A 115,343-nucleotide genomic window follows, 5' to 3' on the forward strand; every position below is an offset into this window, starting at 1 on the left:
ATTCTCTGGCCAATTTCAGCAACATAGAGCGTCGCGGGATGGTTATCCCGAATCACAGGTGTACCGTTGCGGGCCAGATCTTGCTTAATCTGGCCATCGATTTGGTTGCCCACGGCCATTTCGCGTTCCGGCGACATATTGCCGAGTTGAATCCCCTGCAAAACCCGCGCCCCGCCGCGAATAATATCCCAGATCGAAATCGCCTGGGCCTGGGGTTGAACCGCGAAAATAGTGAATGAGGTTAAAAGGGCGAGAAATCCATAGGCCCAACGAGGTGGGCGAGACCAAAATGTCTTATTCATAGTCATCAGAGTAATGAGGAGTCAAACCCACTCATGCTTACGTTATAGGTTTATTCTGGCCCATTTGACGGAATCCGTAGGGGGTTTGTTGCCCGATTTGCAAATCGGCAGGGAGCAAATACCCATTTTCTGAAGTTCGGCAGCAGACCATACAAAATCGGGATCAGGTAAGATCTGTTCACTTTCCTATTCCTCTGGCTATGTTTGAGCAGACGTTTAAAAATATTGATGATGTCCTTCGGAAGGAGGCGGGCTGTGCGACGGAGCTTGATTATGCGGAACAGATTTCCTGGATTCTGTTCCTGAAGTACCTCGATGACCTGGAGACTGATCGCCAAAGTAAAGCTCTGTTAACGGGGGAAGCCTATCAACCGCTATTAGATGAGCCGTACCGCTGGAAATCGTGGGCGTATCCACGGGATAAGGCGGGGGAATTGTTGAAAACGGCTCCCATTGGGGATGACCTGATCGAGTTTGTCAGTGGGGAGTTATTCCCGTATTTTCGGGCGTTCAAGGATTATGCGGAGCCGGGTACGTTTGGCGCAAAGATTGGGGAGATTTTTTCGGGGGTTAGCAATAAGTTTCAGAGTGGCTACAATCTCCGGGAAGTCCTAGAAGGTATTGATAAGCTCCGGTTTCAGACGCAGCAGGAAAAGCATGAGTTGTCTGACCTCTACGAAACGCGCATTAATAATATGGGGAATGCGGGGCGCAATGGGGGGGAATATTACACGCCGCGTCCTTTGATTCGGGCGATGATTCGGGTGATCAAACCGCAACTGGGGGAGACGATTTACGATGGGGCGTGTGGTTCGGCGGGGTTCCTGTGTGAGGCCTATGAGTTTTTGCGTCCGTTGGTGAAGAGTGCGGCGGAGTTGGAACGGCTGCAAACGAAAACGCTCTATGGTCAGGAAAAGAAGGGGTTAGCCTACATCATCGGGGTGATGAATCTGATTTTGCATGGGATTGAAGCGCCGAATATTCTCCACAGGAATACGCTAACGGAGGATATTCAGGGGTTTCAGGAGAAGGATCGCCATGATGTGATCCTGGCAAATCCGCCGTTTGGGGGGAAGGAACGGGGGGAGATTAAGCAGAATTTCACGATCGCAACGGGGGAGACGGCGTTTCTGTTTCTCCAGCATTTTATGAAGCGGCTCAAGGATGGCGGACGGGCGGCGATCGTGATTAAAAATACGTTCCTATCGAATGCGGATCATGCGTCACGGGCGTTACGGCAGGAGCTTACGTCAACCTGTAATCTGCATACGGTGTTGGATTGTCCGGGGGGGACGTTCCTGGGGGCGGGGGTGAAAACGGTTGTGCTGTTTTTTGAGAAGGGGACACCGACGGAAAGGATTTGGTTTTATCAGCTTGATGTGGGGCGCAGTCTGGGGAAAACGAACCCGCTGAATGATGATGACCTGAGGGAGTTTGTGGAGTTTCAATCGGTGTTTAGGGAGTCGGAACGGTCTTGGTTTCTGGATTTGCAGGAGGTTGATCGGTCGTCGTTTGATTTGTCGGTGAAGAATCCGAATGCGCCGGAGGAGGAGCCGTTACGGGAACCGGAGGAAATTTTGGCGGAAATTGCGGAGCTTGACCAAAAGAGTGCGGAAATTTTGGCTAGTATTGAATCATTAATCTCAAAGGAGTAAAGGGGATGACGGTTAAGGAAAGATTACTGCAAGAAATCGAGCAATTATCTGATGATTTTTTACCGGAGTTATTAGATGTTGTTTTGTCGATGAAGCAACGGCAAGAGGATGAAGAGGAAATTTCAGAGGAGGAAAAAGCGAATATTATTCAGGCTCGTTTGGAATATGAAGCGGGTGATTATATGACCCTTGAGGAGTTTGAAGCAAGTTTATAATGAGTTACCGTATTATTACTCCGAGGTCTGTTCAGAAGCAATTAAAAAAATTATCTCCACAAATTCGCTCTCGTTTGTTGGCTGAGATTAAATCTTTGTCGGATATTCCGCGACCTGATGGCGTTAAAAAATTAAAGGGTTATCAGAATACCTATCGGATTCGTGTGGGTGATTATCGGGTGATTTATGAAATTAATGATGGGGAGATGCTGATTTTAATTATCAGTGCTGTTCATCGTCAAAGTGCTTATTGATTGGGGAGCTTTTAGCATGAAGTGGGAAGTTAAAAAAATCAAAGATTTAGGCATTATTCAGACAGGAGCAACACCAAAAACATCAGATGCAAAAAATTTTGGAAACTATATATCATTTGTTAAGCCTGCTGATTTTTTGCCCAATGGAGAAATAAAAAATAGTGGTCAGAAATTAAGTAAAACTGGTCTACAAAAAACAAGATTAATAAAAGCCAACTCAGTTCTTATGGTTTGTATTGGTGCAACTATTGGAAAAGCGGGCTTCTCTGCGTTGGATATTACAACGAATCAGCAAATTAATTCATTAACACCTGAACGTAATTATGATGCAAAATTTATTTACTATCAGATGCTGACTCAAGAATTCCAAAAGAGAGTTAAACATAATGCAAGTCAAGCAACTTTACCAATTATCAATAAGACAAAATGGGGAAATTTAACAATCAGAATTCCGCCGATCGCTGAACAAAAACGGATTGTGGAGATATTGGATGAGTGTTTTGCTGGGATTGAAAGGGCAGAGGCGATCGCACGCCAAAACCTCACCAATGCCCGCGAACTTTTCGACAGCTATTTAAACAAGCTTTTTCAAAATCCTCCAGAAGATTGGTCAGAAAAATCACTCGGAGAAGTTTGTAGATTTCAAGGTGGTTCTCAGCCTCCAAAATCAGAATTTGTTTCAAGCTTACGGGAAGGATATATACGACTAATTCAAATTAGAGACTATAAAACTGATGAAAAAAAAGTTTTTATACCTTTAGAAAAGGCAAAACGATTTTGCGAGAAAGATGACATAATGATTGGTCGATATGGTCCCCCTTTATTTCAGATTCTTAGAGGACTAGAGGGGGCTTATAATGTAGCTTTAATGAAAGCAATTCCTAATGAAAAAATAATTTCCAGGGACTATCTATTTTATTTTCTTAAAAATCGGTCAATTTTACACTAAGTAGCTCAGGCAAGAAAGAGTGAACTATGTAACAGAATATTGAGGTTGTCGCAGATTGACATATTCAGTGGAGTGAGCGTTTTGTTGTGCCCGAGCATCAAGTCCAAAAATGACCTCACAAGCCAACTCCTTCTCTGACTCAAACATCTGACCAACCAACTCATCTCGCTTGAGATGCTGCCACTCCAACTCAATAGGATTCATCTCTGAACAGTAGGGGGGCAGGAAGAAAAGATAAAGCCCCTGAGCTTGCCAAGTAGCAATCTGGGCTTGAACAAGCTTGCTGGTATGAATGGAGCCGTTGTCCAGCACAATGACCCTTATCCGTCCGGTTTTCGAGAGGATGTCAGCGGCACTCTGGGCTTGCTGGTTCATCAAGGCGATGAAGTCATCGCTCTTAAAGCTGCCTAAAACCAGAGAGTAGATGAAGGTGACCAATGGCTGCCACAAACCGATGATGCTGAGCCTCTTGCCTCGCTTGCGAGTCTGCTCCTGTCGTTTTTGCTCACCTCGGAAGTAATCGCTGTAACTGGCGGCACTCCATAAACAACTGCCGGATTCGTCGCCGTAGAGCAAGTCAATCTCCCCTGCTGCCGCAGAGAGTTCGAGCATCTCTAAGTCTGCTTGCTTAATCGCCCGCGTTGCTGGGTCTTGGCGCTCTCGGTGACTCTGACGTGTCCGCTTCCATATCACCCCCTTTTTTGAGCACCTGACGCAGATGGTCTGGGCTCAAGGTAATGCCTCTGTATCGTTTGAGTTTCTTGGCTAACTGTACGCTGTTATAGGTTCGCTTTTCTTCACGCAAACAGGTTTCTAGGTACACCATGTCGGCTTCTGTCCAGGTGCTCTTTTTCCTCTTCCTGGTGCATCCCAGAGTCCGCCTAAGCCCTTTTCCTGCCAACGTTTGAACGTTTTCCTCACTGTCCCTACATTCCAGTGCAAGTGTTGGGCTATCTTTTCGACGTACCATCCTTGATGGCTGAGTCTCAGAGCTTCTGCACGGTCTTTGACTCTCTGTATTACTGTGGTTGCTTTCCTTAGCTCCCACAGGGTTCTTTCTTCCTCTGGGCTTAGAAATACTCTCATCCTTGCTCCCATAAGTACACCTGTTCTTTATACTCACTCTTTACATCTCTCAATCTACCTCTCTTTTTCTACCCTGGCCTACTTATATCGAAAATTCATCTAGTAGAACTGCGGGACAAACAGGATTTAATAAGGCAACCATTGAACCTTACCCTATCGTTTTTCCACCACTGAATCAGCAACCAGAAATAGTTCAGCGGCTTACAAATATTCTTGAAGACTCACAAAAACTCGAAGAAAATTATCAACGCAAAATAGAAGCCCTTGGGGAGTTAAAACAATCGATATTGCAGAAAGCCTTTAGCGGACAACTCACCCAGTAGATTGGCTAAACTGTACAAAATAGCCCAAACCTCGAAAACCATGCTACTGCAAAAAATTATTGACGAAATCAAAGAAATCCCCGAATCCCGCCAGGAAGAGCTTTATCAACTGATCCAAGCATTTCGCCACCATCTCAACGACAAACCCGCCGCCGAACCCTACGACACCCCCGACGAAGAAATTATCGAAGGTATCAGAGAAGGAATGCGCCAAGCTCTAGCTGGTGAAGTCATTCCCCTTGAAGAAATGTGGGAGGGCATTGATGTCGATTAACCCAAACCCCATCAATATCGATCTATCATCCCGCTTCAAAAAAGACCTCAAAACCCTAGCCAAACGTTACCGCTCCATCCGCCAAGACTTACAACCCCTCATCGCAGAATTACAAGCAGGCGATACCCCCGGCGATCAAATTCAAGGACTACAACACACTGTTTTTAAGGTTCGGCTCAAAAATAGCGACACCCAAAAAGGCAAAAGTGGCGGCTATCGGGTGATCTATTACCTTCGTAGCCAAATTGGAATTACCCTCATCACCATCTATTCCAAATCCGATCAATCCGATGTCAGTAATCAAGTGATCGAAGACATCATTCGCCAATATCAAAACTAGACCATGAACGAAGCCGAAACCAGAGCCGAACTGATCGACCCCGCCTTAAAAGCCGCAGGCTGGGGAGAAATTCCAGAAAGTCGCATCCGCAGAGAAGCGATCGCCCCCGGTCGCCTGGTGGGTTCCGGTCAGCGCAGCCGCTCCAAAACCTGCGATTACGTCTTGGTCTATAAAAATCAAAAACTCGCCGCCCTCGAAGCCAAAAAAGACGAGCTGCACCCCACCGAAGGACTCGGCCAAGCCAAAGACTACGCCGAACGATTACAAACCCCCATCGCCCTCTGCACCAACGGCAAAAAAATCTACCAAGTCGATATGCGCACCGGGGCAGAACAATACATCGATCGCTACCCCACCCCCGCCGAACTCTGGGAACTTGCCTACCCCACCCAAAACCAGTGGCGCGATCGCTTTGCCGCCATCCCCTTTGAAGACAAAAGCGGCACATGGGAAGCCCGCTACTACCAACATAATGCGATCGAAGCCGTCCTCGAAGCCATCAGCCAAGGCAAAACCCGGATGCTGCTCACCCTCGCCACCGGAACCGGGAAAACCTTCATCGCCTTTCAAATCGCCTGGAAACTCTTCCAAGCCAAATGGAACATCAGCGGCGAACCCACCCACCGCCCCCGCATCCTCTTTCTCGCCGATCGCAATATTCTCGCCAACCAAGCCTTTAACGCCTTCGGAGCCTTCCCCGATGATGCTCTCGTCCGGATCGACCCCAAAGAAATCAAGAAAAAAGGCAAAGTCCCCACCAATGGCAGCCTCTTTTTCACCATCTTTCAAACCTTCATGACCGAGATCCCCCCTAACCCCCCTTCCCAAGGGGGGAAGCCGATAGGCAGGGGGGAGCAATCCGCCAACTTTAGCGAGATCCCCCCTAGCCCCCCTTGGGAAGGGGGGAAGCCGATAGGCAGGGGGGATCAATCCGCCAACTTTTACGAGATCCCCCCTAACCCCCCTTGGGAAGGGGGGAAGCCGATAGGCAGGGGGGATCAAGCCAACTTTAGCGAGATCCCCCCTAGCCCCCCTTCCCAAGGGGGGAAGCCGATAGGCAGGGGGGATCAAGCCGCGAATTTTACCGAGATCCCCCCTAGCCCCCCTTCCCAAGGGGGGAAGCCGATAGGCAGGGGGGATCAAGCCAACTTTTACGACTATCCCCCCGACTTTTTCGACCTCATCGTGATCGACGAATGCCACCGGGGCGGAGCCAACGACGAAAGCACCTGGCGCAAAATTCTCGAATACTTTTCCCCCGCCGTCCAACTCGGCTTAACCGCCACCCCCAAACGGGATATCAACGGCGACACCTATCAATATTTTGGCGAACCCCTCTACACCTATTCCCTCAAAGAAGGTATTAACGACGGCTATTTAACCCCCTTCAAAGTCGTTCAATTCACCACCACCCTTGATGACTATCTCTATGATCCCGATGATGACGTGATCGAAGGGGACATCGATGCAGCGCGAACCTACACAGAAAAAGACTTTAACCGCATTATCGAGATGGAAGAGCGCGAAAAACAGCGGGTGCAACTCTTCATGGCAGCGATTGACCAGAACGAAAAAACCCTTGTGTTTTGTGCCACCCAAGACCATGCCCTAGCGGTGCGCGATCGCATTAACCAGATGAAAATCAGCACCGACCCGAACTATTGCGTTCGAGTGACGGCCAATGATGGCAGCATCGGCGAAACGAACCTTAAAACCTTCCAGGACAACGAAAAAGCGATTCCCACGATTCTCACCACCTCCCGCAAACTTTCCACAGGCGTAGACGCTCGCAATGTGCGGAATATTGTCCTGATGCGTCCGATTAAATCCATGATCGAGTTTAAGCAAATTATCGGGCGGGGGACGCGACTTTTTGACCATAAAGACTATTTCACCATCTACGATTTCGTGAAAGCCTACGAACATTTCAATGATAAAGAATGGGACGGCGAACCCACTGAACCCGTCGCCATTGACCCCAAACCCCACAAAGAACCAACAGAACCAAAACCCGATGATGGGGAGAACGATGAACCAAAATCCCGCCAAAAAATCAAAATTAAGTTAGCCGATGGCAAAGAGCGGGAGCTAGCCCACACCCAGACCACGACGTTTTGGGATGCGGATGGCAAACCTATTGCCGCTGAAGACTTTATCAAAAAATTATTCGGTGAACTGCCGGAACTCTTTAAAAATGAAGCCGAACTCCGCACCCTCTGGGGAAAACCGGATACCCGTAAATCATTGCTGACGGGACTGGCCGAAAAGGGCTATGGCGATGAACAACTACAAGCGATCGCTCGCATTGCCGCAGCAGAGAAAAGCGACATTTACGATGTGCTGACCTGGATTGCCTATGCTGCCACGCCAATCACGCGCAAAGAGCGGGTGATCAAGCATCGGGATTTAATTTTTTCCAAGTACACCGGCAAACAGCAAGAATTTTTAGATTTCGTCCTCAACCAATACATCCGGGAAGGCGTGAGCGAACTCGACCGAGGCAAATTACCCCAACTCATCGAGATTAAATATTTGACGGTCAATGAAGGGTTAGCGGTGTTAGGCCATGATATCGCTCAGGTTTTTGCGGATTTCCAAGCGGATTTATATACCGGAGAAGCGGCGTAATTGGAATGGAGCGATCGCTAAGAATTAAGAATTAGGATACTCGTAGGGTGCTGTTAGCGAAGCGTAACGCACCATCACATTGAGCTTCTAGGCCCGCCATTTTAAAACGCGGTCTTTAACGGGATTCACAAATTCACGCTGCTCGGCTTGGGCTTGGGCGTATTCTTTTTTCAGTTGGAAATACCATTTCGCCAATTGATCCGAGTCGGGGATCAACATTAACGAGGGGTCGAATTTTAAGCCGACTTGTTGCCGCTCCACCACATCGCGGTCTTGTTTGAGAAATTGCCAGGCGAGGGGACGGAGAAACGGGGCCACAAGGCCGAGCCAGGGCACATTCCAATAGGCGAAAAAGTTAACTTCCGATTCTGACTCGGTGAGGGGGGTGATCGTGGTGAGGTTGCTGACGTGGTAGCGGGCGGTGGTGGTGCTTTCGATGCGGACACTGGGGAGGCGGAAGGAAATTTCAGTTTCCGGGACACCGCCCAGCATCTGGTACACAAAGGTCATGATCCCCACCTTGTGGCGCACCATCGTGAAACCGAGGTGAGAGGCGACAAATTCGCGGGCTTCTTCGTGAAAATCATGGCCCGATCGCCACCACCAAGCGCGATGGACAAAGGGTGAATGGGCGGGGTCCATCAGACCCACGACGGCATGATCGAGGGCGCAGGGGTAGATCATTTTCAGGTGAAATTGGGGGGCGCGACCTTCAAACCCGGAGACGATCGCAATCTCGGCCGGATCGGCGAGGGTGCGATCGCCCATAAAAATCCACAGATTCCCCTGCACCTCCGCCACCGCGTAAGACTTCACCCCAAAGCGGTCTAAATTCAACTGCTGCCCCGTCACCAACGACGGAATATGGGTACAACTCCCCGCCGCATCAAACCGCCAACCGTGGTAACAGCACTCCACCTCCGCCCCATCAAACCGGCCACAACTGAGGGGAATCGCCCGATGGGGACAGAGATCCCGTAGGGCAAAAGCGTCCCCCGCCTGGGTACGTCCAAAGAGAATCGGCTCACCCAAGAGAGTTTTCGCCCGCATCTTACCCGGTTTGAGGGATTGGCTTGGCAGCGCAAAATACCAAAGGTTACGGAGAAATGAGGAATCGGCTTCGATCATTAGGTTTGCAAGATGAACAGAATTTAGAGAGGGAATGCCAGAATTCGCCCCCGTCGGGCAGTGGAGATTTAGACTATCCCATCCCACCAGCCGGATCAACACATTCTTAAAATTGTAGGATTGAATGCTCAATCCCTGAGGCAACCCCTGTAAAGTAGGTGATTGGCTGAGTTACCCGCAACATTTATGCCCATTTCCCCAGAAGTACCCGCATTGCTCGTCCTCGCTGACGGATCGATCTATCACGGCTTCTCCTTTGGCGCAACCGGGACTGCGATCGGCGAAGTCGTCTTCAACACCGGCATGACCGGCTACCAAGAAGTGCTCACCGACCCCAGTTATCGCGCCCAAATCATCACCTTTACCTATCCTGAACTGGGAAACACCGGGGTTAACGCCGAAGACGAAGAATCCGCAGGGCCCCAAATCCGCGCCGTCATCGCCCGCAACATCTGCCACCGCCCCAGCAATTGGCGTTCCACCCAATCCCTCCCCGACTACCTGAAGCAGTATAAAATTCCCGGTATCTACGGCATCGACACCCGCGCCCTCACCCGCCGCCTCCGCTCCGGTGGCGCGATGAATGGTGCGATTTCCACCGAAATCCTCGACCCGGAAGAACTCCTGCGCCAAGTCCAAGCCGCCCCCTCCATGGCCGGTCAAAACCTCGTGCGCGAAGTCACCACTTCCCAAGCGTATGAATGGAATACGTCCACGGACACCGTTTGGGAATTTAGCGACACGGCCCACAGTGGTGATGCGTCGCTAACCGTGGTGGCGTTGGATTTTGGGGTGAAGCGAAATATTTTGAACCGCCTTGCCAGCTATGGCTGTCGGGTGATTGTGGTGCCGGCCAGCACGCCGCCGGAGGACATTTTGAGCCATCATCCGGATGGTATTTTTCTCTCCAATGGCCCCGGTGATCCGTCAGCGGTGACGGAGGGGATCACCACGGTGACCGAACTCCTCAAGGCCCAAAAGCCGATGTTTGGGATTTGCATGGGGCATCAAATTATTGGCCTGTCCTTGGGGGCGGAAACTTTTAAGTTGAAGTTTGGCCATCGGGGGTTGAATCAACCCTGCGGCCTGGATCGCCAGGTGGAAATCACGAGCCAAAACCATGGCTTTGCGGTGACGGCTGATTCCCTAGGTGATGATGTGGAAGTGACCCATTTAAACCTGAATGATCAAACGGTGGCGGGGTTACGCCATAAAACACTGCCGATTTTCTCGGTGCAATATCACCCGGAAGCGAGTCCGGGGCCCCATGATGCGGACTATTTGTTTGAGCAGTTTGTGAAACTGATGCGGGAGCATCAGGCGGTTGCTGTTTAACGCAGGGGTTGAGATTTCGCCGGCTCGATGGGGCCCGCCTAGTCGGGCTTCGCCGTGGCCTGTTATACTGGCTAATCGACTAATCAACTTTATTCTGTCATTCGCACGCATAGGGAGGGTGGAACCATTCCTGAACAACTCAATTTAACCGTGAGCCTACGGGGCACACGCGAGGTCAAAGAAAACTGTCAGATTATTCGGCTGATCGGTCAGCTTGATGCGTTTTCAGAGCCTACATTTCAGAAAGTGTTAGGCAACTGTCTTGATACGGGCCCGAAGCATATTATTTTGGGGCTGTCCGCGATTGACTTTGTGGATAGTTCTGGGCTGGGGGCGTTGGTGCAGTTGGTGAAGAAGACGCAGACTGAGGGCGGTAGTGTCCAGTTGGTGACGAATGCGCGGGTGACGCAGACGGTGAAGCTGGTGCGTCTTGAAAAGTTCCTGGCGCTGCAACCGTCGGTGGAAGAGGCGATCGCTAGTCTTGCGAACCAATAACCCCCCCGATGCTTGTGGGTGAACCACGCCAACCCCCCCCAACGATTCGTCATTGGGCACAGGAGCGCCTCAGTTCTCTGTCGCCGTTACCCCGTTCCCTTGGTCAAGTGGAGCAACTGTCTCCGACGGCCCTTGCCTATATCGGGGATGGGGTCTACGAACTTTTTATTCGGACAACCTATCTGCTGCCACCCCAGCGGATCGCCACCTACCATCGGCAGGTGGTGTCTCAGGTACGTGCTGAGCAGCAGGCTGCGCACCTGGATCACCTGATCCCCCACCTCACCGCCCCGGAACAGGAGATCCTGCGTCGTGGTCGTAATGCAGCGACTCGCCCGCCGCAGCGTCTTGATCCGAGGATTTATCAGCAGGCGAGTAGTTTGGAGACGTTGATCGGTTATTTATACCTAACTGATCCGCCTCGTCTCAGTGAATTGTTTTATTATTTGCAACTGCCATGACGGTACGGGATGATTTGGTCTATGGTCGCCATTCGGTGCGGGCCACGCTAGAGGGCGATCGCATGCCCCAACGCCTTTGGGTGACGGCCAATGTGCGCCATGATCCCCGCTTTGCAGACCTGTTGGCAACGGCGAAATCTCAAGGGGCGGTGATTGATGAAGTGTCCGTCGGGCGGCTGAATCAAATGACCCAAGGGGCTAATCATCAGGGGATCGTGGCCCAAATTACCCCCTATGAATACTGGGATCTGACGCAACTGATCATCCATGCGGCCAACGTCAGCGAGCAGCCGGTGATCATCGTTGCGGACGGGATCAATGATCCCCATAATCTCGGTGCAATCATTCGCACCGCTGAAGCGATCGGCGCTCAGGGACTGGTGATCCCCCAACGTCGCGCCGTGGGGATCACGCCCACCGTCTTGAAAGTCGCCGCTGGGGCCTTGGAATCATTCCCGGTGGCACGGGTTACCAATTTGAAGCGGGCCGTGACGGAATTGAAGACCTCCGGGTTTTGGATCTATGGCACCGTCGCCACGGCTCCCCAGACGATCATGACCACGGATTTACGAGGTGCGATCGCGCTGGTCATCGGATCAGAAGGGCGAGGCTTAAGCTCCTTAATGGAACAAAACTGTGATAGCTTGGTGTCCATCCCGCTCCAAGGTCATGTTCCGAGCTTGAATGCATCGGTCGCCACCGCCATGGTTTTATACGAGGTTTTTCGTCAGCGTTGGCAGGCCAGCGATTCAGAAACTGTGTAATTAGAGACTTTCAAAAAATGAATGAAAGGAGTATAAAGAGAGTTAAATCCGCAATTATTAAATAATGTAAAGCGACGCTCTTGGTTGGGCGAGCTGTTTAAAACACGATTTTGGGGGAATTTAATGAAAGAGATTTGGCTGAAATTCCTAGAGGCGACCGGTAAAGCCTTTTGGGTGGAAATCACCACAGAGCAGCCACGCTGTACCTACTACTTTGGCCCGTTTGCCAGTGAAATCGAGGCGAAAGAAGCAAGTCCAGGTTATATCGAAGATCTAAAAGAGGAAGGCAGTCAGGGCATTCGATTCTCCGTCAAGCAAATGAAGCCGACGGATCTTACGATTGATCATTCATTGGGGGAGATATTTGATCCTGAGACAATCCCCGCTCTCAGTGGTCACGGAGTTTAACGGGGAACCATAGCAAACTAGACTGCATCGGTTGCCAAACAATGCAGACGGCTGACGGGATTGGGTCGATCGCACAGCCGATTTTTTAGGGTCATTTTGCCTGGGGTGCAACCGCGATCGCGGTGGGTATGCCCGTGGATGGTGGAATCGGGACGTTATAGATTCTGTTGGCGTAACCAAGCGTGAATCGTTTCGTTCATGGCGTTCGGGACTTCCCAGGGGAAAAGGTGGGCGGTGTTGGGGAAACAGTGCCAATCGCAGCGGGGGAGAGTTTGGGCGGTTTCCTGGCTGGATTGGGCGGTGATGTTGATGTCGTCCGCACCGGCCACCATTAAACAGGGCATGGTTAAGGTGGGAAGATCGGCGAGGCGGTTATAACCTTGGCGGAGGGCGGTGTTGAGGGCACGATGGGCATGGCGGGAGGTGCGGAGATAGGCGGGGGTTCCGGCGTGGGCGAGGTAGTGGTAGGCGGTGGGGGTGTGTTGTTTGAGGAGGCGGCGAAAGAGCGATCGCGTCCCAAAGGTGTCAATATTCCACTGCCAACCGGGTTTAACCCCATTGATCAACCCCGCGATCCCCGTATTCACATATTCCCACCAGGGAATGGGGGGATAATTCCCCCTCGGTCGAGCGGCTGTGCCGATCAAGATTAACCCCCGGTAACGCTGGGGATTACGTAACGCCAATTCCATCGCCAAAATCCCCCCTAACGACCACCCCAAAATTAAGCACTCTTCAATCCCCTCACGATCAAGCAGGGCTTCGAGATCGGCAATGTGGTCGGCCATTTCAAAGGGATCTTGTACCTGACTCTGACCATAGCCCCGCAAATCCGGCGCGAGGGTATGATATCGGGTCGATAACGGCTCAGTGAATACGGCCATGGCTGACCCGGAGCCGGGATGACCATGGAGACAAAGGATCGGAACGCCGGAGCCTCGGCGCTCGACTTGGAGAGGATGGGGGTTAGACATGGAAAATAGGGTTAATCATTGTGATGCCTATTGATCATAAAGTGCCATTGAGCGCACCCTGAGGGTCGTCGAAGGGTAAGCGGTCGGGCGGGCTTCGACGATCCTCCACCCTCGATTGTGATCAGCAGCCCTCCGTAGGCCCGCGACTTGATCAAAATGGTGTTGAATTTTGAAAAGCATGAATAGATTGAAACCGATGAATCCCCCCGCTTGTACTCCCCAGGATATCGACCACGCCGCCCAACGCTTACAGGGAATCGCCCATCAAACCCCTGTCTTCACCTCCCGCTGTGTGGATGAACGGACGGGCAGCCAGGTATTTTTTAAAGCGGAAAACCTCCAACGGACGGGATCATTTAAGTTTCGGGGGGCGTATCATGCCCTGTCGCGGTTATCGGAACCGCAACGGGCGGCGGGAGTAGTGACCTATTCGTCCGGCAACCATGGTCAAGCGATCGCCCTCGCGGGCCAACTCCTCCACATCCCCACCACGATCGTGATGCCCACCGATGCACCCCAGGTGAAACAGGCAGCCGTGCGAAGCTATGGCGCGGCGATCGTGCTCTATGACCGCGCCCAGGAAAACCGCGAAACCATTGCCCAGCAGCTTCACGAAACCCAGGGCGCAACGCTGATTCCACCGTTTAATCATCCCGACGTAATCGCGGGGCAGGGGACGGTGGCGCGGGAATTGATCGAGGCGGTGGGATCGTTGGATCTGCTGTTGGTGTGTTGTGGGGGTGGGGGGTTGCTGTCGGGCTGTGCGATCGCCACTAAGCACACCCTCCCCCATTGTCGAGTGATTGGCGTTGAACCGGCGGCGGGAGATGATGGAGTGCGATCGTTCCACAGCAAAACCCTGCAAACCGTGGCAAATCCCGACACGATCGCCGATGGGGCGCGTACCCCCAGCCTCGGTGATTTAACCTTTCCGATCATTTTGTCCCACGTCGATGACATGGTGAGCGTCACCGATGCGCAACTGCTCGATACCCTGACGTATCTTTGGACGCGCTTAAAATTGGTGATCGAACCCACGGGCGTTTTGGGAGCGGCGGCGTTGCTCCAAGGCGTTGTCCGCGCACCGGGTCAGCGCGTCGGGGTGATTCTCAGCGGGGGAAATGTGGATTTGGCTACACTTTTGGGTGTGGTAAATCGGGGAGAGTGGGGGCATCTCGCTGATGAGGTTGTCAGGGATTGATCCCCAGGTCTTGGGTCACAATCTGCTCAGGAGACAGAGTTATACTGTATAATCAAAAATTGCGTGTTTACTATTTCTGCTCGGATCAGGTTCACACCATGAAACGCGATCGCACGCGACCTGTACGGCCACACTAACAAGGAAACCCCATGACCTACGCCATTATCGAAACCGGCGGCAAGCAACTTCGTGTTGAGCCGGATCGCTTCTATGACATCGAACTGCTCCACGTCGATGCAGGTGAGAGCGTTTCGATTGACAAAGTTTTATTGATTAACGACGACGGTGACGTGCAGGTGGGGCAACCCCATGTGGACGGCGCGACCGTTGAAGGGACGGTGCTGCGTCACTATCGCGGCAAAAAAGTGATCGTCTACAAAATGCGCCCCAAAAAGAAAACCCGCAAAAAACGCGGTCATCGTCAAGAAATCACCCGCTTGCTGATTAACTCAATTTCGATCAATGGGACAGCGATCGCCTCCGGCAGCGGTGAAGCCGTTACCCCCGAAGTGGTCGAAACCGAAGCCTAAACCCCAGAACGCTGCACCCTAACGTAAAATCAAACCAATCCCCCACCCTTTGGAGATCTCACCATGGCACATAAGAAAGGTACTGGTAGTACACGAAACGGACGCGACTCAAACGCCAAACGCCTCGGCGTTAAGCTCTACGGCGGCCAAGCGGCCAAAGCCGGCAACATCATCGTCCGGCAACGGGGCACGCGCATCCACCCCGGCGAAAATGTGGGACGTGGCAAAGATGACACCCTCTTTGCGCTGGTGGATGGCGTGGTGACCTTCGAGCGTCGTGGTAAATCCAAGAAAAAAGTGAGCGTTTATCCGGCCTAGGGAACGGTTTTAACCCTTCCCCGTCTGAATATTCACCCCCACAGGGACAGCCATCGGGTTGTCCCTTTGTTGTGGGGAGGAGCGGCTCAGAGGCTCGATATCCCACGTTAAAATGGGGGGATGTGTGCCCCTTGGGTTCAGTTTTATAGCGAGTGATAACTTAAACGATGCGTATTTCTCAAGCAATCCGGAGATTCGGTTCCCACGTATTGGCCTTACTCGTGGGCAGTCTGCTGGCCTTTGGGACGGTGCGGGTGTCGGCTTCCAATGCTGGCCCTGCCCCTGACGCGGCTGCTGCCCCTGCCCCTACCACCCTGCTGGCTCAGGACACCTCCGCACCATCGACTGGGCGGCGCAGCTTTGTCACCTCAGCGATCGCCCGCACCGGCCCCGCCGTCGTGCAGATCAACATTGCCCGCACGGTGGAAAATCGCTTGCCGCCGATGATGCAAGACCCCTTCTTTCGGGACTTTTTCGGGGATCAATTTTTCCAACAAATGCCCCAGGAACGGCGGATCGAAGGTCAGGGATCGGGCTTCATCATTGACCGCTCTGGGGTGATTCTCACCAATGCCCACGTGGTTAGTGAAGCCGAAGAAGTGAATGTTACCCTCCAAGATGGGCGCGAGTTTGAAGCGTCGGTGTTGGGGACAGACCCGGTGACGGATTTGGCGGTGGTGAAGATCAGCGATCGCGTTAGTGACCTGCCCGTTGCCCCCCTCGGCAATTCCGATGTGCTAGAAGTGGGCGATTGGGCGATCGCTGTCGGCAGTCCCGGCGGTCTGAGTAACACCGTCACCCTCGGCATCATCAGCACCCTCGATCGCCCCTCCTCCCAAGTGGGCATCCCGGACAAACGCCTCAACTTCCTCCAAACCGATGCCGCCATCAACCCCGGCAACTCCGGCGGCCCCCTCCTCAACGGCAACGGCGAAGTGATCGGCATCAACACCGCCATCCGCGCCAACGCCATGGGCATCGGCTTTGCCATCCCGATCAACAAAGCCAAAGAACTCAAAGACATTCTCGCCTCCGGGCGCGATGTGCCTCACCCCTACGTGGGTATTGAAATGTCCGACATCACCGCCGCCCAAGCCCAACGCAGTAATGCTGATCCCAATTCTTCCTTTGCCCTGCCGGAAGTGGATGGAGTCCTCGTGCAGCGTGTGATGCCCAACGCCCCCGCCGCCGAAGCCGGCTTACGGCGTGGGGATGTGATCATCGAAATCGACGGCCAGCGCGTCACCCAAGGCCTAGAAGTCCAGAACATTGTTGAGAAAAGTGGGATCAATGCCCGACTCCGGTTTAAAGTGCGTCGTGGCACCGAAACCCTGACGATCACCGTCCGTACTGCCCAACTCAGCAGCTAAGACGAGGCCATTGCACCTGTGCCCTTCGATAGAATATCCCTCGTTCGCTCATCTTCCGGATGGGCGATTTTCATGGTCAGACAATGCGGTAGGGTAGACTACGTTGATGCTTTGTACTTCCACCACTTATGGATGCCACTTCCCTGGCTCATGCACACTACTCCCTCGATCATGACCACTTTCAATCTGTCCTGAGCCGTACCCAAAACCTGCTGATTATTCAAGATCTCGATGGCGTATGTATGCCCCTCGTCAAAGATCCCCTCAATCGTCACATTGATCCCGACTACATCACCACCACTGAAGCCTTTGATGGCCATTTTTATGTGCTGACCAATGGGGAGCATCTGGGCAAACGGGGGGTTAATGCGATCGTGGAGCGGGCCTTTGGGGCTGATCAGTCGGGAAAAGCAGCGGGGCATTATCTCCCCGGTTTAGCGGCGGGGGGCGTACAGTGGCAAGACCGTTGGGGCATGGTGAGCCATCCGGGGGTGAGTGACCCAGAGTTGGCCTTTTTACAAGGAGTGATCACGGCGATGGAGCAACGCTTGCGCGTGGTGTTGCCTTGCTTGGGGGTGACGCGGGTGGAATCGTTGGTGGCGGCTTCTGTGTTGGATAATGTGGCATCCCCGACGGTGAATTTAAATCTGGCCTATGAGATTGTGGGTGAGCATTATCCGGAACTCCAGACCGCCATGCATCGCCTCATGACAGAGTTGCTCAAGGATGCTCAAGCCAGCGGCCTGACGGATGCTTTTTTTGTTCACTACGCGCCGAACCTGGGCCAAGATCAGGCGGGCAACGACATTTTGCGCCCGGCCACGACGACGGATTCTGGCACGACGGATTTTCAGTTTATGGTGCGTGGCGGGATCAAAGAGGCTGGGGTTGTTGCACTGCTAAATCGCTACTATCACCAGCATTTCGGGTATTATCCCTTGGGGCCAGAATTCAATGTGCGCCAAGCACCGGCATCGTTGCCGGAGTTGCAAGGCTTGATTTTGGAGCATTTTGATCCGGAGAAAATGCCGTTACTGGTGGGGGTGGGGGATACGGTGACGAGTCGAGTCACGCCGAACGGGGTGCAGCGGGGAGGGAGCGATCGCAACTTCTTGCAACTGATTCACAATATCAGCCAAGCCACAGAGCAACCCCATCTCACGGTTTACGTGGATAGTTCGCGCGGCGAAGTCAAAAACCGCAAGTCCCTGAAATTAGCCACCATCGACGGCGTTGAACAAGTGGCAGAAGGCCCCGGCGATCCTGACGATCGCAACGATCCCCTGCGGTTAAATGTGGCGTTTCCCGGTGGCTACAAGCAATACACCGCCTGCATCAAAGCCGCAGCCCAGAACCGAGCAGTTGCACAGAGTTAGGGTGCGATCGCTTTCGGGCGGGGAAATTCTAAGCCGGGGCGGGGTTCTGTTTCCGCCAAGCTGGGGGGGATTTTAAACCCCACGGTATCGTTGAGAATCGCGTCGGTGATGCTCATCTGTGCCGTCCTTGCTCCGGTTAAATCTGCGCCCTGAAGATTCGCCGCGTCAAACTCGCTCGCCGTCAAGGTTGCGCCCACCAGATTCGCCCCGCGAAAGTCGCTGTAGGTGCAGTTTGTCCCGGTCAAATCAGCGGAGCGTAAATCTGCTTCGGCCAACGTTGCCCCGATCAGCACCGCGTTGGTGATCCCCGTTTCTCGGAGCACGGCTTGGCGGAAATTTGCCCCGCTCAAGTCGCTCCGATGCAGCAATGATCCGTAGAAATAGCTGGTTTCGGCGTTAATACCTACCAGGGTTGCACCGTTGAGAATCACCGTTTCTACCTTGGCCTGCCGTAGGTCTGCATTGCTGAAATTTGCCCCGGATAAGTCGCTCATGTTTAAATGGGCGCGGCGTAGATCTGCCCCTTGCCAATCACTGCGCTGACCTTTGATTTGCCCTAAACCAGAACTCCGCCAATCGGAATTTTCAAGCGTCGCGTCGATGAAGGTTGCTCCGGTAAATGTGCTGTCGCGGGCGATCGCATCTTGCAAATTCGCCAGCGTCAAAATGGCACTATCGGCGATCGCCCCGACAAAATCAGCCTCGGCAAAATTAGCACGAGTAAAATTAGCCGCCTGTAGATCAGCCCTGCGCAACGTTGCCCGCTCAAAGATTGCCCCCGGAGCTTGGAGTAGGGCCAAATTCGCATCGGTTAAATCTGCACCAAAGACATTCCCCCGCAACACTGTTGCGCTCGATAAATTCGTCCGCAACAGTGTTGCACCGACGAGTTTCACCCCGTCAAGGTTAGCGTTGTTGAGGTTGGCATCGGTGAGAATCGCGCCGTTGAGTTGGGTAGCCACCCCACGCAAGCGGAGGGCTTCGCTGCGGAGGCGATTGAATTCGGCGAGTTCGGCAGCGTTGCCGGGTTGCTCAACGACATCGGGATCAAGGGTGGCTTGGAGGGCATCGTAGGCCCCTTGTTCCTCTGAGTTGATTTCACCCTCCCAGGTTTCATCATCGAGGCGATTTTTTTGTAATAGTTGGGGATCGATTAGGTCAAGATTGATACCGTCGATGGTGAGGGGGAGTTGACGGGTTTCAGGGGTGAGGCGGGGATTGAGGCGGGCCGATCGCAGGTTCGCGCCGGTTAAATTCGCGCCGTTGAGTTTGGCACCGCGTAGGTCGGCCCATTCGAGGTTTGCGCCTTGGAGATTCGCGCCTTGGAGGTCTGCCCCTTGTAAATCAGCGCGACGGAGATCGCAGCCGGTGCATTCCTGGGTGGTGAGGAGGCGATCGCGGGGGTCAATTTCTGCCGCGTCCTGAGCAAAGGTAGGATGACCCAACACAACGAGGCTGAATCCGAGACTGGTGAGCAGGAGCCAGGATTTGAGAGGGTGAGGGCTGAACATGAATCGTTGGGAGGTTAGGACTGGGCAGCAGTGGGATCGCAGACGAGAGGATCGGAGGCAGGTTCCAGGGTCGGGGGCAGTTCGAGGGGAATTTCGCCGAGATCGCCGCGCCGAAAATCATTGAGCATCAGCACGGCGACCCGTTCGGTATCACCGAGATAGCGGGCGTGGGCGAGGCGATGAAGATAGGCTTCGCCGTTGTCATTTTCGACGGGGACGGAGTAGCGATCGCCCAGTACCCCCTCCATCGCCAACGCTTTCAACAAGTCCACCATCCGCTCCGCCACTTTTTCATTGTTATAGGCGGCCTCACCAATATCTTCACAGATCGCGAGTTTGATCGCATCCTCTTGGTTGTCGAGTTTCCAGGGAATCACCCCTGGTGCATCGAGGAGTTGAATTTCATCGGAAATTTTCACCCATTGTAGTTGCCGCGTCACCCCCGCCCGCCGCGCACTTTTCACCGCTTTTCGGTTCACCAGTCGGTTAATTAAGGCGGATTTGCCCACGTTGGGAAAGCCAATCACCACCGCTCGCACGGGGCGCGATCGCATCCCGCGCTGCAAGCGACGCTCATTCACTGCGATCCCCACCGTCTGCGCCGTTTTCAAGACCGGGCGGAGTCCCTTCCCCTGTTTAGCACTTGTCCAATACACCACCTCTCCTTGGGTCTTAAACCACGCCTCCCATGCTGCTTTCAAAGGTTTCGGAATCATATCCACCCGATTGAGCAACAGAATGCGGGGCTTCTCCCCGATCCACTCGGCGACATCGGGATGCTGCGACGCGAGGGGGATGCGCGCATCAAGCACCTCAAACACCACATCCACATGTTTAAGTTGTTCTTTAAGTTGGCGTTCGGCTTTGGCAATGTGGCCGGGATACCACTGAATTAGGGGAGGGCTGTTACGCATAATGAGGGAGAAGAGGGACAGCGATCGGGCATAGTTTAAAAATACCAGGGAAGCCATCAGACTTCCCTGGTATTCATGGGGATTCAGGGTCTAGGGATGAGATCAGACCCGCGCTGGAGGCGATTCCTACACCAACGTCGCCATTTTGACTTCGTTGCTATCGAGAATCGCTTGTAACTCTTCGGAGTCCACGGTTTCTTTTTCCACCAGCACTTCCGCGAGTTTATCGAGAACGTGGCGGTTATCCGTGAGCACTTCTTTGGCGCGATCGTAGGCACGGTCTACCAACTTGCGCACCTCTTCATCAATCACAGCAGCGGTCTCATCGGAGAAGTCGCGATCGGAGGCAATGTCACGACCGAGGAACACATTCCCCGATTGACGACCCAAGGCCACGGGGCCGAGTTGGTCACTCATGCCGAAGCGTGTCACCATTTGGCGGGCCACCCGTGCCACCTGTTGTAAATCGTTGGATGCACCCGTGGTCACTTCTTCTTCACCAAAGATGATTTCTTCAGCGATCCGACCACCGAGGGCCACAGCCATTTGATTTTGCAGGTAAGAGCGGGAATAAAGACCGGAATCCATGCGGTCTTCGCTGGGGGTGAACCAGGTTAAGCCACCGGCCCGGCCGCGGGGGATGATGCTGATTTTTTGCACCGGGTCATAGTCCGGCATCAGGGCACCAACGAGGGCGTGACCGGCTTCATGGTAAGCCACGAGGGTTTTGCGCTTCTCGCTCATAACGCGGTCTTTCTTCTCCGGCCCGGCGAGGACGCGATCGATCGCATCATTCACCTCATCCATGGAAATCTCAGTCAGGTTACGGCGAGCGGCGAGAATCGCGGCTTCGTTGAGGAGGTTGGAGAGGTCTGCCCCGGTGAAGCCAGGGGTACGGCGGGCGATCTTGTCGAGATCCACATCCTTAGACAGGGTTTTACCACGAGCGTGGACATTGAGGATCTCACTGCGACCGGCGTAGTCGGGGCGATCCACCACCACTTGGCGGTCAAAACGACCGGGACGCAACAGGGCCGCATCCAGCACATCGGGGCGGTTGGTGGCGGCGATGATGATGATACCGGTGTTGCCTTCAAACCCGTCCATTTCCGTCAGGAGTTGGTTGAGGGTTTGTTCCCGTTCATCGTTCCCGCCGCCTAGACCTGCGCCCCGGCTGCGACCCACAGCGTCAATTTCATCGATGAAGACGATACAAGGGGCGCTCGCTTTGGCTTGCTCAAAGAGGTCACGGACGCGGGATGCACCAACCCCGACGAACATTTCCACGAATTCCGACCCGGAGATGCTGAAGAAAGGCACACCGGCTTCACCGGCGACGGCACGGGCGAGGAGGGTTTTACCGGTTCCGGGCGGGCCGACGAGGAGCACCCCTTTGGGGATTTTCGCGCCGATGGCGGTGAAGCGATCGGCGTTTTTGAGGAAGTCCACCACTTCGGTGAGTTCGAGTTTGGCTTGTTCGATGCCAGCGACATCACCAAAGGTGACTTGGGTTTGGGGTTCCATTTGGACGCGGGCTTTGGATTTCCCGAAGTTCATCGCTTGGGAGCCGGGGCCGCTAGAGGCACGCCGCACGAGGAAGAAGAGACCAATCAGCAAGAGGGCCGGAACAAAGAGGCTGCTGAGAACGCGGAACCACACGCCGTCATCTTTGGGGGGTTGAACGGCAATATCAACATTGTTTGTGGTGAGGATGTTGATCAGTTCGGGGTCATTGGGCAGATTGACGAGCACCTGTGCGCCGTCTTGGGCGGTGACGAGGGCTTGGGAGCGATCGGAGGAGAGTTTAATCGTTTCGATCTTGCCGGTTTGAACTTCTTGGATGAGGCGGCTATATTTCCAAACTTCTTTGCTTTCGCGGGGGCTGTCGAAGAGAGCCGAGCCGAGGGCGAGCAGGACGATGACGAGGAGAACGTACAGTCCCGCATTACGCCATTTTTTGTTCTTGCTGTTGTTCACGCGATTGAACTCCTAATAGGTGAATGTGCGATGTAGAGAGAGGGATACGAGGCAGAACGGGCCGTCGTGGGAAGTTAGTACGATGTTAAATCGGGTTTTATTGGCAATTGCATAGTTTATATATTAACTAATGTTAACGTTTCTCAGGAAGTCTTGACTAGGGTTGGGGTATTTGTTGGGCGGGCTACTGCTTAGACATAACTCTCAATAGTTGATCTGGCCAGGATTTGATCCCCCTAAATCCCTCTTGTTAAGTAGGGTGGTTAGGGGGATCAAGTCAGGGTGTTCACATTGAAGATCGATTTGTGTATAAGCCGTGGGTTGGGTGGGAGAGGGCGCGATCGCCTTCCCCGTCATAGGCAAAAGCGACGCTAACAGATAGCATCGCTTTTGCTTAGGATTCTTGAACTCTTGGAGTAGGAGACCTCACACTTAGGCTTTCTTCGCCTGCTGCTTTGCCTTAAAGATTGAGGTTAACGCCACAATCCCACCAAGAATGGTTCCCGGTTCCGGTGTGCCAGTTTCTTTCTTCGGCTGACCACCAACCGGCGTTGACGGCGGCGGGACAGCCGCAAAGTCACCCGTCATGCCCACGGTATCGTTGGCACATTCTGCCATCACATGAGCAATCCAGTTCAATTCACCACCGGGCAACAGGGAACGCGCAAAGCTGAAGCCCAACACTTCTGCTCCATTTTGTCCGCCTTGGCTGCCAAAATCGAGACCCATTCCCGTCAGAGCCGTTTTATCTAAGACGGTGATGTTGCCCACTTTCGTCCCGGAACTCATCACGCTTTGGCCATGGCTGCCGAGGTAGCCCTGGGCTTGGGCTGTTGTCATACCGTCAATGAGTTCGACCGAACCCCGTTTATTGACGTAGTTGTTGTAGCTGCCGTAGTCACTCCAGCCCGCATTGTCTTGGGTGACATTCATGGTGGAGATGTTACTGTAGACCCCGGTTTCCCCCGCAGCAATACCGGAATCATTACTGCCTGCAAATCGAATTCCGAGGACATCACCGTCTGTTTTAGCTTGTGTGAAGCTTTTCGTCGGATCGAGGTTGAGGAACATATCACCCCAGCCAATATTGCCGTCCGCAGCACGGGAATAAGAGCTGCCATTAATCCCAAAGTTGGCGTTGAAGGCGAAGGTGACGGTGTCTTCATTGGCGGTGTAGGCCATGCCGAAGGCTTCGTAGTGGCTGTTGAGACCTACTCCGTACTTGTTGGTTGTGCCGAACAACAGTCCGGTTCCATCTGCGCTCGAATCCATGCCGTAGTTCCAAGTGAAGGCTTGGGCGGCTTGGGGGGTTGCGATCGCAGCACTCGCTGCTGCTAATCCTGCGATTAATAAAGCGCTTCCATATTTAATATTCATGACATCATCACTCCTATATCAGTTTGAAATTTATCCCAAAGTCATCCCTGTTATGACTTTAAATGGGTTGAGCCTAGTGCGTCTTAGGCGATTGGGATGTCATGCTTGAGTACGACTACATGGTTATCCCTCCGACACCTACAAGAATAATTGAGACGCTCACGATCGCACTACCCATTCTGCATAACTTTACACAGTCTTGATTGAATTACAGCCATTTTATAAAGCCTCTGTTTAGTCTCAGTGAATACACTGTGAAAACGTGAACTCATAAGAACCTGGCTGCAATGCAGAAAAAACACTTAACTTCACATTTTGGCTCTCGACTCACCAAAGACCGTAAATACACGGAAACATCCCAAAGCATTTCCGAAAAAATACTGAGAACCCACCCTTTAGTTCTCAGCAAATCAAGAAAACTTAAGGGTTTGCATTGATACTAACCCCAGAAATTGACTTACTCCCCCGTTTAGAAAACGGGGGATTCTGGGATCAAACAGCAATAGCAGGCAACGCCTGTCTGACATCACCTAACCCAATGGCTGAAGCCCCAGCCACTTTAATATTCATCGCCGCATTCTCATCCCGGTCATTCTCTGCCGAGCAACTGGGACACCGCCAATGGCGAGTCTCTAAATCCAGATGCTCCAAAATATGACCACAACTTGAACAGGCCTTGCTCGAAGGGAACCAGCGGTCAACATAGACCACCCGCTTCCCCTTCTTCGTCGCCACCCACTCCAGGATTTGCAGAAACTCCCGAAACGCCAAATCACTCACCTTACGCCCCCAGAGCCGCTGCATCGCCTTGAGGTTCAAGGTTTCAAAACACAGCATATCAAACTGATTCGTCAGTTGATGGGCTAACTTCCAAAACCAGTCCCGCCGTCGATGGGCAATATCTTCATGCTTGCGGGATAAGTTTAATCGGGCACGTTCCCGATGGGCTGAACCCTTTTGCTTACGGGACAACTCTCGACTCGCTTTGCGAACCGAGTTAAGTGACTGCTTGAAGAACAAGGGGGCATCAAGATTGAATCCCTCAGAACAGGTCAGAAACGTCTTAAGTCCAAAATCAAAACCAGCAATGTTACCTGTCTCGGTTTTGACTTGGGGTTCTGACAGGGTATCGACAGTGACAATCATGAACAGTTCTCCCAAGGGAGTTCGTTTAATCGTCACGGTCTTGACCTTGCCCTCAATGGGGCGAGAGTGCCAATATTGATAGACTTTGTTCCCAATCCTGACCCGGTTGCCACCGAGGAATTTGTACCCAGCTTGCTTGAGGGTGAAGGATTTGTACTTTCGGGTCTTCTTGAAGTTGGGCGGTCGAACGCTTCTATCTTTGTGTTTGAAGAACAGTTGATAGGCTTTCTCAATTCGTTGGCAGATATCCTGTACGGCTTGAGAACCCACCTGCAACCACCAGGGGTTCCGTTTCCGAAGCTTGGCGATGTGTTTTTGCAGTCGGGCGCAGTTCAAGTGCTTGCCCCACATTCGGTAGTACCGTTTGTGGAGGGCAACACAATGGTTGTAGATACGCCCTGCGGCATTGATTGTCCGCTTGAGGTATCGATTTCGCTTGTGTTGGTAGAGCTTGAACTTGAGCGTTTTCATGGTTGCTATGATACCTCGGTATCACGGCTGAATAAATTCAGCCCTTCGCTTATATCCCCCGTTTGGAAAACGGGGGCTTTACGCTTTACATTCGTAATATCCATGAGCAAAAATCGAGCTATCGAGCTACAGATCACCAAGCTCAGGGTGCGCTAATCTGTTTTAAATCACTGTTTTAGCTGTGGCACGGCACTACGTTTGAGCATTAGATTCGCAACTACTTCGGAACTCCTGCGGTTAACACTTCATTTCCGTTCGCCGTAACGAGGACATCATCTTCGATGCGGATGCCAATGCCGCGCCATTCTGTCGGGATTTCTGGCTGGCCTTCGGCGGGTTTGATGTTGGGGCCAATGTAGATGCCGGGTTCGACGGTGACAAGGTTGCCAGGTTGGAAGCTGTACCACTGGTCTTCGGTGACTTTGTAGGGGCCCGCGTCGTGAACATCAAGGCCGAGCCAATGGCCGGTGCGGTGCATATAGAAGGGCTTGTATTTTTCCTCGGCGATTAATTCATCAAGATCGCCTTGGAGGAGTCCAAAATCAAGCAGACCTTGGACGAGAACACAGACGGCGATGTCGTGAAAGCTGTTGTAGGGGTTGCCGGGTTGGACTTCAGCGATCGCTTTTTCCTGAGCGGCTAACACTAACTCATAGATCGCTTGTTGTTGTTTCGTGAATGTCCCATTCACGGCGAACGTGCGGGTAATATCGGCGTTGTAATATTGATACGCTCCCCCCGCATCAATGAGCAGCAAATCCCCATCCTGAAGCTGACGATTATTCTCGATGTAGTGGAGAATACAGGCATTTTCGCCCCCCGCCACGATGGACGGATAGGCGGGGGTCATGCCGTTGCGGGCAAAGGTATATTCAATTTCGGCTTGAACTTGGTATTCATACACACCCGGTTTAGCCAAGTCGCGGGCGCGATTATGGGCGAGAACGGACACATCAGCCGCGTGGCGGAGGGCGTTGAGTTCGGCCTCGGTTTTGACAACGCGGAGGGGATTAAGGATGAAGGTCGTATCCTCGATGCCGGTGGGGCCATAACCGTTTTTGGCGAAGAGACGGATACAGCGTTGCCAGTGGCGGAGAATGGTGTGGTTAAAGGCTTCATCGCGGCCGAAGTGGTAGTAAAGGCGATCGCACTTCGCCAGATACTGCGGTAAATGCTCACTCAATTCGCCAATGGGATACACCACATCCGCGCCGTATTTTTCCTTGGCCGCTTCAACGCCGGTAATATAGCCCGTCCAGGTCTCCTTATCGGGGTCTTTGGGTTGCACAAAAAGGATGTAGCGGTGTTCCTCATGGTGGGGCGCGAGGACAGCGACGGCGTTAGGTTCGTTAAACCCGGTGACGTAGTAAAAATCACTCTCTTGGCGAAAGGGATGCTCCACGTCATTGTGCATAACGGCCAGGGGCGCACTGCGAAAAATCGCGGTTCCTTGACCGATTTTCGCCATGATGCGATCGCGGCGGTGCTGATATTCGGCGGCTTCAATCATGAGCAAATCTGGCTAGGGGTGGAAAGAGAGAGAGCCAGACATAAGCCGGATTCTGTTCTGAGGACGGTTATCTATCTGGGAGACTTGTTGCCAAATCCCTCAAGCGGTTCTCCAAAAACGGGACGGGAAAAAGACCAACCCTACTCCCTGCGACCTTGCTCCCGACCGGGGTTTACCGAGCCAACACCTCTCGATGTTGCTGGTGCGCTCTTACCGCACCTTTGCACCCTTACCTTTTGAAGGATGAAGGATGAGCGAGGAAGGACGAATCACAAGAATTCTGCCTTCTGCCTTCTGCCTTCTGCCTTTTAAAGGCGGTATGTTTCTGTGGCACTATCCTCACGCTCGCACGCACTGGGGGTTACCCAGCAAGTCTGGTCTTTCGGGAGTCCGGACTTTCCTCAAGCCTTCTCAACGGAAGACTTGCAACCATCTCGCTGACTCTCTCTCAATCTCAGTGTAGAGCGAAATTTAGGCAGACTGATGAAGTTGGGCAGAAATTTGATCGACATTTTGCTGGACGATGCCCTGCATCGTGGCGGTGAGGTGGTCAATGGTGGCGGTGCGATCGCGCTGATAGTCCGCCAGATAATCCGCCAAATTAATCGGATCACCCACCTTCACATAGGCAAAGCGATCGCCTTTGGGCTTCGGTTTGTCAATATTGAACACCTCCCGCTCTAAGCGCGTCAAGGTGTCTAAAAATCGCTCCGGCGTAGGCACAGCCGCCACATAGCCATCATAGAGCGAGTCAAAATTCAACAAACGCACCGTCCCCCGATAAATGCGGCGGTGTTCTGGGCTGGGGTTTTCCTGTTCTTCGACGATCGCTTGCACACGGTAGACACGCTCGCGCAGGGGGAGGCTGGGCATCGGTTCGAGACCGATTTCTTGCTCGCAGATCGTCAACATTTGGGCGCGAATTTGGGCGATGCGATCGTTTAAACTCCCCTCCAATTCATGGCCAAAATATTCCTGCTCAAACTGTCGTGATACCGCCTCTCCAATGCCTCGCAACCGAGGGTAGAAATTGAGATCCGGCGGCGTAATGTTGAGGGCCGTTTCCAAGCCAATTAACGACTGTTCAATTGCCCAATTCATCGGGCGCGTGTAGTAATATTTCACACTCACCGGCAGCAGGTAAAAGTTAGGAACGGTTTTTGTTTTTTTTATAATCCGGGCCATGGCCTGCATTGCTAGTTGCACCGCACCGGGTCGGAAGGTCATCACTGTATCATTTTGAAACGAGCAGCCCCCTTCTGGAAAAATTACCAGACGGCAGCGGGCATGGGTTTCGAGTAATTTCAGCGTGTAGGCGATACTGGTGCGATCGCCCACTCCCCGTTTAATCGAATAGGTTCCTAAATATTGCATCAGCTTGGTTTGCAAGCCTTTAAAATTTGCATAGGCCGAGAGAAAGTGAAACAATTCCCCTGCCCGCGTCGAGAGTAGAAATAACACAATCGGATCATCAAAGGTGGGGTGATTGGGCATCAGGATGACGCGATCGCCCCGCAGGACTTTCAGTTTCGCCACATCCTCAATACTGATCCGCAACCGCATTTGATACTTCCACCAGGCCAACGGATAGGACAGGCTTTGAAAGAGGCGAGTGAAGAGGGGATTTTGGCGATCGGGGTAAAAATCAGGGGCAGGCATGGATTTGCAGAACAACATTACTTTGAACCTAAGCGGCGGCAGGGGGTGCGATCGCGCCCCCTGTGACAGTTCTCTATTCTTCCTCGCTCACCGCCTCACTTGCCACATCAACCGTAGACTCGGCTGATGCTTCGTTCCCCAGTTCCATCAGTTCATCCTCCAGTTCATCCTCCAGTTCATCCGCCATCCAAGCGGCAAACTGATCCATGACATCCATTTTGGTAAACGATTCGTCCCCATCCCAATGGGCTTTTGCTTCCATCGTGCGCATGGCTAAAGCGATGGCTAAACTCTCGATCCCGTCTTCGTAAAAATTGGCGGGTAATTCTTCAATTAACGGACTTTTCTGCGGTGTGTTGGCTTCGAGATAGGCCGTGAATGCTTCACTGCGTTGCTCCCAATCATCAGGATATTGGGCGGTAATGGCATCCATGTCCGCTTCCATTTTGGCAATGTCCGGAATATAGATATCATCCCGATGTTCAAAAAAGTGATCATAGGGCGGGGTGAGTTGTTCGATGGTATCGGGTTGATTGCCATCAAAGAGTTGATTGACCAGACGTACCCGCTCTAAGGTTGCCACACGCCGGTTAATCCGCCGATCAAAAAAGACGATCGCTTCTGTTGCCCGCTGAAAGGAGCGTAAATCAATGACCATTTCCGTCTCGCTCGGAAAAAAGAAGTCACCGAGAATGAGCGGGCGATGTTCTTTCGGAACTTTTTGATATGGGATATCAAAGCGAATTTTTTTGGCTTCGTATTCATACATCCAACGCCAGCGTTTGAGCGGTTTTTCGTAATAGACACACCGCAGTTTTTTTAATGCTCCTAATACGGTTTTTTGTTTGCTGATGCGATAGTAAAGCCGGATGGGTTGGCTAAATTCACCGGTACGGGTAGCCGCGAGGAGACGTTTTTCGGTGTTGGCGTTGGATATTAGGGGTAAATTCATGGGCGATCGCGTCTAGGGTTCACGTTCAGAATTGTATCGAAGGCTGGCCACCGTGAGGCGATCGCCGCCCATCCCTTGATTAATCACAATAGATTAATAACAATATTTCCCGTCGTCGGGTTTAGGTTGATTCGTGCCTTGGCGCATGGCTCCGAGCATGGTGGAGAGAATCACACAGCGGCGCAGGATTTGGGCATCATTGGCAGTGGGAGCGTGGACTGACTTCAAACCGAGGCGGCCTTTAACGTGGGGGGCTTCGGTACACATATCCTCAGGTTCGTAAACGGGGCAACCGTGGGGATTGAAGATAACGCGCCAGGTGGTGATGCCGTCGATCGTATCGCGTCGGAAGGTGGTTTCATTGTCACCGCGTCCGTTGGTTTGATCCACAAGAATTGAGGAATCGAGGCGGCTCCAGAGGGTGGAATTTTGCCAGAGGTCGGGGGGGACGAAATGAGCCGCGTCGGCGGGGTGGGTGATGAATTCGACGTGGGTGGGGGTTTGGCGGATGCTGATTTGTTGGGAGATGTGGCTGTAGCGGGCAGTTTCGTGGGCAATTTTGAGGGTGCGAAAGAGGCGATCGCTGCCCTGGTTCAACCGTTGGCGTTGCACAAATCCCAACCAGGTTGCACTCACCAACAGCCCTAAAATACCGAGCAAGACAATAACGACGAGGAGTTCAACGAGGGTAAATCCTGGATCTGATTTGGCGTTCACAGTGGTTCAACCGGCTAGCGGGACAGTGCGCGGAAGATTGCCAGAATGAGCAATCTATATTCGGTGAATATTTTGAGAGAGTGTATCACCCTCTACATTAGCGAGGGGGCTTCGCTCGGTATTGTTGTAATGGTTACAGTGTGGTGAATGAAACGATTTAGATTTCTCCATGGACGGGGTTCCGAAACACCGCCAAGCTGAACAGAGGGGAGGTCTCGCCCATGTTGCTGTTTTGTGGATGGAGCGAAGACTGCCATGCTGTGGGATTATTCATGATTCTGGGGCGACAATGCGAATTGAGCAAGTGCAGGCATTTTTAGCCATCGTCAAGACGGGGAATTTTGGTCAAGCTGCACGGGATTGCGGAATTACCCAATCGACGATTAGTCGCCAAATTCAGGCGTTGGAAGCTGAGGTGGGCTTGCCGCTGTTTCATCGCAGTAATCAGGCCAAGTTGACCTTGGCGGGGGAGCGATTTTTCCCTAGGGCGCAGCGGGTGTGTCAGGAGTGGCAGACGGCGATCGCAGAACTCACGGAGTTACGGGAAGGCAAACAGCCAGAGCTTTGTATTGCGGCGATTCATTCGGTCTGTTCCCATTATTTACCGCCGATTTTGCAGCAGTTTTGTCGGGTCTATCCGGAGGTGCAGTTACGGGTGACGGCCTTGGGGAGCGATCGCGCCTTGAAAGTCCTGCGGGATAACCTCGTGGATTTAGCGATCGTGATGAATAATCGGTTTTTAACCACCTCCCCGGAAATTGTCGTGGATGTGCTCTATGAAGAATCCGTCGAAGTCCTCATGGCCGCAAGCCATCCCCTCGCCCAATACGCCACCGTGCCTTGGTCAGAATTAGTCCGCTATCCCCAAGTGGTGTTTAAAGATGGCTATGGGATGCAGCGGCTGGTGCAAGAACGGTTTCATCAACTGGGGGCAGAACTCCACGCTGTGCTCGAACTCAACACCCTTGATGCGTTTCGGGGGGTGGTGCGTCAGGGGCAATTAATCGCCCTGTTGCCCCATTCCGCCCTAGTGGAAGTGGCTAATGATCCGAGTTTGGCGGTGCGATCGCTGGCCTCCGATGCGATCGCTATGCCGCCTCCCCTCGGCCTTGCCCCCGCCGATGACCAAAGCCTGACTCGGCAAGTGGTATGCGTCACCACCCAAGACCGCCTCAGCATTCCCCCGATCGCCTATTTCCGCGACTTAGTACAAAAGTCCTTAGTCCATCCCCTTTCCTCGCACCATCAACCCCACCGATCGCCCCTCACCGTTGCAGGTTTAGAATGATTCCTTGCAACATTTGAATCACAGGCAACACACCCAATCGGGGTTAACTGTACAGTGGAAAGAAACCCCATCGTCAGTAACAGCACCCATGAGCGTAGCGTTTCGTGCCCTTCTCAAAAAAGTCGGAAGCGGCCCCCATACCAGTAAAGATTTAACCCGCACCGAAGCTGCCGACGCTGCCCGGATGATGTTGACCGGGGAGGCAACCCCGGCCCAAATTGGGGCCTTTTTGATCGCGCACCGGATTAAACGCCCCACCCCCACAGAATTAGCCGGGATTCTCGATGCCTATGATGCTCTCTGTCCACCGTTGCCCGATTTGAATTTGGGTCAGCCGCTGGTGATTTTGAGCACGCCCTACGATGGGCGATCGCGCACGTTACCGGTGACGATTTGCACGGCGTTGATTCTCTCGGCGGCGGGTGTGCCGGTGTTGCTCCATGGTAGCGATCGCATCGCCACAAAATACGGGCTGCCGGTGCTGACCACAGGGCAAGGGCTGGGGTTAGATTTCACCAACCTCGATCGCGCCCAGGTGCAAACCCTGTTAACAACAACAAATTTCACCTTTTTCTACACACCGCACCATTTCCCCCAAACCCAAGCCCTCAATAACTACCGCGACCAAATCGGAAAACGGCCCCCCTTGGCGACGGTGGAGTTAATGTGGACACCCTACGCGGGGGTAGTACATGCGGTGGCGGGGTTTGTGCATCCGCCGACGGAGCAGTTTATTCAAGGGGCGTTGGCGTTGCGAGGCGTGACGCACTATACATTGATCAAGGGTTTAGAGGGAAGTTTGGATCTCCCGTGCGATCGCACCGCCATCCTCAGTTACAGTGATCCGGGTCAGACCGCCCCAACGCGCTACAAACTCCATGCCCGTGATTATGGCTTTGGGGGGACAGAATGGCCCCTGACCACGGAAGGGGAGGCGATCGCTCAACTCCACCACATTCTTCACGACCCGGAAACCGCTGATCTTCGGGCTGTGATCTGGAATGGGGGCTTTTATTTGTGGCGGTGTGGGCGGTGTGATTCCCTAGAAGCGGGCTTTGCGGAGGCGCGGCGTTTATTGCTCTCCGGGGAAGTGCGATCGCACTTCCACACCATCCAAACCTGTCTCCAAACCCTATCCCCCTAACCCCGGTGCATCAACCCTCAGCCCATCCCGCTTGATCCCAACTGCTGATGAGAACAGACAGAACTCCACCCCCCGGCCTCTGTTCCCTCCAAACCCTACCCGATCCGTACCAGTTGGCATTTCGGCAAGGGTCGGCACATTATCTGCCGGGGCAGTTTTTGCCGGTGAACGTAGACTGGTTCACCCAAATTTTGCTGCTGCCGCTGTGGTTGTTAATCTATGCCCTGCCGCCCTTGACCTTACCCATCGCCTTTATAAATCAATGGATACGAGCACCCGAAAGCTATGGGCGTTTTTTTCGGACTGTGCAACAGCAAAACGCGGTGGAAACGGCCATCATGGTGGGGCTATTTGGGTTGATTGGGGTGTTGCTGGTGTATTCTGCCTGGGTCGCCTGGGATGCAGGCTCATCTTTCGTTCGCACTTGGCAAGCGCACCGATGGCAGCGACGCGGTGACCATGGTTTTGGGCTGGTGTTGCTAGAGCAAGGACTGGTGGCGCGATTGATTGATAATTTGGACGGCTATAACTGCCTATGGTTGCCACGGGATGCGATCGCAGATATCCTCTGGCAGCGCATCCGTGAAGAGGGAGCGAAGCGATCGCGCTGGGTCTATCGGACGCGACTGTGCTACGTCACCACAGATCAGGGCAAACCCCAAACCCGCTGGCTCACCCTCAAAGGCTACTTCGTCCAAACCGACTACCCTGTGGGAGATGTGAGGAGCGATCGCGCCCTATTCGAGCAGCTCCATGGATGGTGGCGATCGCCCGCGTCAACACATCTAACCGCCGAACCCTAGTCCTTGTCGGGATCGTAAGTCGAAGCCACGTAGAGTTCTTTGAGTTGTTGGTCATCCACACCAGCGGGGGCATCGGTGAGGAGCGATCGCGCCTGTTGGGTTTTCGGAAAGGCAATCACATCGCGGATCGAATCCTCACCCGCCAGGAGCATCACCAAACGGTCTAACCCGTAGGCAATCCCGCCGTGGGGCGGCGTGCCATATTCAAACGCATCCATGAGAAACCCGAACTTCGCCCGCGCTTCTTCCTCACCCAGGCCAATCGTGGTAAATACCTGCTCTTGCACGTCCCGCTGATAGATCCGCAGACTGCCGCCCCCCACTTCGATGCCGTTGTAGATCAAGTCGTAGGCTTGGGCGCGGGCGGTGGTGAGGTCGTCGATGTCGTCAGGATGGGGCGCAGTGAAGGGGTGGTGGAGGGCTTCGAGGCGTTTTTCGTCGGCGTTGTATTCAAACATCGGGAAATCCGTCACCCAGAGCAGATTCACTTGATCCGGGTCGATCAGTCCCATCTGTTCGCCCACCACTTGCCGGAGGCGATCGAGGGATTTATTTACCGTGGCGGTATCCCCTGCGCCAAAGAGGAGGAGGGTTCCGGGTTCGGCCTGGGTGAGGCGGAGGAGTTCGTCTTTTTGTTCTGGGGTGAGGTTGTCTTTAATCGCGCCGATCGTGTCGATTTCACCACCCTCCCGGACGCGGACATAGGCGATCCCTTTGGCTCCGGCGATCGTGGCTTCGGTGAACAAATCCCCACCGGGTTTGATCCGCACATTGGAGATGCGATCGCCTCCCGGAATCGGCAACACTTTAATGCTGCCGCCATTTTTCACCGCACTGGTAAACACCTTAAACCCACAATTTTTCAGGAGTTCCGACAGATCCACCAACTCCAACCCAAAGCGGGTATCGGGGCGATCGGTGCCGTATTTATCCATCGCTTCGGCATAGGTGAGGCGCGGGAAGGGGCGCGATAACTCCACCCCTTTCACCGTTTTGAAAATATGGCAGATTAAGGCTTCATTGAGGGCGAGGATCTCCTCTTGGCCCATGAAGCTCATTTCCATATCCAACTGGGTAAATTCCGGCTGGCGATCGGCTCGTAAATCTTCGTCCCGGAAACAGCGGGCGATCTGGTAGTAGCGATCGAACCCGGACACCATCAACATTTGTTTAAACAGTTGGGGCGATTGGGGCAGGGCGTACCATTCGCCGGGGTTGACGCGGGAGGGGACGAGGTAATCCCGTGCGCCTTCGGGGGTGGAGCGGGTGAGGATCGGGGTTTCCACTTCGACGAAGTTTTCCGCATCTTCGAGGAAGCGGCGCATGGCTTTGACGATCGCATGACGCAAGAGTAAATTCTGAGTCATGCGATCGCGCCGCAAATCCAAATAGCGATACTTGAGGCGCAATTCTTCTTTGACCGTTTCCGTATCGCTCGATGCCACTTGGAAGGGCAATTGTTGATGTACTGCGTTGAGGAGTTCGATGCGATCGGCGTAGATTTCAATTTCCCCCGTGGGAAGTTTGGGATTCAACGAATCGGCGGGCCGTTGGCTCACCCGGCCGGTGATGCGCACCACATATTCATTACGCAGTTTTTCCGCATCGTTGTAAGACTCTGGGGTGCGTTCAGGGTCGCTGACAATCTGCACCACACCGGAGCGATCGCGCAAATCAATAAAAATTACTCCGCCATGATCCCGACGGCGATCCACCCAGCCGCAGAGGGTCACAGTTTGATCAAGATTGGTGGCTCGCAGATCGGCGCAGTAATGGGTTCGCATAACTCAGTAGACAGGGTTAATTCGGTTAACACAGTTTAAACACTTTGCCCATTATCAATGATCAGGGGTCAATGTGCCGTCTCTAATCCAGGAGAATTCCAGGGAGCACCGTTAGGAGAAGGGAGAAGAAACGTTTAACTGCACTAACCCCTAAATCCTAACTCCTCACTACTCCTCACTTAAGAGAGAAGAGCCTGCTAGAGATCATGAGCATATTCTTGCTGACGACAATGTCCGCAGTGAGGCGTTGATCTGCTGACCCAGGGCTTGCACATGGGGTTCTTTCATCATGGTTAGGTGTCGCCCCGGCATCGCGTGAACGGTGATTTTTCCCTGCACCAGATCACCCCAGCCTAAGGTGGGATTGTGGGCAGAGCGCGGGGATTGCAGTTGGGCCCGATATACCACTACATCCCCATCATAGGGTTGAGGCTGATAGCTGTCCTGAGCGTGGTAGTTGGGTTGCAATACATTCAGCATCCGGAGGTTAACATTTTGGGCTTTGAGCGTTTCGGTATAGATGCGATCGCGCTTCATTTGCCGTTTCCGATAAAACCAAGTCAGGGTCTTTTTGAGATACCCGATGCGCTCGTCAGCATTCATCAGCCATAGATTGCGAGCGGTGGTTTTCACCGTTTGCCGCCAGGATCGAGGGGCCTGCATCAACGCCGGGGTTTTCGTATCGATCATCGCCACGAGTCCCGGCGTTTCCCCCCGTTGTCGTAACTGCTGCGCCATTTCATAGATAATCAACCCCCCGAAGGAATGCCCCAACAGATACAGCGGCCCATCCGGATACTGTTGGCGAATGGTTTCCAGATACAGCGTGGCCATGGCTTCCACTTGATCTAACGGTGGCTCAATGCCATCAAAGCCCCGCGCTTGAATCCCGTAGACCGGCTGATCCGGTGCGAGGTAGGGCAACAAGGCTTGATAGAACATCGCCCCGCCCCCTACGGCATGGATGCAAAACAAGGGGGGGCGATCGCCTTGGGTCTGCAAGGGAACCAGCAGGGTAGACTGTTCCTCTGGCGGACTGTCGCGGAGATAGGCGGCCAAATCGGCAAGGGTGGGATGGGCGAGGAGGTGATTCAAGGACAGTTTGCGCTGAAATGCGTGGTCAATCTGGGCGAAGAGTTGCACCGCCAGCAGGGAATGTCCCCCCAAATCAAAGAAATCATCCTGGCGATTGGGGACAAGATCAAACAGTGCCGTCCAAATCGTGAGGAGGGTTTGTTCTGTGGGATCATCGCTCGGCGTGGCATCGGCCCCTAAACTCATGCCGCCCCAATCGGGATCAGGGAGGGCGAGGCGATCGCGCTTCCCGTTCGGGGTCAAGGGCAAGGCGGCCAAGGGCACAATCAACGAGGGAACCCATTCCAGCGGTAATTCCGCCCGTAATTGGGTTTGAATCTGATGGGTTAGATCCCGCAGGCTCAAGTCTGGCGCATCGGGTTGCAACACCACATAGGCGACTAAGCGCGTTTCTTGGTGCGGGTCTTCTTTGGCAAGGGCGATCGCTTCTTTCACCAGCGGCAACTGTTCCAATTCACTCTCCAACTCCCCCAATTCAATCCGCAGCCCCCGTAACTTCACCTGAAAATCCGATCGCCCCCGCAACTCCAGCGCCCCATCCGGCAACTGTCGCGCCAGATCTCCCGTTTTATAGAGGCGATTAAACAAGCCGGGATAGTCGCGATCGTCTTCCTCGGCGGCCCAGGGGTTCGGAATAAATTGCTGGGCCGTTAACTCCGGTCGCCCCAGATAGCCCGCCGAAACACAACCCCCCGCCACCCAGAGTTCTCCCACCTCCCCCGGTGCGACCCGCTCCAGGGCTTCATTGACGATATAGGTGCGGTTGTGGGGGTAGGGAAAGCCCACGGGTAAATAGCCCTCCTGTTGATCAAACTCGCGAGGCACAGGATAGGCGCAGACTCCCACGGTTTCCGTCTGGCCGTAGATGTTGATCACATCGGGGTGGCTGGTGAGGTCGTGGCGGATGGCGTGGAGGGTGGGGCAGAGGGTGACATCCCCCGACAGCAAGACGAGGCGGAGATCGTTGGTGAGGAGATCTTGTCGAGCGGCGGGAGCGAGGGATTTGACAGATTGGAGGAGCGATCGCCACACCGAAGCCACCGTATCGGAAATGCTCACCTGTTGGGCTTTGATCAAGTCCAACAGCATCAAGGGATTTCGCGTCTGTTCCTTATTGGCTAAAATGACTGTCGCGCCTTGGCTGAGGGGGACGAGCAATTGGCGCACCGAAGAGGAAAAGGAAAACGAGGCCGTGTGTAGATAGATATCCTCCTGCGTGGGTTGAATAATCGAAGATACAGCTTGCACATAATAATCCACACTCCGACGCAGCATCTGCACCCCCTTCGGTTTACGAATGTAAAGCGTAAAGCCCCCGTTTTCCAAACGGGGGATATAAGCGAAGGGCTGAATTTATTCAGCCGTGATACCGAGGTATCATAGCAACCATGAAAACGCTCAAGTTCAAGCTCTACCAGCATAAGCGGAATCGATACCTCAAGCGGACAATCAATGCCGCAGGGCGTATCTACAACCATTGTGTTGCCCTCCACAAACGGTACTACCGAATGTGGGGCAAGCACTTGAACTGCGCCCGACTGCAAAAACACATCGCCAAGCTTCGGAAACGGAACCCCTGGTGGTTGCAGGTGGGTTCTCAAGCCGTACAGGATATCTGCCAACGAATTGAGAAAGCCTATCAACTGTTCTTCAAACACAACAAAAAAGGCGTTCGCCTGCCAAACTTTAAGAAGACCCGAAAGTACAAATCCTTCACCCTCAAGCAAGCTGGGTACAAATTCCTCGGTGGCAACCGGGTCAGGATTGGGAACAAAGTCTATCAATATTGGAACTCTCGCCCCATTGAGGGCAAGGTCAAGACCGTGACGATTAAACGAACTCCCTTGGGAGAACTGTTCATGATTGTCACGGTAGATACCCTGTCAGAACCCCAAGTCAAAACCGAGACAGGTAACATTGCTGGTTTTGATTTTGGACTTAAGACGTTTCTGACCTGTTCTGAGGGATTCAAGATTGATGCCCCCTTGTTCTTCAAGCAGTCACTTAACTCAGTTCGCAAAGCGAGTCGAGAGTTGTCCCGTAAGCAAAAGGGTTCAGCGAATCGAGAACGTGCCCGATTGAACTTAGCCCGCAAGCATGAAGATATTGCCCATCGACGGCGGGACTGGTTCTGGAAGTTAGCCCATCAACTGACGAATCAGTTTGATGTGCTGTGTTTTGAAACCTTGAACCTCAAGGCGATGCAGCGGCTCTGGGGGCGTAAGGTGAGTGATTTGGCGTTTCGGGAGTTTCTGCAAATCCTGGAGTGGGTGGCGACGAAGAAGGGGAAGCGGGTGGTCTATGTTGACCGCTGGTTCCCTTCGAGCAAGGCCTGTTCAAGTTGTGGTCATATTTTGGAGCATCTGGATTTAGAGACTCGCCATTGGCGGTGTCCCAGTTGCTCGGCAGAGAATGACCGGGATGAGAATGCGGCGATGAATATTAAAGTGGCTGGGGCTTCAGCCATTGGGTTAGGTGATGTCAGACAGGCGTTGCCTGCTATTGCTGTTTGATCCCAGAATCCCCCGTTTTCTAAACGGGGGAGTAAGTCAACCGTTGATCCGGAGGTGTACATGATGTAGGCCAAGGCTTTCGGGTCGAGGGGAGCCAGGGCCGGAGCCGTCGGGTCACCGGCTGAACTCGTCAACCCATTGTGATCGAGGCAAAGAACGAAGGGGACGCGGGTGGCCAGGCGTGGCTGTAATGCTTGGGTCGTCACGATGCACCGGGGCTGAACATCGGCCACCATAAAATTGAGACGGTCTTGGGGATAGGCAGGATCAAGGGGGGTATAGACTGCACCGATCCGCAACAGGGCCAGCAGGGCCACCACCAGAGTTAAACCCCGGTCTAGAAACAAACCCACACGATCCTGAGGCTGGATTCCGTGCCTGAGTAGCACCTGAGCCAGTTGGTTAATCTGGTGATTTAGCTCGGTGTAGGTGAGGGTTTGGTCTTGGCAAGCGATCGCCACCTTAGTCCCACAAGATTGAACAACACAATCAAAACGTTCTAAAACCATAGGATTTTTGCAGATTTCTAACGTGTGAATCCTGACGAATACGTTTTCTGAAAGACTCAATGACAGCGATGTCTATTGATTTTGCAAGATCAAAAGAGACCCACCCGATTTAATGATCCATCCTAAATCATCTATTCTAAAAGAAGGATAAATCCTTTTCAAGCAATCCTAGTTCAGGGTTTATGTTCCAAGCATTATCTTTGATTTAAGCGTAGATTATTGTTGATGAAAATAAGTTTTGTATGAAGTTCAATTTCTTCTGAGTAATAATATTCCGACTCTTGGGGTGATTCTATAGCGGTTTCCATCAACACAAGGGACAAAGATCCCCCTCAATCCCCCTTAAATGGAGGTTAACTGTTTAATCCGGTCATTGAAAAAGGCTCTAAACCTCTAGCAAGCAAGATGCTCGCATGACGGAATTACCGGATTATTTCCTTAAATTTCATAAAAGGAGGACTTTGAGCGGCTCCTCCCTTTTTTTAAGGGGGGCTGGGGGGAATCACGAGGGTTTTGGAACTTGAAATCGACTTATGGATCAGCAGTAGCCCAAGCCGGTCGAGGGACTTTGCTGGGTGTTTCATGATTTCGCAATCTGCTATCAGCGGCCTTGCCGTTTTTTTTACCCCAAGGGAAGGAGGGAACGTAAGGGGAAACTGAGGGGATCGGTGAGTTTTTGGGTGGTTTGGGTGAGGAGGAGGGTGAAGTATTGGCGTAGTCGTTTGGCTTGGATCGGGTTGAGGCAGTAGCCATTGCCATCGGGAGCGAGATCGAACAGGGGGGCAGCGGCGATCGCTTGATATTCGAGGCTGGCGTGACTGGTTTCGACAATCCAGGGGTCAGTGGGGGTGGGCATGAAACCGGGGGGAAATTGATTTTCGAGGAGGGCTTGTAGCCGTTGTTCTGGGTGAGCGGAGGAACTGCGATCAGCGGTGAGGTTAACGCCGCGCCGTTGGAGAGCTTGGCTGAGGGCTTTGAGGGTCATGGGTTGGTGGGGGTTGAGGCGGAGGATTTCCGCGAGGAGAAACAGATCATCGTATTGGTGGCGAAAGCGATCGCACCAAACCGGATGACGCGCCAACTGAGCCGCACCGCTCGCCAGTTCTTCCGTCACAGCTTGGAGTTGAGCGTTGGGAAATTTCCAGGCTAATTGGGCTTGGAGTTCGGGCATGCCGTAGTGACAGAGGGGGCCGTGCCAGAGGAGGCGGGTGATTTGTGTCGTTGTCACACCCGCCGTGCTGAGGACATCGTTGAGGGTGGTGTTGAGGGTATCAAACCAGGGGGTGAGGATTTTGGCCTGGAGATCGGCGCGGCTGACCGTCCAGGGTTGATCGCCGAGGTGGGTGGTGAAGGTGGGTTGATGGCAGAGGAGTTGCGCGACGCGGGTGGCTACGGTCATGACCATTGCACCCATGGCGTGGCGTTGGAGGGCGGCCGCAGCGCGATCGCGCCGTTGTCGGTCAGGATATCCCGGCCAGGGCATATCCCAGGTCATGGTGGTGAGAAAGTCATGGGCGGGGAGCCATTGGGGATAGAGAAGTTGGTAGAAAATATCAGCGTAAATGTCTTGATAACCGTAGGGGCAGGTGTCTTGGATCAGGGGGCCTTGGGGGAGGGCGATCGCCACATCGGTGCTCGTGCCCTGGCTGGTGATGATCAGGGTGGGCGTGGCGGGGGGCAGTTCCGACCGCAGGGCCACCGCCGTCGGGGCTGAGGTGAAAAAGATTTGTTCAGGATGTTGCACCAACCCCGCCCCCACCACGGCCTCGCGCCAATTAAACCGAGCCGCAGCCCCCCAGGCGAGGGGCTGGGTAATCACCACCCCGGCGAGGTTGTGCATTGCTTGTAAAAATTGGTTGGGGGGGAGTCCGGCGGCGGCCAGGGGCGATCGCACCGTCTGCGGCAGCAATTGACGCAACACCTGCTGCAATGCCCGCTGCAACCAATGGAGCGGCATCTGTTTCCCCCCCGTCACATACACCTTCGGCAACCATTGCCGCTGTTTGCGGCTATAAAACGGCATCGCCCGTTGGAGATAGGTGTGAAACTGTTCCAGGTAGAGGTGTTGTGTGGGGGGAGTTGTCGCGGTGACCTCTCGCCCCACCCGCAAAATCAATTGCGCACCGTCTTCGGCCGTGGTCTTCGTGAAAAACTGCGCACACAACGGCAAATGGGTTTGAGTTTCGCCCTGCTCCTGCCACCGGAATGGATGGGCGGTCTGTCCCGGCTGCCACAATGCGGCAGTTAAGCCCTGCGCATCGATCGCAAGCCCCAAATACCATGTTCCTGTGCCCCCTAAGGGAGGGCGTTCACTGTTGTTCATCCGGACGATGTCTTGGAATTTGATGCAGGCTGGCCATTAGCCGGTTTCCACGGATCAACAAAATCATCCCCACTGTCTAACTCTAAGTCCTCCACCCAAATAATATCTTCTAAGGATTTGAGCACATCCTGTTGGGGAATGGTAGCGAGTTCGGTGGTGGAGTCGTCTAGACTCGTGACGGGTTGCCGGTTTGGTTCTAGCGCATCCTGGGTAGGGGGCGCAGGGCGGGCAATGGGTTGCAGCCGTACGACGGGAGATGTACCCGGTTCGGCATCGGGTGCAGTTGATGCGGTTGGCGGTTCTGTTGCTTCTGCTTCAGGATCGGGATCATCTGTGACGGATTCCGCTGCGATCGCAGAATCAGCACTGGGTTCGGGTTCTGCTTCAGGATCAGGATCTCCTGGGACGGATTCCGCTTCATTAATGGGATCGGTACTGGGTTCGGATTCTTCTTCAGAATTAGAACCACTGGCCGATGGTGTTTCTGGGGCGGGGGTCTCGCGCACAACAAACGGATCGAGTTCGGGGGTCTCGTCGATCATTAAATCCGTGAGAGAAGCGATCGCATCAATCCCCAAATCATCCAAGATCGGGGCGGCAGGCTCTGGCTCGTCCGGTGCTTCAGGGGTAACGAGAATCTCTGCTGCTCCAGGGAGGGGTGTGACGATGTTCGCAGCGGATGTTGGGGAGGGTTCTGGGTCATCCACTGCCCCAACGGTTTCAGGCTGATCCGGTGTTGGCATCACCTCGGCTGGGGTGGGGGGCGGTTCCAATTCTGGCGATGGCGGTTCTACGGTCACAGCCGCAGCGGTGGGCGTTGCCGTCGTCGCCTCAGGCTGGTCGCCCGTTTCAAACCGCATCAGATCATCGCTCAACTGCTGCAAGGTTTCCGGCGAAAGTGCCTCTTCAATATCCTTGTGGTTTTGGGTGCTGATTTCGGCGGTTTCTAAGAGGGTTTCCCCTGGGGCGATATGATAGCCGGTTTCGGGTTCGTCCTCGTCGGGGGCAGTATGGGCAATCTGATCGGAGACTTGCGCGAGGAGGTCATTGAGAGAGGCGATCGTATCTTCGAGGGTGGGAATCGCGGCGGTTTCTGCTAAGGGGGCTTCGAGATGAAGGGGGTCAGCTTCAACGGGGGCGTAGTTTTCAAAAAGAATAGTTTCCACCGTAGCCGCGATCGCCTCTGGATCAACCGGCAGCCAGAGCGACGCTTCCGGAGTCTCTGTGGCCGGATCATGCAAGCCGCCAAACAGTTCCGCATCCGCCAGCGGCGCAGGGAGCAGATCCGCATCCGGCTCGGTTACCGAAGGGGCGATCAGGTCCTGTGCTGACACCGTCAGCACCACGGGCGGGGCTGTGGCGGCCGTGGGCGATGTGGCGAACTGATCGGAGTTAAAGAGGTGCTCGTCCCAATCTTCCCAATCGGTATCCGGGGGCGTGGCTTCCTGGGGCGATCGCACCGGGGTCGGGTCAGTGGGGAGGGGAATCGCCTGCACATTGGGCGCGGAGGGGGACGGCGGGGAGGGATCGAAAAAATCGTCGAACAACAGAGCGATCGCATTCCGTTCCGGCCCGTCCACCCCAGGGAACGGCGGGAGGGTTGCGCCATGGGTGAGTTGGAGCGGTGGTTGACCGGGGGCGGGAGTGGGAGCCGGGTCAAGTTGGAGGGGTTGGGGCAAACTGTAGGTCAGTTCTGGGTTGTGGTGTTGATGGAACAGGGCTTCACTATATTGCCCCAGGGCGTGGATGTTTTCGATGCCTTGGAGAAGCGATTTTTGATAGCCTTTAAGATCTTGTTCCAGGCTGCTAAACACCTGTTGAAAGGTGCTGTCAAGGCTGCGGAATAGTTGATCCGATTGACCCTGGAGCGATCGCAACTGCTCCAACCATTCCAACTGCTGCATCGGGGCCGCCGCCTCCCCTGACCCCGGCAAAGCCTGGACAACCTGACCCTGCCACCGATCCAATGCCTGGGCCAACTCCTGGCGCAGGCCATCACTACAACGGTTCAGGAGTGCATTGAGAAAATCCGTGGTGAGTTGGCGTTGGTGAGTCTCCAGGTGGCGAATCTCTTGCACCAAGGATTCCCGCTGCTGGCGCAAGGTTTCCAGTTCCAATTGCAGCGGTTGGAGCCATTGCGATCGCTGAATATTCATCTGAGCGATCACCGATTGAGCGATCGCATCCGCCGTCGTCTGATCCTGCGGTGGGAGCGGCGGATTTGCCAACGGTGTCACCTCCACCGTTCGCCCCCAATCCCCCAAGATCCAGCGAATTTTTTCCAAAAGATCCCGCTGGGTCACGGCTGCCGCCCCTGCCCCCGTCGATGCCGCCTCCGTTACAGTCAGCACATCGTCAATCTCAGCAATCAGAGCTTGGATTTCGTGTTGGGAAATGGTCACGGTCAGCCCCTCAATTCCGTCAGTGCAACGGGTCGCCTTCCATGCTACCCTTTCCTCATACTAATACAGCTACATTGCCACAAAAATAGCCAGAATCATCCCCTTTTTACACACAAGACACTGAACTTGTGTGGTCTTTAGCTAGAATCGAGTATCATTGCCCTGCCGAACCGACATTAGACCTTCCCCTTGCCTCATGGATGATCGATTCAATCCCCGCGAACAAGATGCCGACATTACAAAGCTGATCAAAACAGTGCCGTTTTTTGCGGGTCTCCCAGAGGATGCCTTAAATAAAGCCACCTGTCATGTGGTCACACGGACTCACCCCTCCAACCAAGTTATCCTGCTCGAAAATGACTGGGGCGGTTCGGTCTATTTCATCGTTGATGGCTGGGTCAAAATCAGAACCTACAACCTCGACGGCAAAGAAGTCACCCTCAACATCATCGGCAAAGGAGAACTCTTCGGAGAAATGGCAGCCCTCGAAGAAGTACCCCGTTCCACCGATGTAATCACCCTCACCTCCACCACGATCAGCAGCGTTCCCGCTCAAGATTTTGTTGACCTCATCCAATCAGAACCCATGGCCGGGGTAAGACTCGCCCAATTAATGGCCACCCGCCTCCGCCAAGTCAACCGCCGCCTCCGTCTCCGGGAAGCGGATAGTGTGTCACGGGTGGCGGATACGATCCTATTTTTAGCCGAAGGTCAAGGCCAAGAGAATAAAGAAGGCCTCGCGATTCCCAACCTACCCCACCGTGAACTGAGCAGCCTCAGCGGTTTGGCGCGGGAAACCGTCACCCGCGTATTAACAAAACTAGAGAAGAAAAACCTAATCCGCCGGGAACATGATTTGCTCATTATTCCTAACCTGTCGGCATTAGAACGGACGATCAATTAGCTCGTGATGAGCAGTCACAGCACACCTGAATCGGTGGGTTACGGCGGATTGTTAAATTGCAGTGATAACGGGGTTTTAATCCGCCTAACCCACCCTACGATAAAGCCCTATTTTGGCTGTGCCATGACACTACGATAAAGCTACGATAAAGCCCTATTTTGGCTGTGTTCTGTACAGTGGGGGTTGAGGTGGCTTAGATTGCATCTTTGAGGGTTATGGATGATAGCCCTCAGGAGAGGGCTTTTAACGCACCATTGCGGAATAGATAAGGGGTTTATTCTTCGCCGTAGGCTGACTCGATCACTTTGCCGCGAAAGACGATGTATTGATAGGTGTTGTAGAACAACATCACCGGGATGAGGAAGCCGATGAAAATAATCATAAATACGAGGGCGCTGGGTGCGGCGGCGGCTTGATAGATGGTGATTTGGTTGGGGATGATGTAGGGGAAAATAATCAGTCCTAGACCGATGAAGGTGAGCAAAAAGATTAACACTGTCCAGATGAAGGGGGTGCGATCGCTCCTCGTATTCAGCCCTTTTAAGAGTTGCCACACTAAGATAATTCCTACTAATGGAATGGCGGCGAAAATGTAGCTTAAGGGAGGGGAGAAGAGGCGATCGCGGATGGTGTCGTAGACGATGGGGGTGGCGACGGTGATCGTTAATGCGCCGATTAGGGTGGTGTAGGTGGCGAGTTTGGCGGTGCGGAAGTGGGTTTCTTGAAGTGCGCCTTCGGTTTTGAGAATGAGATAGGTTGAGCCAATCAGGACATAGCCTTGAATCAGGGTGAGGGCGACGAGGAGCGATCGCCAATCCAACCAGCCCCACATCGAGCCGACAAAATGCCCCGCCGCATCCACCGGAATCCCTTCAATCACTGCACCGAGGGCGAAACCTTGGCCCAAAGCGGCGAGAAAACTCCCGATCCCAAAGGCTAAATTCCAAAACACTTTCCGGCTCGAATGTTCCCGAAATTCAAAGGCCACTGCTCGAAAAATTAACCCAAAAATCATGATAAAAATGGGGATATAGAGGGCATTTAAAATCGTGCCGTAGGCGAGGGGAAACGCTCCAAACAGGGCCCCGCCCATTAAGACGAGCCAGGTTTCGTTGGCATCCCAGACATTGCCCAGGCTGGTCATTAAAATGCCCCGCCGTTCTTCGTCGGAACTGGTGAGGGAGAGAATGCCCACGCCGAGATCAAAGCCGTCGAGCATGATGTAGAGGAAGAGAAAGAGGGCCAGAATGACAAACCAAACTTGGGGTAAAAAATGTAAAAGGGCATCCATTGGGTTTTGTAGTTCCAGTATGGGGATAAGTCCTGCTCCTAGGAGGAGGAGCAGGTAAAATCAATGGGTTGATCCGGTGCGATCGCTTAGCGTCGCAGTTCCACCGCTCGCTGATCGGGGATGAATTCCGTGGGGGTGGGATCAACGGCGGGATGGGTGTCGAAATCGGGGGCGGGTAGGGTGAGGTTGGGCCCGGTGCGGATGATCCGCCGCCCGAAGTAGAGGGTTGCCACCAGCAGCAGGGTATAGACAACGCTAAAGGCGATCAGGGAGCCTAGGACGGTGCTGGGGGGGAGGTTGGTGGCCGCATCGGCGGTGCGAATTTCGCCGTACATTGTCCAGGGTTGCCGCCCAACACAGCGCACGATCCAACCGGTTTCCACCGCAAGATAGCCCAGGGGGGCGGAAAACAGCCAGGCCCGGAGGAGCCATTTTTGTGTGCCAATGGTGTCGGGGCTGAGTTTACCCCGCAGCCATTGCACCACACTGATGAGCATCAAACCTGCCAGGAAAAAGCCGATGCCGCTCATGATTCGGAAGGAGTAGAAGATGAGGCTGATCATTTTGGGGCGATCGCCTGCGTCCCACTCGTTTAAGCCTTGGATCGTGTGGCTCAGTTCGGGTTTGAATTCGAGAATATAGCCGAGGCCTTGGGGAATGTTGAGTTCCCAGCGGTTGCGGCCGTGGTCAGGGTCGGGGATGGCGAGGACGCTCCAGGGGGCGGTGTCCCCGGCGGGGGTGGTGTCCCATTTCGCTTCGATGGCGGCGAGTTTGGTGGGTTGGCGTTCGGCTACTTGTTCGGCGCTGAGGTGGCCAACGTAGATTTGCAAGGGGGTGACGGCGATCGCGATCGCAAGGACGATTTTCAACGACAGCCCAAAAAAAGCGGTGTGGCGATCGCGCAACACATACCAAGCACTAATCCCGCCAATCACAAACAGCGACGTTTCCAGGGTTGCTAAAAACATATGGGCCACCGATCGCACCATAAACGGGTTGAGAATCGCCTGAAAATAGTCACTGACGATAAACTTACCCGCTACCATTTCGCCCCCGGCCGGGGATTGTAGCCATGAATTGGCCACCAAAATCCAAAAGGTGGAAAGGTTCGCCCCAAACGCCACCATAATCGTGGCGAAATAGTGAATCACCGGATGGACACGCCCCCAGCCAAAGAGCATAATTCCCAAAAACCCGGCTTCGAGCATGAACGCCATCGCCCCTTCAAAGCCGAGAATACTGCCGAAAAAGTCCCCCACCGCTTCAGAAAAGGGGGCCCAGTTCGTTCCAAATTGAAATTCCATCGGCAGCCCGGAGGCTACACCAATGCCGAAGTTAAGGACGTAGAGTTTTGACCAGAAACGGGCGTGATGGTAGTAGTCCAGCTTGCGGGTGCGCAGCCATAACCCTTCAATCACCACCAGATAAACGCCCATGCCCGTCGTGAGTACGGGCCAGAGCATATGAAAGATTGCCGTGAGCGCAAATTGGCTACGGGATAATGCAACGGTATTGTGAAAAAAGTCCATAGGAGTTGGGAGCAGGATGACAATGTCTGCCGAAGCATGAGGATACAGGCTGGATTTGAACAGCGACCCGATTGGACTCTGTGGAAACATCGGATCAGCATTTGTATCCAGCTAAACCCCAGCGGGGGTGAGTATCTATGCTTACGGTAGCGTGGTGAAACGTGCGATCGCAGGGTCAGCCCTAAAAATTTTAAGATTTGCGTCCCACAGCACAACGCGGGTTTTGGGTATAGAGAGTCGGGATCATGCGATCGCAATCTTGGTGTTTTAACGACTGAACCCGATGGCGTGATTCATCAACTCACTTTACAACCAATTAGTTATATGATAGGTTAAGAAACATAAAGCACTATACCGATTCCCACGGGTAAGAGCATCGTCTTGACTCTTCACCCCGCAAACAAGGATAGGTTTCCCCTTGTTTGTCGGTTTTCTTCCCCAGCCGTGCAATTCAGAGAGTATCTCCTGAATGGATCGGCTCATCGTTACTCGCTGAAAATTTGAATGATGAATGCTAATGTTGGTTCTCTGGATCGCTTGATCCGTTTTATGATTGCGGCAACGCTATTGTCCTTGGGCTTAATGATCTATAGCGGCTCATGGGTCGGTACTCTGTTGCTGGTTGGCGGTGCAGTGATGCTGGCTACTGCCCTGTTTGGCTTCTGTGGTCTCTATCGTCTGTTGGGCATCAATACCCAAAAATCCCACGAATAAGCCTCACCGTCTGAGGAATCGACAGGCGATTCTCAACGACCTAGATACGCGGTGCATTCATCTTTCTCTTCTGATGCACCGCCCTTGAACAACCGCTGATTATGCGATCGCCCCATGAGGTGCGATCGCCGCCGCCGCTCCCATTTTTAATTCGCTTCACACTCAGGATTTTTAACCATGGACAATAGCAATGCATTACCGGGTGATCACCCGTCGGTTTCGCGACGACAACTGCTCAACTTTTTGACCGGTTCCGTGATTGCCGTCACCGCCGGCGCATCCCTCTATCCTGTGGCTCGCTTTTTTGTGCCCCCGTCAGAAACGGGGGACGGCGGCGGTCTGTTGGCCAAAGATATCTTGGGGCAACCGATTCCGGCCTCGCAAATTTTGGCCGAGGCTCCCGGTTCCCGCGCCTTGGTGGCGGGCTTGGCCGGTGAACCGACCTATTTAATTGTGAAAGAGGATCACAGTCTTGACCGGATGGGAATTGTGGACAATTGCACCCATCTCGGCTGTACTTTTCCCTGGAATGGACGGGATCAAGAATTTCAATGTCCCTGTCACGGCTCACGCTATGCCCCAGATGGTTCTGTGGTGCGCGGCCCGGCTCCCTTGCCTCTGAAGTTGGTGCAGGTGGCGGTACGGGATGAACAGATTTGGATTTCACCTTGGACGGAACTTGACCCGCGCACGGGAGAGGCTCCCTGGTGGGTTTAGGTTTTTCGATGCGGCAGAGCCGCTGGAGCTTCGTGCCATGGCGGAGCTATGGCACGAGTTTTGTGATTTACAACAAGGGGCTGAGGGAGGCTAACCATTTAATCCGGTCCTTGAAAAAGGCTCTAAATCTCTAGCGAGCAAGATGCTTGCATTACGGAATTACCGGATTATTTCCTTAAGTTTCATCAGCCGCCTTGTTTTGTTCTCTAGACCAACGTTGAACAGATTAGAGGTTTTCATGATGACTGTGACCGAAACAATGCCCAACGAAGCGATCGCATCCCTAACCCCCCGTGAATTGAACGAGTGCGATCCGGCTCCACTGTTGGTGGATGTGCGCAGTGCCGTGGAATTTCGCTCCGGCCATGCACCAGGGGCACGGAATTTGAGCCTCCCCCGGATTGTGATGGGGGTGGGGTTTGGGTGGCGGTGGCTGTTGCCGGACTGGTTTAAGGTGCAGGAACGAGAGGAGGCGATCGCCCTCATTTGCCTCACCGCCCACCGTAGCCCGATCGCGGCCCAACAGTTACAGCGGGCCGGGTTTCAACAGGTGATCAACATTGCCGGGGGGATGATGGCCTGGCAAAAAGCAGGGTTGCCGACGGTGAAGGGGGCGGCAAATCCTTAATCTTATGAAGCGTTAGCCGCAAGGAGGCATCCAGTGGTCTAGGGTGAAAGTGGGCGGGTCATGCACGTAATTTTCCAGGAGATATGCAACCCTGATGCCGAATCAATCCCAATCCATCCCCACAACAAGCGATCCACCCACAACCCTAGACAGTGGTGTTGAACCAGGGCGATCGCACCCCCTCCAGCCCGACGTGGCCGCCCCTCCTCCCGATGCGGCCACGGTGGCAGAACATCTCGATTGGCTCAGTTTTCACCGCCTTTGGGGGCAATTGAGCGAGGCGACCTTGGGCGCGATCGCCCAACGCTGCGTCACGGTGATCGTGGAACCCCACCAGCCCATTTACCATGTCCACCAAACCCCGGTTGGGTTATACCTCCTGAAATGGGGATCGGTGGAACTCTATCAACCGGTGCAGATGGGGCGATCGCCGATTCGGTATCACGGGGCGGGGGATTTGTTTGGGTATGTGCCGCTGTTGAGTGAGGAAGATGATCGGTATGCCACGAGTGCGATCGCCCTCAGTAAAAGCGAACTCTGGTTCATCCCCCGCGCCGACTTTACCCACCTCTGCGCCCAATGTCCCGACCTGCAACGACTGCTCAATACGATCCTGGCGCGGGATCTTGTGGAACTGGCCCACCATGCCGCCCAAGATCAAGCCCGGTTCGCCGCCCTCCAACCCTACCTCCACCCCATCCCCCACGATCAACCCCTCCTCGGCACCAGCAAGGCCACCCAAAAACTCCGCGATCACTGTGCCGCCGCTGCCCAAGACCTCAAGCCCGTGATCTTTCAGGGCGCACCGGGAACCGGCAAAACCTTCTTAGCCGGGCGAATTCATGCCCAATCGGGGTTAGCGAGTCGGCCCTTTGCCGAGGTTGATTGTGTGGATCTGCCGGTGCGATCGGGGGGGGAGCGGGATACGGATGGGCTGTTTGGGCGGGGGGCTGCTGAGGCGGGGGTGTTGACGCTGCTCGAACGGGGGACGTTGCTGATTAGTAATGCCCAGTTATTGAGTCGGGGCGATCGCGATCGGCTCCAACAGTATTTCAACAGCGGTTCCGTCCTCCCCAACCCCGACCCCCAAGCCAACAAACCGCCCACCCCGATTCAAACCTGGGTACGGGTGATCCTCTCTAGTCCCGTCGCCCTCGATTTTCCCCGCTTCACTGGCCATCGGATCAAACTCTTCACCCTCCCCCAACGCAAAGCCGATATTCCCGTTTTGGCCGAGCATTTCCTCGCCAAATTCTGCCAGGCCCAAGCTCGGCCCCGCCTCACCCTCAACCAGGCCGATCTACGTCGTTTAATCAGTTACCACTATCCGGGCAATGTGGCGGAATTGGCGGCCATTTTGCAGCGTGCGATCGCCATGACCCCCCCGGAACAAACCCTAATCCCCGAAGAGGTGCTCTGGTCAGTCCAGTCCGATCGCAACCGCTTTCGGATTGACTTGCTCAATCAATACCCCTGGCTGCGGCGGTTTCTCCTCAGTCGGTGGTATCCCGGCGCGATCTGGGCAGTGATGATGGCGGTGTTTGTGCCGGTCACGGTGGCGGGTTTGATTGGCCCCCAAGGGCGCGGCGATAGTATCACCCTTAACCTGTTTTGGGCCTGGTGGTGGCCGGGGTATCTTTTCTTTTTTGCGATCGTCGGGCGGCTCTGGTGTGCGGTCTGTCCGTTTATGATTACCGGGGAATGGGTGCGACGCTTCTCCCTCTGGTTATTCCCTCGGCAGCAACTCACCTGGCCGACGAAATGGCTCAACCGTTGGGGGGCATGGTTTCTGTGGCTGGGGTTTGTGGCGATTTATCTCTGGGAAAAACTCTGGGATTTGCCCCACCATGCTGCGCTGTCGGCGTGGCTGTTGATCATCATTGCGGCGGGGGCGGTGATCTGTAGCGTGATCTATGAGCGGCGCTTGTGGTGTCGCTATCTCTGCCCGATTGGGGGGATGAATGGGATGTTTGCGAAGTTGGCGATCACGGAGTTGCGATCGTCGCAGCCGGTGTGTGGCAGTGAGTGCGATACCTTTGGCTGTTATAAGGGCGGCGATGTGACCCCGGTGGACTTCGCCGATGCACTGCCGACGGAAGGCCAAGCGACGGGGGGCTGTCCGCTCTATTCCCATCCGGCTCAGTTGCAGGATAATCGCGATTGTGTGTTGTGTATGACCTGTTTAAAGGCCTGTCCCCATCGGTCGGTGCAGTTGAATGTGCGGTTTCCGGCGACGGATTTGCTGGAGTCCCATCGGGGGTTTTGGGCAGAAGGGGCGCTGTTATTGCTGTTGTTGGGCGGGGTGGGAATGCACCACAGCGATCGCATTCTCACCACCCTCGGTTTTCCCAATCTTCATCTTTCCTCAGCACATCTGGCCCTATCGTTGCCGATCACTCTGGGGATTCTCGCGATCCCCACGGTGGCGATCGCCCTGACCCATGCGATCACCCGCCGCCTCGACCCCGCCCTCCCCAACACCCAAACCATCCTCTACGCCTACTTACCCCTCACCCTCGCGGCCAATCTCGCCCACTACATCCCCGCTGGTTTGATGGAAGCGGGCCAGATTTTGCCCGTCTTAGCCCGCACCTTGGGCTACAGTGGCGCGGGTTGGCCGAGCGTGACCTGGAGCAGTGATGTAGCGGCCTTCCTCCAGGGGGTGACGCTGATCCTAGGGGTCGTGTTTAGCCTTTATCCGCTCTATCGGATCAGTGGGCGATCGCACCTCAGCACCCTGCCCCATATCCTGCTGATCGTTAGTTTTACCGCTGCATATTTTTGGCTCCTGATTGTTTAAGCCGTCCTGATCCTCGTTTGGAGTTGCCCCGATGCCCATTCATCCCAACATCACCACCACGATCCGCAACACGCCCTTAGTCCGCCTCCAACGCCTCCCTCAAGCCTGCGGCTGTCACGCCGAGGTGATCCTCAAGCTCGAAGGCATGAACCCGGCTAAATCCGTTAAAGACCGGATCGCGGTGAGTATGATCCAGGCGGCGGAAACGGCGGGACTGATTCAACCGGGACAATCGACGATCATCGAGGCCACCTCCGGGAATACGGGGATTGGCTTGGCCATGGTCTGCGCGGCGAAAGGGTATCGCCTGATCTTGACAATGCCGGAAAACATGAGCCACGAACGGCAACAAATCGTGCGAGCCTACGGAGCAGAAGTGCAACTCACCCCCGCTCAGGCGGATATGGAAGGTGCGATCGCCCACGCCAACGAACTCCTTGCCACGATCCCCCACAGCTTTTCCCCCCAACAATTCAGCAACCCCGCCAATCCCCAAATCCACTACACCACCACCGGCCCCGAAATTTGGCGCGACACCGATGGCCAGGTGGATATCCTCGTCGTCGGAGTGGGCACAGGCGGCACACTCACCGGGGCCGGTCGCTACCTCAAGCGCCAAAACCCCACCCTCAAAATCATCGCCGTCGAACCCGCCAATAGTGCCGTCCTCAGCCACAAACCCGCCGGACTGCACAACCTCCAAGGCATCGGCGCGGGCTTTATCCCCGATGTCCTCCGCACGGATTTAATTGATGAGATTATCCCCATCACCGAAGCCGAAGCCTACACCTGGGGGCGACGCTTGGCCCGTGAGGAGGGAATTATGGGCGGCATTTCCACGGGGGCAGCGGTGGCGGCGGGGTTGCAGTGGGGCCAACGTCCCGAAACCCAGGGCCAACGGATGGTGATCATTCAACCCAGTGCCGGAGAGCGGTATCTCAGCACGGCACTGTGGGCAACCGAACAAAGGGGATGAAATCCGAGACAATCACCCCACAGAAGCAGTCGGATTTTGTCAGCCCAGATTTGAGATTAAATCCCGTTCTTCCAATGATGAAACCCTGGCTACTGCCACCGAAGCCCAAGCCAAACTCAATGAAAACTGTCTCCCGATGGGCGAGCAGCAGAGTATTCCAATGCTTAAAAAATCAACTTTCTTTCTTTTTAGCTAACCTCGAATCACCGTGATCTGGCGGCCATTCCCTGTGGTTGCCTTTTCCGTCGTTGTCCGCTCCTCAATATCTGGCAACCCAGAGCGGCGATCGAAAATCACCAACCACCCCCAATCCAACCCCAACCCCGCTAAATACCCATCAATTTGTTCCAACCCCTCCGGTACGGGATCGCGCCGCCCATCCCGCCATACTTTCAATTCAATCCCCAAGGTGACATCCCCATAACGCAGACATAGATCCATCCGCCGCGACCCGATCGCATATTCCCGATCCAACGTTCCCCCCCCATTCACCACCCGATGGAGAAACGCCATCAGCACCAAATGGGGGGCAATTTCATGGTAGGCCGTACTGTTTAACAACGGCTGTCCATGTTGTCGCCAAAACTTGAGAAATGCGGTTAACAATGCCTCAGGGATTAAGCGACCCTCAGCATCTAACCAACTGGGCGCAATCATCGGCAAACCGGCACGGGGTACATACACCAACATCCGAGGCATCACCTCCCGATAAATCGGATTCGCAATCACTAAGCCGCCAGCGGGATCAATGCGACATAACCCCAAATCCACCACAAACTTTAAATCTTCAATCGGAATATCCCCCAACTCTTCCCCCGCTAACATCGGCTCCATAATCTGTTTAACTCTCGTTTCCCGTAACCGCTCTGCCAAACTATCTAAATGGGTATCATTGCGCTCGATGAGAATTTCTTTGGCTTGATAGAGATGTTGGAGGGTGATTTGTTGCGTTAAATCGGGAACTAAATCTTCAACCATCACCTTTGCTAAAGCATTCACTAACCAAGGCTGACCATAGGTGAGTTCATAGGCATGATTAAACAGTTCGGGGGCAAATTGTTGTCCTGTTAAATCGGTATGTTGTTGATAAAGGGCAGTTAATTCTGCAAGGGTAAAGTTACGCAGGGTAAACGATTTAACCTTGATATTAAAAGGGCTAGAGGTTCCGAGTTTTTCGCTCCCCCCGGAGGCAACTTTATAATCTCGTACATCCCTTAAACCGATGAGGGCAACGGATTGGGGGAATTGGTGGGGGCGACTAGGGTAGCCATCCCGTAACTGTCTTAAAACCCCAATTAAGACCTCATCTTGGAGGGCATCAATTTCATCAATAAAGACCACTAAAGGCCGGGGGGAAGCATCTGCCCAGGCCTTGAGGGCGGCTGCGATTTGTGCGCCGGGCTTGGCTTCGGGCCAGGGGGGCGGTTGGAGTTCGGGGGGGAGGCGACTATCGCAGGCTCGTTGCCAGGCGGCAAGGATAGCCCCTTCTGCCAAGCCCATATCACGGGGGAAGGCCGCACCCACTTCAGCGGAAACCATGACGGCGGTGTATTGGCCGCTGGCGGTGAGTTCTTGGGCGAGGGCGAGCATGGCGGTGGTTTTACCCACTTGGCGGGGGGCATGGATGACGAAGTAGCCTTCTTGGGCGATGAGGGGTTTAATGTCCGGCAACCGCACCGTAGGGGGGAGCATATAGTGAATATCGGCTTTACAGGGGCCGGCGGTGTTGAACCATTTCATAGGGGAGGGGCATGGAGAGGGACGGGTGTATGATAGCAACCTCGGTAATTTATTTTTTGTGTGGGGAGTTTTTAACAGAGTATTAAAGATTTAGCAAACCAGTGATTGAATGGGGATCTTTATCGTGAATTGAATGTATGTTTAGGGACAGTAGTTTTTGCCATCACTGCTTAGTTTCTTTCTGAAGCCATGAAAAATATTGCCCTGCCCCTGACCTTAACGCTTTTCGCTCTCGGTAACGCTGCCTATGCCCAATCCATCACCCCCGCCCCCGATGGGGTGGGAACGGTGATTAACCACAACGGCAACACCTACTACATCGGTGGGGGAACTCAAGCCGGGGCGAGGGTGCATCTCAATTTGGCGATGAGTAGATATACTCATGCCAGCCACGGCATCCTAGAGAACTCTCCATTGAGATAGGCACTGCGGTGCTTCAACACCTGGGGCACATTCTCCCGCTTCCATTGCGCTCCCGGCAGCTTCAACCGTCCTGAGAACTGCTTCACCGTGGATTCAACCGCCCCAGACCCGATGGAGATACCCTCGCACTGGTAGTAGTCGTAATTGACGATCCGGTGGCAATGACGCTTGAGATAGACCCTGAAATTATCCACTCGTGGATGCTGCCAATCATCAAACTCGGCCAACGCCTGCTCAACATCTCCTCGCCATAAATGGCCTCTGACTCGGGACAAACGAGCCGCTGAACCCCCAACCTTCTCTAAGTTCTCCATCAAGTGATACCAGTCGAGAATTTCCAGTCGGTTCTGCTGCGCTCCAATTTGGGCAAATAGATTCCAAATCCCAGGATGACCATCGCCCAGGCAAACCACTAGGCTTGCCATGAGTTGAGTCTTGAGCCAAGCCACTAAATCCTCATTCTGCCCGAAGAAGGCGGCAACCCCATGCCCATGGAGATTCACAGCTTTGTAATCCCGCCATTCACTGGCTTCTCCTTCGGGGGTGCGCAAGCGAACCTTGCCCCCATCAAGGCTCATCTCTTCGACCGGTTCACTGGGTTCACTCACCTCAAGGTCAGGGAAATCTTGACGCTGAACTAGGCGTTGATGGGTGCTGCGAGACATCTTCAGGCCAGTCAAGATCTCGACATCTGCTGCGGCGCGTTGGTAAGACTGAGCACCACTAAGGAGCAGGCAACAGCGCTCAAAGCCAGGACTCCAACGGCTGTAGGCTTTGACTGGGTAGTAGCTCGCTGGATTTGCCGTCAAAACCAAATCCCCTAGGATACTGGTTAGGGTGCGGGTATTTTCCGGCGGTGGTGCCGCTGCCATCGACGATAAAAAAATACCGACTTGAGGACTGACGTGTTCTTGAATCTGCTGGCGGACGGTCAGTTCGATGCCTTCGAGGGTTTCTAGGCGTTCGGGGCATTTGGCCTTGGCATCAGCGAGCAGGATAGCAGCGATGGCATCGGTGTGGGCTTTGAGTTGGCGCTTTTGTTCTGGAGTCATCTGAATGAGGGAGTAGCTATGGGAGGTAGCTTAACCGCTGATGCCCAAAACTAGGTAAGTACATATCAACTATTCGCCAAATTGAGATGCACCCCCGGGGCGAATCTTTTCCACTCGTTTCAGGAATTTGGACTCAGCCCCAACGAAATCGCCAACTTTCTCAGCAATCCCCAAATTCAGAATGTGGTGGGGCGGGTGATCGGGGGGAATCCTAGTGTGATTGAGGGGTTGATCCGACTGACGGGGGGCAATTCTAATCTGTATTTGATGAATCCGGCAGGTTGGGTATTTACAAATGGGGCGAGTCTGGATGTTCCGGGCAGTTTTGGGGTGACGACTGCTAACCGAATGGGGTTTGGTGGGGGCTTTTTTAATGCGGTTGGGGATCATATACCAATGGCTCCAATGTTTGGGATTTGGGCTATCGGTTGCCCCTAAATCCGATGAATGGCACGCTGGCGTTGCGCCTGGTGTTGGACTCGAACCAGATTACCCAATCGCCCTTTGATGCCTTGGGGATTGAGGGGGAATCGGTGCTGTATGATGTCAGTTTTCGTCAGCCGTTAGTGCGGAGTCCCCGTGAGGAGTTGGCGCTGTCTTTGGGGTATAGCTACAAGAATGGGCAGACGTTTTTGTTTAATACGGTGGGGACAGCGTTTGGGTTTGGGGCTGAGGCGGATGGGACGACGCGCACTTCGGTGCTTCGGTTTGGCCAGGACTATACGCGGCGGGATACTAAGGGGGCTTGGAGTGCGCGATCGCAGTTCAATCTTGGTACAGGTCTCTTCGGCTCAACCAACAATCGAGAACCGATTCCCGATTCACTGTTTTTCAGTTGGTTGGGGCAAGTGGTGCGCGTCCAACAATTGACCCCGCAACAGTTGCTCATCGTCCAAGCCGACCTCCAACTTAGCCCCGATACTCTCCTCGGATCAGAAACCTTCACCATCGGCGGAGCGCAAACCCTGCGGGGCTATCGCCAAGGGGCAAGAAGTGCGGATAATGGTTGGCGTTTTTCGGTGGAAAATCGGATTACGCTCCTGGAGGATGGGGAGAATCAGCCCCGTTTACAGGTGGCTCCGTTTTTTGATCTGGGCATGGTGTGGAATAATCCCAGCAATCCCAGTCAGATTGTCAATGAGCATTTTCTAGCGGGTTTGGGGACAGGGGTGATCTGGAACCCAATCCAGGATTTAACGCTGCGGTTGGATTTAGCGTTGCCGTTGGTGAATGTGCGCGATCGCCAAAATAACCTCCAAGATGATGGCATCTATTTCAGCATGAACTATTCCTTCTAAGCTGCAATCGGTTTAAATCCGAAATAGGCCTTCCGGGTTGACGGAGAGGAGCGATCGCTGTTGTACCCCCTCGCGATGCAGCACCCCATTGGCGGCTAATAATCCGCTTGTGATCGCCCGTTCCATCAAGCCACAGGGAAAGGGCATTTTTTCAGGTGAAACTTAATTTACGCCTTACTAATGTTCAGGTTTAAACTTCTCTTGATAACGTTCTTGAATCTCTATCGGCGCATTATCTGAAACGAGCAAACCAACTCGAATTCTTTGCAATAAGACATCGTTAATATCATCTTCTAGTGTATTCTCTTCATTAATATATCGAATAATCGTATCGACACAAAAGAATCGTGTATAGGCATAGAAAATGAATAATGGTCGTTTGATATATGGATGATCACCAGGTTGCAGGAGAACCGTTAAATCATTGTGTAATGGCCTTTCTTCTTTGACCGAAGTTACATTGACAGCTAGAACTTTTTCAGCATTATCAATAATCTCTGGATCATCTAAAGTGATCCAGAGATGTTTAGTTTTATAAGCATTCTCTGACCAGCGAAAAGCTGTTCCTGAATACAGGTCTTTTCGTATAAGTATCACTAGACGCTCCTAACAAGACACTGTGAAATACTCACTGGCTACTTCTAAGCTTTCTAGCTCATCAAGAAAATCTACAATGTAATCGTCAGAATAGCCTGCTTTACTCAAAATATCTTCAATTTTAATCGGAATACTCGATCCATTTGGATCTTGCCATTCAGGAACATTAACCGGATCATGAACCCACTCAATGAGTTGATGGTAGGTCATATCTCCCAATTCTTGATAAACCGCATTAATTAAAGTGATTTCTGCACGAGAAAGTTTACCAATTCCAGGTTTTTTAATCAGGTTAACCGCATATTGATCATGCTCTGACTTGACAATAAACTGACTCCATAGTTTAGAGCCAGAAAAATAAGTTTGTCCGTTAATATTATTTAAGGTTGAGCTGAGAATCGGCCCATTGGGCAGTGAATAAAGGTTGTCAAATGTCACTGGGAGACCACGGTTAATAATTGATCTTTGCTCAATCACGTACATAAGTTTGATGAGCTTTGTATAATTCATGCTTCCACCTTCTTTTTCTAAGAGTAAGGCGGCAACTTGAACCGCTTTTTCTTCTCGGTATCGAGCTTTCATATTTAAACTCTCGCAAAGAATGGTTGTTAACCCTTTAGATAAATTATACGATTTTGTTGACTTTTTGTGCAGCTATTCCTCTTTTGCTATATTGCTATATTTGGATCAAACCCACATTTTTTCATCGGCTGTGACAACGAAAGAAGGCGTTGAAGAGTCCTGTAGTGAAAGAAGTGGGATATTGTTCGTCCATGGGGAACAAGCTCCGAAGTTTGCTTAAATCCGAAATAGGCCTTCCGGGTTGACGGAGAGGAGCGATCGCTGTTGTACCCCCTCGCGATGCAGCACCCCATTGGCGGCTAATAATCCGCTTGTGATCGCCCGTTCCATCAAGCCACAGGGAAAGGGCATTTTTACCCAATCTCCGGCAAACATCAGATTGGCGATCGCGGTTTCTGTGCTAGGGCGGGAGTCGTAACTGTTGGGAGGATAGCCAGAGAAATTTTTCTGATTCACCAATTCGCGATGGAGAACGGTTGCGCCTTGGAGGGCGGGGACGATTTCATAGAGTTCGCGCTCGAAGGTATCGAGTAAGGCCTGTTGGGTGGGGAATTGGTCTTCTTTGTAACAGTAGGCGTGGAGTTCGATCACGCTGTTGCCGGTGCGTTCTGACCAGTCGATGAACTGGGTTTGGATGCGGTGGTAGAGGGTGATGCTGTCGGTGAGGTCGTAGCCGGATAGGGAGGTGAAATTGCTATGTTCCCAATCAAAATCGCGATCGAGCCAGAAGCGACCGACGGCGAAGGGGTCAGCGACGGCGAGAGTTTGCACCTGATCGCGCAGCGTCGGATCAACATCCCCCGCCATCACGTCGAAGAGATGCCGTGCACCGGGGACATCGGTGGCGAGGACATAGTAGTCGGCGGTGAGGGTGGTGGTGGGGCTGGGGTTGGGGCGGGTGGCGATCAGTTGGGCGCGATCGCCCTCTTTTGATTCAATCTGCAACGGGGTTAAATCCTGCTGGGCGGGGCCGCGCACCACTTTCCCCTGAGCGTCATATTTCGCGCCGTGGCAGGGACAGAGGAAGGAGCCATCGGCCTGGGGTTGGACGGTGCAACCTTGGTGGGTACAGGTAAGGGAGAGGGCCGTTTTCGCACTGGTGGCGAGATAGACGCGATCGCCCGCCCCGTAAAATTCCCCATCCGTTAACCGGGGATTGCGCTCCACCCAAAACGGCACATTCGGCTCGCTTTGTCCGGTTTGATAGGTGAGGGTTTGGATGTGATCATTGGCACAGTCCCAACTCTGTACCGTTGCTTCGGGGATCACTTGGCCGCCATTGGCCTCGATCGCCGCCACCATTGGCTGCACCAAACTCGTGCCCATATCATCCACCGTGCCATTGAACGCCAACCCCTCCGGATTGCCGAAAAAATAGAAGTGGAAAAACTGCAACAATTCCCCGGTACTCAACTGATCCGGGGCGTTCAAACTGGACTTGGCAAAGGGTAAAAAGTAGAGATCATACAGGCCACGGGGAAAATCCGCCGCCGCCCATTCCGACACCGGGATCGCGTCGAAATTTTGAAAGGTGCGCGGAATCCGAAAGCCGGTAATGGCGTGAAAGACCTGTAAATGTTTCCAATGGGTGAGGTTAATCCCCCAGCGGAGGCGGTTCGGGGAAGAAATGGCGAGATCGACAATATTCCAGGGGAAGGCCGAATGGCTGGGGCGGAAGACTTCGGGCTGATAGTGGCCGTCGCGAAAGACGAGGGAATAGTAATCAAGGGATTTGAAATGATCCTCGATGCTGAGTTCTGTAACGATGCTTTTGAGGTTGTAATACTGGGGGAAAAAGCCGTGAAACCCATGTTCCATGCGGAAGGTGTCGTCACCCACTTGGATCTCCCAACTGGCGATTTTGCCGCCGAGGTTGGGGGATTTTTCCAGCAGGGTGACGGCAAAGCCGCGCTGACTCAGTTCGTAGGCACAGGCCAAGCCCGCTAGCCCGGCTCCGATCACACAGACCGATTTGCGATCGCTCACTCGTGTCGGCAAATCCAAGCGATCGGGCTGATGCAGTGTGGGTTGGGGTTTAATCAGGCGGGAATAGCCAATTCCAGCGGCGATCGCCCCTAGTCCTGCCGCTTTGAGTACCGTGCGCCGTGACAGATTGAGCGGGGTTGAAGGGACTTCACTCATAAATTAAACGTTACAAAAATCAACAATATTAAAAACACTTTCACCAGTGTACGCAATTTTCTCAGGGTGGGTTATCCAGGCTGCACGCCGCCAAGGAAAAATTAGGGACGGACTATGATGAAAATAGGGCAACTGCTCGTGTTGTCGTTGTCATGGGTCTCTAAGAGGATGCCTGAAACGTCGGAGTGCAGGAACAAAACGCGATCCTCACTCACCGGAAACAAAGAGCTGAAGCCCCTTGCCGCTCCGCAGTGCCATTGAAGATCTAGGTCAAAATGGCACTTTCACGCAGCCTCTCAGTATGTAAAGCCACGGAAGTAATGATCAAGCCACAACGATTAGCCTGTGGATGTCTTTGGTTGACAGCTTTATGTCTCGGACTGTTTCCGAGGGTGTCCCTGAGCCAACCTAGCCCAATTCGGGTTGGTGTATACCAAAATTATCCGAAGATTTTTGTGAATCAGTCTGGCCAGGCGGCGGGCTTTTGGGTGGATCTTATGGATGAGATTGCCGCTGCTGAAGATTGGACGGTAGAGTATATTCCCTGCGAGTGGGAAGTCTGTTTAACAAACTTAGAGCAGGGCAGTCTTGATGTGATGCCGGATGTGGCCCATACCCCAGAGCGCGATCGCCGCTTTAACTTCAACCAAGAATTGGTTCTCGCCAGTTGGTCTGTGGTCTATCGTCATCCCAGGGTTCCCGTCCACTCCTTGCTCGATCTCGATCAAAAGCGCGTGGCCGTCCTCGAACAGAGTGTGCAAGCAGAGGCATTGTTAGACCAGGCTCAAGCGTTTGATATTCAGCCCCACATTGTTGAGGTGGATAGTTTTGACGCTGTGTTCGAGCACATTCAAACGGGCAAAGTCGATGCGGGGATTACAAACCGTTTTTTTGGCACCCAAGCCGAACAGCATTACTGGGTCAAAAAAACCAATGTTTTTATCGAAGTATCCCACTTACACTTTGCCACAGCCCCCACATCAGAACATCTAGCGCAGTTACAGAAAATTGATCAGCACCTCCGCCAGTGGAAACATGATCCGGACTCGGTGTATGCCGTTGCCCTTCGACAGTGGCTAGAGCCAGATTCGGGGGTAAATTGGCATACTGTGCAGCAGTGGTTGATCAATTGGATCATCATCGTCCCCATCGTCGGGTTTGTGGCGGCGGTGATCGGCAATCGGCGGCTGCAACGGGAAATCCAACAGCGTCAACAGGTGGAGACAGCCTTACGCCACAGTGAAGAACGGTTTCACGTCATGATGGACAATCTGCCTGGCGTGATTTTTCGCTATATTTTGTATCCTGATGGTTCCGACCGGGTGATTTATATGAGTACGGGCTGCTCGAAGCTTTGGGAGGTGGAGGCGGCGGTGGTGATGGAGAGTGCGGCGGTACTGTGGGAGATGGTGCATCCGGAGGATGTGGACGCGATGCAGGCTGCGGTACTCCAGTCGGCTCAGACCCTAGACCCCTGGTTTTGGCAATGGCGGATCGTCACGCCGTCGGGACGGCTCAAGTGGCTGGAGGCGGCGGGCAGCCCGACGCGCCAAGGGGATGGCTCGGTGCTTTGGGATACGTTGATTTTGGATGTGAGCGATCGCCACCAGCTTGATGCTCAACGCCGGGCCACGGAAACGGCTCTGCGGGCCAGTGAAAGCCGTTATCGTCAGGTGGTGCAGTCCCAAACGGATTTTATTTTGCGATCGCTCCCCGATACGACGATCACCTTTGCCAATCAGTCCCTCTGTCAGGCGTTAGGCACTTCCTTAACGGACATCATCGGGCATCCCTGGATCGATTTTGCCAATTCGAGTGATTTAGAAAAAGATGAAACCCTCCAGCGTCTAGCGCAACTCACCCCCGGTCGCGCCACATTTATGGCGGTGAATCGCGATCAACGGGCCGATGGACAAGAGGGCTGGACGCAGTGGTTAAACCAAGGCATTTTTGATCAGCAGGGGAATTTAATTGAAGTGCAGTCCGTGGGGCGCGATATTACGGCCCTGAAGATGACGGAACAGGCCTTGCAAGAGAGTGAATACCTGTTTCGCTCTGTGTTTGAACAGGTGCGGGTGGGGATTGTGTTTTGTGACCCCACGGGGGTGATTCTGCGGGTCAATCAAAAATATTGTGAAATCACGGGCTACAGTGCCGAGGAACTGACTCAGACGATTGTGTTTGAGATGACGGCAGCGGGCGATCGCGACCAGCACCGCGTCCTGTTTGATCAAATGATTGCGGGTGAACGGGAGATGTATAGCTTTGAAAAGCAACAGCGCCGCAAGTCCGGGGACTTGATCTGGGTGGAAGTGACCAGTTCGATGCTGCGCAATGCGGAGGGGGAATTGAGCCTAGTGGTGGGGATTGTTGACGATATTAGCGATCGCAAGGCCGTCGAAGCCTCCCTACGGGAGAGCGAAGAACAGTTTCGGCAACTGGCGGAAACGGTGCAAGAGGTGTTTTGGCTCAGTGATACGGTGACGGGTGAAAGTCTTTACGTCAGCCCGGCCTACGCCACGATTTGGGGGCGCAGTTGTGAGAGCTTGGCGACTCAGCCCAAAGCTTTCATGGATGCCATTCATCCTGACGATCAGGACTGGGCGATCGCCCATTACCGTTCCCATCGGGATCAACCCTTTGAGTTGGAATATCGCATTGTGCGCCCCGATGGGGCGGTGCGCTGGATTTGCGATCGTGGTTTTCCCATTTACGACGAGAGCGGGCAACTGGTGCGGCGGGCGGGGGTGGCGCAGGACATTACCGATCGCAAGCAAGCCGAGTTAAGCCTCGCGGAAAGTGAAGCCCGCTTCCGCCTTGTGTCTGAGAACATGAGCGATCTCGTCTGTCTCCACCGTCCCGATGGGGGTTATCTCTACGTCACCCCTTCGAGTCAAACGATGTTAGGCTATGCCCCCGAAGCGTTAATCGGACGGCAGCCAGAGGACTTTATCCACCCGGATGATCGCGATCGCTTTCACCACGATCTCCATGCCCAAACTCTCCGCTTCTCCAGCACCCCCAGCGTCTACCGCATTCAAACCCAAACCGGCACTTACATCTGGATTGAAACCCTGATCAAGCCCCTCTTGAACCCAGACGGGGAGGTGCAACACCTACAAACCACCTCCCGCGAAGTCACCGATCGCGTCACAATCGAAAACCAACTTCGCCACGATGCCCGCCATGATGCCCTCACCGGACTGCCGAACCGGAGTTGCTTAATGGAACGACTCCAAGCCGCCTGCCAACGGGCCCAGGCTGATCCCACGGTGCAGATTGCGGTGTTGTTTCTGGACTTGGATCAATTCAAAATGATCAACGATAGTTTGGGGCATTTAATTGGCGATCAGTTGCTAATTGCGATCGCCCAACACCTCAGCACCCTGATCCGAGAGACGGATCTTGCGTCGCGTCTCGGTGGTGATGAATTTGTCGTCTTACTCGAAGACATTGCCGGAGAAGCCGAAGTGATTCTGGTGGCAGAACGTATTTTAATGGCGTTGCGATCGCCCCAAACCCTGTCCGGACGGGAAATTTTCATCAGTACCAGCATCGGCATCGCCATCAGCGACAAGACCTACACCGAAGCCGAAGATCTGATTCGTAATGCAGACATTGCCCTGTATCGCGCCAAATCGGGGGGGCGATCGCGCTACGCCCTCTTTGACCCCGCCATGCACATCCAGGTGATCAACCGCCTCCAACTGGAAAACGACCTCCGCAAAGCCCTCGACCACGATCAACTCGTGCTCTACTATCAACCCATCATCGCCCTCAACAGCGGCGAAATCCTCGGATTTGAAGCCCTCATCCGTTGGCAACACCCCACACGGGGCATCATCCCCCCTGATACCTTTATCCCCATCGCCGAAGAAACCGGCCTGATCATCCCCATCGGAACGTGGGTACTCCAGACCGCCTGCGCCCAACTCGCCCTCTGGCATCACCGCAGTCCTAGCCTGAAAATCAGCGTCAACCTCTCCCCCAAACAACTACAAGAATCGATCCTCATGCAGCAAATTACCCAGGTTCTCGCCCAAACCGGTATTCAGGGCCAACACCTCACCCTCGAAATCACCGAAAGTATGGTGGCCCAAAATATTGACGCGACCGGTGAGTTACTGACCCGAATTCGATCACTGGGGGTTCAAATTAGTATTGACGACTTTGGCACGGGCTATTCTTCCCTGAGTTATCTGTATCAACTCCCCATTGATTTTCTGAAAATTGATCGCACCTTTGTCCAGCATGTGCGTCTCGGTACGAAAAACCAGAGTATCGCTGAGTCGATCGTCGCCCTGAGTAATGTGCTCGAACTCCATGCGATCGCGGAAGGCATCGAAACCCAAGAACAATTAACCTGGCTGCAACACCTCAACTGCGAAATGGGCCAAGGCTATCTGTTCTCACAACCCATTCCCGTCCATCAAGCCACCGCCCTCCTCCCCTAGTTGACCTCGCCTGCGTTTAATCTCCCTCCCTCTCTGTCAAGGCAGCGGGTTAGAGCAAGGCAGCGGGTTAGAGCAAGGCAGCGATTTAGATCAAGACAGTGGGTTAGATCAAGGCAGCGATTTAGTCAAGGCAGCGATTTAGTCAAGGCAGCGATTTAGTCAAGGCAGCGATTTAGTCAAGGCAGCGATTTAGATCAAGGCAGCGATTTAGATCAAGACAGTGGGTTAGATCAAGGCAGCGGGTTAGAGCAAGGCAGCGATTTAGTCAAGGCAGCGATTTAGTCAAGGCAGCGAGCTAGAAGCTCGCACTACAGAGGATTCCAGGCAGGGTAGTGTGAGCCGCTGGCTTACTCATACCCCTTCCAGATTCGTAACTTGGGTTATGTATAAACAGTAGTTCCCTAACACCGGCCCCCGGCCTTATCCTTGGGCTTCGAGTTTGGCGAGGCGGCTTTTCAGGTCTTGGTTATCTTTTTTGAGTTGATCGAGTTCGTTGCGCAATTGCTTGACGGCTTGATCGGAACCGAGGTTTTTTTGCACCCGTTTAACGGCTTCTTCGGCCATGCGCCGGACGCGACCATCGGGGGTTTGGTCGGCGAGGGACTGGAGGATCGCGATCGCCCGCTGGGTTTGCATTTGTCCGAGGGCACTACTCACCGCCACTTGGGTTAAAAAGAAGGGTTCAGCGGCGATCGCTTCTAACTGTTGGGCAATCCATTCCACCTGATCGGGGGTTTGCCCCGTGGACACCGCCCCCAAGGCCCGAATCGCCGCCAAGCGCAGGGCTTGGGGCGTGCCTGGGATCGTGTACTCGCTGATCAACGCCACCGCTGCCGGGGAGGTTTTCAACCGACTCAAGCCGCCGATCGCCCCCGATCGCACCACTTCATTCCAGCCGCCGCGCTGGGCGAGCACCTCCCGATAGAGGGTGAGGACTTCGTCTTGTTTAGCCTGGAGCACCCCGGTCACCATGCCGCCCAAGGTGCGCAGGGCTGCCGCTTCGGTGTAGTAGCTGGCATCGCCTTGTTTGGCGATCGCCAGCACCCGCTCATAACTGGGCAAGGTTGTAAACTTACCCAAACTTTCCACCACCGCCCGACGCACCCGCGCATCGGGATCGGCCAACCCTGCCATCAGAGCTTCCATCGCCTGATTGAGCTTGATTTTGCTCAACTGTCGCGCCACTTCAACGCGCACACCCCAAAAGCGATCATTTAATAGGGCTTCTTTGAGGGTGGCGATCGCATCGAGACCGCCTTTTTTCGCGAGGGCGATCGCTGCATAGATCCGCGCCACCGGGTCGGGGTCATACTTCAACTGCTGTTTCAATTCCGCCGGGGGATAGTCCAGCACCACAGTTTTGAGGAACGAATTGCAGACATCAAAACAGAAGAATTTTGGGCGCTGGGGCAGGGGAAAATAGAAACTCTGTTCCGGTTGATTGAGCCGCAGCGTGAAGGATTGATAACTGACATGACCCACCTCATCCACCTCTGCAAAGGCGATGGGAATGTTGAGATCAAATAACTCGCGATCGCTGCCGGTGGAATCACTTTTAGCCTGGGTTTGTTTCACGGTAATTTTGGCCAATTTATGGTCCGCATCCCAGCCATAACTCACTTTAAAATCCGGGTGACCACCTCGGAAAACATATTGATCAAACAAAAACGCAAGGTTTCGCCCCGTCGCCTGTTCGATCGCCCGCAGCAGATCGATGGTTTCAACGGTTTGATGGGCGTTGGTGTTGATGAAGGTATGAATGGCTTTGGCGAAGAGTTCTTCTCCTAAGATGCCGCGAATCATGTGATAAACACAGGCCCCTTTTTCATAGAGGTGGCGATCGTACAGTTCGATCGCTTCGCGGTAAATATTCGTCACCATCGGGCGACGATAACGGGAACTATCTTCGCTGAGATAACTGCGGGCTTCATTGAGGAGGTAATAGGCTCCATCTTCGGGGCCGTATTCATGCTCTGTCCACAACACTTCGGAATAGGAAGCCGCCCCTTCTTTAATCCAGGCATGAGACCAATGCTTAATCACCACCAAATCCCCAAACCATTGGTGGGCGAGTTCATGGACGACTAAGCTTTCGGTGCGATCGTTGTCAATGGCGGCCCGTTGATCTAAGAGGCAGCGATCGGTGAGTAGTGTTGTGGAGGTGTTTTCCATGCCGCCAAAAATAAAGTCCGCAACGCAGACTTGGGCATATTTCGGGTAGGCGTAGGTGTAGCCGTATTGCGCACTCAAAAACTCCATCATCCGGGGCGTTTTTCCCATACTGAGGCGGGCGGCTTCTTCTTGGCCTTTTTCCACGTAGTAGGTGACAGGAATGCCGTTCCATTCGTCGGTTAATTCCGCGAAGTCTCCCACGGCGAGGGTCATCAAGTAGGTGGGATGAACTTGGGTTTGCTGCCAGTGATAAACGGTGTGATTGCCGACGGTTTCGGTGTGGATCAGTTCGCCGTTGGAGATGGCGCGGTAGGGCTGGGGGACTTGGACGCGGATTTCGGAGGTGGCGAGTTGGCCGGGATAGTCGAAGCAGGGGAACCAGTAGCGGGAGTCTTCATCTTCGCCTTGGGTCCAGACTTGGGTGGGTTTGTCGGGGTAATGTTCGTCGGGTTGGATGAAGTAGAGACCGCGTTGGGGATGGTCGGCGCGGTAGTGGATAACAAGGTCGAAGGGGTCGGTGCGGGTGGGTTGGAGGAGTTGAATTTGGAGGTGTTCGCCGTCGTAGTCGAAGGGTTGGGCGATCGCTCCAATGTGCACCGTATCAATCACCAGAGCCACCGCATCGAGGCTGAGGGTGTGAATGCCGCTATGGACGGGGCGGATTGTGATCGTGCAAGTGCCGCTAAAGCGTTGCTGGGGGAAGTCCAGCAGTAAATCGAGGGCAATATGTTCTACTTGACCGGGGCGATCGGGGTTGTAGTGGGGTTTCGCGCCGGGTAACTCGAAGGATTTTTTGCGATCGCCTTCATCATCAAAATAGAAATACTGCATCGTTCGGTTGGGCTGCATAGACGTTTAGAGTATTTTAACGTCCCAGCTTTCAGTGCGATCGTGCCGTATCCGGAATCGTCAATCGGAGACTGAACGCCGTCGAGGTCTGGGTATCCTGAACGTGGCCGCCCTTCGACTCCGCTCAGTGCTTGCAATCTCACTTTTGGGTCATTAAACCCCCCAAAACAAACCAACGATCACCACAAGGGCGATCGCTGGGTGCAACGTCGATTCACGTTCAATGATTCACGTTAAATCAACGCTGGCAGTGTGGGGGAGGACACTAGGATTTTTGCTGTTTCCGGCGGCGGGCCATACCGAAGAACCCAGCGCCTAAAAGACCTGCCGCCATGGACATGGGTTCCGGCACACCTTTACCGACAGTGAAATCATCAAAGGCAAATTCATCGCCCTGAATTTGGTTCATCCGGAATTCGACGCGATCGAAGTTCTGCGAGGCATTATCCGCCATAAACCCGAAATAGAACGCTGATCCGTTGGTGCTGCCGTTGGAGCCATTTTTATTTTCGATCGCCAGACTGGAGATAAATTCACCACCCCGATAGAGATCAAGATAGGTGGTGGCTTCGTAGTCCCCTAAATCATAGGCATAGAACCCCAAGGCTCCCACGGCTTTCGTGAAGCTGATTGTGTAGTTTTGCACCGCGTTAGTGAGCCAGAACTGACTGCCAGAAGAGGCGTTGCGCCCTTTTTCCACTTCTCGCTTAATCGAGTCTTTGATGTCTTTGGAGGTGCCAGCGGTTTTGAGCAGGCTTTGATCAACACTTTTGATCATGGATTTGTCACCGCCGCCGCTGAGGGTCGCTGTGCCCAAGTTACCGAAATTGATGTCCATGCCGCCGTTGGTGGGTTGGGTGTGAATGGCATGGCTTTCAAAGTCTTCCGTGGCGAATTGACTTAAGTTGCTGAGAAAGTCGGCTTCGGCGGCTCTGGAATTGACGATGTTGTTGAAGGTTTTGGTGGTGTTGGTGGGGTTGGGATTAATGTCTTCCCCAAAAAAGACAGTGAAGGCATGGGCAGCCGTGGCAGAACCGAGGGTTATTCCGGTAATGGCTGCGAATCCGAGAAGTTGGCTAATGCGTGACATCAACATGACATTGTGGCTCCGTAGTACAAACAAGAATTAAGCGTTGTAGGGATAGTGAATGCTTTATTTGCCCACGATCTAAGCATAAAAACTGGGTGATCCTAAAGGGTGATTCTACGGAGTTTGCGAAGTCTTCACACAATGGGAAGACTTCTTTAGCAGAGGTTGATTAAACCCTAGCTGATCTGAATCGCCGCTTTTGTTGCGGGGAAGGGGGTCGTGGGGTGAGGGCTTTCCGGGATCTGGCTAATTTTGTCAGTCAACCAGGGTGGTGGGTGGCGGATAGGGTTGTGGTGATGGTGGGTTCATTCCTTCTCGCAGGCTCGGTGATTCTCAACCTAAGGTTCTGGGTTGGGGGGTAGGTCTTCGGGTTGGGATTGTTGCTGTTGTTCGGCGGTGCGCATGCGTTGGGCTTGGGCGGCGAGTTCGCGGAATTGTTGTTGCCAATAGTCGTTTTGGATCGTGCCTTGTTGATCCACGGTCTCTAAAATTTGCTCCCAATTTCCGGCATCGAGGTCGGTTTTGAGTTGGCGGTATTGGGCTTCGAGGTCGCGCCATTGTTCGAGACTGGCTTGGGCATCTTGGTAGAGGGGGCTGCTGGTGGCCATGTCTTGGACTTGTTCGAGGGCGGCATCAAAGTTGCCATCTTCGAGGCTGCGCAGGGCGAGATCGAGTAAGAGGCGATCGCTCACCGCCAAGGGTGAAGCTGTGGGCGATGGCTCAGGCGTTGAGGGAGTGGGTGTCGCCTTCAGATCAGCCCCACCATCGCAGCGGAGATAGTCGCCATGCACCCAGCCTTTAGGGTCTTTGATTTCGCGCCAAGCACCGTCGGTTTTGCCGGTTAAGACGACTTCGGTGTTGAGGCCAATGCCGGCGAGGACTTCGCTTTCGGTGGTGGGCGATTCTCGCACGCGCAGGGCTGAGGTGGAACGCACGTTAATCACGGCGCATCGCTCCGCATCGCCATCCATCCAATCCCCCACATTACTAAACAAACTGGGCACTGTTTTAGGGAGCGATCGCAAGCCCACCACGGCCCCAACCCCCATGGACACCAACACAAAGGCCCCAATCAATGCACCGCGTCCCCAGCCACCCTGCTGAGGCATGACGGTCACGGGTGAGGGAGCCGGGGCCACAGTCGCAGGGGGTAGGGTGGGATGCACCGGAGCCACGGCATAGGTGGCGGCGACGGAGAGGGGCGAGGGCTGCGGTGTGAGGGGGGCGGGAGTTGCCACGGCCGGGGGTGGGGAGAAGGACGGCGCAACGACGGGAACGGGGGTGACTGGGGGCAATACGGCGAGAACTTCCGCTGCGGTTTGGTAGCGATCGCGCCAATAATACTTTGTCATTTTCGTCAGGATTGCCGCCAGTTCCCCACTGCAATGGTGCTGATTCCAGGCGATTTCGTTGGTGTCGTGATCGTAGGTGAAGTGGATCGGGGCAACACCTGCGATCGCCTGGATCGCAATCACCCCCAGCCCATAGATATCGCTGCAAAAATAGGGGCGGCCCTGGGCTTGCTCGCTGGCCATGTAGCCCGGTGTGCCGATGGCGATGGTTTGGGCAGCTAGTTGACTGGGGAAAAACGTACTTTGGAGTTGAATCTGTTTCACCGCGCCAAAATCCACCAAGACGAGGCGGCGATCGCTGCGTTGGCGCAAAATATTATCCGGCTTAATATCCCGATGGACGACCCCTTGGCTGTGGACAAACTCCAACACCGTCAAGCCATCCCGCAGCAAATGCCACACGTCCGCTTCCGGCCAAGGTTGCCCCTCGCTCAACTCCCCCGTAATCGGCAGCCCATCAACATAGTCCTGCACCAGGTAAAATTCCTGGCCCTCTTCAAAATAGGCCAGCAGGCGCGGAATCTGGTCATGGTTGCCCAACTGTTCGAGGGTTTCCGCTTCCCGCTGGAAGAGGCGGCGGGCGGTGGGGAGCACTTGGGGGTCACTGGTGGCGGGGCGGAGGTGTTTGACGACGCAGAGGGGTTGCCCCGGACGACGGAGATCGTGGGCTAGGTAGGTTTGGCCGAAGCCTCCTGCACCGAGCGCTTGCTTGACTTGATAGCGACCATCCAAAACTTGACCCAGCATGACCTTCATCACCACATAAACCTTTCCCTATGGTAGCCCCGCCCTGGATCGGGTTGAAAGGCGATCGCCCCCGCACCTAATTGGCACAAGCTCGGCTCCCTAGGGCACAATCCCATTGGGGAGGGTGAGAATATGGCGGGCAATTTCCCCCGGATAGGTGATCCAGAGATCTTCGGAACGGGCGGCGCGTTCGGCGATGTGGTTGAGGGCGCGGCGGAGATGGCGGAGGCGGAAGGGCTGGCCGACAATGTAGGGGTGCAGCGCGATCCCCATCACGAGGGGTTGATGTTGAGCTTGGCCCTGCATTTCGGCAAATTGATCGACGATCATGTCGGCGAAGTCTGTGGCGCTGGTGTTGCGGACGGCGATCGCTGGAATATCATTCACTTCCTGGGGGTAGGGAATCGACAAAATCCGCCCCGCTCGCGTTTGAAACCAGATCGGCTGATCATCGCAACACCAATCCAGCATATAGGTGTAACCGGCTTCCTGGAGCAAGTCCGGGGTGATGCGGCTCTGGGCGATCCACGGCCCCAGCCAGCCGCGCGGCCGTGCGCCTTCGTGTTGCGTGATTGTGTTGGTGGTTTCGATAATTAGGCGCTGTTCCCCGTCCTCGTTGAGGGTGCTTTGGCGTTCGGAGTTGGTGCGACCGTGGGCGACAATTTCATCGCCGCGATCGCGAAACGCCCGCATCACCGCCGGGCAATAGTCATACAATTCCGAATTCACCAACACCGCCACAGGTAGGGACAACTCCTCAAACAGTTCCAACAACCGCCACACCCCGACCCGGTTGCCGTAATCCCGCCAGGCATAATTCAGCACATCCGGCTCTGGCCCGCCCGGCGCGAGGCTTGCCCCTAACCCTTCCCCAAAGGCAAAATGCTCCAAGTTAAGGGCGATATAAACCGCTAATTTGCGCTGTTTGGGCCAGGTATAGTGGGGGCGATCGTGAATGGATGAATAGGAATAACGATGATGGCTCGGTAGCATTGCCCCGTGATGATGTGATGATGGAACGAAATTATTTGAGTTTTTGTTTAATGAATTGCACGAGCTGGCTCATTTGTTTTTTGAGCGTGGCAATTTCTTTATCCATTTGAGCCACTTTTTTCTGAAGGGCTTGCACATCGGCAGATCCTCCCCCGGCAGCAGGAGCGGGGGCGGCAGCAGCCGGAGCCGGGGCAGGAGTTCCCATTGCTTTTTTCTTGGCGGTGGCTTTTTGCATTGCCTCCTTGAGGGCCTTGACCAATTGAGTTTTTTCAAATGGTTTTTCCACAAAGGCAAAAAACTCAAAGGGTTCTGGCAGTTTTTCGGTGACTTCTTCTTTGCGTCCCGACATCAACATCAATGGAATGGTCGCCAGGTGTGGATCTTTCTGGATTTCCTGATAGACTTCCCAACCACTCTTTTTCGGCAGCAAGAAATCCAACATAATCAATGTTGGTGATTCTGCTCGGAGTAATTTCAGCCCTTCGACCCCATCTTTGGCTTCGATCACTTCGACATTACCGACCGGCAGCATATCTTTTACCATGCGTCGGATCACCCGACTGTCATCAATTACAAGAATTTTCTGACTAGCCACAACTGACTCCTTCTGAGGGGGCGAATTCAAGAACTGATACTACATTAGTCTAGGTTTCCCACAAAGGGCAATTTTATGTGATGAACGAGAAAAGCTCTGGGTTTCTTGGCCAGATTTGGGGTTGGGGTGGGGTGAAGTAACCGGAAGATCCTGTGCTAGTGGACTGTCTAGCCTCAGATGGCAAGTAACTGGAAGACTGAGCGAAGTCGAAGTCTGGTGCTCCGGGGTTCGACTCCGCTCACCCCTCTGGATAACAACTCACCTTTTTAAGCTAGATAAGACACTAGTGGACTGACACGTCTTCCTTGGTGATCGTTTGTAATCCATGAAACCCTTGCCCGGTGGGCAGTGCCCACCCTACACGAGATTTCTCTATCGAGGGCTGAGGGTCGTTGTTCGCGTCGCGTTGACTGAGGAGATAGCCCGGCTGCTTACCCTATCCCTAACGGGAGGCTTATCCTGCGACAAGATCAGGGTGCGCTGGACGGATTCCGGTTTGCCTTGTTTTGTGTTTATTGAGGTGCTTGATTGGGAGGTGGCGCGATCGCACCCCCATTTTCCCGCCCACGGCCCTACAGAACCCGTTAAAATGCAAGCGACCCTAATCCTGCCCTATTTCTCGCAACGCCTGTGGTACAGCATCGCCCTGAACTTGTGTCCCTCCCTGCTTGGCTCCGCCGCCCGATTGGTAAGGCCAGTGAACTTTCGACCGTGCAGCGCATCATTAAGCAGCGCAATATTCACACCATTTGCGAGGAGGGTCGCTGTCCAAATCGGGGGGAATGCTACGCCCAACAGACGGCGACGTTTTTATTGATGGGGCCGGTCTGTACGCGCAGTTGTGCCTTTTGTCAGGTGGATAAAGGCCATGCGCCGCTGCCCCTTGACCCCCAGGAACCGGCGAAGGTGGCCGAAGCGGTGCAGCACCTCAAGCTGCGCTATGTGGTGTTGACGGCGGTGGCGCGGGATGATTTGCCGGATGGGGGGGCGGGGGTGTTCGTGGCGACGATCGCTGCGATTCGGGCCGCGAATCCACAGACGCAAATTGAGGTGTTGACTCCGGATTTTTGGAGTGGACAGGGCTATGAACAGGCGCAGCGCGATCGCATCGCTCAAGTGGTGGCGACGCAACCGGCCTGTTACAACCACAATTTAGAGACGGTGGCGCGGTTGCAGGGGCCCGTACGACGGGGGGCGAAGTATGGGCGATCGCTCGCCGTCCTCAAGACCGTGAAGGAACTTGACCCAGCGATCGCCACTAAATCCGGGTTGATGTTGGGTTTGGGGGAAACGGAGGCGGAGATTGGGCAAGCCTTGGCAGACTTGCGGGCGGTGGGGTGCGATCGCCTCACCTTGGGGCAATATTTGCGGCCCTCGTTGGCGCATTTGCCTGTGGTGAAATATTGGACACCGGCTGAATTTGACGCATGGGGGGAGCGGGCGCGATCGCTGGGCTTTAGCCATGTGCGATCGGGGCCGTTGGTGCGCAGTTCCTACCATGCGGGGGAAGCGGGCTAGGTGAGGGCCTCGGTTCACCCAAAGCCAGGGAGATTCGGGAATTCGGCCCAGTAAAATCCGCACAATGGGCGGGAGCATCCTAAACAGAATTGATTACACTGAAGGGTTAGATGACCTTTGAGGCGAAAGAGAATGAAACCCACGAGATTTTTTGTCACAATCTTAGCGTTGGGTGTGTTGGGAAGCAGTGGTGTTGCCCTTGCTCAGGACACCGACTATGAAGTATTGGCGGAACAATGTCGCACCGTTCCAGGGGAAGAGGGACTCGCAGCCTGTGACCAAGCGATCGCCCTGGAGGATGGTGATCCGGCGCTCTGGCTGAATCGAGGCGTGAAATATGACCGCGACCTGAACCAACGCAACGAGGCGATCGCCTCCTACCTCAGTGCCATCGAGCGTGATCCGGATAATGACTATTCCCTCGCCTGGTACAACACCTGCGCCGTCCTCCTCAAATTTGCCAATATTCCCAACAGTATTGACCCGGATGTCTTAGTCCCCATTTTGATCGATTTGGAGGTGATCGAGGCTGAAACGGAAAACCCAGGCCCCCTCGCCACGAGTAGCAGCACCCTTTACGAAGCTGTGGTGGAAAGTTGCGATCGCGCCCTGACGGGGGATGAAAACTGGGGCACTGCCACACCGGCTCGGGCCTGGAATAACTTGGGGTATGCCCAGGATGAATTGGGCGATTACGAGGCGGCCTTAGCGGCCTATGATAATGCGATCGCAGACGATCCATCCCATGTCGGCGCGTTCAACAACAAAGGCATCACCCTCGAAAACCTCGATCGCCACGCCGATGCCCTCGCTGCCTACGAAGCCGCCCTCGACCTCGACCCCAACTATGACCTCGCCCGCCGCAATCGGGCCCGACTCCTACAACAACACCCTGAATTACAACTTGAAACCCCTGATGCTCAGGCCGAAACCTCCCCCGCTGAATAAGCCCCCTGCCGCCACTGGCCGCCACTGCTCCGCTCGGTGAGAACCAACGGGAATTGTGGCGTGGACGTTCAGAAAGCGTGTTAAAATTTATCTCAATTCTTAAATAAGCTGTATTGGAAGGGATTTATCAATGATTGCAGCCTCGCTATTGGCAGAATTGCCCGAAGCCTATCAAATTTTCGATCCCCTAGTGGATGTCCTCCCGGTTATTCCGTTGCTCTTTTTGGCTCTTGCCTTTGTGTGGCAAGCGTCCGTTGGCTTCAAATAAACAGGGACGACCTCAACTACTTAGGGTCACAGTTCAAAGTGGTCACGTTTAACAGTTTGGGTTTTAAACATAACACCAGGTTAAAACTGAAAAAATAGCGCCCCCCATGGGTGTTATTTTTTTGCCTGTTCTATTACCGATAATTACTCTTATCGGAATTAGGAAAAGCACGTATTTTCATGGGTTTGAGGGATGATATAGCGATCCCAAGTCAATCGGAGATCTTGTCTCCTCATCCACAAGGGGCTTAAGCCCCTTGCCTATTCATGAATCAAATAGGATTGATTGCTATCGGTCACATTCCCATCACCCTCTATATCAATGGAGCACCGCTTACGACGATCGCACCGCTGGGAGTGCGTTGGCGTGCTCACGTCGCCACCCATCGCGCCAATAGGCTAAACCGCTATAAAGCTGAAACGCCTGATCCCATAAGCTAGGGCGACGACGCTCTAGATCAATCCGCGACGGCAGCCGGTTCAAGGTTTCACGAAAATCGATCGCACTGTCGGCAAAGGTGGCAAAGTCCGACCAGAGGACACCGCTAGGCAATTGGTGAGTGAGAAAGTCCATCAAGAGTTCCCAGTTTTGGCTGACGGTTTCGCCGGCATTGCCTGGGGTGGGGGTGAGGGTGATGCCGTTGAGGAATTGGTAGTGATGTTCACTGAGGCGCAGAATACAGTTGCGTTGGGGGAGATGGAGGTCACAGAACCAGAGATAGTCTTGGGTTTGGGTTTTGCGGATGAGTTGATTTTTGGCATCGAAGCTGACGACGGATTCAAACAGCGGGATGCGCCCGATGACTCGCTGCGTCACTTCTGACCATTGAAAGGTGAGGGTTCCGGGTTGCCCGGCCGAGTTGAGGCAGCGCACCGTGGGCCCGTTGTCCCCCGTGCCGAAATATTTAACGGTGAACACATTGAGGTCATTAATGGCAGAAAGGGCGATCGCAAAACAGGGAATCTGAGCCGCATTGAGGGTGGTGGCGTAGTAATTTAATTCTCCCAAGGGCCCGGTGCGATAAAAACGCCAACCCCGACTGGGAAGCTGGAGCCGCGCACTGTAAAGATCCAGTTTCATCACGGTGCTGAAGGTTTTGGCCGCTGCTTTTTTCTGCTCCGCTGGCATGGGTTCAAGAATGAAGACCCCAAGATCATCCCCGCCCGGTGTGGCCAGGGCGGCAGCGATCGCATCCTGACGCGAACGAGCGGCGATCGTTTCAATCCGAGCAATCCCCTGACGGATATAGCGGATCAATTTTGGATTCGTCGTTTGCGGCAACAGTTGTAAATAGAGACGCTCCGCCTCATTCCGTTGCCCCATGCCTTCCTGCACCCGTCCCACATAAAACCGCACCCAAGGGTTTTGGCGATCGGTCTTCAGCAAGGGCTTTAATAATTGGGCAGCCCGTCGATAGTCTTCCTGCTGAATCGCCTCGGCAATTTCGTCTAGCATGGCCCTCGCTCCACATCCATATCAACCCGATTCTGTCTTATTCTTGAGCAACTCTGCACTCCATCTCCCTCGCCATGGCAGTCAAGACGGCACGACACAAGCCTAATTCCAGCACATCTGGGTCTGTTGTCTCTCCCTGTTTTAACAACTCTGTGTTACCAACGGTGGAACTGTTCACAAGCTGTTTACGAAATGTTCACAGGATTTTCACAAGTGTTACCTATGCTATGAAGTGTTAACCTTTTCGCCAGCACCCGTCCAACCCCCCCCAACATTCCCATGACTCAACAGCCCCTTCCCCTCAACACACAAGCTAGCTTCTCCGCAGAAGTGGCTCATGCTGGGTGCGAGCAAAAACAAGGGCTGACCGCTCAACTGCTGCAATACCGCGAACAAAAGTTCACCGGGCGTTTGTCGCTCACCTTGGGCAATGGTGTTGCGTGGCACTTCTACCTCCACTTAGGTCGCCTCGTCTGGATTGGAGGGGGTGAATCTCCGACGCGGCAATGGCGGCGATCGCTCCTCCTCAGCGCCCCCCACCTCACCGCCGCTGACCTCCGAATTCCCAGCAACAGCAGGATTGAAAGTATGGAGTATCACATCCTCGTGATGCTCACCCTCCGCCAAAAAATCGACAGCGACCAAGCCACCGCGATCGTTACCGAAATCACCCACACCGCCTGCTTCGACATGGTGCAAGCGATCGCCCTCCACTCCCTCCAGCACGAAAGCCCCAACTTCACCCTCACCCCCTACCCCAGCATCCGCCCCTCCAGCACCGGCATGCTCCCCCAAGCCGCCATCCTCGACATTGCAACCATCCTTCAGCAAAGCCAAGCCCAATGGCAGCAATGGGTCGCCATCGGCCTCACCCACTATTCCCCGAACCTCGCCCCCCGCATCGTAGACGCAGCACTCCTCGAACAGCAAACCAGCCTCGGCATCTACCAACAACTCACCCGCTTAATCAACGGCCAACGCAGCCTCCGCGACATTGCCGCCCTCAAACACCAGTCCGTCCTCACCATCACCCGTACCCTCGTCCCCTTCATCGACGGTCATCTCCTCACCCTCGCACCCCCCAAGCCCCCCACGCAACCCCTCACCCCGCCGCCTGCCCACCCCCACCCCACCCAACCCCAAAATCAACCCCTAATCGCCTGCATCGACGATGATCCCCGCGTCCAAGCCCGCCTCAACAAAATCCTCACCGCTGCTGGTTATCGTGTCTTGAGCATCACCAACCCGATTGAGGCTCTGCCCCTGCTCCTCCAAACCAAGCCCGATGCTGTTCTGTTGGACTTGATTATGCCCGTTGCGAATGGCTACGAAATCTGCGCTCAAATCCGGCGCGTCCAAGATTTCGCGGCCCTACCCGTGATCATGTTGACCGGCAATGATGGCGTGGTGGATCGGATGCGGGCCAAAATGGTGGGCGCATCGGGTTTCCTCACTAAGTCCACCAGCGTTGCGAAAATCACCGCCGCTCTCCAAACGCACTGTGGTGCGATCGCACCTTAACCGCGCCTCGGTTTGAGCATGCCCCCGCCGCCAGGTTTCCCCGTCGCTCCGGGTCTATGGCGGTGGTTGAAACCGTTAGGACAGGCAAGGGGCTGAGGAGCGTTAACTATTCTTTAACCCCTAGCACCTCCTACAGCGTTCTATCTGTACCAAACCTCTCCCGGCATCCCCATTAGGGTCGCTAGGAGAGGATGTTAAAAACTGATGAACTGGCCCGATTAACCGAGGTCGCGATCGGTCACAGCCCCTAAATGGCTCGACGAAACGAGCTTGGCATATTTCGCCAACACGCCACGGGTATAGCGGGGGGCGGGGGGTTGCCATTGGGCGCGACGTTCCGCCAGTTCCTGATCAGAAATATTCAGTTGCAAGAGGCGTGCATGGGCATCGATGGTGATCGAATCCCCTTCTTGGACGAGACCGATCGCACCCCCCACCGCTGCTTCGGGGGCCACATGACCCACCACCATGCCGTAAGTGCCGCCGGAAAAGCGCCCATCGGTAATCAACCCGACGGAATCCCCTAAACCTGCGCCGATAATCGCGGAGGTGGGGGCGAGCATTTCCCGCATGCCAGGGCCGCCTTTGGGGCCTTCGTAGCGGACGATAATCACATCCCCGGCTTGGATTTTCCCGGCTAGGATCGCATCGAGGCATTCTTCTTCGGAGTTGAAGACGCGGGCGGGGCCAGTGATTTGGGGGTTTTTAACGCCGCTAATTTTCGCCACTGCGCCATCGGTGGCTAGGTTGCCCTTGAGGATGGCGAGGTGGCCGCTGCGGTACATGGGATTGTCCCAGGGGCGGATCACGTCTTGATCCGGGGAGGGTTCGTCGGGGATGTCGGCGAGGACTTCGGCGACGGTTTGACCGGAAATGGTGAGGGCATCGCCGTGGAGCATGCTGTGGTTGAGGAGCATTTTCATCACTTGGGGGATGCCGCCGGCGGTGTGGAGGTTGGTGGCGACGTAGCGGCCGCTGGGCTTGAGGTCGCAGATCACGGGGACGCGGGCGCGGATTTCTTCAAAGTCATCCAAGGTGAGGTCAACGCCGACGGTGTGGGCGATCGCTAACAAATGCAGCACCGAATTAGTCGAACCCCCCACAGCCATGATCACCGCGATCGCATTTTCAAAGGCCTTGCGGGTGAGAATCTGACTCGGCAGAATTTGATTGCGCACCGCATTCACCAACACCGCCGCCGATTGCGCCGTACTTTCGGCTTTTTCCGCATCCTCTGCCGCCATTGTCGAAGAATAGGGCAAACTCATCCCCATCGCCTCAAAGGCCGAAGACATCGTATTCGCCGTATACATTCCCCCGCAGGAACCCGCCCCCGGACAGGCGTTGCGCTCAATATTCATCAGGGTGTCTTCGTCAATTTTTCCGGCACTATATTGCCCCACCGCCTCGAAGGAACTAACCACGGTAAGATCCTGCCCATCGTAGTGACCGGGCTTAATCGTGCCGCCATAGACAAAAATCGCCGGAATATTCAGCCGCGCCATGGCGATCATCGCTCCCGGCATATTCTTATCACAGCCGCCGATCGCCAACACGCCATCCAAGCTCTGACCATTACACACCGTCTCGATGGAATCGGCGATCACATCCCGCGACACGAGGGAATATTTCATCCCTTCGGTTCCCATGGAAATCCCATCGGAGATCGTGATCGTCCCGAAAATTTGGGGCATGGCTCCGGCGGTTTTTAAGGCCGCTTCTGCCGTATTGGCCAAGTCGCCGATGCCCATATTACAGGGGGTAATCGTGCTGAATCCGTTGGCGACCCCAATGATCGGCTTGGTGAAATCATCATCCCCAAAGCCCACAGCGCGGAGCATGGCACGGTTGGGCGATCGCTGCACGCCCTGGGTCACAACTTGGCTTCTCCGGTTCTCAGACATAACGCTACACTCTCAAACTCAATTCTGTACTTTTGGTCTAGTTCTCACTGTGACATGAAGGGGGAACCGTCCCGCCACACCCTCATTGAGACTTAAGATTTTCCCCAGGGTTGACTACCTTTGCTTTATTTGCATAAAGCGATACCCGATCACCTGATATAACCATAGAGTCGTTTTTGGTCAATAGAGCATGATGCGTGTTTGTAGTTACTTGGGTGTCGTGATTGCTGTTGTGGGTTTAAGTGACGGTGCGATCGCCCAGATTCAACCCGACAACACCTTAGCAACAGAAGGCTCTATTCTCAACGGTAACGTAATCGAAGGAGGCGCGTTCTGAGGGACGAATCTACTCCATAGCTTCCAAGAATTCAACATCAACACCGCTCAACGCATCGACTTCGCCAACCCCAACCGCATCACAGACATCTTCAGCCGAGTCACCGGCCCAAACCCCTCCCTATTGCCCAATGTATTTAGGGGCAGCGCGGGAGACAATTCAGTGAAACATCGCAGGCTAGATGTTGTGGTGATCATTTACATCAAATTAACGCTAGCTTCCACGCTAACACTGATTTAAATATTTCTGATAACACCCCCCTGATACAAACAATAAAGGGTCTTCACGGTTTAAGGTCATAAAAAAAGCTAATGTTACGAGTTTTCAAGACTTTCAGGAGCCAGATCACCCCAATAATGTAGCAAATCATGCAGTTTTAACCACAAACCGAGAAGAGCCTAAAAGCCTTTATTTTTGCGAAAATAAAGGCTTTTAAACGGTTCAGGTGACATGAGCTTGTCAAACGCTTGATTAGCTGTTGTAACGGGCTTCGAGCCAAGTGCGTAAATCAGATTCTGAATCACCGCAGAAGCGTTTTTGAGTGCGGGGATCGTAGGCGTTGAATTGTTTAACTCCGTTGGCATTTTGACGCACCCAAATACGAGGCTCGTTGGCTTGGGTAAGGTGGTGAATCGTCCAATTGAGGGTGGTTTTAAGGTGTTGCGTGAATTTGGTGGCAAGGTAAAGAGCGATGGAGGATTTACCATAGATCTTTTCAAGTTTTTGTTGTTGGGTGGAGAGGCTGAAGTTGGTCATGGTATGAACCCCCTGTTGTGTAGTATTTTGGGTGAACAATTTCACTGTAACGACTCCCACTTTGAGGGACAACGGATAGAATAGATGTTAATTATCGAAATTATCGATGGTTCCTGTGGACATCCCCCTCAATACTGAAGAAAATGAATGGATTGTCGGTGGGACTTGGTTGACTGACAAAGGTTGATAGCCCTCACCCCCAACCCCTCTCCTAGAGGGCGAGGGGAGCCGATCCCTTTTTCCAGTTCCCTCTCCCCTAGGAAGAGGGCTAGGGTGAGGGCTTGCTGGGATCTGGCTAATTTTGTCAGTCAACCAGCGGTGGGACTCGCTTGTGAGGTTAGACCCTGCGCACGATTTCGATTCCCTCTCTGTCATCTGGGTTTGCTATGCATCCGTTTAATCCCTACAAGATCAAGATTTCGCAGTTGGTGGCGTTTGTGGCGATCGCAGACCATGGCACGTTTAGCGCGGCGGCGTTGGCTTTGGATTTATCCCAATCGACGGTGAGCCATGCGATCGCTGCCCTCGAAGCAGAATTGGGCGTGCAGTTGATCAAGCGCAGTCGCCAAGGGGCACAGCTTACCGTCGTGGGCGATCGCGTCATGAAAGAAGCCCATGCCATCTTGAGACACCTCGACAATATTTCCCAAGAAGCCAACCAAGCGCGGGGTCTACGGGGGGGACAGGTTCACATCGCCGCCTATCGCAGCATGGCCACTCACCTTTTGCCCAGCGCAATTTCGCGACTCCACGACCTCTATCCGACGATTAAAGTCAAAATCACCGAATTCGACGAGTTCTACAACATTGAAAAAGCCCTCCTCAACGGTCAAGCCGACCTCAGCGTTGCAGAATTACCCGAAGGCGATGAGTTTGAAACCTGGGAAATTCTCTGTGATGACTACCTGGCGTTGATGCCGCCGAGCTTCACCGGCCCCACACAACTCACCTGGGCTGATTTGGCCGCCTATCCGCTGATTGTGTCGTCGGTGAATACCTGTTCCCATCGCATCCATAACTGTTTGAAAACCGTTGAAACCTCCCTCAACATTGCCTATGAACTGCGGGAAGATTCGACGATTATCGGGATGGTGCTGCGTAACTTAGGGGCGGCGATTTTGCCCCGGATGGCAGCGGAACCAATTCCCAAGGGGATTAAGGTGTGTAAATTGCCCTGTGTGCTGACTCGGACGATCGGGATTGCGATGCTCAAGGATGCGCTCCATCCTCCGGCAGTCTATGCGTTTCTCGATGCGCTGCGCCAGGCGGGGATGTTTACGTGAGGGGGAAGGCGCGATCGCATCACCTGGCCGTGATGGCCCACACACCCATCGCTCGCAACTGCAAAATACCGCCCGTAGTTTAGCCCAGAGGTTGGGGCGCGATCGCGAGTAATGGCTCGATGCAAAAACCGTAACGAGCACACCCGAACCCAAAAATCGTCGGGGCACAACTCCACCGCCTGGAGGGTTCGACCCTAGGGGGCTAAGCCGTAACTAACGATGCCAAGGGGTCGGGAATGGCTGCGCTGGGTGCTTCAAATTCCCCAGTGAGGACAAATTCTAGGCGTAATTTGAGCCAGGTGATAAATTGTTTGTTTGTGGAAACGATCGCAACAGCGGGTTTGGGACATTGGGCATTGGCGGCAACGAGTTCAGGGGCTTCGAGGAAAGCCGGCTGCTTGACAAGCCAAAAGTCAATCTCTTTCTGTTGTTCCCCGTAGTGGCGGGTGCGTTCTTTGAGCACTTCTTCGAGGGGTTCTTCTTCGAGTAAAAATTTCTGACTGGCAGCCACGTAATAATAAGTCGTCATAATTAGTTACAAATTCTCCGTATTCCATTGTTGTGGGTCGTGACAGGGTTTAGGGGCGATCGTTCACAATTCTCCACGCATGGCTTTTTTCATGTCCTGCACGGCTCGCTCCATCCCAATCAGGGAGGCGCGGCTGATGATGGTGTGGCCGATGTTGAGTTCTTCCATGTGGGGAATGGAAGCCACGGGATAGACATTGCGATAGGTCAGGCCGTGACCGGCATTGATGCGGAGGCCAAGGCTGCGGGCGAGTTCTGCGCCTTGGGTGAGGATGGCCAATTCGCGATCGCTCTCCTCCTCACCCAAGGCGTTGGCATAGGTTCCGGTGTGAAGTTCGATAAACTGGGCTTGGGTTTTGGCGGCGGCGGCGATTTGATCTTGGTCGGCATCAATGAACCAACTGACGGGAATGCCCGCCGATTGGAGGCGATCGCACACCTGACAGTAGCGATCGAGGTCACCGAGTAAATTCAGCCCGCCCTCAGTGGTCACCTCTTCGCGCTTCTCCGGCACTAGGGTCGCGTAGTCCGGCTTCACCTCTAGAGCAATCTGCACCATTTCATCCGTCGCCGCCATTTCCAAATTCAAATGGGTTTGCACCGTTTCCCGCAAGAGGCGAATATCACGATCCTGGATATGGCGACGATCTTCGCGCAGATGGGCCGTAATACCATCCGCTCCGGCGAGTTCTGCTAAAAAGGCAGCGGCAACCGGCTCCGGCTCAATGGTGCGGCGAGCTTGGCGAATCGTGGCAATGTGGTCAATATTAACGCCGAGAGTTAACACAAGACAGAATTTCTAACACAATAAGTCTTGTATATTACACCGAAAAACCACGGGATTGTGAAACCACACAGACCGGCTTGTCTGACCATTGCGCACAGTGTACCGTCCGAACCGTACAACGAGCGAGCGCACCCGCTGACCTCAAAAGGCTAAGGGGTGCGATTAAGACCAGAAAATAAATTAAGCGGTTCTCACTTGTTCAGCGGATAACAGCGATCGCTCCCGATGAGGGTGATCGTTAAGCGCCGAGGTCGTGGAATTGACCGATGGCCCGGAATTTTTGATAGCGGGCTTCGCGGCGTTCAGCCGGGGTGAGACTGAGTAAGACTTCGAGGTTCTTCAGGAGGCTGGCTTTCAACCCCTGAGCCGCGCCGATGGGGTCAGAATGCGCACCACTCGACGGTTCGGGGAGGATTTCATCGAGAATGCCCAGGTTTTTGAGATCCCAGGCGGTGATTTTTAATGCTGCTGCGGCTTGGGGGGCTTTGGCGGCATCTTTCCAGAGAATGGCGGCGCAGGCTTCGGGGGTGGCGACGGTGTAAACGGCATGCTCGAACATGAGGATGCGATCGCCCACGCCAATCCCCAACGCGCCCCCCGATCCGCCTTCGCCGATCACAGTACAGAGAATCGGCACATCAAAACTAAACATTTCCCGCAGGTTATAGGCGATCGCTTCCCCCTGGCCGCGTTTTTCCGCCTCAACCCCCGCCCAAGCCCCCGGCGTATCAATAAAGGTCAAAATCGGCATCCCAAACCGATTCGCATGCTCCATCAACCGCAAGGCCTTCCGGTAGCCCCCCGGTGATGCCATGCCAAAATTACGCAGGACATTATCTTTGGTATCCCGGCCCTTTTGATGGCCGAGCATCACCACCGGCATCCCGCCCAAACGAGCCACCCCACCCACCAACGCCGGGTCATCATTGCCACTGCGATCGCCATGGAGTTCAAGCCACTCATCACACATCGCCTGAATATAGTCCAACGTCGAAGGACGACGCGGATGCCGCGCCAACTGAAGCCGCTGAGCCGGAGTCAAACTACTAAAAATTTCTTGGCGCAACTGGTCTGCTTTCGCCTCCAACTCCCGGATTTGCTCAGACACATCGACGTTATTTTCACGGGCAAGTTCACGAATCTGCTCAATCCGCGACTCTAACTCGCAGAGCGGCTTCTCAAACGTAAGCAGAAACGGACGGTTTTTAGTGGCACTCATAGGGACAGGTTAAGGGTAAAACAAACCAGTGGGGGGCTAAACAGTCAGCAGCGGCTGGAAACCATGCTTCACCGATGCCGCTCCAATTTGCTCCATTTTTTCCACCGTAATCTGATTCCGGCCCCAAGAAAAATTCGTGTGCCATTGTTCAAACTCCAGCAGCATCGCCTCGGCAAAACAGGCAAAAAATTGCCGTCCGGGCACATCCATCTCAACAATTTCCATGATTTTCCAATCAATATCCAAACTATGCTCCACAATTCCGCCCTTAAGCACAGAAACGCCCTCTTGAGCCAGCTTGGTATCAAGATTTTTCGGATAGCCCCCGTCAATCAAAAGACAAGGGTTTTTCAACGGAATCGCGCTGATATCCACACCCTGGGGCATACTCGCCACCCAAACCACAATATCCGCTAGGGGTAACGCCTCTTCTAGGCCGAGAATCTTGCCGCGCCCCAATTCCGTTTGCAGGTTGTTGAGTCGCTCTTGATTGCGGGCAATCAGCAGGAGATCTTGGACATCCGTTTTGCGATCGAGCCAGCGACAAACCGCGCTGCCAATGTCCCCCGTAGCACCGCACACCGCCACAGTTGCCTCGGAGAGCTTGATCCCCAGTGTGGCGGCATATTGTTCCACTTGGCGACAGATGATGTAGGCAGTGTGGGTGTTGCCGGTGGTGAAGCGACTAAAGTCGAGTTCGACGTTGCGCACCTGTTTATTGGCGCTCAAATTAAAATTTTCAAAAATAATCGAGGAAAATCCACCGAGGGCAGTGATGTCGAGGTGTTCTTTTTGAGCACAGGCCATCGCGTTGAGGATTTTCCGAATCGCGGTCTTGATCCGTCGTTGCGACAGCATTTCCGGCAGGAAAAAGGATTCAACGTATTTGCCTTCAATTTTTTGTCCGGTCGCACTGGTGACGGTAATGTGATCGACAACTTGAGGCGGAGCAGCACACCAAAGGTCTAGCCCTTGTTCACTCTCTTCGAGATAACCGAGTTCGTGGGCTTTGGCGTGGGCGTGTTCAAGATTGGTAAGGTGACCGATAAGACCAAACATGGGCAGGTTGTTTGAATGGGCCCGTGAGATTCAGCGAGCGATGAATTTACTTGGCATACTCCCCTGCCTCAAGGCGAGAGGATTCTAAGCTCAAACAGCGATCGCAGGCATAGCCTGTCTAACATCGCCTCACTTAACGGACAATGCCCTGCCCGTACGTAAAGAAAAAGTAAAGACTTTTAACGATAGTACCAAAAACGGGGACTGAGGATAGGGAACGGTTGGAATTTTCGCAGGATTCAGTCAGAGAAGATAAAGGCAGTGACTAGTCTTAGCGGCTAGTCACTGCCTTTATGCTGAACTTGAATGGGGGTTAGGCGGCGGTGAGTCCGTAGGAGGACATTCTCATGATTTCACGGGTGTTAAAACCAATGTTGCCGAGGGCATCACCGTAGCTCACCATAAAGTCTTCGACGAGGGCCGCTTTTTCCATCCCTAAAGTGGCGGCATCTTCCTCGACTGCGTTGAGCATTTGCCAAACGATGGGGAGGTTTTCTTTGTTGGCAGCTTCGAGGGCGGTTTTGGATGCCTCGAAATGCTCGTTGAGCCAGACTTCGCCGAAGTTGAGGTGTTTGTACTCATCTTTGACGACACCTTCGGTGATTTTGCGGGCGAATTCGTCAGCGACGGGGATGTAGATGTTGTAGGCGGCGATCGCAAAGGCTTCGATGATCAAGGATTGGATCACGAAGCAGGCGACAACATTGCCTTCCGCATGGGCGGTTTTGAAGTTGCCATGGAGGCGAGCAAAGTACTCTTTGGCAAACTCCATGTCCGGGGTCACGGTGAGATTGCGGCCACAGGATTGGAACCCTTTCATGTGGCGTTTTTCCATTTTCGCCAAGGTGGTCAACTCGTCTTTGTGATCGGGGAGTAGTTCACCCATCGCAATATAGTTGTTGTAGGCTTCTTGTTCGCCCTCAATCACGATCGCATTAATGCGGCTATATGCGTCTTTGTACGTTTCACTCGTAAAGTCTAGTTCAGGGCGGACTGCAAGTTCCTGCATCAGTGGGTTGTCTCCTAATTGATTTTACGTTCATCCCAATCCTAACGCTTGGCTAGACTGGGAACAATTGCGGCCTAAAGACTAAGGTTAAAGCAAACATCGCTCTAACGATTAGAGTTTTCTTCTAATAGGTATATGGTAACGATTTTACTTTAACAATCATATTGTTGCTTAACTGCAAATAACTTATCTAAAACAGGACTTCGACAGAAAATACTTATCATTTTAAGGGAAATCGATAGATGGTATGGCATCACACAGATTTTCGTCCGGGTTGATAGTAGGGGGGAAATACGTTAGATGTCTTGCTCAATTGCCATTTCAGACGAAAGGGATGGGCGAGAGCTTTGGTGAGTGGTCAGGGTTTTCAGCCGGAATAGTGGGTTCTGATGGAGATGGGGTTTGATCGATCCGGATGGATGAAATGAGTGTGCTGGGCCGTGGGCGATCGCACTCCCTTCATTCTATCGCTGTTGCGATCGCCCTGCCGCATCCCTCGCCCCCAACCGGGATCATGTTGACCCTTGGCCCTCCTGACTGGCTTCCAATTGGAGCACCACGAGGGTCATATCATCCTTGTAGGTGTCGCCATCCCCGACAAAACGCTGCACCTGATCAAAAAGATGATCCAGGATCGCCTGAGCGTCGTAGCCTTCTTGGCAGGCCCATTCAAAGGCGGTGTTGAAGCGGTCTTCATCAAAGCGGTCGCCTGATTGACTCATCGCATCCGTGAAGCCATCGGTGAAATAGACCACGGTATCCCCCGGCGCGAGTTGGACTTGGGCATCTTCATAGACCGAGTCGATATCAAGGCCGATCAGCATGCCCCAGGTATCCAGCTTGTGGAGCGATCGCGTTCGCGCCTGCCAGAGCAGGGGGGGATGGTGCGCCGCATTGGTATAGGACAGCAGCCGCGTTTGGGGGTTGTATTCGGAATAGAACAGCGTCAGGAAACGATGGGAATTGTCAAGATCCGCGTACATCACCTGATTGAGGTGTTGCACAATTTGCGCCGGACTGTGGCGGTTCAGTACTTCCGCCCGGAGCATTCCCCGCGTCATCGTCATAATTAACCCCGCCGGAACCCCTTTCCCCATCACATCCCCGATCACAATACTCCAGGGCGAAGTCGTCAGCACCGGATCTTCGTGGCTAAATTGGTCGTAGGTGGTGGGAATAAAGTCGTAGTAGTCGCCGCCGACCCGATTCGCAGTTTTACAACTGGCGGCAATATTGACCCCGGCAATGGTGGGGCAGTGATGGGGCAAGAGGTGATCTTGGATTTCTGAGGCAATTTCTAGCTCGCGATCGAGGCGTTCTTTTTGGCGGAGTTCGTTGGTCATTTCTTGGTTAGCGATCGCCACCGCCGTTTGATCCGCCACCAACTGCACCAACTTGCGCCGCGTCGAAGTCCATTGATAACTCGTGTCATCACTGAAAATATAGAGCCGGCCCCGTTCTTGATTTTTCACCAAAATCGGCGTGCCAAACAACTGCACCGTTTGCCCAAAATAGTCTTGCAGCCGTTGATCCAACACCGCCGATTGAAACCCGGCCGCCTGAGCCGCGATCGCATCTTGGTTTTGGTCAAACGTGCGAGTAATCGTTTCCAAGGCCCGCCGAATATCACGGCAGGCATGGCCCTCTTGGCAGTGCAATTGTTCGAGGCGGGGCTTCCCGTCAGGACGCACCAACACCAACGCCCCTCCATCCGCATCGGTCACCCGCGCCGCCATTAACGGCACAATCTCTAAAAACTGATTGAGATTATTAAAACTGCGCAGGGCAAAACCCAAGGAACTGAGGAGGTTTTGAATCCGGTTTTGTTCTCGATACAGCCGCGCTACGAGTTCCTTTAGGGCAGCAACCGCAGTCGCCTCAGGGGTTCGAGTTGAGGCGAGATCTGAATTGGAAGAGGGGGGAAGCGGTGCGGCCATCATTGCTGTTGAGTTGTGCAGGCACAGGGAATTTTAAATCAAACAGAAGCCTCACTGGAGGCTTCATGATCAGCGCAGCTTCAACGCCTATTGGGGGGGGCAGAGGCGAGGTAAGTCGCGCTTACGATCATGAGGTAGTCTCAAAATCAATAGCACACCTCAGCATTTCTGTCAATTTCTTGAGGCAGTATTTTTACTCACTGAGCAGAGCTTCGACAAATTCATAGCTTGAGAAGGGGCGCAGGTCTTCAATCCCTTCCCCAGCCCCAATAAACCGGATGGGTAGGTTCAATTGTTGGGCAACGGCGAGGGCAACGCCCCCCTTGGCGGTGCCGTCCAATTTCGTGAGGACAACACCGCTTAACTGGGCGGATTCCGAAAAGACTTGGGCTTGGCGCAGTCCGTTTTGGCCGAGGGTTGCATCCAGGACGAGGAGGGATTCAATCACGGCGTTGGGGGCTTTTTTGTCGATGATGCGGCGGATTTTGCTGAGTTCCTCCATCAGGTTTTGTTTGTTTTGGAGGCGGCCCGCGGTATCAACGAGCAATAGTTGGGTGTTGCGGGCTTGGGCAGCGGCGATCGCATCATAAACCACCGCCGCCGGATCGGTATTTTTGCCGGGGTTGGCAATCACGGCGGTTTGGGTGCGATCGCCCCACACTTTCACCTGTTCCACGGCGGCGGCTCGGAAGGTGTCCGCAGCGGCAATCAGGCAGGGATAGCCGGACTTTTGGGCCAGGTTAGCCAATTTGCCGATGGTGGTGGTTTTCCCGGCCCCATTGACCCCGGTCATCAGCCAAATATTCAGACAATTATCAACGGGGACAAGGGCGGCATTATGCGGATCGGGGAGGGGTTGATCGAGAATGCTACAGAGAATTTCTTTAAGGTAGGCGATCGCTTCATCCGGCGGTAACGCATCTTCCCGCAGGCGATTTTGCAGGGTTTCAATAATATGATCCGTCGCCACTACCCCCACATCCGCTTGCAGCAAGAGGGCCTCAATTTCCAGGACGGCTTCGTCATTGAGGGGGCCTTGGCCCACCACCGCTTTTAACTGGTTAACCAAGCTGCGCCGCGTCTTACCAAGGCCGTCCCGCAACCGTTTGAGCCAGCTAATTTCTTCAAGATCGATATCTTCGGGGCGGCGACCCTGTTCAGCGAGAATCTTCGCCGACCACATAAAGTCATCGTCAAAGGCCATCGCGGGTTCGGGTTCATCGTCAGCGATCGCCGTTTCCTTCAGACGCTCCAACCCATCAGATTTTTTCATCCACGCCGGTTGGGGCGAACTGGGGGCGGGTTCCGGTTCCGGCGTTGGTTCTGGTGCGATCGGCTCCGCTGGTTCTGGTTCCGGTGCGAGCGTTTCTACGGCGGCGGCCGGTGTGGGTTCAGAGTCCTCGGCGACGGGGTCGGATGCAGACGAATCAGGCTCGGAGCGTGCCGGTTCCGGGTCTGCGGGAGGGGTTGGCTCGTCGGGTTCTGGTTCCGGTTCAACCGTGGCAGTTGGGGCGGGTTCGGATTGCTGACCTTGGATATTTTGATAAGCGGCCTTGGCCCATTGAAGATAGTCAAGCGCAGGATCAGTCTCCTCCGATGTTGGGGCAGGCTCCTCGCTGGGAGTTTCCTTCACCTCCGGCTGGGGTGAGTCTGAAACCGGGTCGTCTTGCTTTTTTTTGCGCTTGAACCAATTAAACACGGGCATTACCTTCTGACGATGTTCATCTCAATTAAAATCGCTACTCTATAGACTAGTATGCCGGAAGCCGCGATCGCACCGGATCAAACCACAGGTTTCCCCCCTTGACAAGCTCGATATCTCCCGGCATGGGATCTTCCCAAAAGCCAAGCGAGCACAACGCGATCGCCATGACACCGCATCATAAAAGTAGAATGCAGCGGCAATGGGTGCAGGGGTTCCGGGCAGTCTGGTAGACTCTGGGAGCTTGCCCGATCGCACCCATTGGCTCAGCCTCATGAACCCTAATGATTAACACTGTCATTCTTTTAACCGCAGACGCAGGATCAGAGGCGATCGCCTCCCACCTTCACACCGCAATTCAGGCGATGAATCCTGAGGTAACCATAACCCACCAGGCCGCCGCCCCAAGGTATCCCGCCGCCCCGCCTGCCACCCTGATTTGTCCCCTTAGCCTTGATCTGCCCGCCGCCGCCCCGCCCGCCTATACCCAATGGCAAGATCTTGCCGCTCAACGCACTTGGGCAACACAGTTAGACTACGCCACCGGGGACGGCGATCTGTGGCTGCCAATTATCTGGACGGCCAAAGGCCCCCTGTATGGCGAAGCAATTGACCCGTCCGACCATGCACCCTATCCCCACCCCCTCAACGATGCCCAACGCCAACCCCTCTACGCCCTCGCCTACCAACTCTTGAGCCATTATCAGGCGATGCCGTCGGTGTATATGCTGGGGTTTCGGGTGGTGGGAGATCTAGAGATTCAGTTTGATCGGGTGATTCCCTTTCCGAATCCGGCGGCGATCGCATCCCTCGGCCGCCAAACCCCTGACCTGTTCACCTGTCATTGGCTCTGCCTCAGTGGGCAACCGATCCGCGATGTGACGGTCTTACCCGCAGCGATCGCTTAAATCTACAAATCCGGGCCGTAGGGGAAATAGTAGAGCACCTGCCCTAACTCATTGCGGAGGATGGTGGTGGTATCGGGGTTATCGAGGCGTTGGGAAACAGCGATCGCATTTTCGTAGAGTTCCCGCGCCTTGGGCCAACGTCGCAACAGCACATGATACTGGGCGTAAAGATGCAACGCCCGTAACTCCCGGCGGGGTTCTTCGGTTTGACGGGCTAAATTAATCCAATCATCCAAAGCCTGGAACGCATTCACCCAGCGTTGGGTGCGTCCGTAGGAATAGGCCAACCCTTCAAAGGCGCGAAATTGGTTATGAATGTCCCCCTCTTCTTCGGCATACCACCGGGCGAGGCGATATTCTGCCAGGGCTTGATCATGGCGATCGAGGGCTTGATAGGCATCCCCCACGTTATTGAGGGTGTAGGCATGGCCGCCAATGTGGGGATACCGTCGCCGCAGGGGCCAGGCGATTTCGTAGGCCGCGATCGCCCCCGTATAGTCCCCCATTTGCGCCTTCGCCAGCCCCAAATTACTCAAGCTCAACCCTTCCCCGGCTTCGCTGCCGATGGTCTGGGCCAACTCGGCGGCAGCGGCGAAACTCTCCGCCGCACTCTGGGGATCGCTGCGGTTGAGGAGCATCGTACCAAGATTATTCAAGGCATACACTTGACGAAACGCATTGCCCACATCCCGCGCTGCCCCCAAACTTTGGCGAAAAGAATATTCCGCCTCGTTGAAATAGCCCAACTGGAGATAGGCAATCCCCAGATGCTCATGCACCACCCCGATCGCGCCGAGATCTTGCAATTCCGTATATTGCACCAAGGCCCCCCGCCACAGTTGCACCGCTTTCGCGAGTTCGCCCGCCTCTGCTGCGGCTTGGGCCAGTTGGAAGAGGCGATTGGCGGCGGCGTGGGCGGGGGTGTTGGGTTGATCAATGGGGGGAATTTCTAACTGTTGGTCGAGAAAGTCGATCCCTTGGGCAAGACTGGGGGACGACAACCCTACGATGGCCCAGAGAGCGATCGCGCCCCCCGGTAGCCAGGGGCACAGTTGCGCAAGTCGAGAAGAGAAAGCCGTCACGATGATCCACCCGTGCGAAATAAAACCAACCTTGAGCCTAATGCCCGACCCCAATATAGCGGAAGCCCGCCGCCTCGGCAGCCTTGCGATCGAGGAAATTCCGACCATCAATAATCACAGGGGTATGCATTAACGCCGCGAGTTTTTGATAGTCCAACGCTGCGAACTGTTGCCAGTCCGTCACCAACACCAAAGCATCACAGCCATCGGCCAAGCGATCGATATCGGTTTCCACCATCACCCCAGACAGGCCTTGACCAATGCCGGTTTGGGACACGATCGGGTCGTAGGCTTTCACCTTCGCGCCGAGGCGGTTGAGTTGTTCGATCAAGTCCAGGGAGGGCGCATCGCGCATATCGTCGGTGTCGGGCTTGAAGGTTAAGCCTAGGAGGCCGACCACTTTCCCTTTCAGGATTTTGAGTTCCTGTTGGAGTTTTTCTAAGGTGATCAACCGTTGGCGTTTGTTGACGCTGACGGCGGACTTTAAGAGTTCGGCATCATAGCCGTAGTCGTCGGCGGTGTGGATCAAGGCGGATACATCTTTCGGGAAACAGGAGCCGCCCCACCCTAAACCGGCTTGGAGAAATTTGGAGCCGATCCGGGAATCGAGGCCGATTCCTTCAGCGACTTGGGTGACATCTGCACCGACGCGATCGCAAATATTCGCGATTTCGTTAATAAAACTAATCTTCGTCGCCAAGAAAGAATTGGCCGCGTATTTGATCATCTCCGCCGAATTGAGATCCGTCGCCACCACCGGCACCGGCGGCAGGGTTTGATCATCGGCAAAGGTGCGGTCTACCAAGGGTTGATAGAGTTCCTTCATCCGATCAATCGCCTGCTGGCTGTTGCTGCCGAGAACGATGCGATCGGGGTTAAAGGTGTCAAACACCGCCGACCCCTCCCGCAAAAATTCCGGGTTACTGACCACATCAAAGGGCGCATCTGCCTCGGATACGGTGCTGTTGCTCTGTTCCGACAGCCCATCGAGGACAATCATCCGCACCCAATCCCCCGACCCGATCGGCACAGTGGATTTATTGACAATCACCTTATAGCCGCCTTTGAGATGTTGGCCGATGCCCTTCGCCACGGCTTCCACGTAGCGGGTATCGCTTTCCCCCGTCGGCAGGGCCGGGGTTCCCACGGCGATAAAGAGCACCTCGCCATGCTCTACGCCATAGCCTAAATCTGAGGTGAATTCTAACCGGCCGGCTTCCATGCAGGATTTCATCAATTCCGACAAGCCCGGCTCATAGATGGGGGATTGACCCGATCGCATCAATTGCACTTTCTGCTCATTGTTATCCACGCAAATCACATGGTGGCCAATCTGCGCCAGGCAAACCCCGGTCACTAACCCTACATACCCTGTTCCAATTACACACACTTGCATGGCTTTCACTTATTCCTATGGCTGTACAACAATTTCAGATCGCGGTGACACGCTTGCACCCCTACGGAGTTTGGAGGCGATCGCGGAAATAGGCGATCGTTTTCGTTAACCCCTCATCCAGAGGAATCGTTGGCTCCCAACCCAACCAATTTTTAGCACGGGTAATGTCCGGTTGCCGCTGTTTTGGATCATCTTGGGGCAACGGTTCAAACACCAGATCCGCATCCGGATTAATCCGCTGTTGAATCGTTTGTGCCAACTCTAAAATCGTATATTCCCCCGGATTGCCAATATTCACCGGCTCTGTACGATCACTCGCCATCAAGCGCAAAAACCCCTCCACCAAATCCGACACATAACAAAAACTCCGGGTTTGCGACCCATCCCCGTACACCGTCAAGGGCTTGCCCTGCAACGCTTGAACAATAAAATTACTCACCACTCGGCCATCATTGGGCAGCATCCGAGGGCCGTAGGTGTTGAAAATTCGCACCACGCGCACCTCTAAACCATGCTCGCGGTGATAATCATAGGTCAAGGTTTCCGCCATCCGTTTCCCTTCGTCGTAGCAGGCACGAATCCCGGTACAGTTCACATTGCCGCGATAGGCCTCGGATTGAGGATGCACATCCGGATCACCATACACCTCCGAAGTTGAGGCGAGAAAAAAGCGAGCACCCACTCGTTTCGCCAGCCCCAGCATATTGATTGTCCCCAGCACATTGGTTTTGACGGTTTTAATCGGGTTGAACTGATAATGAACGGGAGAGGCGGGACAAGCCAGGTGATAGACTTGATCCACTTCAAGGCGAATCGGTTCCGTAATATCGTGGCGAATCAGTTCAAAATTGGGATTGTTGAACCAATGCAAAAGATTGCGTTTATTCCCGGTATAGAAATTATCTAGGCAAATAACTTCATGATCTTGCTGCATGAGGCGATCGATGAGGTGAGAGCCTAAAAAACCAGCACCACCGGTGACGAGGATGCGCATGATTTGCTTGGGGGTAATTTTTAGCCTTCACTCTAACATGCAGGGAGTTGGCAGGGCGATCGACTGCTGCGATCGCCCCGGAGGCTTTTTAAAAATTTGTGCTATTATTCCTTCTTAAGCAAGTCAGCCTAGTTCATCGTTGACCTGAATCGCTAGTTCAGGCGCACGAGGAAACGGAGGAACCAAACCCTGGGGCGTAAGCTTAGAAAGACTCAAGGACAACGCAACTCTGTTCCTTGACGGATCTAAACGGGACATCTCTCAGTCCTAGCCCGTCAGCTAACTTCGTCGGCATTGAGAGGAGACTGAAAGACAGCATTTTTCCCAAAATGGTGGCTCTGCATTCAGTGTTCCTTGGCTCGTACTGCTATGACTTGCGTTTGTACCTGCCACGAATCTGGAGTCTGTGATATGGCCATCTCATCCTAAATACCGTGGGTATTCAATACCCGTTAAACTCCTAACTTTTTTGCCCTGATGGGTTTCCTGTGATGTCAGGGTTTGCTTCTTAAATCGAACTCTTGAGCGATCCAGAAATGCTGGGGTGACTCGATGTTTGCTGCTCGGTTTTTTATCGCACCTTCATGAGAAGGTGTTACAACACTATGGATTATGGTGCAGCTTGGATTGCTGGGGGAACGTTTGTTGTTGTCATTGGGGCGATCGTTTCAGAGAAATTACATCTGACGATCGCTGCCTTTCTGGGGGCAATGGTGTTGATTTTTGCCCATGTTTTAACCCTGTCAGAGGCGATAGATTACATCAGTCAAAGCCATGGGACATTGGCGCTCTTTTTTGGGGTGATGGTGTTAATTCGAGCCTTTGAACCGACGCAAATTTTCGCCTATCTTGCGGGACAAATGGTGAAAATTTCCCAGGGCAGTGGGAAGAGGTTGCTGTTGGGAATTGTGGCAATTACTACGCCGATTTGTGCGATTTTGCCCAATGCGACGACGGTAATGTTGTTGGCTCCATTGATTCCGCCATTGGCTCAGGATATTGGGGTGGATTTTGTGCCGCTGCTGATTTTGATGGTGTTGGTTGCCAATAGTGCGGGGTTGTTGACGTTGGTGGGTGATCCGGCGACGTTTATTGTGGGACAGGGGGTCAATATGAGTTTTGGGGATTATCTCCAGCGGTTGAGTTTGGGGGGGGTGTTGGCGATCGCTGTAATCGTCGTGCTCCTGCCGGTGCTCTTTCCGACCATTTGGCGGACGCAGTTTACGGGGTGCGATCGCCTTAAACTCCCCCAAATTAACCATCCCCGCGTGTTAGCCGTGGGCAGTGGGATCATCCTCCTCGTCTTGGTGCTATTCGTGATCGGAGAATCCTTGCCCTTCCCCATTCAACCGGCAGCCGTGGCGTTACTCGGTGCCGGTCTCGCCCTCCTCCTCGCCCACCACAGCAAAATTGACACCGTCAATAGCATCCTCAAAGATGTGGACTGGAGCACGCTGATTTTCTTCATGTCCATCTTTGTCTTGATCGGCAGCCTCGAAAAAACCGGCGTTGTGCAGCAGTTATCAGGACTCCTCGCCCTGGGCTTGGGTCAAAATTTGCTGCTGGCTAGCATTGTGCTGATGGTGCTCGTCGCCCTCTTGTCGAGCGTGATTCCTAATATTCCCCTCGTCGTTGCCATGGTTCCCCTCCTCAAGGAGTACCTGTTAACAGTGAATCTAATTGACCCAGCCATGGCCAGTCCTGAGTTTACGGGCCAATTTCCCGCCGCTGTTCTTCCCTTGTTCTATGCCATGATGTTTGGGGCGACCTTGGGGGGAAACGGAACCTTGGTGGGAGCCTCGGCCAATATTGTGGCGGCGGGGGTGGCGGAATTACACGGTAGTCGGATTTCGTTTCGTCAGTTTTTGCGCTATGGTTTGCCCGTGATGGCGGCTCAGGTGGGGGTGAGTCTGGTGTTTCTGATCGTTGCCTGCTTTGGGTTGGCCGGAGGGCGGATCGGCTGACGGGGGAGCGATGGAAAACCGAGATCTGGGGTTTGCGTTCGATGAGTGTCACGGGTTACCATGATAGACTGTGTTTTTGTCAAGGTATTTAGCCGAATACTGTAGGAGGATTACGGTGACTCAACGAACTTTGCGCGGCACGAACCGCAAACAAAAGCGTCAATCGGGGTTTCGCGCTCGGATGCGCACCCACAATGGCCGACGTGTGATTGCAACCCGTCGCCGCAAAGGGCGGCATCGCTTAGCGGTTTAGGAGCTTGAGCAAACGGTGGCAACGTGGGGTTAGCCAACTGCAATCGGCTCAAGCATCGACGTGAGTTCCAAGCAGTGTACGAACGGGGCGATCGCATTCACGGTCGATATCTCACCGTGCGTTATTTGCCGATGCCATGCCCCGAAGCCCCGCCCAAAATTGGGATCACGGTGGGGAAGCGAGTCAGCAAAAAGGCTGTGGTGCGGAACCGCATTAAACGTCAAATCCGAGCCATTTTTCGCCAAATCTTACCCCAAATTGTTCCCGGCCACTGCTTGGTTGTGAATGTCAAGCCCCAAGCAATGACGTGCGAATATGAACATTTTTTGCGAGAATTAAAGCAGTTATTGACAAAAGCCGAGGTATGGCATGGGTATAAAAGAAACAGCATTTTATGAAGGTGGCCCCCATATTGGCGACTTGATTTTGAATATTTTGTTAGGGTTCACGGTAATTTGTTTACCCTTAACCGTAGGGGCCGTGGTGCGGGCCCTGTGGCTACGTTATCGGATTACCGATCGCCGCGTTTCGGTGACGGGGGGATGGCAGGGGCGCGATCGCACCGATGTTGTTTACGCTGAGGTCGCCAAGATTGCCAGCGTGTCCCGTGGGATTGGCCTCTGGGGTGATATTGTGTTGACCCTCCGGGATGGCAATCGTCTTGAATTGCGAGCCATTCCAAAATACCGTCAAATTTGTGACCACATTGCCGAGCGCACCGCCGAAAAAACTGGCATTCCCGTCGATACGATTCGGATTTAATCCCCTTCCCCTCGCTTGTGTGTCTAGACCACTGCTTTTTCGATAAAGCGACTCCACACTGCGTATTCACCCCACTTGTCCACCCAGCAGGCTCTCAATAGGCATGGATTTAGGTATCGGTTTTATCTCAACCAACATCATGTTGCCAATCCTGGATTTTTTCCATGAGATTGTGCCCAGTTACGGCTTTGCGATCATTGCCCTCACGTTGGTGATTCGCTTTGCCGTCTATCCCCTCAGTGCCGGCTCCATTCGGAATATGCGCCGCACTCGCATCGCCCAACCGGTGATGCAAAAACGGGTTAAAGAAGTCCAAGAACGCTACAAAGACGACCCGAAAAAGCTCCAAGAATCGATGAGCGAAATTTACAAAGAGTATGGCAACCCCCTCGCGGGCTGCCTGCCCTTGTTGTTGCAATTGCCGATTCTGTGGGCTTTGTTCACCACCCTGCGGGGATCGCCCTTTGCGGATATCAACTACACGGTGGATCTGCAAATTTTCCCCAGCGAAGCCACAGAACAGATTCAACCCCAAATTTTTAAAACCAAACCCCAAAACATCTACCTTAATGAAGATGTTCACTATCGCCTCGCTGCGGTGATTCCCACGGGCAATCGCCTCACCGTTGGTGAGACGATTCACCCGGAATTCCAATCGGAAGAAGGGACAAGTTTTGCGAGTCTGCGCCAGGAATATGAAACCAGTCAGGTAACACCTGCATGGACGGTCACCAAGGGCGAAGGCAATGTGGAAATTGCCCCCGATGGGACGGTGACAGCGATCGCCCCTGGTGAAGTCACCCTCCAAGGCACGATTCCCGGTCTCGCCGCCAATGAAGGTTTCCTCTTCATCAATGCCCTCGGCCGAGTTGGTGCGAAGGGTGAAAACGGTGCGATCCACTGGGATATTGTCGGCATGGTGCTGTTCTTCGGGGTCAGTACCTACATCAGTCAACAACTCACCGGCGCATCGGGGGGCAGTGGCCCGCAAAACGAGCAGCAGCAAACCATTAGCAAAATCACGCCGATTCTGTTTACGGGGATGTTCCTCGTTTTTCCCTTACCGGCGGGGGTGCTGATGTATATGACGGTGGCGAACGTGTTCCAAACGGCACAAACCTTCATTTTGATGCGGGAACCGTTACCGGAAAACCTGCAAAAACTCGTAGAACAGCAGGAAAAACAAGAAGAGCGCGACAAAGGTGGCCGGGGAGATTTGCCCTTTGAGCCGAAGCGATCGAAGAAGAAAGAAAAAGCCTCTGGTTAAGGGGCGATCTGCCATGGCGAGCGAGTTGATGATGCGGGTATTGTGATCGCTTGTCTGCCATGGCTTGGTAATTAATGGCAGGCGCACAAGCGCGTCAGGACGAACATGAGTGAGCAAATCGAACAGGGGCAACTGTGGCTAACCCAGTTGTTGACCCTGATGGGGGTTCCCTGTGGGGTGGAATGCAGTCAATCGGCAAAAGATGGGCCCTATTGGCTGACGATCGCCGCACAGGATCTCGAACCGGAACAGATTGAATGGTTGATTGGCGATCGCGGCAAACTGATCGATACGATCCAATACCTCGCCAATACCCTGTTGAATGCGAGTCACGATCGCCCGGTGCAGCATCCCTATACCGTGGAATTGGCGGACTATCGGGTACGCCGTCAGGCGGAACTTGAAGCCCTAGTGGATCAGGTGGCGCAGAAGGTACGGGCAACGGGGCAGGAAGTGGAGTTGATGGATCTATCCGCTGCTGAACGTCGCCAAATTCATACTTTGTTTAAAGAGAGCGAAGATTTAACGACGGAAAGCCGGGGCGCAGAACCCCACCGCCGTTTGTTTGTGTTGCGCCGTAAGCTGAGATAGCAGCGGGAGGGACGAATGCAGCCAATTTTTATTCCGAATCTGTTGCAGCTTCCGGAACGAACGGAAGAGTTTGAGCTTGAAGAGTTTATTGAGGGACTAGAAACCCTGACTCCGGTGCGGGGCAGCTTGAGTGTGACGCACCAAAGCACCTATTTGGATGTGCGATCGCAAGCGGAAACCATCGCCACCTTGGTCTGTCATCGCTGTTTAGCCCATTACAACCACCGTTTGCAAGTTGACACCCAAGAATTAATCTGGCTCGAAGCTCCCAAACCCGATCACCCCAGCGCCGACGAAAATCAAGGCGATGAACTCCTCGAAACCCTCCCCCCCAACGGACATTTTGACCCCCAAGAGTGGCTTTATGAGCAGTTGAGCTTGGCGTTGCCGTTTCAGCAGGTCTGTAGTGATGATTGTCCGGGGATCGCGGTAGAGACTCCCCAGGAGAGCGCCGATGTGGATAGTCGGTGGGCGAGCTTGGCAAGCTTAAAAGAACAACTCTCGCAACGCGAGGATTGATGGCATGGCATTTCGAGATGAGTTTGAGTTACTACTGCGGGCCTGCTATCCGCTGATCTACATCCCAACGGCGGAGGAAGAACGCCTTGAGGGTGCGATCGCAGCATCGGCCCAAACGGTGGGCAATCGCACCGTCTACCTGTGGGACTTTGTCGAAGGCTATCAACATAATCCGAATCATAACGGCGTGGGGCGGCGCAATCCGTTGCAGGCGTTGGAATTATTGGAGAAACTTCCCGAACAAGCGGCGGGTGTCTTTGTGTTGCGAGATTTTCACCGTTTTTTAGAGGATATTTCAATCACGCGGAAATTGCGGAACTTGGCGCGATCGCTCAAATCCCAACCCAAAACCCTCGTGGTCGTTGCTCCCTCGATCTCCATCCCCCCCGAACTCACCGAAGTGTTTACCATCGTTGATTTTCCCCTGCCCACGGCGGCGGAACTGCGGGGAGAAATGCAGCGGCTCTTGGTGGGGCAATCCCTGCCGGAAACGCTGCTGGATGCTTTGGTGCGAGCCTCCCAAGGGCTGCCCCTCGAACGGGTGCGGCGGGTGTTGACGCGGGCGATCGCTGCCCACGGCAAACTCGAAGCCGATGATGTGGAATTGATCCTCGCCGAAAAACGCCAATCGATCCGCCAAACCCAAATCCTCGACTTTTACCCCGCCACCGAACAGATCACCGACATCGGCGGCCTCGATAACCTCAAAGATTGGCTGTTGCGGCGGGGCGGAGCATTCAGCGATCGCGCCCGCGCCTACGGCCTGCCCCATCCGCGCGGCCTGCTCCTGGTGGGAATTCAAGGCACGGGAAAATCCCTGACGGCAAAAGCGATCGCCCACCATTGGCACTTACCCTTACTGCGGCTCGATGTGGGGCGACTCTTCGGCGGCCTCGTCGGTGAATCAGAATCCCGCACCCGCCAAATGATCACCCTGGCCGAAGCCCTCTCCCCTTGCATTCTCTGGATCGACGAAATCGACAAAGCCTTTGCCGGAGCCGATGGGAAAGGGGATTCCGGCACCACCAGCCGCGTGTTTGGCACCTTCATTACCTGGCTGGCCGAAAAAACCACCCCCGTCTTCGTCGTCGCCACCGCCAACAATATCCAAAGCCTCCCCCCGGAAATGCTCCGCAAAGGTCGCTTTGATGAAATCTTTTTCGTCGGCCTCCCTTCCCAAGGGGAACGCAAGGAAATCTTCACCGTCCACCTTAGCCGCCTCCGCCCTCATAATTTACAAGCGTATGATTGCGATCGCCTCGCCTACGAAACCCCCGACTTTTCCGGCGCGGAAATCGAACAAACCCTAATCGAAGCGATGCACATCGGTTTCAGCCAAAACCGCGACTTTACCACCGACGACATTCTCACCGCCGCCAGCCAAATCATCCCCCTCGCCCGCACCGCCAAGGAACAAATCCAATTCCTCCAAGCCTGGGCCGATGCGGGGAAAGCGCGGCTTGCGTCGCGGCGCGGTTCTCTCGGTTCGCTGTAGGTGCGATCGCCTCATCAATCGGGCGCGATACAATTGAATGGCTCAACATGCCTTTGACATGATGGACACTCTAGCCATTGAACGTCATCTGAAAACCCTGGCGCAACTCCAGACAGAGTTCGGCTTACAACGGGCTGAGGCTGAAGACTTTTTTGAAGAATGGCTGACCGGGTTGCCCAGCTTGACGGCGGCGGAACAGACCGCCCTTGACCAGATTCGGGAGCGATACCACTACCAGTTTTCGGAAGGGCGTTTAGGCGAGGAGACAATCAAACTGATCGTCCTGTCGCCTTTGTTGCAATTGGCGGGTTTTTATAATCCCCCCTTTCAGTTTCGCGCTGAGGAAACTATTTATTTGGATGTGCCTACGGAGAAACGTCGTTACCGGGGCCGAATCGATGCCCTCGTTTTGCAGGAACAGTTTTGGGTGATTGCGATCGAATCGAAAGAGACAAACTTTTCGGTAGACTTAGCAGTTCCTCAAGTTCTCGCCTATCTACTCGCCAATCCTCACCCTAAATACTGCACCTACGGCATGGTGACGAATGGGGGGAGTTTCGTTTTCACAAAATTGCAATCTGGGACTGTTCCGCAATACGAAATGTCGGATGTATTCTCATTGCTCCCTCGTCAAAATCGTTTGTATGATGTGCTGCAAATCCTGAAGCGGATCGGGCAAGTGGTGCTAGATGTCCCTGAATCTGGGGATTGACGGCCCAGGATTATTCTTGGGGGATGGGTTGGGGTTGACGATGGGGGAAGGGCGATCGCACCTCCGGCAAGCCGCCTAAAATTCGCTCCAACATCGGGCGCACCTTCGCCACCTGTTCAGCGCGAATAATCATGTCCCACAGCGGCTCGAACTTCTTCCAACCCCCGGCATAGGCTAGATGGCGGGCGCGATGTTCCCAGGTGGGTTTTTGCCAAGCCCCTTGGAAAATCGCCGACCAGCGGTAAAACTGCTGATACGATCGCCAATACAACGCCTCCAGTTCCGCCGCGTCGATTTGGGCCGGTTGGAAGACCACATGGCGGGTGTCGTAGTCGGGCCAATGGTGATGGAGGAGGCGGCTTTGGGCGGCCATGCGATCATAAAGGGCCGTGCCGGGGTAAGGGGTGAGAATGTGAAACGTGGCGGTTTCGATGCCCTGTTGAACCGCCCATTCCACGGTGCGATCGCCCACGGACGGATCATCCTCATCCATGCCATAGACAAAACTACCGTTAATCATCACGCCAAACTCATGGAGGCGACGAATCGCGGCGGTGTAGTCCCGGTTGAGGTTGTGATATTTATGCTGGGCGCGGAGGTTTGCTTCGTTGAGAGTTTCAAAGCCCACAAATAAACTCCGCAACCCGCTTTCCACGGCTTTTTCCAATAAACCGGGTTGCAAAATGGCGTGAACGGTTCCCGCCGCTTGCCAGACCCGATTCATCCCCCGCATCCCCTCAAATAATGCCGCTGCAAATTGCGCATTGCCAAAGAGATGATCATCTAAGAAAAAGAGATGACGGCCTGGGAGTCGCTCAATTTCGGCCAAGGCTTCGTCCACGGCTTGGGTGTAGAAAGATTTGCCCCCCTGATAGAACGCATCTTTATAACAAAAGTCGCAATGGTGGGGACAGCCCCGCGAAACCACGATGGAATTGGGTACGAGATAGCGATCGCGCTGAATCAGGTCGCGGCGAATGGGGGGAACACCGAGGAGCGATCGCACCGTTGAACGATACAGCGATTGAACTGTCCCGCTGTGCCAATCCGCCCAAAACTGCGGCCAGGTATCCTCACCGGGGCCGAGGAAAATCGTATCAGCGTGCTGGGCGGCTTCCTCCGGTAAGGCCGTCACATGGAGGCCGCCCAGGCAGACATAGGCCCCCCGCGCCCGGTAGTGATCCGCCAATTCATAGGCCCGAAACGCAGACGTGATATAAACCTGAATCACCACCAAATCCGGGTCATCATCCAGGGTCAAGGGTTGAACATGTTCATCTTGAAGCTCGATCTCGGCATCGTCGGGGCAGAAGGATGCGATCGTCGCTAATCCCAAGGGCGGAAAGAGGGAATACTTGATGGGCCGCCAATGGGGGCTGAGGGCTTCGGTGAGCGCCGGAAGAATCATCTTGATACGCATGGCAAGGGTAAAAAATACGGTATTTACCCACCCTCACGCCCAGAAAATTCGATTCCATCTAGTGCCCATCAAGAATTATTGCGGGATATTGCAGCTTGTTCATCCTCACCAACGTTGCGAGTCTGGCCCTGGCAGGAGTGAGCCAGAGGCTCACTCCTGCCATAACGGTAAATTCTCTGGAGTGCGAGCTTCTAGCTCGCTGCCCTCATTCAGATTCGGAATTAGTGAGCCACTCCAGCGCGATCGCACTTTCCATCGTCGTCGTCACGGGTTGGGGTGGCGGGAGTCGGCTGGGGGTGATTTGGCCGGTGATCGGGGCGGTGAATTGGGGGTCAGCACTGGCGCAGAGGGGGATATGGCGATCGCTCACGAGTAACCCCTGGGTGGGATCATAGCCATGCCAGCCTGCACCGGGGAGATAGACCTCAATCCAGGCGTGGAGGTCGCGATCGCTTTGGTCGCGATCGCCCTCCTGATAGCCACTCACAAACCGTGCCGGAATTCCCAAACTGCGGCACACCTCCATAAACAGCACCGCCCAATCTCGACAAGACCCCTGACGGCGGCGCAGCGTCACCCCCGGCAACCAGGGCGCACCGCTTGCCCGATAGATATAGTCCCAATCGGTGTAAAGCATTTGGTTGAGGCGGTTGAGGAAGTCGAGGGTATTGCCCTGGCTGTCGCTGTGGAGGTCTTGAGCAAGGGCGATCGCACCCGGATCGAAACTCGCTTGCACCGGACGGAGGTAGGGGGTGAGTTGGGCGGCGAGGCTGTGGGGATAGTCCCACGGCAGGGCCGTCGCCCAAGCATCGAGGAGGTAGTTAAAGGGGTTGGATTGCAGAGTTTCGACGGTCATTGTTGCCGTGATCGTCAGGGTGGGCGTAGGGTCGTGAAACCAAACTTTGGTGAGGGTATTGCCGTCGAGGTCGGTGAATTGCGATCGCCCCACGGGTTCCGGCGTGACTTGCAATTCCCACTGCTCTAGCCGTTGTCTCGCGTCCCCCTGGGGATAGAGGCGGATCAGATGGGGCTTGAGGATGATGCGATCGCTGTAGCGGTAGGTGGTTTTGTGGCGGATGTGGTAGCGCATAATCCTAAGGAGGGTGAGACCAAACAAGGGTTGATCCCTAGTGTCTTGTCTAGCTTAAAAAGGTGAGTTGTTATCCAGAGGGGTGAGGGTCGTCGAACCCCGGAGCACCAGACTTCGACTTCGCTCAGTCTTCCAGTTACTTGCCATCTGAGGCTAGACAGTCCACTAGGGCGTGTCATTCAGTTAAGCCAAACAACAAAAGCAGCCAGGTAGATAAGCTGATCAGCATCTAAATTGTATTGACTGAGTTTCCTTTGTTTTTGATATTCCGATGCCAATTAGCTTACCGATTCTGTGTACACCCTATGAACTGCTCGGAGATTAATTATGTATCAAGATGCAATTTTAGAAGAGATTCACAGAATTCGTGAAGAGTATGCACGGTCATTCAATCATAACTTGAAAGCACTTTTTGCTGATTTGCAAAACCAACAAGCTGAGAGTGGCAGAAAAGTTGTGAATTTGTCGCGGAAACGTGGTCTAACAAAACGTTGGAGCCAACGAGCAAGGGATCTTGGTGACGATACTAACCGCCGCTCAACTTAGCCGTTAGGCGCTGAAATAGTTGGCGGCGGGGTGGTAGGTGACGATCGCAGTGGTGGATTGTTCGGGGTAGAGTTGTTCGCTTTCGTCCATGGTGAGGTTGATGCGATCGCACTGCACTTTCCCATCTACCCGCACAAGTTCGATGTCAATCTAACCATTTTAGACTGGAATTAAGTTAGTTTCTGGTGATATGCCTTACAGAATGGCCGTTACAACAGATAACGGTTTCAACTGAATCCAGGGATTGAAAAACTCCCGCTTCATGAAGTTATGCATTAGTTTGGAGGCGCTTGCTCATGTCTAAAATGCTAATCCTGAAGCCGTTAAGCTGTGTCTTAACGGTAGCCCTAGCCACAACTACGATACCGTCCCCATCCATGCATGCCAGGGCTAATCCTTACAACGTCACCTGTCAAACGAGGGTTTCTTTGAACCAGAGCGTGAGTTTAACCTATCGATTGGCGGGCAACCTGCCGGAGACTACTGCGGTGGAAATTCCTCAAAACCCAGTTGGAACAAGCTTGACCCTAACGGTGCAGTGGCAAGACCAAAATGGCCAGGTTAAAACCTTGCTCAATGCTGCTGCGGTGAGTGATTATCAACAACTTGCCCCCGATGCCGACTACTCCCAACTGCCCTTTGACAGCTTGTTTAGGGGTCAGCCCAACAATGGCGATCGCCTTTACGGCATACCAGCTTCTGTGCATGGACTTTACCTCAGTTTGCGCCCGACTCGCGGCCAGCCTCAGCATATGCAGGTTGTCCACTATCTGCGCTCTGGTGAGTATGTGCGATCGAGGTTAGGCCCTTGTTTGACTGAGAATGGTGATCTTGATGCGGCCATTGAGTCACAGTTGGCACGGCTAGAAGAACGGCTCCAGTCCAAGGATTGGGCGGCTGCCGATCGCGAAACCCGCCAACTACTTGCGCCGGGCTCGCCGTTTAACCCGGTGTTGCCACGGCCAGCGGTGATTCGTGCCGTTGATCAGATGTGGTTAACGGCTAGTAACGGACGGTTTGGACTCAGTGTTCAACTGCGTCTTTGGCAAGAAGTGCTGTCCAAGCATTCTAATCATCACGAAGCGGCGGTCAATGCCTGGCGCGATCGCATCGGTTGGAAACTCACTGCTCCTCGTGCTGAGGTTGATTTCATCAGTAGCGATTGGCTGAATGAGTCGGAACTGACCTATTCCTTGCAGGCTCCGGAGGGACATCTACCCTGGGCTGGGGTGTCGGATGCGGTGGTGCAATCAGTTGCGGTTCCACCGCCTGGGGAACATTGTGGCAGTTGCACTGTTGATGCCATGCAGCTACGCAACGAACGCTTCTATCACTACATCCCTCAACTGATGGAACAGATTGATTTGTCCTTAGACTGACCGGTATTCCAGACTTTGGGGTCGCTCTAGAGGCTGCACGATGGTTGATGCGATCGCACTATTTTCAGTGCAATCCCCTTCGATTCGCGATCGCTGTCCGTTGACTCGGCGCGATCGGATGTTTGAAGCAGATCACTGCTCGAACCACGCCTAGCAGCTTCTTTAGTGGTTGGGGAGCAGTCATAGAGACAAATCCGTATAAAATGCTGAGAAGGGAGCTATACGGAAAATTTCTGTATAACGCCCTCTATGGGGGTTTTATGTGGATAAAATTTTAATAAAACCCCTATATTGGGCGATTATATGGAAAAAATCTATATAGCGTTTTCGCAACTCATGAGGCATAGAGACAAGGGGCTTAATCCCCTTGTTCATAGGGTTGAATTTACTGATGTGTACCTCATCTTTGTGGAAACCGCTATATAATCAATAGTTAGTTGCTTGAAAGGATAAGCATGGAAGCGATTAAAACAGAATACAAGGGAATAGTTTTTGATTCAAAATCAGAAGCTGTTTTTGCAAGAACGTTAGATTTATCCGGTGCTGAATGGGAATATCATCCACAGAAAAAATGTGGTCATTTATGGGATTTCCTTGTTCTTCCATATATAAATGCCGGCCATAGCGTATTAACACTTGTTGAGTATAAGCCTCAAATGCCAACAAATACATATGTTGACAATTTAACAAATAAAATGAGACGTGATCCTTTTGAATCTATTGTTGTTTGGGGGAATCCTTGGGACGGGATAGATGGTAGTATTGATGGTCCTCAAGACTGCTGTTATCGTATTTATCCTATTTTTTCGTCTTATGGTAAATATGGATGGGGTGATTTTATCCGGATGGCAGATAATGGAGGAGATTTTCCCACATCTTATCGACATCCTACTTACGAAGTTTTAGGAATCAAGGAATGGATGGTTCAAGAGGCAATGACATTTCGATATGATTTGTCTTATAACCGCAACTAATGGGTGGTTGTATGAAAAAAATCCATATAATTCATAGTTATGCAGCTCAGGTCTCAGTGGGGACGGCAGTTGAAAGCTCATCTGTTAGTGTTCTGAACTAAAAGAACGTGAGGTCATTGATAAAAAAGTATTTTAAGTTTTTTATGAGGCGATTGCAGAGATGAGATGAGTGGGCATACTAAAATAGTGCGGTTTTGCTAGTGGCTTCTCAAGGTTAATTAGGTGTATGCGAAAGTTAGTTTTCTCAGATACAGAAACGTTTTATCGTGAGTTAAAAATAGCCTTGGAGCAAGGTGAGCAAGTTGAAGTTGTTACTGATTACAAAAGGTATTCAGACCTTCCAGAGAAGTTAAAAACAATTTTTGAGTTACATAAAAATAAATCAGGTGAATGGATTCATGTAGCTACAGGTGCGTTCATTCCCTTATCTACTTCGGTCACTACAATCAATTACTCTGTCCTCTTTATTCTTGGGGGTGCAGGCATGGGTGCGCTTGTTGGAGCCATAGTTGGTGGTCTTGTTGGAGCAGCAGTTGGCGGTGGTATTGGAGCTATAGTTGGAACTGTTGCTGTCGCGACATCAAGCGGGAAGCATCACGTAGAGATAGAGATTGACGCTAGTGGTAAACTCCGGCTTAAGATTACTCCAATTCGTTAATGACACAGCATTAGAACCCTGCTGCACCGGAGCGCTTTCAAGGTTTTGCTAGGGTATAAAAGCTATCTGCGTCCGGTGAGCTTGGTCGTTAGGCGCTGAAATAGTTGGCGGCGGGGTGGTAGGTGACGATCGCAGTGGTGGATTGTTCGGGGTAGAGTTGTTCGCTTTCGTCCATGGTGAGGTTGATGCGATCGCACCCCAACAGGCGTAATTGCGTCACCTGATCCTGCATATTCGGGCAAGCCGGATAGCCGAAGCTATAGCGCGACCCTTGATAGCGTTGCTTCAACATATCCCGAATATTGTTCGGCTCCTGATCCCCATACCCTAGCTCGCGGCGAATGCGGGCGTGCGTCCATTCCGCCAACGCCTCCGCCATCTGCACCGCCATGCCGTGAAAATAAAGGTATTGCGTATAATCATCCGCCGCAAACAGTTTTTGGGCCTGTTCCGTGGCAATTTCCCCCATCGTCACCGCCTGCATCGGGAACACATCGATCGCCCCCGACTCCACCGATGCGAAGAAATCCGCAATACAGAGCCGCCGCCCCGATCGCTGCCGAGGAAACTCAAATCGCGCCACTTCTCGCCGTGCTTCCGGCTGTTCCGGGTCATAAATGAGCAGCGTATTTCCCTCGGATTGACAGGGGAAATAGCCATAGACTACCGCCGGATCGAGAAGTTTTTCCACCACCACGCGCCGCTGCCATTGGGATAAAAGTGGCTCCACTTTTGCCGCGAGAAACGCATTGTATTCCTCCCGTGATTGGCCTTGGGGTTTGCGGAATTGCCACTGTCCCGCGAAGAGGGCTTGTAGGTCCAAATACCAAAACAGGGCTTCTAAGGAAATGTCTTGGGAGGTGAGAATTTTCGTCCCCCAAAATGGCGGCGTGGGGCGGGGAATGTTGGGATCAATATCCTCAGAGCGGCGGGTATCGATTACTTTGGGTTCGTCGGGTTGAGAGGTGGATTGCTCCTCTTGGGGAGATGCGATCGCACTCCCATTCGTTTCACCCTCGGCAAATTCCCCCTGGAACCCCGTTAAATCGTCCCACGCCTCAGCCGCTTTCGCAGGCATCAGTTTATCCATAAAATGCAGGTCAGAAAACGCATCGCGCCCGTAAACCACCTGACCGTTATAGGTGGATTGACAATCGCCATGGACAAATTTCGGCGTGAGTGCCGCACCGCCTAAAATCACCGGCACGGTAATGCCTCGCTCATTAAACACCTGCAAATTTTCCTTCATGAATGCTGTAGATTTCACCAACAAGCCGCTCATGGCAATACAGTCGGCCCCGTGTTCTTCGTAGGCCTTGATAATCGCATCCACGGGTTGTTTAATCCCCAAGTTAATTACCTTGTAGCCATTGTTAGACAGAATAATATCTACGAGGTTTTTACCAATATCGTGAACATCGCCTTTCACTGTGGCAATGATGAACGTTCCTTTACGATTATCTTCCCCTTCTTTTTTCTCCATGAAGGGTTCTAAATAGGCAACGGCGGCCTTCATGGTTTGGGCGGATTGCAACACAAAGGGGAGTTGCATTTGACCCGATCCAAACAGTTCGCCCACGACTTTCATGCCGTCGAGGAGGAACACATTAATAATATGCAGCGGCTCAAACTCTTGGCGGGCTTCTTCTAAGGCTTCTTCAAGGCCGAGGCGTTCACCGTCGATGATGTGCTGTTTAAGGCGTTCATCAATGGGGAGATTTTTATCAACAGCTTCGCTTTTTTTCGCTTTTTTCCCGGCGAAGAGATCGGTGATTTTGCCGAGGGGATCGTAGGTGCAGATGTCGCCATCAAATTCCCGTAGATCGTAGATTAAATCACGGCAGATTTTTTGATGGTCGAGGTCGATTTTCGCCATCGGTAAAATCTTGCTGGCACTAACGATCGCACTATCTAACCCCACCGCCATCGCCTCATGTAAAAACACCGAATTCAACACCTGCCGCGCTGCTGCATTTAACCCGAAGGAAATGTTAGAAACCCCTAAGAGGATGTGACAACCGGGCAATTCAGCGCGGATTTTTTGGATTGATTCAATTGTCGCTTTGCCGTTTTCGCGGTCTTCTTCGATGCCGGTGGAGATCGGTAGGGCGAGGGGGTCAAAAAAGATTTCATGGGCAGGGATGCCGTGGGCGATCGCAGCATCATAGGCCCGTTTGGCGATCGCAAATTTTCGCTCCGCCGTCCGCGCCATCCCCTCTTCATCAATCGTGCCAACGACAATCCCGGCTCCGTACCGTTTCGCCAGATCGAGAACTTGATAGAAACGCGGCTCGCCGTCTTCGTAGTTCGTCGAGTTGAGAATACATTTCCCCCCCGCCACTTTCAGCCCCGCTTCCATCTTTTCCCATTCCGTCGAATCGAGCATCAAGGGCAGCGTCACATTATTCACCAACCGCGACGCGAGTTCGTGCATATCCTTCACCCCGTCGCGCCCCACGTAGTCCACGTTGACATCGAGAATATGCGCCCCTTCCTTGACCTGGGCTTTGGCGAGGGAAATCAAGCCGTCCCAATCTTCATCGTTCAACAGGGTGCGGCATTTTTTCGAGCCGCTGGCGTTGAGTCGTTCCCCGACGATCAAAAACGAATTGTCTTGGGTGTAGGGTTGGGTGCTGTAGATCGAGGCGGCGGCGGGTTCGTAGTGGGGCTGGCGGACTTTGGGGGTAAGGGTTTGGCTCATCTCCGCTAGGGCCTGGATATGGTCGGGGCGTGTGCCGCAGCAGCCGCCGATGATCTGCACACCCAAGTCTTCGATAAAGTGCATCAGAGACATCCGCAATTCCATCGGTGTGAGCTTGTAATGGGCTTGGCCGCCGACGTTTTCCGGTAGTCCCGCGTTGGGCACACAGGAGACGATGAAGGGGGAATGCTCGGAAAGATATTTAATATGTTCTTTCATCAAGTCGGGGCCGGTGGCGCAGTTCAGCCCCAGGATGTCGATGGGATAGGGTTCAAGAATCGCCAAGGCGGCGGCCATTTCGGTGCCGACGAGCATCGTGCCCATTTGCTCCATGGTGACGGAGACCATCAGGGGGAGGCGATCGCCCTTCTTTTCAAACACCTGCTCAATCCCGTTTAATGCCGCTTTAATTTGCAGCACATCCTGACAGGTTTCCACCAGGAGCAAATCCACACCGCCATCATAAAGAGCCGTGGCCTGTTCAATATAGGCCGCCTGCAAACTGTCGAAATCAATATGGCCGAGGGTGGGCAGTTTCGTGCCGGGGCCAATGGAACCCGCGACGAAACGCGGTTTTTCGGGGGTGGAAAATTCAGCGGCGATCGCTTTTGCCAGTTCCGCCGCTGTTTTGTTGAGTTCGTAGGCGCGATCGGCCAGGTCATATTCCGCCAAGACAATCGACGTACCGCCAAAGGTATCGGTTTCGATCACATCCGCCCCAGCCGCAAGAAACCCCCGATGCACCGTCCCCACCGCCTCCGGTTTCGTCGCTACTAAATATTCATTACAGCCCTCATATTCGGGCCCGCCAAAGTCCGCAGCGGTGAGATTTTGGACCTGCAAATTGGTTCCCATCGCCCCATCAAAAACAAGCACGGGGCGTTCTGGGCTGTGGAGACGGTTTAAAAATGCGCTGTTCATGGTGTTGGCGAGGAAGGGCTGATTATGATCGTGTGACTCTATAGTTTAATTTGGTCGCTTTCCATTGTGCAAAATTTTGGGGCGAGTCGGACTCGGTATGGTGAATTGCTCTGGACTGCGATCCGTCTAATCTCACGCTCCGGAAGGATTGTGTAATCAAAATCACAAAACTTGAGACAATGAAGAGATTCCATAGCCTCCCTTGCGTCTATGTCCCGCACGTATCCCGATATTTATGTACCGGACGCGATCGCCGAATCCCTCACCCAACTGCCCCCCATCCCCACACCACCGCCGCGCCCCTATTTTCAAACCCCCCAAGTCATTCCCCTCCGTGCCCTATTGCCCCTGGCTCCCCTCTTGGTTCTCCTCCTGATCAGCCTCGCTAGCCAAAGCACGGCGTTCTTTTTACTCGCCTTTCTGCTTTTCCTGTTGGGCAATGTGGTGTTAATTGGCGGCGCGTTGATCACCTACCCCCAACGGCGCAAGCGGTTTTTAAAACGAGTGCAGCAGTATCAGAAAAAATATCAACACTACACCCAACAAGTCGAACAACTCCACCGCATCGAAAAAGTCTCAGACTATCAACGCCATTTACAGAAAATCCAAAACACTCTTAGCACCACAGTCCCCCCACTCCCGATCTCAAAAAATGTTCAAAAAGGAGTCTCTGAGGCTCATTTTCACACTCATCTTAATCACTATTTTCCGGGGCGAATTCATACCGATCTGGGCTTAAAAATTCCCCGGTATCAATATCCCTATACCCCTGATTTTTGCTATATCCAAGGGGATCTGCATATTGATATTGAAATTGACGAACCCTATATCTACAAAACCCAAAAGCCCTATCACTGTTATCCCGACCCACGGGAAACGAAACGCCATACTTTTTTTTTAGCCCGGCATTGGCTGATTATTCGGTTTGCAGAGGAGCAGGTTTGTCGTCATCCCAAGTCCTGCTGTAAAGCGATCGCGCAACTCGTCGGCCAAATCACCCGCACCCCCTTAGACGAATCCTGGAGCACCATTTCAGACCTCAAACCCGTGCCCCGTTGGGATGAAGCGATCGCTCAATCTATGGTACAACGTCGCTATCGGGATAGCTATTTGCGAGTGTTTTAAGCCCTTAGCGAGCTTGGAATAAATGCACATCCCGCTGTGGAAAGGGAATCTGAATTCCGTTGGCATCAAACCGTTTTTTCACGGTTTCCGTAATGTTAAACCACACCGTCCAATAGTCCTGTTGACGCACATAGGGGCGCACCGCAAAATCCACTGAACTTTCATTGAGCGTCAACACCCCGATAAAGGGCGGCGGATCATGGGTAATCAGGGGTTCGGCTTTAACGAT

Annotated in this window: 99 protein-coding genes, 1 other RNA gene, 5 pseudogenes and 1 riboswitch (2 of these 106 cut by a window edge); of the genes and pseudogenes, 55 read left to right on the forward strand and 50 right to left on the reverse strand. The window is 53.7% G+C overall.

Annotated elements, in window-relative coordinates; all coding sequences use genetic code 11:
• A protein-coding gene (locus SPI6313_RS06665) for a M48 family metallopeptidase (protein WP_072620298.1) crosses the window boundary here: on the reverse strand, nucleotides 1-302 show its 5' portion. Its footprint begins 598 nt before the window's first position; 302 of the gene's 900 nt are visible here — the first part of the coding sequence; it begins with the start codon at nucleotides 300-302; its stop codon lies beyond the left edge, outside the window.
• A gap of 200 nt (nucleotides 303-502) precedes the next feature.
• Here SPI6313_RS06665 and SPI6313_RS06670 point away from each other — a divergent pair, with 200 nt between their 5' ends.
• The 4 genes from SPI6313_RS06670 to SPI6313_RS06685 are packed head-to-tail and all read left to right on the forward strand — an operon-like array spanning nucleotide 503 to nucleotide 3,375.
• Nucleotides 503-1,957 carry a class I SAM-dependent DNA methyltransferase gene (locus SPI6313_RS06670; protein WP_072620299.1) on the forward strand — a complete coding sequence of 485 codons (1,455 nt, stop codon included), beginning with the start codon at nucleotides 503-505 and terminating at the stop codon, nucleotides 1,955-1,957.
• A gap of 5 nt (nucleotides 1,958-1,962) precedes the next feature.
• The gene (locus SPI6313_RS06675; RefSeq protein ID WP_072620300.1) at nucleotides 1,963-2,172 is read left to right on the forward strand and encodes a DUF2281 domain-containing protein; all 210 of its coding nucleotides are present in this window, start codon (nucleotides 1,963-1,965) and stop codon (nucleotides 2,170-2,172) included.
• Complete coding sequence (locus SPI6313_RS06680) at nucleotides 2,172-2,426, forward strand: type II toxin-antitoxin system RelE family toxin (RefSeq protein WP_072620301.1); 255 nt, start codon at nucleotides 2,172-2,174, stop codon at nucleotides 2,424-2,426. Before SPI6313_RS06675 ends, SPI6313_RS06680 begins: the two co-directional genes overlap by 1 nt.
• A 16-nt stretch (nucleotides 2,427-2,442) precedes the next feature.
• Nucleotides 2,443-3,375 (forward strand): restriction endonuclease subunit S, encoded by a 933-nt coding sequence (locus SPI6313_RS06685; protein ID WP_139276570.1) that lies wholly within the window; start codon nucleotides 2,443-2,445, stop codon nucleotides 3,373-3,375.
• A gap of 24 nt (nucleotides 3,376-3,399) precedes the next feature.
• Here the strand turns inward: SPI6313_RS06685 and SPI6313_RS22255 are convergent.
• Nucleotides 3,400-4,473: pseudogene (locus SPI6313_RS22255) on the reverse strand (IS630 family transposase).
• Nucleotides 4,474-4,547: 74 nt separating this feature from the next.
• Between SPI6313_RS22255 and SPI6313_RS25030 the strand changes: the two are divergent.
• Genes SPI6313_RS25030 through SPI6313_RS23920 form a run of 4 tightly spaced genes read left to right on the forward strand, consistent with a single transcriptional unit; the run spans nucleotide 4,548 to nucleotide 8,026 of the window.
• On the forward strand, nucleotides 4,548-4,784 hold the full coding sequence (locus tag SPI6313_RS25030) for a restriction endonuclease subunit S (protein WP_342751664.1): 237 nt from the start codon (nucleotides 4,548-4,550) through the stop codon (nucleotides 4,782-4,784).
• A 40-nt stretch (nucleotides 4,785-4,824) separates the two neighbouring features.
• Nucleotides 4,825-5,058, forward strand: a complete 234-nt coding sequence (locus SPI6313_RS06705) for a hypothetical protein (protein WP_072620303.1) — start codon at nucleotides 4,825-4,827, stop codon at nucleotides 5,056-5,058.
• Entirely contained in the window at nucleotides 5,048-5,398 is a 351-nt protein-coding gene (locus SPI6313_RS06710) for a type II toxin-antitoxin system RelE family toxin (protein WP_072620304.1), read from the forward strand. The genes SPI6313_RS06705 and SPI6313_RS06710 overlap by 11 nt, the downstream gene beginning before the upstream one ends.
• A gap of 3 nt (nucleotides 5,399-5,401) precedes the next feature.
• Nucleotides 5,402-8,026, forward strand: a complete 2,625-nt coding sequence (locus SPI6313_RS23920) for a DEAD/DEAH box helicase family protein (protein WP_217650519.1) — start codon at nucleotides 5,402-5,404, stop codon at nucleotides 8,024-8,026.
• Between the two features lie 87 nt (nucleotides 8,027-8,113).
• On the opposite strand, the gene SPI6313_RS06725 is transcribed toward SPI6313_RS23920, so the two are convergent.
• Nucleotides 8,114-9,154 (reverse strand): aromatic ring-hydroxylating oxygenase subunit alpha, encoded by a 1,041-nt coding sequence (locus SPI6313_RS06725; RefSeq protein ID WP_072620305.1) that lies wholly within the window; start codon nucleotides 9,152-9,154, stop codon nucleotides 8,114-8,116.
• A 186-nt stretch (nucleotides 9,155-9,340) separates the two neighbouring features.
• Here SPI6313_RS06725 and carA point away from each other — a divergent pair, with 186 nt between their 5' ends.
• The 5 genes from carA to SPI6313_RS06750 all read left to right on the forward strand — a co-directional run bounded on the left by carA (nucleotide 9,341) and on the right by SPI6313_RS06750 (nucleotide 12,617).
• Nucleotides 9,341-10,489, forward strand: a complete 1,149-nt coding sequence (gene carA, locus SPI6313_RS06730) for a glutamine-hydrolyzing carbamoyl-phosphate synthase small subunit (protein WP_072620306.1) — start codon at nucleotides 9,341-9,343, stop codon at nucleotides 10,487-10,489.
• Nucleotides 10,490-10,639: 150 nt separating this feature from the next.
• Nucleotides 10,640-10,984, forward strand: coding sequence for an STAS domain-containing protein (locus tag SPI6313_RS06735; protein WP_084668926.1), 345 nt, complete (start codon nucleotides 10,640-10,642; stop codon nucleotides 10,982-10,984).
• Between the two features lie 8 nt (nucleotides 10,985-10,992).
• Nucleotides 10,993-11,445 (forward strand): Mini-ribonuclease 3, encoded by a 453-nt coding sequence (locus SPI6313_RS06740; RefSeq protein ID WP_072620308.1) that lies wholly within the window; start codon nucleotides 10,993-10,995, stop codon nucleotides 11,443-11,445.
• Nucleotides 11,442-12,209, forward strand: a complete 768-nt coding sequence (rlmB, locus tag SPI6313_RS06745; protein ID WP_072620309.1) for a 23S rRNA (guanosine(2251)-2'-O)-methyltransferase RlmB — start codon at nucleotides 11,442-11,444, stop codon at nucleotides 12,207-12,209. Before SPI6313_RS06740 ends, rlmB begins: the two co-directional genes overlap by 4 nt.
• A 123-nt stretch (nucleotides 12,210-12,332) precedes the next feature.
• Complete coding sequence (locus SPI6313_RS06750; protein WP_072620310.1) at nucleotides 12,333-12,617, forward strand: DUF1816 domain-containing protein; 285 nt, start codon at nucleotides 12,333-12,335, stop codon at nucleotides 12,615-12,617.
• Between the two features lie 155 nt (nucleotides 12,618-12,772).
• Here SPI6313_RS06750 and SPI6313_RS06755 read toward each other — a convergent pair whose 3' ends face one another.
• Nucleotides 12,773-13,591: an alpha/beta fold hydrolase gene (locus SPI6313_RS06755; RefSeq protein ID WP_072620311.1), complete on the reverse strand. Its 819-nt coding sequence runs from the start codon at nucleotides 13,589-13,591 to the stop codon at nucleotides 12,773-12,775.
• Nucleotides 13,592-13,769: 178 nt separating this feature from the next.
• Here SPI6313_RS06755 and SPI6313_RS06760 point away from each other — a divergent pair, with 178 nt between their 5' ends.
• The 5 genes from SPI6313_RS06760 to stpA all read left to right on the forward strand — a co-directional run bounded on the left by SPI6313_RS06760 (nucleotide 13,770) and on the right by stpA (nucleotide 18,386).
• A complete protein-coding gene (locus SPI6313_RS06760) occupies nucleotides 13,770-14,792 on the forward strand; it encodes a threo-3-hydroxy-L-aspartate ammonia-lyase (RefSeq protein ID WP_217650520.1) in 1,023 nt (340 codons plus the stop codon).
• 149 nt (nucleotides 14,793-14,941) lie between these two features.
• Nucleotides 14,942-15,322 (forward strand): 50S ribosomal protein L21, encoded by a 381-nt coding sequence (gene rplU, locus SPI6313_RS06765; protein ID WP_072620313.1) that lies wholly within the window; start codon nucleotides 14,942-14,944, stop codon nucleotides 15,320-15,322.
• 63 nt (nucleotides 15,323-15,385) lie between these two features.
• The gene (gene rpmA, locus SPI6313_RS06770; protein WP_072620314.1) at nucleotides 15,386-15,640 is read left to right on the forward strand and encodes a 50S ribosomal protein L27; all 255 of its coding nucleotides are present in this window, start codon (nucleotides 15,386-15,388) and stop codon (nucleotides 15,638-15,640) included.
• A 167-nt stretch (nucleotides 15,641-15,807) separates the two neighbouring features.
• Nucleotides 15,808-17,010, forward strand: a complete 1,203-nt coding sequence (locus SPI6313_RS06775) for an HhoA/HhoB/HtrA family serine endopeptidase (RefSeq protein WP_072620315.1) — start codon at nucleotides 15,808-15,810, stop codon at nucleotides 17,008-17,010.
• Nucleotides 17,011-17,138: 128 nt separating this feature from the next.
• Nucleotides 17,139-18,386: a glucosylglycerol 3-phosphatase gene (stpA, locus tag SPI6313_RS06780; RefSeq protein ID WP_072620316.1), complete on the forward strand. Its 1,248-nt coding sequence runs from the start codon at nucleotides 17,139-17,141 to the stop codon at nucleotides 18,384-18,386.
• On the opposite strand, the gene SPI6313_RS06785 is transcribed toward stpA, so the two are convergent.
• The 10 genes from SPI6313_RS06785 to SPI6313_RS06830 form a co-directional block, all read right to left on the reverse strand.
• Nucleotides 18,383-19,897 (reverse strand): pentapeptide repeat-containing protein, encoded by a 1,515-nt coding sequence (locus SPI6313_RS06785; RefSeq protein ID WP_072620317.1) that lies wholly within the window; start codon nucleotides 19,895-19,897, stop codon nucleotides 18,383-18,385. The two genes, stpA and SPI6313_RS06785, sit on opposite strands and share 4 nt — an antisense overlap.
• A gap of 14 nt (nucleotides 19,898-19,911) precedes the next feature.
• Nucleotides 19,912-20,811, reverse strand: coding sequence for a ribosome biogenesis GTPase YlqF (gene ylqF / locus SPI6313_RS06790; RefSeq protein ID WP_072623029.1), 900 nt, complete (start codon nucleotides 20,809-20,811; stop codon nucleotides 19,912-19,914).
• 126 nt (nucleotides 20,812-20,937) lie between these two features.
• Nucleotides 20,938-22,788 (reverse strand): ATP-dependent zinc metalloprotease FtsH3, encoded by a 1,851-nt coding sequence (gene ftsH3, locus SPI6313_RS06795; RefSeq protein ID WP_072620318.1) that lies wholly within the window; start codon nucleotides 22,786-22,788, stop codon nucleotides 20,938-20,940.
• A gap of 432 nt (nucleotides 22,789-23,220) precedes the next feature.
• The gene (locus tag SPI6313_RS06800) at nucleotides 23,221-24,165 is read right to left on the reverse strand and encodes an XDD3 family exosortase-dependent surface protein (protein WP_072620319.1); all 945 of its coding nucleotides are present in this window, start codon (nucleotides 24,163-24,165) and stop codon (nucleotides 23,221-23,223) included.
• A gap of 492 nt (nucleotides 24,166-24,657) precedes the next feature.
• Nucleotides 24,658-25,782 carry an RNA-guided endonuclease InsQ/TnpB family protein gene (locus SPI6313_RS06805; RefSeq protein ID WP_072620320.1) on the reverse strand — a complete coding sequence of 375 codons (1,125 nt, stop codon included), beginning with the start codon at nucleotides 25,780-25,782 and terminating at the stop codon, nucleotides 24,658-24,660.
• Nucleotides 25,783-25,999: 217 nt separating this feature from the next.
• Nucleotides 26,000-27,292, reverse strand: a complete 1,293-nt coding sequence (locus SPI6313_RS06810; RefSeq protein WP_072620321.1) for an aminopeptidase P N-terminal domain-containing protein — start codon at nucleotides 27,290-27,292, stop codon at nucleotides 26,000-26,002.
• Between the two features lie 26 nt (nucleotides 27,293-27,318).
• Nucleotides 27,319-27,737: RNase P RNA component class A (gene rnpB, locus SPI6313_RS06815), an RNA gene on the reverse strand.
• 26 nt (nucleotides 27,738-27,763) lie between these two features.
• On the reverse strand, nucleotides 27,764-28,951 hold the full coding sequence (locus SPI6313_RS06820) for a 1-acyl-sn-glycerol-3-phosphate acyltransferase (RefSeq protein ID WP_072620322.1): 1,188 nt from the start codon (nucleotides 28,949-28,951) through the stop codon (nucleotides 27,764-27,766).
• Nucleotides 28,952-29,024: 73 nt separating this feature from the next.
• Complete coding sequence (locus tag SPI6313_RS06825) at nucleotides 29,025-29,903, reverse strand: hypothetical protein (RefSeq protein WP_072620323.1); 879 nt, start codon at nucleotides 29,901-29,903, stop codon at nucleotides 29,025-29,027.
• 93 nt (nucleotides 29,904-29,996) lie between these two features.
• Complete coding sequence (locus tag SPI6313_RS06830) at nucleotides 29,997-30,620, reverse strand: prepilin-type N-terminal cleavage/methylation domain-containing protein (protein ID WP_072620324.1); 624 nt, start codon at nucleotides 30,618-30,620, stop codon at nucleotides 29,997-29,999.
• Between the two features lie 289 nt (nucleotides 30,621-30,909).
• On the opposite strand from SPI6313_RS06830, the gene SPI6313_RS06835 reads away from it, so the two are divergent.
• The 3 genes from SPI6313_RS06835 to SPI6313_RS06845 all read left to right on the forward strand — a co-directional run bounded on the left by SPI6313_RS06835 (nucleotide 30,910) and on the right by SPI6313_RS06845 (nucleotide 33,855).
• Nucleotides 30,910-31,908, forward strand: coding sequence for a LysR family transcriptional regulator (locus tag SPI6313_RS06835; protein WP_072620325.1), 999 nt, complete (start codon nucleotides 30,910-30,912; stop codon nucleotides 31,906-31,908).
• A gap of 88 nt (nucleotides 31,909-31,996) precedes the next feature.
• Nucleotides 31,997-33,052: an anthranilate phosphoribosyltransferase family protein gene (locus SPI6313_RS06840; RefSeq protein WP_072620326.1), complete on the forward strand. Its 1,056-nt coding sequence runs from the start codon at nucleotides 31,997-31,999 to the stop codon at nucleotides 33,050-33,052.
• A gap of 47 nt (nucleotides 33,053-33,099) precedes the next feature.
• Nucleotides 33,100-33,855 carry a hypothetical protein gene (locus tag SPI6313_RS06845; RefSeq protein ID WP_072620327.1) on the forward strand — a complete coding sequence of 252 codons (756 nt, stop codon included), beginning with the start codon at nucleotides 33,100-33,102 and terminating at the stop codon, nucleotides 33,853-33,855.
• Here the strand turns inward: SPI6313_RS06845 and aspS are convergent.
• Complete coding sequence (aspS, locus tag SPI6313_RS06850) at nucleotides 33,852-35,639, reverse strand: aspartate--tRNA ligase (protein ID WP_072620328.1); 1,788 nt, start codon at nucleotides 35,637-35,639, stop codon at nucleotides 33,852-33,854. The two genes, SPI6313_RS06845 and aspS, sit on opposite strands and share 4 nt — an antisense overlap.
• Before the next feature lie 204 nt (nucleotides 35,640-35,843).
• Complete coding sequence (locus tag SPI6313_RS06855; RefSeq protein WP_281248450.1) at nucleotides 35,844-38,015, reverse strand: alpha/beta fold hydrolase; 2,172 nt, start codon at nucleotides 38,013-38,015, stop codon at nucleotides 35,844-35,846.
• Between the two features lie 107 nt (nucleotides 38,016-38,122).
• On the opposite strand from SPI6313_RS06855, the gene SPI6313_RS06860 reads away from it, so the two are divergent.
• On the forward strand, nucleotides 38,123-39,247 hold the full coding sequence (locus SPI6313_RS06860) for an RNA-guided endonuclease InsQ/TnpB family protein (protein WP_072620330.1): 1,125 nt from the start codon (nucleotides 38,123-38,125) through the stop codon (nucleotides 39,245-39,247).
• A gap of 53 nt (nucleotides 39,248-39,300) precedes the next feature.
• On the opposite strand, the pseudogene SPI6313_RS25350 reads toward SPI6313_RS06860, so the two are convergent.
• From SPI6313_RS25350 to SPI6313_RS06875, 3 genes and pseudogenes are all read right to left on the reverse strand, one after another.
• Nucleotides 39,301-39,756: pseudogene (locus tag SPI6313_RS25350) on the reverse strand (AMP-binding protein); the annotation flags it as partial.
• A gap of 622 nt (nucleotides 39,757-40,378) precedes the next feature.
• On the reverse strand, nucleotides 40,379-42,079 hold the full coding sequence (locus SPI6313_RS06870; protein WP_072620332.1) for a hypothetical protein: 1,701 nt from the start codon (nucleotides 42,077-42,079) through the stop codon (nucleotides 40,379-40,381).
• The gene (locus tag SPI6313_RS06875; protein WP_072620333.1) at nucleotides 42,076-44,481 is read right to left on the reverse strand and encodes a ribonuclease E domain-containing protein; all 2,406 of its coding nucleotides are present in this window, start codon (nucleotides 44,479-44,481) and stop codon (nucleotides 42,076-42,078) included. Before SPI6313_RS06875 ends, SPI6313_RS06870 begins: the two co-directional genes overlap by 4 nt.
• A gap of 196 nt (nucleotides 44,482-44,677) precedes the next feature.
• Between SPI6313_RS06875 and SPI6313_RS06880 the strand changes: the two genes are divergently transcribed.
• Nucleotides 44,678-45,385 (forward strand): Crp/Fnr family transcriptional regulator, encoded by a 708-nt coding sequence (locus SPI6313_RS06880; protein ID WP_072620334.1) that lies wholly within the window; start codon nucleotides 44,678-44,680, stop codon nucleotides 45,383-45,385.
• A gap of 274 nt (nucleotides 45,386-45,659) precedes the next feature.
• Here the strand turns inward: SPI6313_RS06880 and cydB are convergent, their stop codons facing one another.
• Nucleotides 45,660-46,676, reverse strand: a complete 1,017-nt coding sequence (cydB, locus tag SPI6313_RS06885) for a cytochrome d ubiquinol oxidase subunit II (RefSeq protein ID WP_072620335.1) — start codon at nucleotides 46,674-46,676, stop codon at nucleotides 45,660-45,662.
• Between the two features lie 86 nt (nucleotides 46,677-46,762).
• Nucleotides 46,763-48,205, reverse strand: a complete 1,443-nt coding sequence (locus tag SPI6313_RS06890) for a cytochrome ubiquinol oxidase subunit I (protein WP_072620336.1) — start codon at nucleotides 48,203-48,205, stop codon at nucleotides 46,763-46,765.
• Between the two features lie 127 nt (nucleotides 48,206-48,332).
• On the opposite strand from SPI6313_RS06890, the gene SPI6313_RS23395 reads away from it, so the two are divergent.
• The 6 genes from SPI6313_RS23395 (at nucleotide 48,333) to cysK (ending at nucleotide 54,040) form a co-directional block, all read left to right on the forward strand.
• Nucleotides 48,333-48,476 carry a hypothetical protein gene (locus SPI6313_RS23395; RefSeq protein ID WP_175551084.1) on the forward strand — a complete coding sequence of 48 codons (144 nt, stop codon included), beginning with the start codon at nucleotides 48,333-48,335 and terminating at the stop codon, nucleotides 48,474-48,476.
• Between the two features lie 236 nt (nucleotides 48,477-48,712).
• Entirely contained in the window at nucleotides 48,713-48,919 is a 207-nt protein-coding gene (locus SPI6313_RS06895) for a YgaP family membrane protein (RefSeq protein WP_072620337.1), read from the forward strand.
• A gap of 177 nt (nucleotides 48,920-49,096) precedes the next feature.
• Nucleotides 49,097-49,636 (forward strand): cytochrome b6-f complex iron-sulfur subunit, encoded by a 540-nt coding sequence (gene petC, locus SPI6313_RS06900; RefSeq protein WP_072620338.1) that lies wholly within the window; start codon nucleotides 49,097-49,099, stop codon nucleotides 49,634-49,636.
• A 238-nt stretch (nucleotides 49,637-49,874) separates the two neighbouring features.
• Nucleotides 49,875-50,264, forward strand: a complete 390-nt coding sequence (locus tag SPI6313_RS06905) for a rhodanese-like domain-containing protein (RefSeq protein ID WP_072620339.1) — start codon at nucleotides 49,875-49,877, stop codon at nucleotides 50,262-50,264.
• A gap of 94 nt (nucleotides 50,265-50,358) precedes the next feature.
• The gene (locus SPI6313_RS06910; RefSeq protein ID WP_084668928.1) at nucleotides 50,359-53,064 is read left to right on the forward strand and encodes a cyclic nucleotide-binding domain-containing protein; all 2,706 of its coding nucleotides are present in this window, start codon (nucleotides 50,359-50,361) and stop codon (nucleotides 53,062-53,064) included.
• A 31-nt stretch (nucleotides 53,065-53,095) separates the two neighbouring features.
• The gene (cysK, locus tag SPI6313_RS06915) at nucleotides 53,096-54,040 is read left to right on the forward strand and encodes a cysteine synthase A (protein ID WP_072620340.1); all 945 of its coding nucleotides are present in this window, start codon (nucleotides 53,096-53,098) and stop codon (nucleotides 54,038-54,040) included.
• A 192-nt stretch (nucleotides 54,041-54,232) separates the two neighbouring features.
• Here cysK and SPI6313_RS06920 read toward each other — a convergent pair whose 3' ends face one another.
• Nucleotides 54,233-55,780 carry a polyketide biosynthesis operon protein CyrO gene (locus SPI6313_RS06920; protein WP_072620341.1) on the reverse strand — a complete coding sequence of 516 codons (1,548 nt, stop codon included), beginning with the start codon at nucleotides 55,778-55,780 and terminating at the stop codon, nucleotides 54,233-54,235.
• Between the two features lie 189 nt (nucleotides 55,781-55,969).
• Here SPI6313_RS06920 and SPI6313_RS06925 point away from each other — a divergent pair, with 189 nt between their 5' ends.
• A complete protein-coding gene (locus SPI6313_RS06925; protein ID WP_072620342.1) occupies nucleotides 55,970-56,203 on the forward strand; it encodes a hypothetical protein in 234 nt (77 codons plus the stop codon).
• On the opposite strand, the gene SPI6313_RS06930 is transcribed toward SPI6313_RS06925, so the two are convergent.
• On the reverse strand, nucleotides 56,161-57,255 hold the full coding sequence (locus tag SPI6313_RS06930) for an ISKra4 family transposase (protein WP_072620343.1): 1,095 nt from the start codon (nucleotides 57,253-57,255) through the stop codon (nucleotides 56,161-56,163). The two genes, SPI6313_RS06925 and SPI6313_RS06930, sit on opposite strands and share 43 nt — an antisense overlap.
• 96 nt (nucleotides 57,256-57,351) lie before the next feature.
• Here SPI6313_RS06930 and SPI6313_RS25035 point away from each other — a divergent pair.
• Nucleotides 57,352-57,639, forward strand: a pseudogene (locus SPI6313_RS25035) (two-partner secretion domain-containing protein); the annotation flags it as partial.
• A 20-nt stretch (nucleotides 57,640-57,659) separates the two neighbouring features.
• Nucleotides 57,660-58,553, forward strand: a pseudogene (locus tag SPI6313_RS06940) (ShlB/FhaC/HecB family hemolysin secretion/activation protein); the annotation flags it as partial.
• Nucleotides 58,554-58,565: 12 nt separating this feature from the next.
• Here SPI6313_RS06940 and SPI6313_RS24710 read toward each other — a convergent pair.
• The 4 genes from SPI6313_RS24710 to SPI6313_RS06955 all read right to left on the reverse strand — a co-directional run bounded on the left by SPI6313_RS24710 (nucleotide 58,566) and on the right by SPI6313_RS06955 (nucleotide 61,874).
• Nucleotides 58,566-58,700, reverse strand: coding sequence for a hypothetical protein (locus SPI6313_RS24710; protein ID WP_281248365.1), 135 nt, complete (start codon nucleotides 58,698-58,700; stop codon nucleotides 58,566-58,568).
• Between the two features lie 30 nt (nucleotides 58,701-58,730).
• A complete protein-coding gene (locus SPI6313_RS06945) occupies nucleotides 58,731-59,150 on the reverse strand; it encodes a hypothetical protein (protein WP_072620346.1) in 420 nt (139 codons plus the stop codon).
• A 9-nt stretch (nucleotides 59,151-59,159) separates the two neighbouring features.
• Entirely contained in the window at nucleotides 59,160-59,732 is a 573-nt protein-coding gene (locus SPI6313_RS06950) for a Panacea domain-containing protein (RefSeq protein ID WP_072620347.1), read from the reverse strand.
• A 216-nt stretch (nucleotides 59,733-59,948) separates the two neighbouring features.
• Nucleotides 59,949-61,874, reverse strand: coding sequence for an FAD-dependent oxidoreductase (locus tag SPI6313_RS06955; RefSeq protein ID WP_072620348.1), 1,926 nt, complete (start codon nucleotides 61,872-61,874; stop codon nucleotides 59,949-59,951).
• A 320-nt stretch (nucleotides 61,875-62,194) separates the two neighbouring features.
• Between SPI6313_RS06955 and SPI6313_RS22260 the strand changes: the two genes are divergently transcribed.
• Nucleotides 62,195-66,328, forward strand: a complete 4,134-nt coding sequence (locus tag SPI6313_RS22260; protein ID WP_281248366.1) for a PAS domain S-box protein — start codon at nucleotides 62,195-62,197, stop codon at nucleotides 66,326-66,328.
• A gap of 420 nt (nucleotides 66,329-66,748) precedes the next feature.
• Here SPI6313_RS22260 and SPI6313_RS06985 read toward each other — a convergent pair whose 3' ends face one another.
• From SPI6313_RS06985 to SPI6313_RS07005, 5 genes are all read right to left on the reverse strand, one after another.
• Entirely contained in the window at nucleotides 66,749-69,331 is a 2,583-nt protein-coding gene (locus SPI6313_RS06985; RefSeq protein ID WP_072623031.1) for a M1 family aminopeptidase, read from the reverse strand.
• A gap of 283 nt (nucleotides 69,332-69,614) precedes the next feature.
• A complete protein-coding gene (locus tag SPI6313_RS06990; protein ID WP_072620349.1) occupies nucleotides 69,615-70,445 on the reverse strand; it encodes a PEP-CTERM sorting domain-containing protein in 831 nt (276 codons plus the stop codon).
• A gap of 332 nt (nucleotides 70,446-70,777) precedes the next feature.
• Nucleotides 70,778-72,538 (reverse strand): serine/threonine protein kinase, encoded by a 1,761-nt coding sequence (locus tag SPI6313_RS06995; RefSeq protein WP_072620350.1) that lies wholly within the window; start codon nucleotides 72,536-72,538, stop codon nucleotides 70,778-70,780.
• Nucleotides 72,539-72,637: 99 nt separating this feature from the next.
• Nucleotides 72,638-73,531 (reverse strand): polysaccharide deacetylase family protein, encoded by an 894-nt coding sequence (locus tag SPI6313_RS07000; protein WP_072620351.1) that lies wholly within the window; start codon nucleotides 73,529-73,531, stop codon nucleotides 72,638-72,640.
• Nucleotides 73,532-73,562: 31 nt separating this feature from the next.
• Complete coding sequence (locus SPI6313_RS07005; protein ID WP_072620352.1) at nucleotides 73,563-74,126, reverse strand: response regulator; 564 nt, start codon at nucleotides 74,124-74,126, stop codon at nucleotides 73,563-73,565.
• 630 nt (nucleotides 74,127-74,756) lie between these two features.
• Between SPI6313_RS07005 and lipA the strand changes: the two genes are divergently transcribed.
• From lipA to SPI6313_RS07020, 3 genes are all read left to right on the forward strand, one after another.
• Nucleotides 74,757-75,644: a lipoyl synthase gene (gene lipA, locus SPI6313_RS07010; RefSeq protein WP_072620353.1), complete on the forward strand. Its 888-nt coding sequence runs from the start codon at nucleotides 74,757-74,759 to the stop codon at nucleotides 75,642-75,644.
• Nucleotides 75,645-75,776: 132 nt separating this feature from the next.
• Nucleotides 75,777-76,592, forward strand: coding sequence for a tetratricopeptide repeat protein (locus SPI6313_RS07015; protein ID WP_072620354.1), 816 nt, complete (start codon nucleotides 75,777-75,779; stop codon nucleotides 76,590-76,592).
• Between the two features lie 130 nt (nucleotides 76,593-76,722).
• Nucleotides 76,723-76,860, forward strand: a complete 138-nt coding sequence (locus SPI6313_RS07020) for a photosystem II reaction center protein K (protein ID WP_072620355.1) — start codon at nucleotides 76,723-76,725, stop codon at nucleotides 76,858-76,860.
• A 333-nt stretch (nucleotides 76,861-77,193) separates the two neighbouring features.
• Here the strand turns inward: SPI6313_RS07020 and SPI6313_RS07025 are convergent, their stop codons facing one another.
• Complete coding sequence (locus SPI6313_RS07025; RefSeq protein WP_072620356.1) at nucleotides 77,194-78,315, reverse strand: tetratricopeptide repeat protein; 1,122 nt, start codon at nucleotides 78,313-78,315, stop codon at nucleotides 77,194-77,196.
• A gap of 279 nt (nucleotides 78,316-78,594) precedes the next feature.
• Between SPI6313_RS07025 and SPI6313_RS07030 the strand changes: the two genes are divergently transcribed.
• Nucleotides 78,595-79,836, forward strand: a complete 1,242-nt coding sequence (locus SPI6313_RS07030; RefSeq protein ID WP_072620357.1) for a response regulator — start codon at nucleotides 78,595-78,597, stop codon at nucleotides 79,834-79,836.
• Nucleotides 79,837-80,054: 218 nt separating this feature from the next.
• Here SPI6313_RS07030 and ilvD read toward each other — a convergent pair whose 3' ends face one another.
• Nucleotides 80,055-81,740 carry a dihydroxy-acid dehydratase gene (gene ilvD, locus SPI6313_RS07035; RefSeq protein ID WP_072620358.1) on the reverse strand — a complete coding sequence of 562 codons (1,686 nt, stop codon included), beginning with the start codon at nucleotides 81,738-81,740 and terminating at the stop codon, nucleotides 80,055-80,057.
• A gap of 190 nt (nucleotides 81,741-81,930) precedes the next feature.
• Between ilvD and SPI6313_RS23925 the strand changes: the two genes are divergently transcribed.
• Both SPI6313_RS23925 and SPI6313_RS25040 read left to right on the forward strand, forming a co-directional pair.
• Nucleotides 81,931-82,077 (forward strand): hypothetical protein, encoded by a 147-nt coding sequence (locus tag SPI6313_RS23925; RefSeq protein WP_217650522.1) that lies wholly within the window; start codon nucleotides 81,931-81,933, stop codon nucleotides 82,075-82,077.
• A gap of 12 nt (nucleotides 82,078-82,089) precedes the next feature.
• Nucleotides 82,090-82,317: pseudogene (locus SPI6313_RS25040) on the forward strand (two-partner secretion domain-containing protein); the annotation flags it as partial.
• Between the two features lie 231 nt (nucleotides 82,318-82,548).
• Here the strand turns inward: SPI6313_RS25040 and SPI6313_RS07045 are convergent.
• Nucleotides 82,549-82,833, reverse strand: coding sequence for a hypothetical protein (locus SPI6313_RS07045; protein WP_072620359.1), 285 nt, complete (start codon nucleotides 82,831-82,833; stop codon nucleotides 82,549-82,551).
• Nucleotides 82,834-83,219: 386 nt separating this feature from the next.
• Between SPI6313_RS07045 and SPI6313_RS07050 the strand changes: the two genes are divergently transcribed.
• Nucleotides 83,220-84,116, forward strand: coding sequence for a LysR family transcriptional regulator (locus SPI6313_RS07050; protein ID WP_072620360.1), 897 nt, complete (start codon nucleotides 83,220-83,222; stop codon nucleotides 84,114-84,116).
• Between the two features lie 202 nt (nucleotides 84,117-84,318).
• On the opposite strand, the gene SPI6313_RS07055 is transcribed toward SPI6313_RS07050, so the two are convergent.
• The 7 genes from SPI6313_RS07055 to ftsY all read right to left on the reverse strand — a co-directional run bounded on the left by SPI6313_RS07055 (nucleotide 84,319) and on the right by ftsY (nucleotide 92,360).
• Complete coding sequence (locus SPI6313_RS07055) at nucleotides 84,319-84,645, reverse strand: MgPME-cyclase complex family protein (protein WP_072620361.1); 327 nt, start codon at nucleotides 84,643-84,645, stop codon at nucleotides 84,319-84,321.
• 63 nt (nucleotides 84,646-84,708) lie between these two features.
• Nucleotides 84,709-85,431 carry a pyridoxine 5'-phosphate synthase gene (locus SPI6313_RS07060; RefSeq protein ID WP_072620362.1) on the reverse strand — a complete coding sequence of 241 codons (723 nt, stop codon included), beginning with the start codon at nucleotides 85,429-85,431 and terminating at the stop codon, nucleotides 84,709-84,711.
• 238 nt (nucleotides 85,432-85,669) lie between these two features.
• Nucleotides 85,670-86,650 carry an acetyl-CoA carboxylase carboxyl transferase subunit alpha gene (gene accA, locus SPI6313_RS07065; protein ID WP_072620363.1) on the reverse strand — a complete coding sequence of 327 codons (981 nt, stop codon included), beginning with the start codon at nucleotides 86,648-86,650 and terminating at the stop codon, nucleotides 85,670-85,672.
• 36 nt (nucleotides 86,651-86,686) lie between these two features.
• Nucleotides 86,687-87,709, reverse strand: coding sequence for a long-chain acyl-[acyl-carrier-protein] reductase (locus SPI6313_RS07070; protein ID WP_072620364.1), 1,023 nt, complete (start codon nucleotides 87,707-87,709; stop codon nucleotides 86,687-86,689).
• Nucleotides 87,710-88,022: 313 nt separating this feature from the next.
• On the reverse strand, nucleotides 88,023-88,718 hold the full coding sequence (locus SPI6313_RS07075; protein WP_072620365.1) for an aldehyde oxygenase (deformylating): 696 nt from the start codon (nucleotides 88,716-88,718) through the stop codon (nucleotides 88,023-88,025).
• Between the two features lie 512 nt (nucleotides 88,719-89,230).
• Nucleotides 89,231-90,658, reverse strand: a complete 1,428-nt coding sequence (locus SPI6313_RS07080) for a PP2C family protein-serine/threonine phosphatase (protein ID WP_072620366.1) — start codon at nucleotides 90,656-90,658, stop codon at nucleotides 89,231-89,233.
• Nucleotides 90,659-90,848: 190 nt separating this feature from the next.
• Entirely contained in the window at nucleotides 90,849-92,360 is a 1,512-nt protein-coding gene (gene ftsY, locus SPI6313_RS07085) for a signal recognition particle-docking protein FtsY (RefSeq protein ID WP_175551086.1), read from the reverse strand.
• A gap of 281 nt (nucleotides 92,361-92,641) precedes the next feature.
• Between ftsY and SPI6313_RS07090 the strand changes: the two genes are divergently transcribed.
• Nucleotides 92,642-93,265, forward strand: coding sequence for a hypothetical protein (locus tag SPI6313_RS07090; RefSeq protein WP_072620367.1), 624 nt, complete (start codon nucleotides 92,642-92,644; stop codon nucleotides 93,263-93,265).
• A gap of 2 nt (nucleotides 93,266-93,267) precedes the next feature.
• On the opposite strand, the gene SPI6313_RS07095 is transcribed toward SPI6313_RS07090, so the two are convergent.
• The 3 genes from SPI6313_RS07095 to SPI6313_RS07105 all read right to left on the reverse strand — a co-directional run bounded on the left by SPI6313_RS07095 (nucleotide 93,268) and on the right by SPI6313_RS07105 (nucleotide 96,737).
• Nucleotides 93,268-94,347: a tetratricopeptide repeat protein gene (locus SPI6313_RS07095; protein ID WP_072620368.1), complete on the reverse strand. Its 1,080-nt coding sequence runs from the start codon at nucleotides 94,345-94,347 to the stop codon at nucleotides 93,268-93,270.
• 37 nt (nucleotides 94,348-94,384) lie between these two features.
• Nucleotides 94,385-95,743 carry a UDP-glucose dehydrogenase family protein gene (locus tag SPI6313_RS07100; RefSeq protein ID WP_072620369.1) on the reverse strand — a complete coding sequence of 453 codons (1,359 nt, stop codon included), beginning with the start codon at nucleotides 95,741-95,743 and terminating at the stop codon, nucleotides 94,385-94,387.
• A 61-nt stretch (nucleotides 95,744-95,804) separates the two neighbouring features.
• Nucleotides 95,805-96,737, reverse strand: coding sequence for a UDP-glucuronic acid decarboxylase family protein (locus tag SPI6313_RS07105; RefSeq protein WP_072620370.1), 933 nt, complete (start codon nucleotides 96,735-96,737; stop codon nucleotides 95,805-95,807).
• A gap of 140 nt (nucleotides 96,738-96,877) precedes the next feature.
• A riboswitch (cyclic di-AMP (ydaO/yuaA leader) is annotated at nucleotides 96,878-97,046 on the forward strand.
• A gap of 296 nt (nucleotides 97,047-97,342) precedes the next feature.
• Between SPI6313_RS07105 and SPI6313_RS07110 the strand changes: the two genes are divergently transcribed.
• The 9 genes from SPI6313_RS07110 (at nucleotide 97,343) to SPI6313_RS07150 (ending at nucleotide 104,300) form a co-directional block, all read left to right on the forward strand.
• On the forward strand, nucleotides 97,343-98,701 hold the full coding sequence (locus SPI6313_RS07110) for an SLC13 family permease (protein ID WP_072620371.1): 1,359 nt from the start codon (nucleotides 97,343-97,345) through the stop codon (nucleotides 98,699-98,701).
• Nucleotides 98,702-98,816: 115 nt separating this feature from the next.
• A complete protein-coding gene (gene rpmH, locus SPI6313_RS07115) occupies nucleotides 98,817-98,954 on the forward strand; it encodes a 50S ribosomal protein L34 (protein WP_072620372.1) in 138 nt (45 codons plus the stop codon).
• A 23-nt stretch (nucleotides 98,955-98,977) separates the two neighbouring features.
• Nucleotides 98,978-99,352, forward strand: coding sequence for a ribonuclease P protein component (rnpA, locus tag SPI6313_RS07120; RefSeq protein ID WP_072620373.1), 375 nt, complete (start codon nucleotides 98,978-98,980; stop codon nucleotides 99,350-99,352).
• A complete protein-coding gene (locus SPI6313_RS07125) occupies nucleotides 99,324-99,716 on the forward strand; it encodes a PH domain-containing protein (protein WP_072620374.1) in 393 nt (130 codons plus the stop codon). Before rnpA ends, SPI6313_RS07125 begins: the two co-directional genes overlap by 29 nt.
• 103 nt (nucleotides 99,717-99,819) lie before the next feature.
• Nucleotides 99,820-100,983, forward strand: a complete 1,164-nt coding sequence (yidC, locus tag SPI6313_RS07130; RefSeq protein ID WP_072620375.1) for a membrane protein insertase YidC — start codon at nucleotides 99,820-99,822, stop codon at nucleotides 100,981-100,983.
• Nucleotides 100,984-101,088: 105 nt separating this feature from the next.
• Nucleotides 101,089-101,574 (forward strand): Jag family protein, encoded by a 486-nt coding sequence (locus SPI6313_RS07135; protein WP_072620376.1) that lies wholly within the window; start codon nucleotides 101,089-101,091, stop codon nucleotides 101,572-101,574.
• A 15-nt stretch (nucleotides 101,575-101,589) separates the two neighbouring features.
• The gene (locus tag SPI6313_RS07140; protein ID WP_072620377.1) at nucleotides 101,590-102,093 is read left to right on the forward strand and encodes a YceD family protein; all 504 of its coding nucleotides are present in this window, start codon (nucleotides 101,590-101,592) and stop codon (nucleotides 102,091-102,093) included.
• Between the two features lie 4 nt (nucleotides 102,094-102,097).
• On the forward strand, nucleotides 102,098-103,588 hold the full coding sequence (locus tag SPI6313_RS07145) for an AAA family ATPase (protein WP_072620378.1): 1,491 nt from the start codon (nucleotides 102,098-102,100) through the stop codon (nucleotides 103,586-103,588).
• A 37-nt stretch (nucleotides 103,589-103,625) separates the two neighbouring features.
• Nucleotides 103,626-104,300 (forward strand): restriction endonuclease subunit R, encoded by a 675-nt coding sequence (locus SPI6313_RS07150; RefSeq protein WP_217650523.1) that lies wholly within the window; start codon nucleotides 103,626-103,628, stop codon nucleotides 104,298-104,300.
• A gap of 10 nt (nucleotides 104,301-104,310) precedes the next feature.
• On the opposite strand, the gene SPI6313_RS07155 is transcribed toward SPI6313_RS07150, so the two are convergent.
• Together SPI6313_RS07155 and SPI6313_RS07160 are read right to left on the reverse strand one after the other, a co-directional pair.
• Nucleotides 104,311-105,720: a B12-binding domain-containing radical SAM protein gene (locus SPI6313_RS07155; RefSeq protein WP_072620379.1), complete on the reverse strand. Its 1,410-nt coding sequence runs from the start codon at nucleotides 105,718-105,720 to the stop codon at nucleotides 104,311-104,313.
• A 205-nt stretch (nucleotides 105,721-105,925) separates the two neighbouring features.
• Nucleotides 105,926-106,810, reverse strand: coding sequence for a transglutaminase family protein (locus SPI6313_RS07160; RefSeq protein ID WP_072620380.1), 885 nt, complete (start codon nucleotides 106,808-106,810; stop codon nucleotides 105,926-105,928).
• Between the two features lie 327 nt (nucleotides 106,811-107,137).
• Here SPI6313_RS07160 and SPI6313_RS07165 point away from each other — a divergent pair, with 327 nt between their 5' ends.
• Nucleotides 107,138-107,356, forward strand: a complete 219-nt coding sequence (locus tag SPI6313_RS07165) for a hypothetical protein (RefSeq protein WP_072620381.1) — start codon at nucleotides 107,138-107,140, stop codon at nucleotides 107,354-107,356.
• A 3-nt stretch (nucleotides 107,357-107,359) separates the two neighbouring features.
• Here SPI6313_RS07165 and SPI6313_RS24715 read toward each other — a convergent pair whose 3' ends face one another.
• The gene (locus tag SPI6313_RS24715; RefSeq protein WP_281248368.1) at nucleotides 107,360-107,491 is read right to left on the reverse strand and encodes a hypothetical protein; all 132 of its coding nucleotides are present in this window, start codon (nucleotides 107,489-107,491) and stop codon (nucleotides 107,360-107,362) included.
• Between the two features lie 293 nt (nucleotides 107,492-107,784).
• Here SPI6313_RS24715 and SPI6313_RS07170 point away from each other — a divergent pair, with 293 nt between their 5' ends.
• From SPI6313_RS07170 to SPI6313_RS07180, 3 genes are all read left to right on the forward strand, one after another.
• Nucleotides 107,785-108,735: a GUN4 domain-containing protein gene (locus SPI6313_RS07170; RefSeq protein ID WP_217650524.1), complete on the forward strand. Its 951-nt coding sequence runs from the start codon at nucleotides 107,785-107,787 to the stop codon at nucleotides 108,733-108,735.
• A 455-nt stretch (nucleotides 108,736-109,190) separates the two neighbouring features.
• Complete coding sequence (locus SPI6313_RS22805) at nucleotides 109,191-109,709, forward strand: hypothetical protein (RefSeq protein ID WP_139276573.1); 519 nt, start codon at nucleotides 109,191-109,193, stop codon at nucleotides 109,707-109,709.
• Between the two features lie 226 nt (nucleotides 109,710-109,935).
• Nucleotides 109,936-110,367: a hypothetical protein gene (locus tag SPI6313_RS07180; protein WP_072620384.1), complete on the forward strand. Its 432-nt coding sequence runs from the start codon at nucleotides 109,936-109,938 to the stop codon at nucleotides 110,365-110,367.
• 88 nt (nucleotides 110,368-110,455) lie between these two features.
• Here SPI6313_RS07180 and metH read toward each other — a convergent pair whose 3' ends face one another.
• The gene (gene metH / locus SPI6313_RS07185) at nucleotides 110,456-113,989 is read right to left on the reverse strand and encodes a methionine synthase (protein WP_072620385.1); all 3,534 of its coding nucleotides are present in this window, start codon (nucleotides 113,987-113,989) and stop codon (nucleotides 110,456-110,458) included.
• Nucleotides 113,990-114,199: 210 nt separating this feature from the next.
• On the opposite strand from metH, the gene SPI6313_RS07190 reads away from it, so the two are divergent.
• Nucleotides 114,200-115,114 carry a hypothetical protein gene (locus SPI6313_RS07190; protein WP_072620386.1) on the forward strand — a complete coding sequence of 305 codons (915 nt, stop codon included), beginning with the start codon at nucleotides 114,200-114,202 and terminating at the stop codon, nucleotides 115,112-115,114.
• A gap of 4 nt (nucleotides 115,115-115,118) precedes the next feature.
• Here the strand turns inward: SPI6313_RS07190 and SPI6313_RS07195 are convergent, their stop codons facing one another.
• On the reverse strand, nucleotides 115,119-115,343 hold the end of the coding sequence (locus tag SPI6313_RS07195) for a mechanosensitive ion channel family protein (RefSeq protein ID WP_072620387.1). It continues 639 nt past the right edge of the window; only the last 225 of its 864 coding nucleotides appear in the window; its start codon lies off the right edge, out of view; the stop codon is at nucleotides 115,119-115,121.

Source organism: Spirulina major PCC 6313 (assembly GCF_001890765.1).
Lineage (GTDB): Bacteria > Cyanobacteriota > Cyanobacteriia > Cyanobacteriales > Spirulinaceae > Spirulina > Spirulina major.

Excerpts from the sequence above, each read along its gene's own strand:
- ftsY (WP_175551086.1), bottom strand. The coding sequence starts at position 92,360 with ATGCCCGTGTTTAATTGGTTCAAGCGCAAAAAAAAGCAAGACGACCCG.
- SPI6313_RS06805 (WP_072620320.1), bottom strand. The coding sequence starts at position 25,782 with ATGAAAACGCTCAAGTTCAAGCTCTACCAACACAAGCGAAATCGATAC.
- SPI6313_RS07055 (WP_072620361.1), bottom strand. The coding sequence starts at position 84,645 with ATGACGACTTATTATTACGTGGCTGCCAGTCAGAAATTTTTACTCGAA.
- SPI6313_RS07015 (WP_072620354.1), top strand. The coding sequence starts at position 75,777 with ATGAAACCCACGAGATTTTTTGTCACAATCTTAGCGTTGGGTGTGTTG.
- SPI6313_RS07140 (WP_072620377.1), top strand. The coding sequence starts at position 101,590 with ATGCAGCCAATTTTTATTCCGAATCTGTTGCAGCTTCCGGAACGAACG.
- SPI6313_RS07075 (WP_072620365.1), bottom strand. The coding sequence starts at position 88,718 with ATGCAGGAACTTGCAGTCCGCCCTGAACTAGACTTTACGAGTGAAACG.
- SPI6313_RS22260 (WP_281248366.1), top strand. The coding sequence starts at position 62,195 with ATGATCAAGCCACAACGATTAGCCTGTGGATGTCTTTGGTTGACAGCT.
- SPI6313_RS06755 (WP_072620311.1), bottom strand. The coding sequence starts at position 13,591 with ATGTCTAACCCCCATCCTCTCCAAGTCGAGCGCCGAGGCTCCGGCGTT.
- SPI6313_RS07050 (WP_072620360.1), top strand. The coding sequence starts at position 83,220 with ATGCATCCGTTTAATCCCTACAAGATCAAGATTTCGCAGTTGGTGGCG.
- aspS (WP_072620328.1), bottom strand. The coding sequence starts at position 35,639 with ATGCGAACCCATTACTGCGCCGATCTGCGAGCCACCAATCTTGATCAA.
- SPI6313_RS06760 (WP_217650520.1), top strand. The coding sequence starts at position 13,770 with ATGAATAGATTGAAACCGATGAATCCCCCCGCTTGTACTCCCCAGGAT.
- SPI6313_RS07125 (WP_072620374.1), top strand. The coding sequence starts at position 99,324 with ATGGGTATAAAAGAAACAGCATTTTATGAAGGTGGCCCCCATATTGGC.
- stpA (WP_072620316.1), top strand. The coding sequence starts at position 17,139 with ATGGATGCCACTTCCCTGGCTCATGCACACTACTCCCTCGATCATGAC.
- SPI6313_RS06675 (WP_072620300.1), top strand. The coding sequence starts at position 1,963 with ATGACGGTTAAGGAAAGATTACTGCAAGAAATCGAGCAATTATCTGAT.
- SPI6313_RS07180 (WP_072620384.1), top strand. The coding sequence starts at position 109,936 with ATGCGAAAGTTAGTTTTCTCAGATACAGAAACGTTTTATCGTGAGTTA.
- SPI6313_RS07150 (WP_217650523.1), top strand. The coding sequence starts at position 103,626 with ATGGCTCAACATGCCTTTGACATGATGGACACTCTAGCCATTGAACGT.
- SPI6313_RS07030 (WP_072620357.1), top strand. The coding sequence starts at position 78,595 with ATGACTCAACAGCCCCTTCCCCTCAACACACAAGCTAGCTTCTCCGCA.
- SPI6313_RS06710 (WP_072620304.1), top strand. The coding sequence starts at position 5,048 with ATGTCGATTAACCCAAACCCCATCAATATCGATCTATCATCCCGCTTC.
- SPI6313_RS07100 (WP_072620369.1), bottom strand. The coding sequence starts at position 95,743 with ATGCAAGTGTGTGTAATTGGAACAGGGTATGTAGGGTTAGTGACCGGG.
- SPI6313_RS06930 (WP_072620343.1), bottom strand. The coding sequence starts at position 57,255 with ATGACTCCAGAACAAAAGCGCCAACTCAAAGCCCACACCGATGCCATC.
- SPI6313_RS06920 (WP_072620341.1), bottom strand. The coding sequence starts at position 55,780 with ATGAAATGGTTCAACACCGCCGGCCCCTGTAAAGCCGATATTCACTAT.
- SPI6313_RS06895 (WP_072620337.1), top strand. The coding sequence starts at position 48,713 with ATGAATGCTAATGTTGGTTCTCTGGATCGCTTGATCCGTTTTATGATT.
- SPI6313_RS07105 (WP_072620370.1), bottom strand. The coding sequence starts at position 96,737 with ATGCGCATCCTCGTCACCGGTGGTGCTGGTTTTTTAGGCTCTCACCTC.
- SPI6313_RS07025 (WP_072620356.1), bottom strand. The coding sequence starts at position 78,315 with ATGCTAGACGAAATTGCCGAGGCGATTCAGCAGGAAGACTATCGACGG.
- SPI6313_RS06775 (WP_072620315.1), top strand. The coding sequence starts at position 15,808 with ATGCGTATTTCTCAAGCAATCCGGAGATTCGGTTCCCACGTATTGGCC.
- SPI6313_RS07165 (WP_072620381.1), top strand. The coding sequence starts at position 107,138 with ATGTATCAAGATGCAATTTTAGAAGAGATTCACAGAATTCGTGAAGAG.
- SPI6313_RS06800 (WP_072620319.1), bottom strand. The coding sequence starts at position 24,165 with ATGAATATTAAATATGGAAGCGCTTTATTAATCGCAGGATTAGCAGCA.
- SPI6313_RS06740 (WP_072620308.1), top strand. The coding sequence starts at position 10,993 with ATGCTTGTGGGTGAACCACGCCAACCCCCCCCAACGATTCGTCATTGG.
- SPI6313_RS06840 (WP_072620326.1), top strand. The coding sequence starts at position 31,997 with ATGAGCGTAGCGTTTCGTGCCCTTCTCAAAAAAGTCGGAAGCGGCCCC.
- SPI6313_RS06890 (WP_072620336.1), bottom strand. The coding sequence starts at position 48,205 with ATGGACTTTTTTCACAATACCGTTGCATTATCCCGTAGCCAATTTGCG.
- SPI6313_RS06955 (WP_072620348.1), bottom strand. The coding sequence starts at position 61,874 with ATGAGTGAAGTCCCTTCAACCCCGCTCAATCTGTCACGGCGCACGGTA.
- cydB (WP_072620335.1), bottom strand. The coding sequence starts at position 46,676 with ATGGATGCCCTTTTACATTTTTTACCCCAAGTTTGGTTTGTCATTCTG.
- SPI6313_RS06785 (WP_072620317.1), bottom strand. The coding sequence starts at position 19,897 with ATGTTCAGCCCTCACCCTCTCAAATCCTGGCTCCTGCTCACCAGTCTC.
- SPI6313_RS22805 (WP_139276573.1), top strand. The coding sequence starts at position 109,191 with ATGGAAGCGATTAAAACAGAATACAAGGGAATAGTTTTTGATTCAAAA.
- rpmA (WP_072620314.1), top strand. The coding sequence starts at position 15,386 with ATGGCACATAAGAAAGGTACTGGTAGTACACGAAACGGACGCGACTCA.
- SPI6313_RS06825 (WP_072620323.1), bottom strand. The coding sequence starts at position 29,903 with ATGAATTTACCCCTAATATCCAACGCCAACACCGAAAAACGTCTCCTC.
- SPI6313_RS07155 (WP_072620379.1), bottom strand. The coding sequence starts at position 105,720 with ATGCGTATCAAGATGATTCTTCCGGCGCTCACCGAAGCCCTCAGCCCC.
- cysK (WP_072620340.1), top strand. The coding sequence starts at position 53,096 with ATGCCCATTCATCCCAACATCACCACCACGATCCGCAACACGCCCTTA.
- SPI6313_RS07070 (WP_072620364.1), bottom strand. The coding sequence starts at position 87,709 with ATGTTTGGTCTTATCGGTCACCTTACCAATCTTGAACACGCCCACGCC.
- SPI6313_RS06995 (WP_072620350.1), bottom strand. The coding sequence starts at position 72,538 with ATGCTGGGTCAAGTTTTGGATGGTCGCTATCAAGTCAAGCAAGCGCTC.
- SPI6313_RS06845 (WP_072620327.1), top strand. The coding sequence starts at position 33,100 with ATGAGAACAGACAGAACTCCACCCCCCGGCCTCTGTTCCCTCCAAACC.
- SPI6313_RS06705 (WP_072620303.1), top strand. The coding sequence starts at position 4,825 with ATGCTACTGCAAAAAATTATTGACGAAATCAAAGAAATCCCCGAATCC.
- SPI6313_RS06835 (WP_072620325.1), top strand. The coding sequence starts at position 30,910 with ATGCGAATTGAGCAAGTGCAGGCATTTTTAGCCATCGTCAAGACGGGG.
- SPI6313_RS07160 (WP_072620380.1), bottom strand. The coding sequence starts at position 106,810 with ATGCGCTACCACATCCGCCACAAAACCACCTACCGCTACAGCGATCGC.
- metH (WP_072620385.1), bottom strand. The coding sequence starts at position 113,989 with ATGAACAGCGCATTTTTAAACCGTCTCCACAGCCCAGAACGCCCCGTG.
- SPI6313_RS23920 (WP_217650519.1), top strand. The coding sequence starts at position 5,402 with ATGAACGAAGCCGAAACCAGAGCCGAACTGATCGACCCCGCCTTAAAA.
- SPI6313_RS07090 (WP_072620367.1), top strand. The coding sequence starts at position 92,642 with ATGATTAACACTGTCATTCTTTTAACCGCAGACGCAGGATCAGAGGCG.
- SPI6313_RS07190 (WP_072620386.1), top strand. The coding sequence starts at position 114,200 with ATGTCCCGCACGTATCCCGATATTTATGTACCGGACGCGATCGCCGAA.
- SPI6313_RS07080 (WP_072620366.1), bottom strand. The coding sequence starts at position 90,658 with ATGATGGCCGCACCGCTTCCCCCCTCTTCCAATTCAGATCTCGCCTCA.
- SPI6313_RS06750 (WP_072620310.1), top strand. The coding sequence starts at position 12,333 with ATGAAAGAGATTTGGCTGAAATTCCTAGAGGCGACCGGTAAAGCCTTT.
- SPI6313_RS06905 (WP_072620339.1), top strand. The coding sequence starts at position 49,875 with ATGATGACTGTGACCGAAACAATGCCCAACGAAGCGATCGCATCCCTA.
- accA (WP_072620363.1), bottom strand. The coding sequence starts at position 86,650 with ATGAGTGCCACTAAAAACCGTCCGTTTCTGCTTACGTTTGAGAAGCCG.
- SPI6313_RS07000 (WP_072620351.1), bottom strand. The coding sequence starts at position 73,531 with ATGCTACCGAGCCATCATCGTTATTCCTATTCATCCATTCACGATCGC.
- SPI6313_RS06870 (WP_072620332.1), bottom strand. The coding sequence starts at position 42,079 with ATGAACAACAGTGAACGCCCTCCCTTAGGGGGCACAGGAACATGGTAT.
- SPI6313_RS07020 (WP_072620355.1), top strand. The coding sequence starts at position 76,723 with ATGATTGCAGCCTCGCTATTGGCAGAATTGCCCGAAGCCTATCAAATT.
- SPI6313_RS06680 (WP_072620301.1), top strand. The coding sequence starts at position 2,172 with ATGAGTTACCGTATTATTACTCCGAGGTCTGTTCAGAAGCAATTAAAA.
- SPI6313_RS07110 (WP_072620371.1), top strand. The coding sequence starts at position 97,343 with ATGGATTATGGTGCAGCTTGGATTGCTGGGGGAACGTTTGTTGTTGTC.
- SPI6313_RS06670 (WP_072620299.1), top strand. The coding sequence starts at position 503 with ATGTTTGAGCAGACGTTTAAAAATATTGATGATGTCCTTCGGAAGGAG.
- SPI6313_RS06950 (WP_072620347.1), bottom strand. The coding sequence starts at position 59,732 with ATGAAAGCTCGATACCGAGAAGAAAAAGCGGTTCAAGTTGCCGCCTTA.
- SPI6313_RS07145 (WP_072620378.1), top strand. The coding sequence starts at position 102,098 with ATGGCATTTCGAGATGAGTTTGAGTTACTACTGCGGGCCTGCTATCCG.
- SPI6313_RS23925 (WP_217650522.1), top strand. The coding sequence starts at position 81,931 with ATGATGCGTGTTTGTAGTTACTTGGGTGTCGTGATTGCTGTTGTGGGT.
- ylqF (WP_072623029.1), bottom strand. The coding sequence starts at position 20,811 with ATGCGTAACAGCCCTCCCCTAATTCAGTGGTATCCCGGCCACATTGCC.
- SPI6313_RS06985 (WP_072623031.1), bottom strand. The coding sequence starts at position 69,331 with ATGCAGTATTTCTATTTTGATGATGAAGGCGATCGCAAAAAATCCTTC.
- SPI6313_RS07045 (WP_072620359.1), bottom strand. The coding sequence starts at position 82,833 with ATGACCAACTTCAGCCTCTCCACCCAACAACAAAAACTTGAAAAGATC.
- ilvD (WP_072620358.1), bottom strand. The coding sequence starts at position 81,740 with ATGTCTGAGAACCGGAGAAGCCAAGTTGTGACCCAGGGCGTGCAGCGA.
- yidC (WP_072620375.1), top strand. The coding sequence starts at position 99,820 with ATGGATTTAGGTATCGGTTTTATCTCAACCAACATCATGTTGCCAATC.
- SPI6313_RS06880 (WP_072620334.1), top strand. The coding sequence starts at position 44,678 with ATGGATGATCGATTCAATCCCCGCGAACAAGATGCCGACATTACAAAG.
- SPI6313_RS06685 (WP_139276570.1), top strand. The coding sequence starts at position 2,443 with ATGAAGTGGGAAGTTAAAAAAATCAAAGATTTAGGCATTATTCAGACA.
- SPI6313_RS06860 (WP_072620330.1), top strand. The coding sequence starts at position 38,123 with ATGAAAACGCTCAAGTTCAAGCTCTACCAGCATAAGCGGAATCGATAC.
- SPI6313_RS06990 (WP_072620349.1), bottom strand. The coding sequence starts at position 70,445 with ATGTTGATGTCACGCATTAGCCAACTTCTCGGATTCGCAGCCATTACC.
- petC (WP_072620338.1), top strand. The coding sequence starts at position 49,097 with ATGGACAATAGCAATGCATTACCGGGTGATCACCCGTCGGTTTCGCGA.
- SPI6313_RS06820 (WP_072620322.1), bottom strand. The coding sequence starts at position 28,951 with ATGCCTGCCCCTGATTTTTACCCCGATCGCCAAAATCCCCTCTTCACT.
- rplU (WP_072620313.1), top strand. The coding sequence starts at position 14,942 with ATGACCTACGCCATTATCGAAACCGGCGGCAAGCAACTTCGTGTTGAG.
- SPI6313_RS06925 (WP_072620342.1), top strand. The coding sequence starts at position 55,970 with ATGAAAAATATTGCCCTGCCCCTGACCTTAACGCTTTTCGCTCTCGGT.
- SPI6313_RS06810 (WP_072620321.1), bottom strand. The coding sequence starts at position 27,292 with ATGATTGAAGCCGCCGAATATCAGCACCGCCGCGATCGCATCATGGCG.
- SPI6313_RS07135 (WP_072620376.1), top strand. The coding sequence starts at position 101,089 with ATGAGTGAGCAAATCGAACAGGGGCAACTGTGGCTAACCCAGTTGTTG.
- SPI6313_RS06725 (WP_072620305.1), bottom strand. The coding sequence starts at position 9,154 with ATGATCGAAGCCGATTCCTCATTTCTCCGTAACCTTTGGTATTTTGCG.
- carA (WP_072620306.1), top strand. The coding sequence starts at position 9,341 with ATGCCCATTTCCCCAGAAGTACCCGCATTGCTCGTCCTCGCTGACGGA.
- SPI6313_RS24710 (WP_281248365.1), bottom strand. The coding sequence starts at position 58,700 with ATGCCCTTTCCCTGTGGCTTGATGGAACGGGCGATCACAAGCGGATTA.
- rlmB (WP_072620309.1), top strand. The coding sequence starts at position 11,442 with ATGACGGTACGGGATGATTTGGTCTATGGTCGCCATTCGGTGCGGGCC.
- SPI6313_RS06910 (WP_084668928.1), top strand. The coding sequence starts at position 50,359 with ATGCCGAATCAATCCCAATCCATCCCCACAACAAGCGATCCACCCACA.